This window comes from Paenibacillus selenitireducens, assembly GCF_002021565.1.
GTDB lineage: Bacteria > Bacillota > Bacilli > Paenibacillales > Paenibacillaceae > Paenibacillus_K > Paenibacillus_K selenitireducens.
In genome coordinates, this window is sequence record NZ_MSZX01000005.1 from 1 (window position 1) to 115,343 (window position 115,343).

134 protein-coding genes, 2 pseudogenes, 1 riboswitch and 1 other annotated feature (1 of these 138 running past the window's edge) are annotated in these 115,343 nt (G+C 42.3%); of the genes and pseudogenes, 111 read left to right on the forward strand and 25 right to left on the reverse strand.

Annotation, left to right across the window (positions count from 1 at the left end; translation table 11 throughout):
• Nucleotides 1–188: 188 nt before the first annotated feature.
• Nucleotides 189–446: a hypothetical protein gene (locus BVG16_RS13045; protein WP_078499123.1), complete on the forward strand. Its 258-nt coding sequence runs from the start codon at nt 189–191 to the stop codon at nt 444–446.
• A gap of 379 nt (nt 447–825) precedes the next feature.
• Here the strand turns inward: BVG16_RS13045 and BVG16_RS13050 are convergent, their stop codons facing one another.
• Complete coding sequence (locus BVG16_RS13050) at nt 826–1,893, reverse strand: M42 family metallopeptidase (protein ID WP_078499580.1); 1,068 nt, start codon at nt 1,891–1,893, stop codon at nt 826–828.
• Nucleotides 1,894–2,403: 510 nt separating this feature from the next.
• Between BVG16_RS13050 and BVG16_RS32435 the strand changes: the two genes are divergently transcribed.
• Both BVG16_RS32435 and BVG16_RS13055 read left to right on the forward strand, forming a co-directional pair.
• Entirely contained in the window at nt 2,404–2,733 is a 330-nt protein-coding gene (locus BVG16_RS32435) for a hypothetical protein (protein ID WP_144027383.1), read from the forward strand.
• A complete protein-coding gene (locus BVG16_RS13055; protein ID WP_158081690.1) occupies nt 2,663–3,115 on the forward strand; it encodes a BadF/BadG/BcrA/BcrD ATPase family protein in 453 nt (150 codons plus the stop codon). Before BVG16_RS32435 ends, BVG16_RS13055 begins: the two co-directional genes overlap by 71 nt.
• Nucleotides 3,116–3,410: 295 nt before the next feature.
• Here the strand turns inward: BVG16_RS13055 and BVG16_RS13060 are convergent, their stop codons facing one another.
• A complete protein-coding gene (locus BVG16_RS13060; protein ID WP_078499125.1) occupies nt 3,411–5,543 on the reverse strand; it encodes a fibronectin type III domain-containing protein in 2,133 nt (710 codons plus the stop codon).
• A gap of 538 nt (nt 5,544–6,081) precedes the next feature.
• A riboswitch (cyclic di-AMP (ydaO/yuaA leader) is annotated at nt 6,082–6,213 on the forward strand.
• 4 nt (nt 6,214–6,217) lie between these two features.
• Between BVG16_RS13060 and BVG16_RS13065 the strand changes: the two genes are divergently transcribed.
• The 5 genes from BVG16_RS13065 to BVG16_RS13085 all read left to right on the forward strand — a co-directional run bounded on the left by BVG16_RS13065 (nt 6,218) and on the right by BVG16_RS13085 (nt 9,319).
• Complete coding sequence (locus BVG16_RS13065; RefSeq protein ID WP_078499126.1) at nt 6,218–6,685, forward strand: C40 family peptidase; 468 nt, start codon at nt 6,218–6,220, stop codon at nt 6,683–6,685.
• 191 nt (nt 6,686–6,876) lie between these two features.
• Complete coding sequence (locus BVG16_RS13070) at nt 6,877–7,131, forward strand: helix-turn-helix transcriptional regulator (RefSeq protein WP_078499127.1); 255 nt, start codon at nt 6,877–6,879, stop codon at nt 7,129–7,131.
• Nucleotides 7,128–7,325 (forward strand): hypothetical protein, encoded by a 198-nt coding sequence (locus tag BVG16_RS13075; RefSeq protein WP_078499128.1) that lies wholly within the window; start codon nt 7,128–7,130, stop codon nt 7,323–7,325. The genes BVG16_RS13070 and BVG16_RS13075 overlap by 4 nt, the downstream gene beginning before the upstream one ends.
• Before the next feature lie 481 nt (nt 7,326–7,806).
• Nucleotides 7,807–8,709: a cation diffusion facilitator family transporter gene (locus BVG16_RS13080; RefSeq protein WP_408635334.1), complete on the forward strand. Its 903-nt coding sequence runs from the start codon at nt 7,807–7,809 to the stop codon at nt 8,707–8,709.
• Nucleotides 8,710–8,872: 163 nt separating this feature from the next.
• The gene (locus BVG16_RS13085) at nt 8,873–9,319 is read left to right on the forward strand and encodes a GNAT family N-acetyltransferase (RefSeq protein WP_078499130.1); all 447 of its coding nucleotides are present in this window, start codon (nt 8,873–8,875) and stop codon (nt 9,317–9,319) included.
• A 137-nt stretch (nt 9,320–9,456) separates the two neighbouring features.
• Here BVG16_RS13085 and BVG16_RS13090 read toward each other — a convergent pair whose 3' ends face one another.
• The 3 genes and pseudogenes from BVG16_RS13090 to BVG16_RS13100 form a co-directional block, all read right to left on the reverse strand.
• Complete coding sequence (locus tag BVG16_RS13090) at nt 9,457–10,221, reverse strand: SDR family oxidoreductase (RefSeq protein ID WP_078499131.1); 765 nt, start codon at nt 10,219–10,221, stop codon at nt 9,457–9,459.
• 143 nt (nt 10,222–10,364) lie between these two features.
• Nucleotides 10,365–10,886, reverse strand: a pseudogene (locus BVG16_RS13095) (alpha/beta fold hydrolase); the annotation flags it as partial.
• Between the two features lie 63 nt (nt 10,887–10,949).
• Entirely contained in the window at nt 10,950–11,762 is an 813-nt protein-coding gene (locus BVG16_RS13100) for a DUF4097 family beta strand repeat-containing protein (protein WP_078499132.1), read from the reverse strand.
• Between the two features lie 344 nt (nt 11,763–12,106).
• Between BVG16_RS13100 and BVG16_RS13105 the strand changes: the two genes are divergently transcribed.
• The gene (locus BVG16_RS13105; RefSeq protein WP_078499133.1) at nt 12,107–12,487 is read left to right on the forward strand and encodes a VOC family protein; all 381 of its coding nucleotides are present in this window, start codon (nt 12,107–12,109) and stop codon (nt 12,485–12,487) included.
• 93 nt (nt 12,488–12,580) lie between these two features.
• Here BVG16_RS13105 and BVG16_RS13110 read toward each other — a convergent pair whose 3' ends face one another.
• Nucleotides 12,581–13,462: a pentapeptide repeat-containing protein gene (locus tag BVG16_RS13110; protein ID WP_078499134.1), complete on the reverse strand. Its 882-nt coding sequence runs from the start codon at nt 13,460–13,462 to the stop codon at nt 12,581–12,583.
• Between the two features lie 112 nt (nt 13,463–13,574).
• Complete coding sequence (locus BVG16_RS13115; protein WP_078499135.1) at nt 13,575–13,922, reverse strand: EamA family transporter; 348 nt, start codon at nt 13,920–13,922, stop codon at nt 13,575–13,577.
• 176 nt (nt 13,923–14,098) lie between these two features.
• Between BVG16_RS13115 and BVG16_RS13120 the strand changes: the two genes are divergently transcribed.
• Both BVG16_RS13120 and BVG16_RS13125 read left to right on the forward strand, forming a co-directional pair.
• Nucleotides 14,099–14,491, forward strand: a complete 393-nt coding sequence (locus BVG16_RS13120; RefSeq protein WP_198957460.1) for a CopG family transcriptional regulator — start codon at nt 14,099–14,101, stop codon at nt 14,489–14,491.
• 26 nt (nt 14,492–14,517) lie between these two features.
• Nucleotides 14,518–15,975, forward strand: coding sequence for a serine hydrolase (locus BVG16_RS13125; protein ID WP_078499136.1), 1,458 nt, complete (start codon nt 14,518–14,520; stop codon nt 15,973–15,975).
• Nucleotides 15,976–16,050: 75 nt separating this feature from the next.
• On the opposite strand, the gene BVG16_RS13130 is transcribed toward BVG16_RS13125, so the two are convergent.
• Nucleotides 16,051–16,389 carry a winged helix-turn-helix transcriptional regulator gene (locus BVG16_RS13130; RefSeq protein WP_233147028.1) on the reverse strand — a complete coding sequence of 113 codons (339 nt, stop codon included), beginning with the start codon at nt 16,387–16,389 and terminating at the stop codon, nt 16,051–16,053.
• Nucleotides 16,390–16,519: 130 nt separating this feature from the next.
• Between BVG16_RS13130 and BVG16_RS13135 the strand changes: the two genes are divergently transcribed.
• From BVG16_RS13135 to BVG16_RS13145, 3 genes are all read left to right on the forward strand, one after another.
• A complete protein-coding gene (locus BVG16_RS13135; RefSeq protein ID WP_078499138.1) occupies nt 16,520–17,710 on the forward strand; it encodes an MFS transporter in 1,191 nt (396 codons plus the stop codon).
• 51 nt (nt 17,711–17,761) lie between these two features.
• Nucleotides 17,762–18,148 carry a hypothetical protein gene (locus BVG16_RS13140; RefSeq protein ID WP_078499139.1) on the forward strand — a complete coding sequence of 129 codons (387 nt, stop codon included), beginning with the start codon at nt 17,762–17,764 and terminating at the stop codon, nt 18,146–18,148.
• Between the two features lie 221 nt (nt 18,149–18,369).
• Entirely contained in the window at nt 18,370–19,149 is a 780-nt protein-coding gene (locus BVG16_RS13145) for a class I SAM-dependent methyltransferase (protein WP_078499140.1), read from the forward strand.
• A 223-nt stretch (nt 19,150–19,372) separates the two neighbouring features.
• Here BVG16_RS13145 and BVG16_RS32800 read toward each other — a convergent pair whose 3' ends face one another.
• The 3 genes from BVG16_RS32800 to BVG16_RS13160 all read right to left on the reverse strand — a co-directional run bounded on the left by BVG16_RS32800 (nt 19,373) and on the right by BVG16_RS13160 (nt 23,376).
• On the reverse strand, nt 19,373–20,038 hold the full coding sequence (locus BVG16_RS32800) for a hypothetical protein (protein ID WP_078499141.1): 666 nt from the start codon (nt 20,036–20,038) through the stop codon (nt 19,373–19,375).
• 151 nt (nt 20,039–20,189) lie between these two features.
• The gene (locus BVG16_RS13155; protein ID WP_078499142.1) at nt 20,190–21,332 is read right to left on the reverse strand and encodes a glycosyltransferase family 4 protein; all 1,143 of its coding nucleotides are present in this window, start codon (nt 21,330–21,332) and stop codon (nt 20,190–20,192) included.
• A gap of 136 nt (nt 21,333–21,468) precedes the next feature.
• On the reverse strand, nt 21,469–23,376 hold the full coding sequence (locus BVG16_RS13160) for a CotS family spore coat protein (protein ID WP_078499143.1): 1,908 nt from the start codon (nt 23,374–23,376) through the stop codon (nt 21,469–21,471).
• Nucleotides 23,377–23,677: 301 nt separating this feature from the next.
• Between BVG16_RS13160 and BVG16_RS13165 the strand changes: the two genes are divergently transcribed.
• From BVG16_RS13165 to BVG16_RS13175, 3 genes are read left to right on the forward strand one after another with little or no spacing between them, the layout of a single operon-like run.
• On the forward strand, nt 23,678–24,637 hold the full coding sequence (locus BVG16_RS13165) for a sugar phosphate nucleotidyltransferase (RefSeq protein ID WP_078499144.1): 960 nt from the start codon (nt 23,678–23,680) through the stop codon (nt 24,635–24,637).
• A gap of 12 nt (nt 24,638–24,649) precedes the next feature.
• Complete coding sequence (locus BVG16_RS13170) at nt 24,650–25,942, forward strand: UDP-glucose dehydrogenase family protein (protein WP_078499145.1); 1,293 nt, start codon at nt 24,650–24,652, stop codon at nt 25,940–25,942.
• A 6-nt stretch (nt 25,943–25,948) separates the two neighbouring features.
• On the forward strand, nt 25,949–26,896 hold the full coding sequence (locus tag BVG16_RS13175; protein ID WP_078499146.1) for an NAD-dependent epimerase/dehydratase family protein: 948 nt from the start codon (nt 25,949–25,951) through the stop codon (nt 26,894–26,896).
• Between the two features lie 147 nt (nt 26,897–27,043).
• Here BVG16_RS13175 and BVG16_RS13180 read toward each other — a convergent pair whose 3' ends face one another.
• Nucleotides 27,044–28,093 carry a serine hydrolase domain-containing protein gene (locus BVG16_RS13180; RefSeq protein ID WP_078499147.1) on the reverse strand — a complete coding sequence of 350 codons (1,050 nt, stop codon included), beginning with the start codon at nt 28,091–28,093 and terminating at the stop codon, nt 27,044–27,046.
• A 246-nt stretch (nt 28,094–28,339) separates the two neighbouring features.
• Between BVG16_RS13180 and BVG16_RS13185 the strand changes: the two genes are divergently transcribed.
• From BVG16_RS13185 to BVG16_RS13270, 19 genes are all read left to right on the forward strand, one after another.
• Complete coding sequence (locus BVG16_RS13185; protein WP_078499148.1) at nt 28,340–29,152, forward strand: class I SAM-dependent methyltransferase; 813 nt, start codon at nt 28,340–28,342, stop codon at nt 29,150–29,152.
• Nucleotides 29,153–29,248: 96 nt separating this feature from the next.
• Nucleotides 29,249–29,854: a class I SAM-dependent methyltransferase gene (locus tag BVG16_RS13190; RefSeq protein ID WP_078499149.1), complete on the forward strand. Its 606-nt coding sequence runs from the start codon at nt 29,249–29,251 to the stop codon at nt 29,852–29,854.
• A gap of 20 nt (nt 29,855–29,874) precedes the next feature.
• Nucleotides 29,875–30,531: a P-loop NTPase family protein gene (locus BVG16_RS13195; RefSeq protein WP_078499150.1), complete on the forward strand. Its 657-nt coding sequence runs from the start codon at nt 29,875–29,877 to the stop codon at nt 30,529–30,531.
• A 52-nt stretch (nt 30,532–30,583) separates the two neighbouring features.
• On the forward strand, nt 30,584–31,087 hold the full coding sequence (locus BVG16_RS13200; RefSeq protein WP_078499151.1) for a GNAT family N-acetyltransferase: 504 nt from the start codon (nt 30,584–30,586) through the stop codon (nt 31,085–31,087).
• An 11-nt stretch (nt 31,088–31,098) separates the two neighbouring features.
• A complete protein-coding gene (locus tag BVG16_RS13205) occupies nt 31,099–32,046 on the forward strand; it encodes a phosphotransferase enzyme family protein (protein WP_078499152.1) in 948 nt (315 codons plus the stop codon).
• An 80-nt stretch (nt 32,047–32,126) separates the two neighbouring features.
• On the forward strand, nt 32,127–32,339 hold the full coding sequence (locus BVG16_RS13210; RefSeq protein ID WP_144027384.1) for a hypothetical protein: 213 nt from the start codon (nt 32,127–32,129) through the stop codon (nt 32,337–32,339).
• 306 nt (nt 32,340–32,645) lie between these two features.
• Complete coding sequence (locus tag BVG16_RS13215; protein ID WP_078499154.1) at nt 32,646–32,912, forward strand: CD3324 family protein; 267 nt, start codon at nt 32,646–32,648, stop codon at nt 32,910–32,912.
• A gap of 154 nt (nt 32,913–33,066) precedes the next feature.
• Nucleotides 33,067–34,107, forward strand: a complete 1,041-nt coding sequence (locus tag BVG16_RS13220; protein WP_078499155.1) for a phosphotransferase enzyme family protein — start codon at nt 33,067–33,069, stop codon at nt 34,105–34,107.
• Nucleotides 34,108–34,132: 25 nt separating this feature from the next.
• Nucleotides 34,133–35,113 (forward strand): GNAT family N-acetyltransferase, encoded by a 981-nt coding sequence (locus tag BVG16_RS13225; protein WP_078499156.1) that lies wholly within the window; start codon nt 34,133–34,135, stop codon nt 35,111–35,113.
• A gap of 207 nt (nt 35,114–35,320) precedes the next feature.
• The gene (locus BVG16_RS33840; RefSeq protein WP_332888779.1) at nt 35,321–35,497 is read left to right on the forward strand and encodes a histidine phosphatase family protein; all 177 of its coding nucleotides are present in this window, start codon (nt 35,321–35,323) and stop codon (nt 35,495–35,497) included.
• Nucleotides 35,498–35,507: 10 nt separating this feature from the next.
• Nucleotides 35,508–35,789 carry a histidine phosphatase family protein gene (locus BVG16_RS33845; RefSeq protein WP_332888780.1) on the forward strand — a complete coding sequence of 94 codons (282 nt, stop codon included), beginning with the start codon at nt 35,508–35,510 and terminating at the stop codon, nt 35,787–35,789.
• Nucleotides 35,790–36,080: 291 nt separating this feature from the next.
• Nucleotides 36,081–37,139 carry a DUF2332 domain-containing protein gene (locus BVG16_RS13235; protein WP_078499157.1) on the forward strand — a complete coding sequence of 353 codons (1,059 nt, stop codon included), beginning with the start codon at nt 36,081–36,083 and terminating at the stop codon, nt 37,137–37,139.
• Nucleotides 37,117–38,136 (forward strand): hypothetical protein, encoded by a 1,020-nt coding sequence (locus BVG16_RS13240; protein WP_078499158.1) that lies wholly within the window; start codon nt 37,117–37,119, stop codon nt 38,134–38,136. Before BVG16_RS13235 ends, BVG16_RS13240 begins: the two co-directional genes overlap by 23 nt.
• A gap of 275 nt (nt 38,137–38,411) precedes the next feature.
• Entirely contained in the window at nt 38,412–39,293 is an 882-nt protein-coding gene (gene galU / locus BVG16_RS13245; RefSeq protein WP_078499159.1) for a UTP--glucose-1-phosphate uridylyltransferase GalU, read from the forward strand.
• 46 nt (nt 39,294–39,339) lie between these two features.
• Nucleotides 39,340–40,401, forward strand: coding sequence for a glycosyltransferase family 8 protein (locus tag BVG16_RS13250; RefSeq protein ID WP_078499160.1), 1,062 nt, complete (start codon nt 39,340–39,342; stop codon nt 40,399–40,401).
• A 257-nt stretch (nt 40,402–40,658) separates the two neighbouring features.
• Nucleotides 40,659–41,504: a TolB family protein gene (locus BVG16_RS13255; RefSeq protein WP_078499161.1), complete on the forward strand. Its 846-nt coding sequence runs from the start codon at nt 40,659–40,661 to the stop codon at nt 41,502–41,504.
• Between the two features lie 13 nt (nt 41,505–41,517).
• Entirely contained in the window at nt 41,518–41,877 is a 360-nt protein-coding gene (locus BVG16_RS13260) for a hypothetical protein (RefSeq protein WP_078499162.1), read from the forward strand.
• A gap of 28 nt (nt 41,878–41,905) precedes the next feature.
• Nucleotides 41,906–42,508 carry a chloramphenicol phosphotransferase CPT family protein gene (locus BVG16_RS13265; RefSeq protein WP_078499163.1) on the forward strand — a complete coding sequence of 201 codons (603 nt, stop codon included), beginning with the start codon at nt 41,906–41,908 and terminating at the stop codon, nt 42,506–42,508.
• Nucleotides 42,509–42,666: 158 nt separating this feature from the next.
• Nucleotides 42,667–43,653, forward strand: a complete 987-nt coding sequence (locus BVG16_RS13270) for a phosphotransferase (protein WP_233147029.1) — start codon at nt 42,667–42,669, stop codon at nt 43,651–43,653.
• A 45-nt stretch (nt 43,654–43,698) separates the two neighbouring features.
• Here the strand turns inward: BVG16_RS13270 and BVG16_RS13275 are convergent, their stop codons facing one another.
• Nucleotides 43,699–44,451, reverse strand: a complete 753-nt coding sequence (locus tag BVG16_RS13275; RefSeq protein WP_078499164.1) for a CAP domain-containing protein — start codon at nt 44,449–44,451, stop codon at nt 43,699–43,701.
• Between the two features lie 100 nt (nt 44,452–44,551).
• Here BVG16_RS13275 and BVG16_RS13280 point away from each other — a divergent pair, with 100 nt between their 5' ends.
• Together BVG16_RS13280 and metG are read left to right on the forward strand one after the other, a co-directional pair.
• Entirely contained in the window at nt 44,552–44,899 is a 348-nt protein-coding gene (locus tag BVG16_RS13280) for a tryptophan--tRNA ligase (RefSeq protein ID WP_144027385.1), read from the forward strand.
• Nucleotides 44,900–44,965: 66 nt separating this feature from the next.
• Nucleotides 44,966–45,221: a binding site (T-box leader), on the forward strand.
• 46 nt (nt 45,222–45,267) lie between these two features.
• Nucleotides 45,268–46,911 (forward strand): methionine--tRNA ligase, encoded by a 1,644-nt coding sequence (metG, locus tag BVG16_RS13285; RefSeq protein ID WP_078499166.1) that lies wholly within the window; start codon nt 45,268–45,270, stop codon nt 46,909–46,911.
• A gap of 71 nt (nt 46,912–46,982) precedes the next feature.
• Here metG and BVG16_RS13290 read toward each other — a convergent pair whose 3' ends face one another.
• Nucleotides 46,983–47,360: a hypothetical protein gene (locus tag BVG16_RS13290; protein ID WP_078499167.1), complete on the reverse strand. Its 378-nt coding sequence runs from the start codon at nt 47,358–47,360 to the stop codon at nt 46,983–46,985.
• Nucleotides 47,361–47,545: 185 nt separating this feature from the next.
• Between BVG16_RS13290 and BVG16_RS13295 the strand changes: the two genes are divergently transcribed.
• A complete protein-coding gene (locus BVG16_RS13295; protein WP_078499168.1) occupies nt 47,546–48,043 on the forward strand; it encodes a Crp/Fnr family transcriptional regulator in 498 nt (165 codons plus the stop codon).
• A 63-nt stretch (nt 48,044–48,106) separates the two neighbouring features.
• Here the strand turns inward: BVG16_RS13295 and BVG16_RS13300 are convergent, their stop codons facing one another.
• Nucleotides 48,107–49,009 carry a chitosanase gene (locus BVG16_RS13300; protein WP_078499169.1) on the reverse strand — a complete coding sequence of 301 codons (903 nt, stop codon included), beginning with the start codon at nt 49,007–49,009 and terminating at the stop codon, nt 48,107–48,109.
• Nucleotides 49,010–49,326: 317 nt separating this feature from the next.
• Nucleotides 49,327–50,550, reverse strand: a complete 1,224-nt coding sequence (gene hmpA / locus BVG16_RS13305) for an NO-inducible flavohemoprotein (RefSeq protein WP_078499170.1) — start codon at nt 50,548–50,550, stop codon at nt 49,327–49,329.
• Between the two features lie 557 nt (nt 50,551–51,107).
• Between hmpA and BVG16_RS13310 the strand changes: the two genes are divergently transcribed.
• The 9 genes from BVG16_RS13310 to BVG16_RS13355 all read left to right on the forward strand — a co-directional run bounded on the left by BVG16_RS13310 (nt 51,108) and on the right by BVG16_RS13355 (nt 58,274).
• The gene (locus BVG16_RS13310; RefSeq protein ID WP_078499171.1) at nt 51,108–51,749 is read left to right on the forward strand and encodes a YitT family protein; all 642 of its coding nucleotides are present in this window, start codon (nt 51,108–51,110) and stop codon (nt 51,747–51,749) included.
• Nucleotides 51,750–51,948: 199 nt separating this feature from the next.
• Nucleotides 51,949–52,788: a GNAT family N-acetyltransferase gene (locus BVG16_RS33850; protein WP_332888781.1), complete on the forward strand. Its 840-nt coding sequence runs from the start codon at nt 51,949–51,951 to the stop codon at nt 52,786–52,788.
• Between the two features lie 38 nt (nt 52,789–52,826).
• A complete protein-coding gene (locus BVG16_RS13325) occupies nt 52,827–53,903 on the forward strand; it encodes an undecaprenyldiphospho-muramoylpentapeptide beta-N-acetylglucosaminyltransferase (protein ID WP_078499172.1) in 1,077 nt (358 codons plus the stop codon).
• Between the two features lie 174 nt (nt 53,904–54,077).
• Nucleotides 54,078–54,563, forward strand: a complete 486-nt coding sequence (locus BVG16_RS13330; RefSeq protein ID WP_078499173.1) for a hypothetical protein — start codon at nt 54,078–54,080, stop codon at nt 54,561–54,563.
• A gap of 17 nt (nt 54,564–54,580) precedes the next feature.
• Complete coding sequence (locus BVG16_RS13335) at nt 54,581–54,934, forward strand: cupin domain-containing protein (RefSeq protein WP_078499174.1); 354 nt, start codon at nt 54,581–54,583, stop codon at nt 54,932–54,934.
• Between the two features lie 197 nt (nt 54,935–55,131).
• Entirely contained in the window at nt 55,132–55,566 is a 435-nt protein-coding gene (locus tag BVG16_RS13340) for a YciI family protein (protein ID WP_078499175.1), read from the forward strand.
• A complete protein-coding gene (locus BVG16_RS13345; RefSeq protein ID WP_078499176.1) occupies nt 55,566–56,825 on the forward strand; it encodes an RNA polymerase sigma factor in 1,260 nt (419 codons plus the stop codon). Before BVG16_RS13340 ends, BVG16_RS13345 begins: the two co-directional genes overlap by 1 nt.
• Nucleotides 56,826–56,928: 103 nt before the next feature.
• Nucleotides 56,929–57,270 (forward strand): DUF1801 domain-containing protein, encoded by a 342-nt coding sequence (locus BVG16_RS13350; protein ID WP_078499177.1) that lies wholly within the window; start codon nt 56,929–56,931, stop codon nt 57,268–57,270.
• Between the two features lie 356 nt (nt 57,271–57,626).
• Entirely contained in the window at nt 57,627–58,274 is a 648-nt protein-coding gene (locus BVG16_RS13355) for a FusB/FusC family EF-G-binding protein (RefSeq protein ID WP_078499178.1), read from the forward strand.
• A 123-nt stretch (nt 58,275–58,397) separates the two neighbouring features.
• Here BVG16_RS13355 and BVG16_RS13360 read toward each other — a convergent pair whose 3' ends face one another.
• Nucleotides 58,398–58,649, reverse strand: a complete 252-nt coding sequence (locus BVG16_RS13360; RefSeq protein ID WP_078499179.1) for a hypothetical protein — start codon at nt 58,647–58,649, stop codon at nt 58,398–58,400.
• Nucleotides 58,650–58,757: 108 nt separating this feature from the next.
• On the opposite strand from BVG16_RS13360, the gene BVG16_RS13365 reads away from it, so the two are divergent.
• The 3 genes from BVG16_RS13365 (at nt 58,758) to BVG16_RS13375 (ending at nt 61,226) form a co-directional block, all read left to right on the forward strand.
• Complete coding sequence (locus tag BVG16_RS13365; RefSeq protein WP_078499180.1) at nt 58,758–59,609, forward strand: phosphotransferase family protein; 852 nt, start codon at nt 58,758–58,760, stop codon at nt 59,607–59,609.
• 243 nt (nt 59,610–59,852) lie between these two features.
• On the forward strand, nt 59,853–60,167 hold the full coding sequence (locus tag BVG16_RS34005) for a hypothetical protein (RefSeq protein ID WP_078499181.1): 315 nt from the start codon (nt 59,853–59,855) through the stop codon (nt 60,165–60,167).
• Nucleotides 60,168–60,257: 90 nt separating this feature from the next.
• Nucleotides 60,258–61,226 carry a 3'-5' exoribonuclease YhaM family protein gene (locus BVG16_RS13375; protein WP_078499182.1) on the forward strand — a complete coding sequence of 323 codons (969 nt, stop codon included), beginning with the start codon at nt 60,258–60,260 and terminating at the stop codon, nt 61,224–61,226.
• Nucleotides 61,227–61,490: 264 nt separating this feature from the next.
• On the opposite strand, the gene BVG16_RS13380 is transcribed toward BVG16_RS13375, so the two are convergent.
• Entirely contained in the window at nt 61,491–62,705 is a 1,215-nt protein-coding gene (locus BVG16_RS13380) for a tyrosine-type recombinase/integrase (RefSeq protein ID WP_078499183.1), read from the reverse strand.
• 18 nt (nt 62,706–62,723) lie between these two features.
• The gene (locus BVG16_RS13385) at nt 62,724–63,656 is read right to left on the reverse strand and encodes a LexA family protein (RefSeq protein ID WP_158081691.1); all 933 of its coding nucleotides are present in this window, start codon (nt 63,654–63,656) and stop codon (nt 62,724–62,726) included.
• A gap of 217 nt (nt 63,657–63,873) precedes the next feature.
• Here BVG16_RS13385 and BVG16_RS13390 point away from each other — a divergent pair, with 217 nt between their 5' ends.
• The 38 genes from BVG16_RS13390 to BVG16_RS13590 all read left to right on the forward strand — a co-directional run bounded on the left by BVG16_RS13390 (nt 63,874) and on the right by BVG16_RS13590 (nt 98,976).
• Nucleotides 63,874–64,140, forward strand: a complete 267-nt coding sequence (locus BVG16_RS13390; protein ID WP_078499185.1) for a hypothetical protein — start codon at nt 63,874–63,876, stop codon at nt 64,138–64,140.
• Between the two features lie 16 nt (nt 64,141–64,156).
• Complete coding sequence (locus BVG16_RS13395) at nt 64,157–64,468, forward strand: helix-turn-helix domain-containing protein (RefSeq protein ID WP_078499186.1); 312 nt, start codon at nt 64,157–64,159, stop codon at nt 64,466–64,468.
• Entirely contained in the window at nt 64,465–65,124 is a 660-nt protein-coding gene (locus BVG16_RS13400; protein WP_078499187.1) for an ORF6C domain-containing protein, read from the forward strand. The genes BVG16_RS13395 and BVG16_RS13400 overlap by 4 nt, the downstream gene beginning before the upstream one ends.
• A gap of 13 nt (nt 65,125–65,137) precedes the next feature.
• Nucleotides 65,138–65,635, forward strand: coding sequence for a hypothetical protein (locus BVG16_RS13405; protein WP_078499188.1), 498 nt, complete (start codon nt 65,138–65,140; stop codon nt 65,633–65,635).
• Nucleotides 65,636–65,882: 247 nt separating this feature from the next.
• The gene (locus tag BVG16_RS13415) at nt 65,883–66,842 is read left to right on the forward strand and encodes a replication protein (protein WP_078499190.1); all 960 of its coding nucleotides are present in this window, start codon (nt 65,883–65,885) and stop codon (nt 66,840–66,842) included.
• Complete coding sequence (dnaI, locus tag BVG16_RS13420) at nt 66,839–67,762, forward strand: primosomal protein DnaI (RefSeq protein ID WP_233147030.1); 924 nt, start codon at nt 66,839–66,841, stop codon at nt 67,760–67,762. Before BVG16_RS13415 ends, dnaI begins: the two co-directional genes overlap by 4 nt.
• 214 nt (nt 67,763–67,976) lie before the next feature.
• Nucleotides 67,977–68,504: a hypothetical protein gene (locus BVG16_RS13430; protein ID WP_078499192.1), complete on the forward strand. Its 528-nt coding sequence runs from the start codon at nt 67,977–67,979 to the stop codon at nt 68,502–68,504.
• A gap of 24 nt (nt 68,505–68,528) precedes the next feature.
• On the forward strand, nt 68,529–69,347 hold the full coding sequence (locus tag BVG16_RS13435; RefSeq protein WP_078499193.1) for a DNA adenine methylase: 819 nt from the start codon (nt 68,529–68,531) through the stop codon (nt 69,345–69,347).
• Between the two features lie 210 nt (nt 69,348–69,557).
• Nucleotides 69,558–70,235, forward strand: a complete 678-nt coding sequence (locus BVG16_RS13440; protein WP_078499194.1) for a hypothetical protein — start codon at nt 69,558–69,560, stop codon at nt 70,233–70,235.
• 65 nt (nt 70,236–70,300) lie between these two features.
• Nucleotides 70,301–70,735, forward strand: a complete 435-nt coding sequence (locus BVG16_RS34010; protein ID WP_408635336.1) for an XF1762 family protein — start codon at nt 70,301–70,303, stop codon at nt 70,733–70,735.
• Between the two features lie 23 nt (nt 70,736–70,758).
• Complete coding sequence (locus BVG16_RS13450; RefSeq protein WP_078499195.1) at nt 70,759–71,076, forward strand: hypothetical protein; 318 nt, start codon at nt 70,759–70,761, stop codon at nt 71,074–71,076.
• Nucleotides 71,077–71,093: 17 nt separating this feature from the next.
• Complete coding sequence (locus tag BVG16_RS13455; protein ID WP_078499196.1) at nt 71,094–71,345, forward strand: hypothetical protein; 252 nt, start codon at nt 71,094–71,096, stop codon at nt 71,343–71,345.
• Between the two features lie 14 nt (nt 71,346–71,359).
• The gene (locus BVG16_RS13460) at nt 71,360–71,731 is read left to right on the forward strand and encodes a hypothetical protein (RefSeq protein ID WP_078499197.1); all 372 of its coding nucleotides are present in this window, start codon (nt 71,360–71,362) and stop codon (nt 71,729–71,731) included.
• Nucleotides 71,732–72,351: 620 nt separating this feature from the next.
• The gene (locus tag BVG16_RS13465; protein WP_078499198.1) at nt 72,352–72,954 is read left to right on the forward strand and encodes a tyrosine-type recombinase/integrase; all 603 of its coding nucleotides are present in this window, start codon (nt 72,352–72,354) and stop codon (nt 72,952–72,954) included.
• Between the two features lie 221 nt (nt 72,955–73,175).
• Nucleotides 73,176–73,967: a phage terminase small subunit gene (gene terS, locus BVG16_RS13470; protein WP_078499199.1), complete on the forward strand. Its 792-nt coding sequence runs from the start codon at nt 73,176–73,178 to the stop codon at nt 73,965–73,967.
• Nucleotides 73,960–75,360 carry a phage terminase large subunit gene (locus BVG16_RS13475; RefSeq protein ID WP_078499200.1) on the forward strand — a complete coding sequence of 467 codons (1,401 nt, stop codon included), beginning with the start codon at nt 73,960–73,962 and terminating at the stop codon, nt 75,358–75,360. The genes terS and BVG16_RS13475 overlap by 8 nt, the downstream gene beginning before the upstream one ends.
• Before the next feature lie 80 nt (nt 75,361–75,440).
• A complete protein-coding gene (locus BVG16_RS33110) occupies nt 75,441–76,253 on the forward strand; it encodes a TRADD-N-associated membrane domain-containing protein (RefSeq protein ID WP_198957463.1) in 813 nt (270 codons plus the stop codon).
• Between the two features lie 90 nt (nt 76,254–76,343).
• Nucleotides 76,344–77,666, forward strand: coding sequence for a phage portal protein (locus tag BVG16_RS13485; protein WP_078499201.1), 1,323 nt, complete (start codon nt 76,344–76,346; stop codon nt 77,664–77,666).
• A gap of 36 nt (nt 77,667–77,702) precedes the next feature.
• Nucleotides 77,703–78,707, forward strand: a complete 1,005-nt coding sequence (locus tag BVG16_RS13490; protein ID WP_078499202.1) for a 3-oxoacyl-ACP reductase — start codon at nt 77,703–77,705, stop codon at nt 78,705–78,707.
• A gap of 16 nt (nt 78,708–78,723) precedes the next feature.
• Nucleotides 78,724–79,725: a hypothetical protein gene (locus BVG16_RS13495; protein ID WP_078499203.1), complete on the forward strand. Its 1,002-nt coding sequence runs from the start codon at nt 78,724–78,726 to the stop codon at nt 79,723–79,725.
• A gap of 60 nt (nt 79,726–79,785) precedes the next feature.
• The gene (locus BVG16_RS13500) at nt 79,786–80,208 is read left to right on the forward strand and encodes a hypothetical protein (RefSeq protein ID WP_078499204.1); all 423 of its coding nucleotides are present in this window, start codon (nt 79,786–79,788) and stop codon (nt 80,206–80,208) included.
• Complete coding sequence (locus BVG16_RS13505; protein WP_078499205.1) at nt 80,205–80,771, forward strand: hypothetical protein; 567 nt, start codon at nt 80,205–80,207, stop codon at nt 80,769–80,771. The genes BVG16_RS13500 and BVG16_RS13505 overlap by 4 nt, the downstream gene beginning before the upstream one ends.
• Nucleotides 80,772–80,780: 9 nt before the next feature.
• Complete coding sequence (locus tag BVG16_RS13510) at nt 80,781–81,353, forward strand: hypothetical protein (RefSeq protein ID WP_078499206.1); 573 nt, start codon at nt 80,781–80,783, stop codon at nt 81,351–81,353.
• Nucleotides 81,350–81,931 (forward strand): hypothetical protein, encoded by a 582-nt coding sequence (locus BVG16_RS13515; protein ID WP_078499207.1) that lies wholly within the window; start codon nt 81,350–81,352, stop codon nt 81,929–81,931. Before BVG16_RS13510 ends, BVG16_RS13515 begins: the two co-directional genes overlap by 4 nt.
• 441 nt (nt 81,932–82,372) lie before the next feature.
• Nucleotides 82,373–82,567: a hypothetical protein gene (locus BVG16_RS13525; protein ID WP_078499209.1), complete on the forward strand. Its 195-nt coding sequence runs from the start codon at nt 82,373–82,375 to the stop codon at nt 82,565–82,567.
• Between the two features lie 38 nt (nt 82,568–82,605).
• The gene (locus BVG16_RS13530) at nt 82,606–83,388 is read left to right on the forward strand and encodes a hypothetical protein (RefSeq protein WP_078499210.1); all 783 of its coding nucleotides are present in this window, start codon (nt 82,606–82,608) and stop codon (nt 83,386–83,388) included.
• A gap of 61 nt (nt 83,389–83,449) precedes the next feature.
• Complete coding sequence (locus BVG16_RS13535; protein ID WP_233147031.1) at nt 83,450–83,782, forward strand: hypothetical protein; 333 nt, start codon at nt 83,450–83,452, stop codon at nt 83,780–83,782.
• Nucleotides 83,757–84,071: a hypothetical protein gene (locus tag BVG16_RS13540; RefSeq protein WP_078499212.1), complete on the forward strand. Its 315-nt coding sequence runs from the start codon at nt 83,757–83,759 to the stop codon at nt 84,069–84,071. Before BVG16_RS13535 ends, BVG16_RS13540 begins: the two co-directional genes overlap by 26 nt.
• 67 nt (nt 84,072–84,138) lie before the next feature.
• On the forward strand, nt 84,139–89,151 hold the full coding sequence (locus tag BVG16_RS13545; protein ID WP_198957464.1) for a transglycosylase: 5,013 nt from the start codon (nt 84,139–84,141) through the stop codon (nt 89,149–89,151).
• Nucleotides 89,148–89,702 (forward strand): phage tail domain-containing protein, encoded by a 555-nt coding sequence (locus tag BVG16_RS13550; RefSeq protein ID WP_078499213.1) that lies wholly within the window; start codon nt 89,148–89,150, stop codon nt 89,700–89,702. The genes BVG16_RS13545 and BVG16_RS13550 overlap by 4 nt, the downstream gene beginning before the upstream one ends.
• Nucleotides 89,699–90,103: a phage tail fiber protein gene (locus tag BVG16_RS13555; protein WP_233147032.1), complete on the forward strand. Its 405-nt coding sequence runs from the start codon at nt 89,699–89,701 to the stop codon at nt 90,101–90,103. Before BVG16_RS13550 ends, BVG16_RS13555 begins: the two co-directional genes overlap by 4 nt.
• Nucleotides 90,104–90,116: 13 nt before the next feature.
• Nucleotides 90,117–93,794: a hypothetical protein gene (locus tag BVG16_RS13560; protein ID WP_078499215.1), complete on the forward strand. Its 3,678-nt coding sequence runs from the start codon at nt 90,117–90,119 to the stop codon at nt 93,792–93,794.
• Between the two features lie 144 nt (nt 93,795–93,938).
• A complete protein-coding gene (locus BVG16_RS13565) occupies nt 93,939–94,700 on the forward strand; it encodes a phage distal tail protein (protein ID WP_158081692.1) in 762 nt (253 codons plus the stop codon).
• An 11-nt stretch (nt 94,701–94,711) separates the two neighbouring features.
• Nucleotides 94,712–96,844, forward strand: coding sequence for a phage tail protein (locus BVG16_RS13570; protein ID WP_078499217.1), 2,133 nt, complete (start codon nt 94,712–94,714; stop codon nt 96,842–96,844).
• 49 nt (nt 96,845–96,893) lie between these two features.
• Nucleotides 96,894–97,436 carry a stalk domain-containing protein gene (locus tag BVG16_RS13575; protein WP_078499218.1) on the forward strand — a complete coding sequence of 181 codons (543 nt, stop codon included), beginning with the start codon at nt 96,894–96,896 and terminating at the stop codon, nt 97,434–97,436.
• A gap of 65 nt (nt 97,437–97,501) precedes the next feature.
• Entirely contained in the window at nt 97,502–97,684 is a 183-nt protein-coding gene (locus BVG16_RS13580; protein WP_078499219.1) for a hypothetical protein, read from the forward strand.
• Nucleotides 97,685–97,732: 48 nt separating this feature from the next.
• The gene (locus BVG16_RS13585; RefSeq protein WP_078499220.1) at nt 97,733–98,182 is read left to right on the forward strand and encodes a phage holin family protein; all 450 of its coding nucleotides are present in this window, start codon (nt 97,733–97,735) and stop codon (nt 98,180–98,182) included.
• Nucleotides 98,182–98,976 (forward strand): peptidoglycan recognition protein family protein, encoded by a 795-nt coding sequence (locus tag BVG16_RS13590; protein WP_078499221.1) that lies wholly within the window; start codon nt 98,182–98,184, stop codon nt 98,974–98,976. Before BVG16_RS13585 ends, BVG16_RS13590 begins: the two co-directional genes overlap by 1 nt.
• 112 nt (nt 98,977–99,088) lie before the next feature.
• On the opposite strand, the gene BVG16_RS13595 is transcribed toward BVG16_RS13590, so the two are convergent.
• The 3 genes from BVG16_RS13595 to BVG16_RS33700 form a co-directional block, all read right to left on the reverse strand.
• Nucleotides 99,089–99,256: a hypothetical protein gene (locus tag BVG16_RS13595; RefSeq protein ID WP_198957465.1), complete on the reverse strand. Its 168-nt coding sequence runs from the start codon at nt 99,254–99,256 to the stop codon at nt 99,089–99,091.
• A 133-nt stretch (nt 99,257–99,389) separates the two neighbouring features.
• Nucleotides 99,390–99,662, reverse strand: a complete 273-nt coding sequence (locus tag BVG16_RS13600) for a hypothetical protein (protein WP_078499223.1) — start codon at nt 99,660–99,662, stop codon at nt 99,390–99,392.
• Between the two features lie 82 nt (nt 99,663–99,744).
• Nucleotides 99,745–99,867, reverse strand: coding sequence for a hypothetical protein (locus tag BVG16_RS33700; RefSeq protein ID WP_269845596.1), 123 nt, complete (start codon nt 99,865–99,867; stop codon nt 99,745–99,747).
• A gap of 108 nt (nt 99,868–99,975) precedes the next feature.
• Between BVG16_RS33700 and BVG16_RS13605 the strand changes: the two genes are divergently transcribed.
• Both BVG16_RS13605 and BVG16_RS13610 read left to right on the forward strand, forming a co-directional pair.
• A complete protein-coding gene (locus BVG16_RS13605; RefSeq protein ID WP_198957466.1) occupies nt 99,976–100,176 on the forward strand; it encodes a helix-turn-helix domain-containing protein in 201 nt (66 codons plus the stop codon).
• A gap of 111 nt (nt 100,177–100,287) precedes the next feature.
• Nucleotides 100,288–100,659: a hypothetical protein gene (locus BVG16_RS13610; RefSeq protein ID WP_078499224.1), complete on the forward strand. Its 372-nt coding sequence runs from the start codon at nt 100,288–100,290 to the stop codon at nt 100,657–100,659.
• 307 nt (nt 100,660–100,966) lie between these two features.
• Here the strand turns inward: BVG16_RS13610 and BVG16_RS13615 are convergent, their stop codons facing one another.
• Nucleotides 100,967–101,191, reverse strand: coding sequence for a helix-turn-helix transcriptional regulator (locus BVG16_RS13615; protein ID WP_078499225.1), 225 nt, complete (start codon nt 101,189–101,191; stop codon nt 100,967–100,969).
• 143 nt (nt 101,192–101,334) lie between these two features.
• Between BVG16_RS13615 and BVG16_RS13620 the strand changes: the two genes are divergently transcribed.
• The gene (locus BVG16_RS13620) at nt 101,335–101,529 is read left to right on the forward strand and encodes a hypothetical protein (protein WP_078499226.1); all 195 of its coding nucleotides are present in this window, start codon (nt 101,335–101,337) and stop codon (nt 101,527–101,529) included.
• A 271-nt stretch (nt 101,530–101,800) separates the two neighbouring features.
• Here BVG16_RS13620 and BVG16_RS13625 read toward each other — a convergent pair whose 3' ends face one another.
• Nucleotides 101,801–102,970 (reverse strand): tyrosine-type recombinase/integrase, encoded by a 1,170-nt coding sequence (locus BVG16_RS13625; protein ID WP_078499227.1) that lies wholly within the window; start codon nt 102,968–102,970, stop codon nt 101,801–101,803.
• A 34-nt stretch (nt 102,971–103,004) separates the two neighbouring features.
• Entirely contained in the window at nt 103,005–103,379 is a 375-nt protein-coding gene (locus tag BVG16_RS13630; RefSeq protein ID WP_158081693.1) for a helix-turn-helix domain-containing protein, read from the reverse strand.
• Nucleotides 103,380–103,508: 129 nt separating this feature from the next.
• Between BVG16_RS13630 and BVG16_RS13635 the strand changes: the two genes are divergently transcribed.
• From BVG16_RS13635 to BVG16_RS13725, 19 genes and pseudogenes are all read left to right on the forward strand, one after another.
• Nucleotides 103,509–103,706, forward strand: coding sequence for a helix-turn-helix transcriptional regulator (locus tag BVG16_RS13635; RefSeq protein WP_144027386.1), 198 nt, complete (start codon nt 103,509–103,511; stop codon nt 103,704–103,706).
• A 138-nt stretch (nt 103,707–103,844) separates the two neighbouring features.
• The gene (locus BVG16_RS13640) at nt 103,845–104,156 is read left to right on the forward strand and encodes a helix-turn-helix domain-containing protein (RefSeq protein WP_158081694.1); all 312 of its coding nucleotides are present in this window, start codon (nt 103,845–103,847) and stop codon (nt 104,154–104,156) included.
• Nucleotides 104,153–105,016, forward strand: coding sequence for a DUF3102 domain-containing protein (locus BVG16_RS13645; protein WP_078499231.1), 864 nt, complete (start codon nt 104,153–104,155; stop codon nt 105,014–105,016). The genes BVG16_RS13640 and BVG16_RS13645 overlap by 4 nt, the downstream gene beginning before the upstream one ends.
• 11 nt (nt 105,017–105,027) lie before the next feature.
• The gene (locus tag BVG16_RS13650) at nt 105,028–105,438 is read left to right on the forward strand and encodes an ORF6C domain-containing protein (protein WP_078499232.1); all 411 of its coding nucleotides are present in this window, start codon (nt 105,028–105,030) and stop codon (nt 105,436–105,438) included.
• Nucleotides 105,416–105,895, forward strand: a complete 480-nt coding sequence (locus BVG16_RS13655; RefSeq protein WP_078499233.1) for a hypothetical protein — start codon at nt 105,416–105,418, stop codon at nt 105,893–105,895. Before BVG16_RS13650 ends, BVG16_RS13655 begins: the two co-directional genes overlap by 23 nt.
• A 275-nt stretch (nt 105,896–106,170) precedes the next feature.
• A complete protein-coding gene (locus tag BVG16_RS13660; protein ID WP_078499234.1) occupies nt 106,171–107,118 on the forward strand; it encodes a replication protein in 948 nt (315 codons plus the stop codon).
• A complete protein-coding gene (locus tag BVG16_RS13665) occupies nt 107,115–108,023 on the forward strand; it encodes an ATP-binding protein (protein WP_233147033.1) in 909 nt (302 codons plus the stop codon). The genes BVG16_RS13660 and BVG16_RS13665 overlap by 4 nt, the downstream gene beginning before the upstream one ends.
• Before the next feature lie 190 nt (nt 108,024–108,213).
• Nucleotides 108,214–109,305, forward strand: coding sequence for a DNA polymerase III subunit beta family protein (locus BVG16_RS13670; protein ID WP_158081695.1), 1,092 nt, complete (start codon nt 108,214–108,216; stop codon nt 109,303–109,305).
• A 69-nt stretch (nt 109,306–109,374) separates the two neighbouring features.
• A complete protein-coding gene (locus BVG16_RS32805; RefSeq protein ID WP_078499236.1) occupies nt 109,375–109,650 on the forward strand; it encodes a hypothetical protein in 276 nt (91 codons plus the stop codon).
• A gap of 15 nt (nt 109,651–109,665) precedes the next feature.
• Nucleotides 109,666–109,907: pseudogene (locus BVG16_RS13680) on the forward strand (ASCH/PUA domain-containing protein).
• A 2-nt stretch (nt 109,908–109,909) separates the two neighbouring features.
• The gene (locus BVG16_RS13685) at nt 109,910–110,287 is read left to right on the forward strand and encodes a hypothetical protein (protein ID WP_078499237.1); all 378 of its coding nucleotides are present in this window, start codon (nt 109,910–109,912) and stop codon (nt 110,285–110,287) included.
• A complete protein-coding gene (locus BVG16_RS13690) occupies nt 110,287–110,721 on the forward strand; it encodes an ArpU family phage packaging/lysis transcriptional regulator (RefSeq protein WP_078499238.1) in 435 nt (144 codons plus the stop codon). The genes BVG16_RS13685 and BVG16_RS13690 overlap by 1 nt, the downstream gene beginning before the upstream one ends.
• A gap of 318 nt (nt 110,722–111,039) precedes the next feature.
• Nucleotides 111,040–111,582 carry a site-specific integrase gene (locus tag BVG16_RS13695; protein ID WP_078499239.1) on the forward strand — a complete coding sequence of 181 codons (543 nt, stop codon included), beginning with the start codon at nt 111,040–111,042 and terminating at the stop codon, nt 111,580–111,582.
• Between the two features lie 192 nt (nt 111,583–111,774).
• A complete protein-coding gene (locus BVG16_RS13700) occupies nt 111,775–112,389 on the forward strand; it encodes a hypothetical protein (RefSeq protein ID WP_144027387.1) in 615 nt (204 codons plus the stop codon).
• A 156-nt stretch (nt 112,390–112,545) separates the two neighbouring features.
• Nucleotides 112,546–112,926, forward strand: a complete 381-nt coding sequence (locus tag BVG16_RS13705) for an HNH endonuclease (RefSeq protein WP_078499241.1) — start codon at nt 112,546–112,548, stop codon at nt 112,924–112,926.
• A 61-nt stretch (nt 112,927–112,987) separates the two neighbouring features.
• Entirely contained in the window at nt 112,988–113,704 is a 717-nt protein-coding gene (locus tag BVG16_RS13710; protein ID WP_078499242.1) for a hypothetical protein, read from the forward strand.
• Nucleotides 113,705–113,746: 42 nt separating this feature from the next.
• Complete coding sequence (locus BVG16_RS13715) at nt 113,747–114,505, forward strand: hypothetical protein (RefSeq protein WP_078499243.1); 759 nt, start codon at nt 113,747–113,749, stop codon at nt 114,503–114,505.
• 138 nt (nt 114,506–114,643) lie between these two features.
• Nucleotides 114,644–115,126 (forward strand): phage terminase small subunit P27 family, encoded by a 483-nt coding sequence (locus BVG16_RS13720; protein ID WP_233147034.1) that lies wholly within the window; start codon nt 114,644–114,646, stop codon nt 115,124–115,126.
• Nucleotides 115,107–115,343, forward strand: the start of a protein-coding gene (locus BVG16_RS13725) for a terminase large subunit (RefSeq protein WP_078499244.1). 1,554 nt of this gene lie beyond the right edge of the window; the window shows 237 of its 1,791 coding nt (coding positions 1–237); the start codon lies at nt 115,107–115,109; its stop codon lies off the right edge, out of view. Before BVG16_RS13720 ends, BVG16_RS13725 begins: the two co-directional genes overlap by 20 nt.

Here is a 115,343-nt window from a genome sequence, read left to right on the forward strand (position 1 = left end):
STRCSSATNDATACTNTRYCHNAGCDAGCCGCGTTGCGCTAACGGGCAGGATTACGTGGTAGAGGTTAAGGGTATTTCAAAAATACAATATGTACGAAAAAAGTTAATTTAAGCGAATATACTTAAGAATATTGCTGAGGGAAATGGTGTGGTTGAAAGCAAATGATTGAAATTTAGAGGAGGCCGAGATGGATAGTTTTGGATTTGTGTGTTTAATCACTCTAACACTAATAGTTATTGCAGCCTTTTATGCATTTGTATTTTTGGACTTTATCAATCCAAGTGCTCTTCAAGTTCAACTATTAGGTGTACATATTATACTGTTCGGAGTGATTGTTTTATTGGCATTTGAAGGTTCTTCTGGATATGGATTTACTTTTGGGTTAATTGGGCTTATTACAGGAATTTTTGGATCATTTAGAGAACCCAAAGAGTCCAAAAATTGAAAGTTGATTGAACTAACGGGACACGATAGATCAATAAAAGACAGAGTAACGGCAGCCTTATTCAGCTGCCGTTTTACGGGCAGGATAGTTGAAAATTGTACGTCGACAAGAACTTAAGGACCAGGAATACGTCCCCCTTTTCCTCTAGGAACTGAATTCCAGACCGATCACTGGATTCATGAAAATACTCTCCCTCTCATAAATCGACGGGTTATATACCCAAGGGAACGATCGATCTGCCTCGCCTACTGACAAATACACCACAAAAATAAAAGTGGTCAACCAAGAACTGGCTGACCTCATAATACGAAGGAGTACGATAGTTCAATTGTTCGATCGCACGTGGCACCAAATAGTGAAGACGGCGTGCAGTCGCTCTTTACCCTTGGCCGAATGTAAGTTCCTTCACTTTGTTTTTATCCAATCGTTTGATTACTTCGGTGATCAGCTTCACGGCATTTTCGAAATCTTCGCGGTGGAGAATCGCCGCATGCGAGTGAATATATCGCGTTGGAATACAAATCGCAAGCGACGGTACGCCGCCAGCTGTCACGTGAATGGCGCCTGCATCGGTGCCGCCTCCCGCGGTATAGTCGAATTGATAAGGAATGCCGAGCTCATCCGCTGTGTCGGTTACGAAGTTGCGTAGTCGGCGATGCGAGATCATCGATCCGTCAAAAATGAGAATTTGCGGCCCTTTGCCCAGTTTGCCCAAGGCATCCTTCTCGCTCACACCTGGCGTATCGCCGGCGGTCGCTACGTCTACCGAGAAACCGATATCTGGTTGAATGATATTTGTGGCCGTTTTCGCTCCGCGTAAGCCGACTTCCTCTTGAACGGTGCCGACACCATAAACGGTATTCGGATGCTCACCGTCTTTCAATTGCTTCAGTACATCGATCGCGATGGCACAGCCGATGCGGTTATCCCATGCTTTGGCCATCAGCAGTTTTTCATTTTTCATCACGGTAAATTCGCAAACCGGTACGATGGAGTCGCCCGGGCGAACGCCGAACTCCGTAGCTTGCGCTTTGCTTTCCGCGCCGATATCAATGAACATCTCTTTTTTGTCAACTGGATTTTTGCGTGCTTCCGGCGATAAAATATGCGGCGGTTTCGAACCGATCACACCGGGAATGTTCCCCTTGCGTGTCATGACGGTCACCCGCTGGGCTTGCATCACTTGCTCCCACCAGCCGCCGAGCGGTTGGAAGTATAGGAAGCCTTTGTCGTCGATCCGCGTCACCATGAAACCGATTTCATCCAAATGTCCGGCTACCATAATTTTAGGGCCGTCCGGGGCCGTGCCCGTTTTTTTGGCGATCAAGCTGCCGAGATGATCAACCGTCACTTCGTCAGCGTAAGGGGCAATGTGCTCCCGCATAACGTCGCGCACTTCGTCTTCGTGACCTGGTACGCCGTTGGCGTCGGTTAGGGCTTTTAACATTTGCAAGGTAGAATCCAAGGATACTCCTCCTCCATTATTATTGACTATCAAACTAATTATATATGACTATACAGATCAAGTCATTAACTGGAAAGCGATCGCCTTATTCCGCTGCACACAGTCCCATTTTGCTGTCTTGCCTCGGCACGTTTTCGAAGAGTTCGCCTTTAACTAGGGGAGGGTTATTTATTGAAAAAATGCAATTTAGTAACGTGAGAAGGGGAGTATGGGGACTGACCAATACAATATAATTCTTCAAAATTTTATAGAAGAATTGAGATGGAAAGGGAGCATTCTTTTAAGCCTTGGTGGAATAATATTTATCATTTGCGTACTTACTTTATTATTCAAGAACAGATCAAGATTAGCTAACGGGACACACTAGTGTAATACTATAGTGGGAGGAGCTTGCTTTATAGAGGCTCCTTTTTCTTTTGTTGAAGTAACGAGCTTGCTTATGCGGAGGGTGGCTGTGCTTCCAAATATAAGGACGAGAACGCGTCTGATCATGTGAAAGCTGCTATTGAGGATGCACTTGCGAAGGCAGGGCGAGTTGCAACTGATGTGGCCATGCTTGTTGCTGGAATTGCAGGCTACGAATCAGAAGCTGATGATGCATGGATTATACCTTTTACCGACTTGCCGGGACTCCATTGTCCAAAGCTGCACTTGAATGACTCGGATATTGCTCACGCCGGAGCGCTTCAGAATAGGCCAGGTATTATTGCGATCGCGGGAACGGGCACCATGATCATGGGCATCAATGAATATGGCAGGCGGATCAGAAACTCAGATTATCATCAATACGCGTATAGTGCTGCAATATTTGCAAGTGAGTAGCTTGGAGCAGTTGCAGGAGCTTGCTCGACAGGGCTTCCATCCCGATACGATGAAGCGCAATCAATTGTTCGGGCAGTTCGCTCCACAAGTCACGAGGGCCGCAGAACAGGGCAGCAGTGTTGCAAGACGTGTATGCAACCGCGCTGCAGAGCAGCTCCGATTGGGTATTGAGCTTGTCGGCTCCAACTTTGCTCAACGCAACGTTGAGGTCGCGTTAATCGGCAGTGTCATCTGCAGCCCCTATATGAGCGGTAAGCTGACAGAATTGCTCATGGCAAATCCAATTAAGCAATATCGCGTGGTTGAAACGCAATTGCAGCCCGTAGTCGGTGCCATTCTTCTGGCCTATAAGGAGCTGGGAATCCCTACAAACAAACGGTGAAGTTGAATGTGAAACGGATATCCTATCTGGATATTTAGCGGAGGGCAGCAGTTGTGAATTCAACCAAATTGTTTGCTCAACTAAATGACAGTACAATCAGGTTATTATCTAACTATTTACTTTCCTCTAAATTAAGAAGGGGGCACAACATCGTGTTGTGCCCCTTTTTTATTTCTACGGAGGTCTGTTCGGTGACTAAATAAGGAGGTAGTTAAATGTAATTCAGGAATTGAAAATGTACCGAACGATCTATCGACAAGGCACTGTTATAGACGAATCGGCAGGCAGCTGCAGCTTAGAAGACCAGCAAACTACTGGCCGCTTGTACAATCCCGCTTGTGATCGTGTCAATACCCTCCGTTATAACTGCTTGGGATAGATTTAACGGTTTGATCTGCTTGATTGCCTGTTTCCCTGCATTCACCAAGTCTAGTAGCAGCAACGTTTGCTCTTCGTGCGTTGTCGCGTCCTTAAGCTTGCTGTGTGCTTCACCCAGCTTGCTTTCGAAAGCATTCATTATGCTCTGGAAAATTACGCTTTGGTCTTTGTCAGGGATGATAGTCACTTCTTTCTGGAAAATAACTTTATTCACTCCACTATAGGGATTGACGAGCGCCGCTTGAATAACCGCGGTTGCAGTATACGCCTCTTCAGGAATAGAGACGACGCCGTCTGGCGTGATACTGAAATGGGAGCTTCCGGATACCTTATTCCATTTTAGCGCTTGCGGCGGAATGTCAATAGAGGATACCTTCAAGCTATAATTGTGCTGATGGCCATCGCTGCTAACTTTAACCGACTCCTGGGCCATTAAGCGGATATAAGCAATTGTCAACGCATGAACGGCCGGCCCGTCATGTTTCAGCCTTTGCTGGAAATTTAGTAAAGTCGACTGAACATCATGAGCAGTGACGTTAAGATTTCTCAAAATCGAGCTGATTTTGTAATAGCTTGTTTGACTAAGCTGATTCGTTATTGCTTTCATCAGGACGTCCGTCATTTTCTGATGATCGCCTAGAAGACCAAAAAGTTCGATGGGAGACAATTCCGAGAGATAATATAGAACATGGCCTTCGATCCCTCTGAGATTGTTGCCATCCCCGAAAATGAATGAGAGAGTATCCTCCATCGTGAGGTTTGTTTCTCCACCTGCCACAGCTAGAGTATTCAATGTCCATAGAAATTCGGGATCAGACAAGATGGTTTTTAACGCGGATTCCTGTTGATCGTATGGGAGCGAACCAATCGTCACAATGATATGAAACAGCTTCCTTTTCAACTCAGCCTTGTCAACAGATGCAGGCAGCTTGAGTTTGATTTTGTTCCAGATCGGATCAATCAAGGATTGGTCGGTTATCTCGTCCAGTTCGGCAAATTCAGAACTTAGCCTGCGCACATCCTCTACATCTGCCGGATCACCTGTGTCAAGAGCTGCACGAATTTTGTTGCTCCGTTCCAGGAACGGCGTTCCCGCCTCGTATTTTACGGAAAAGCTGCTGGTGTACTGCGTTTTATTACCGTCGTTATCCGTGGCAAAGATTAGAAGGGAATGCGTACCGCTTGGCAATCTGGGAGCGATCGCGGTCAGCGTCTCAGATGCTTCGTCATAACTGAACGGCACCATCCTATTGTCGATCCCGACCATACTCATGCTTAGATTTATGCCTGAGTCCTCATCATATACTTTGGCCGTGATCCTCGGCCAGGCCGTCGTTAAGCTATCGCCATCAGCGGGAAACACCGATTCGATAATCGGGTTTATACGATCCTGTGGGAATGTTGACACGGAAGCGGTAGGGCCGTCCGTTGTCCAACTGCCGTCAGAGCGCTTCGCCTCCACTTTAAAGGAGTACGCGGTATTTGGCCTCAGATTCGTTGCATCGAATGAGGTTATATTTCCGTTCACAGCTCCAATGAGTATGCCATTTCCATATATTCTGTAACCCAAGCTCTCTTTGGCAGGCGTCCATGATAAACGGAGTGAATCCGCTTCGATATTCGCTGCTTCCAAGACGCTATTTTCCCATACTGAAAGCCTCACGTTGAAGCTTCCGTTGTATTCCTGCAATAATTTCTTATCATGGTCTAAGACACGAATGCTTAAGGAATGGGTACCGTTTTGCAAATTAGAACAATACGAAAACACCATACCATGCACATAATTCGGCTCTATAAGTTGTTGGTCATCAACCATGATAATGATCGAACCCGTATCTGTTATTGGAATCCCAAGTGTAAAGCTGATGAGCGTAAAGCTCTCGGTTATCATTGCGCCGTCTGCCGGACTCACGCTACCGATAATGGAAGTTGGATCAGCTGCTTCTTGAGTGCCTGCCCGCTCTTCCGCATAGACCAACTGGGGAACGAAAAGCATGACCAATAAGCCTACAATGAGCAAGTTCGGCATCCTTAATCGAAACGTTTTCATAATTTCCTCCTTAATCGTACGAATTTATTATTCATTTCGTGTAATAATATACCATTATAGTTCTCGTTTTGAATAACTTTTTTTATTTCAATTTTGAGCCAATGTATGCGTCATTTCCTTTGGTCGAGTGGATCCGTTCTTCTTCAATTTACCTCAACCCGATGGCTAATTGAATGGGAAGCCTGGTCAATCGTAATAAGTTTAGTTATAAATATTGTCCTAACTGTCATGGGAATAATTCCCTCAGTGGCTCTAACCAAGAACTTATGGATAATATTCTCAGGTTAATTATTACATTTTTGTTTCTGTTATTGGTGTATATCGGTATTCGTTTAGACAGGAAAGAAAAAGAGGATAGACCCCACGAATAGGAATTGATTTGCCTTTTGAGAGGATATTTTCTTTATAAAAGGCCATAAAAAGTGCATTATATTACATAGTAGTGTAGAAAACATTTAGATTAAAATTAAAAATATTAAATTTGAGAAAAGGTTGACATCGATTTCTAGGTATATTAAAGTGTAAGTAGTTACAAAATATTAACCAATTGCCGAATTTCGTTTTGAAAACGGGGGAACCATCCCGGGTGAATTATTCTTGTATGCAAGAGAATATAGGGAACCTTTAACCGAACCCTCAGCTAACTCCGTAGGCATTGAAGGGAGAACAAGGTTCTGAAGAAACTCATCTTATCTTTACTAGGAGCTGCAGTTATATTCACGGCCACTGCACCAAGTACATTTGCAAGTGAGGTTAAGCTAGAAAGTGAAGTGAATCACGTACTGGGGACACCATATTTATGGGGTGGTACTACTGTTGCAGGGTTTGATTGTACTGGATTTATCTTGTATGTAATGAAAAAGTTTAATGTGTATGACCTACCGCGCACATCGCAGTCACAGGCTAAAGTAGGGGCACCGGTAGCTAAAAAGAACCTACGAACAGGAGATTTAGTGTTTTTTAATACCTTAGGTACGGGTATCTCCCATGCAGGAATTTACATAGGTGACAATCAATTCGCTCACTCCTCTAGCAGTAAGGGAGTAAGAATAAGCAAGTTAACGGAAACGTACTACAAAGATCGTTATATTACAGCTCGGCGTGTAGTAGATGAAAAGAGTTATCATAAAATGATGAATTAGTGTATGCATGAAAAAGGACAAGCCTGATCTAAAAAGTACCCCATAGAGTAGACACCTAAAAAAGGTCTACTCTATGGGGTACTTTTCTATATACTTATTGTTCAACTTTAATTACTTTGGAATGGGCTGCAACCCTTTTTACCTTTGTACCATGTAAAGATATCTTTACGTAAAAAGGTGACTTAGTTATAATGAAAGTAAAGATATCTTTACTTCAAAAGTTGGTGAATAGGATAGTCCACAATAAGATCCGTGATCTAAGAAATAAAAACAATATTACTCAACTTCAATTGGCTCAGGACTTGCAGGTAACTAGGCAAACAATAATTGCGATCGAGAACAATCACTATAATCCAAGTTTAGAATTATCGCTTAAAATTGCACGTTATTTTAACGTAAGCGTTGAAGATGTATTTACTCTCGATGATAAGGGGGAATCTTTGTGAACAAGCGAAAGGGAGTCATTCGTTTCTGGCTTTTACTTCTTGGGTTATTGATCGCTTTTGTTATCATTTCTATCATTGAACGTACTATTCAATGGGAACTTTTTATTGCGATCATGATGGGTTCTGGGACGGCTGAAATGGTGAGGAGAAGAAAGCAAAAAAAGAAGGGACGCCCGAGGTGGATGAGAGAGTAAAATTTCTAATGCAGAAATACATGAATATCATTTTCATATTCGCTTTCGTTGCCTTAACGGGGTATTTGTTAATTAACAAATATTTGGGTTATACAACCATTCCAATAAATCAGCTTTTCATCTTTAATTTGCTGGTTTTATTCGCTCTTTCTATTACAGCCATTATCGCGAAACGTTAGTTCTATACTTTTATTTATTCTTGTCGAAAATCGAAAATGCTTAATTTTAACTAACCGCCACTACGGTTAGTTTTTTTTGTATAGACATATATTGTGAAGCTAGAATTATGCGGAAATTCCATCCCAAGAACTTGTTGGGATTTTTGGTCTAACTCAACATTGTTTACCCCTGCTTATACTTAAGGACTATCACAAAACTGTTTCTCTAGACCCACACATACTCAATCAATTATGATTATTATCGTTGTCGTGTAAAGATCATTCTCATGTATAACGATAAGGGAAATAAAAGGGGTATGACTGTGAACCATCAAAAAGTAGCATCAAATGTTATTGCGATTTGGATAAGCTTAATAAGTAATTTACTTTTAACTGGCATGAAGCTTATCGTAGGTTTTGTATTCCATAGCCAGGTATTAATAGCAGACGGTGTTCATAACGCAGGGGATGTTATCGCAACAATGGCTGCTTTAGGTTCAGCGAAAGTAGCTCAAAAGCCTGCCGACGATGACCATCCGTACGGACATGGTAAAAGTGAGCTGATTGGTTCCGCAATGGTAGCAATTATTATGGCTCTTGCTGCGATCTTTATCGCTTATCACTCGATTGAGTCATTTTTTCATACAGCGGCTGAAGTAAGTTTTGTTGCGTTAATTGCTGCAGTCATTTCGTTGATTTGGAAACAGTGGCTGTACATTTATTGCATGAAACTTGGCAAAGAGACAAACAGCAAAAGCCTTGAGGCAACAGCGTTTGACCATCTGGCTGATGTTTATGCTTCAATTGCAGCAGTTGTTGGGATTGGTGCAGCAATCATTGGTGACAAGTACGATATTGATTTCTTGAGATATGGAGATGCTGCGGCAGGTGTAATTGTTGCATATTTTGTATTAAAACTTGCATATCACATGGGCAAAGAAGCTGTTGATGTGTTGATGGAAAAGACTGTCTCCCCGGAAAAGCTAAAGGAGTACGAAAAACTTGTTTTTTCTGTTCAGGAAGTAAAACGTATTGACCGACTTCGCGCACGAGAGTTCGGCCAATACGTAATGATTGACGTTCGCGTTGGAATACCGGCTGAATTAAGCGTTCAGGAAGGTCATGATGTATCCCGGAAAATCAAGCAAACAATCATGGAACACCATAATGATGTAGAAGAAGTATTAATTCATTTAAATCCATGGTACGAAGGAGAAAATATGTAAAATTAGAGAAAAGACTTGAAGAAACTTGGTGCATATTATGAATGGCCTCTATAACTCGGGTTTAGGTTTACGTTGCTAGTGCAAACGTAGTGCCTTGCCAAAATATGCAAAGGCGTCTACCATTATTTCAAGGTGTCTGTGATGAAATAGGAGGCGATCTAAAATCAAAGAAAAAAATGTTAGGGAAATCAGGGTAACGGATTATCATGATATTTTTTTGTTAAACCAAGACTTTAACCCAAATCTATCTCTATTTTCTGAAGAAAAAGTAAAAGAGAAGATTGAAATCATTACGAAGGAAACAAAAGATATTGTCTTTGTTTGTGAAGAAAACAATGAGGTAATCGGATATATACATGGCAGTCCATATGAATTACTTTTTTCTGACTCTTTAGTTAACGTACTCGGATTTGTTGTTAAAGATAAGTATAGAAATCAAGGTGTAGGTAGCATGTTGATTGAGCGTCTTGAACTGTGGGGAAGAAACAATGGGTTTTCTGGGATTAAACTATTATCCCACCCAAGTCGAACACATGCTCACAGGTTTTATGAACGACGTGACTATATGTTTACAAAGGACCAAAAAAATTTTATAAAAAAGTTCAAATAACATGAGCTCAATGAGCAACTAGGACGAGGCTGCTGGCACAAACCAGCAACCTTGTTACTGAAGGACGGGGCACCATAGTGAAATAAATGAAGGGTTTGGAAGCCTAGCTTTTCAGCTAGGTTTCCAAACCCGTTCATTTACAGATGGGATCCGCCACTTGCATCAATCAATTGGCCGGTTACCCAACGGCTGTCTGATGAGGCGAGAAAAGCAGCAATATTCGCCACATCTTCAGGCTCCCCCCACCTTTTGAAGGTTGAAAGACCAGCGGCAAATTTCTGTCCATTGGGATCTTGCAATGTCCCGGCATTCATCTCTGTATTAATAATGCCAGGTTGGATGGCATTCACCGTAATATTACGGCTCCCAAGTTGCTGAGCCAAAACACGCGTAAGTGTGTCGATTGCCCCCTTCGACATACTGTAGGCGAAAACACTAGGGGAGGCCACGCGTGTAACAAACGATGAAATATTGATAATGCGACCTCCATCTTTTAGACGCGGCAAAGCTTGCTTGGTAATAAACAGCGGGGCTTTGACATTAATGTTCATGACTTCGTCAAAAGATTCCTCTGTTGTCTCTTCTATGGTTACAATTTGACCGATTCCAGCGTTATTCACAAGAATATCAAACCGATGATCGCCGGTACGTTCCCGAAGGGATTCATCCAATGTTGCATATAAATCATGAATGCCGTCAAGGGTACTTAAGTCAGCGCCGATCGTGAATGCGGTACCTCCATTTTGCTCAATCTTATGAACCACTTCCTCTGCTTCATTTTGTCTTTTTCCATAGTGTACTGCGACGACTGCGCCCTCCTGTGCCAGACGTAATGCAATGCCACGACCAATTCCCCGGCTTGCACCGGTTACCACAGCGATTTTACCTTTCAACTTACTCATGCCTTCATCTCCTTGTTTGTAATTCATGTTTAGTTATATCACAAGGTGATGTTTGAAATGTTGCTCTCTCATTCGGTATGAAAGAAAAAATAGCAAGACTTACGAATCATCCTGACGAGGAATTATTAGTATTATGCAAATGTATCCGCTATCGATTGCAACTGCTCGACGTCGGCTGTATTACCGCTTAGTTTTGCTTGCTCCAGTGTGAAATTCAAACCATCTATTTCACTCTCTACGATATCAGCCATCTGACCAATTCCAATATAGGCTTCATATTTTTCAGGAGCCTGATACGCTGCCTGCATAGCAATATAGGTTCCAAAAGAATGCCCAATCAAAATAACCTTCTTTTTATCAAAACGATCGGATATGTAATCTGTCAAAGCCAATAAGTCTTTCACTAATAGATCTGTCGAAAGGCTGGAATAATCTTCTCCAAAGTGATAAGATTTCCCCGCGTCTCTTTGGTCGTAATGTACAACCGTAAAATGCTTTTCTAACTCCTCTTGGTATTTGGTTACATACGGTATTTCCGGAACGCCGGGTCCCCCATGTACAAAAATGACACTGGGATTGGCCTTGTCCTGAGCGCGTATCATCAATTCATGACCGGTGCCATTAATTTCGACTTGCTTCAGTTCGCTTATGCTGTTTTCTCCTTTTCTTGCTTTTTTCATAATATTATCTCCGTAACCTAGTATGAATGTTTATGTAAACCTTCGTCCTTAATTCTTGAACAGAATATCGCCCACTTGTGTGGAAATGTTGAGCGTTGCACTCTCGGATTGAACCTCGCCCACATATCCATGAAGTTCATTGGAAACAACCATTGTGGTTTTTGTTTCTTTATCAAGAGGAACCTGATTATCGATGTTTCCTAGTTGTGTTGATAGATTTACATATATAGGTGCTGAAGGATCAGGTAGAGCGAATACGACGTTACCAAGGTCAGTGGATATGTTACTGCTTTCCATGCCAATTACATTGGTTACGGATATGTTGCCAGCACTGCTGCTCACATCTAAGTGTTGGACCGACAATTCTGATTCAACGGATATGTTGCCAAATTCATTATCTATTTCAAGGGATTTGAAGTCTTTATAAGGAAGACGTATCGTTAATGATGGCAAGGGCCCCGTATTTATGATCCTCTTTTTTTTCTGTTGAAGATTAATCTGTAAGGTTCCATCTTTAATCGACGTGGTAACTTTGGTATCCATTCCCTTTGAATTGCCTTTCGATAGTTCCCATTCCGCTTGATTGATTTGTTTGCCGCCTATGATCGTAACTGTAGCAGCGTTACTCTGAATTTTTAGGGAATGAATGTTACTTACATCTATTTGAGAAATATCCTCTTTTACTGCATTCGAGACATTTCTGATGTCCGATGTTTCTAAATTTACAATGTTCGTCTGTATAGATGAGTTATGTTGGGATGAGCTTGGTGCACGAGTGACGGAGGATTCTTTCGTACAGCCGACGAGTCCGATACTGGCAGCGGCCAGGAGAATCATAGCTAACTTCATGTGGTTGTTCAAACGTTTATCTTCCTTTCTTCTGCATATGCTAAACAGATCGTCATTTTATATCACATGGATCCGTTTGTATATTCATCGTACAGTGGTTAGAAAGATTTGGTAACGGGCTTAGGTTTGAATAAGAACTGGACTTTTGTCTAGGGAACCTACTCCTTTAGGGGCACATGATGAATCGAATCCTTGATGTTGAGAAATTCAATTTTATGTAGCAAAAAATTGTTGAATAACCGTTTATTCGGTATAATTATGGAGTAATGCTATGAACTTCAACTTCGAAGTATAAGGGTTGCCGAAAAGAAAATAATAGGAATAAGAACTGCACGAGCAGAAAGGGAGAGAAGCACATGATCAATAAAATCGGTCAAATTATGCTTTATGTTAATAACCAAGACGAGGCTGTGCGATTTTGGACAGAAAAAGCAGGGTTTAGCGTCATTTCTGAAGAAGATAATGGCCAAGGAATGAGATGGATCGAGATTGCTCCGACCAAAGAAGCAGCAACGAGCATCGTGCTACATAACAAGGAACTCATTGCTAAAATGCAGCCTGAGTTAAATTTGAATACACCTTCGATTTTGTTTTTCTCGGATAATCTCGATGCATTGTATAAAGATTTTTCGGATAAAAACATCACTGTCGGAGAATTGGTGAATATGCCTTCAGGTCGGGTATTTAACTTTGCTGATCATGAAAACAATTACTTTGCCATTATGGAAAAGAAGTAGTTTAGTGCAGAGCTTATGGTTTGAATAGATCGAAACAGTCCGCGTGACGGTCATCGAGTGCCTTTTAGGCGTCCAATGACCGTCACGCTTTTTTTATGCTCCGATGGTCGTCCAGTGGGGAGGAGGAGTTAATGACGAGGGCAATTGGGTATGGGTGTCGCCTTTTGCCGCGTTGATTTGGGCTTGAGAGAGAAAGATACTCTCACTAAGATTGGCACCGCTAAGATTCGTATCTCGGAGATCCGCTCCAATGAGATCTGCCCCTCGTAGGTCTGCATTCCGCAAATCTGCTGCAATCAGGTATGCCCCTCTGAGGTTAGCGCCTCGGAGATCGGCACCTTTGAGCTTAGCACCCATCAGGTCTGCGCCTCGGCCGTAGGTTTTCTTGCGACCCGTACGGGAATTTTTCGTATGGCTTTCAATATCGGCTCGTACAAGTTCACTGGTCCGAAGGAGAAGAACGTTAATTTTTGCACGGTATGCTGACACATCCAGTTCTAGAAGAGCGTCTGGACTGAGATCCGTGAGGCGTTCTGTCTCTTCCAGCGCCAAGCAGAGTTCACTATGAATCGGACGGGCTGCTTGTAATGTCATTGCTTCATTCAGATACCAGAGTAATTCATGAAGCTGCCACATGGTGGGGAACACGGCATACATTTCCTTTGCCGATTCCGGGGCTTGCCGCCAGTCACGTCCACCATAGGTCACTTGAGAAACCTTTTGCCCCGCGCCGAAGCAGTCGTATACGGTGCAACCTCGGAATCCTCGCTGTCTCAGGCTTGTATGAACCCCGCATCGGAAGTCCGATTGTAAATTATTGCAGGGTTGACCGGCGTTTTTGTCCATCGCGAAATCTACAGAAGCTGCGAAGGGCAGCGCTACACAACATAATCCGAAGCAATTCTCGCAGTCGGCTTGCAAGTTTTCTCGGTTGCTGCTCGTTATAGGTGCTGAATTTTCGTAATTCTTAGTCATTGATTGTCCTACCTTTATAATTCAAGAATGGTCATTAATTCTTATATATTAGTACTGATTAATTTTGCCGTCAATTCTTATGCCGTTGTGATTCTACGAACTCGCTTGCCTTTTATTTTTGTTTGACAAGGATAACCCCAATAATAATAACTCCGATACCGATCCACGTTTTCCAGTTGGGGATTTCTTTCAGGAAGAGATAGCCCATTAGCAAGGAAATCAAGATCTCCAAACACTTCCCCGCGATCAGAGCAAAACTTAAATTCGCGGCTGATTTATAGCCAAACAAGACCCCATACCCGATTGACATATTTGCGATTAAAAAAAGAGGGAGCATTTGGAGTTGAAACTTTAATGTGATCCAAAAATGCGGATCGATGTGCTTGCTTTGATAGGAAAAAATCAGATTGATAACCGACAAGCCTCCGAATAGGAGAGCAAAACTATACACGTATAACATACGATCCTCCTGACGGTGTAGTAAGGATGCTCTATAAAAAGCTTCCTTCAGACATTAATGTTTACCTAAGGAAACTTTTTTATCCATGGGCAGAAATTTAATCAATCATGATGATGTGGAATATTTATCTAATATATGCGATAATACCATCCATACGGATGTTGGAGGGATGTTCATTGGCTGATACTGAGAAAATAACGATTAACCTAGGACCTGTTGATCTTGGTCAAATTGATTTACTTGTGGATCAAGGATTCTATACCAATCGCACGGATTTTATTAGAATCGCGATCCGGAACCAACTGCAGAATCATGCGTCTGAAGTGAAGCAATATACTTCGGATAAGTTTTTTGTCATGGGTGTGCTGGAGTTTGATGCGGCAGAACTGGAAGCTCGGAAGAGAGAAGGGAAACAGCTCGATATCAGGTTGGTTGGCGCTTTACTGATCGCTAACGATGTGACACCCGAATTAGCCCGAGAGACATTTGATAAGCTGAAATTATTCGGCATGCTTAGAGCGCCTGCAGGAGTCAAACAAGTTCTCAATGAGATTAGCAAACGCAGTTAAAGATTCTATCATAAAGGAGCTTACCCATGGGAGATGCTATGAAATCACTGCAAAATATTCATTCATTTATTGAACAGCAGATGAATGTATGGAAAGTACCTGGACTTGCCGTTGTGGTTATCAAGGATCAAGAAGTTATTATGGCGGAGGGTTTTGGTTATCGGGATGTTGAAGAAGGGCTTCGAGTTACCCCGGAAACGCTATTTGCCATTGGTTCGTCTACCAAAGCTTTTACAGCCATGTCGGCCGGAATTCTCGTCGATGAAGGGAAACTGGAATGGGATACACCCGTTCGTACGTATTTGCCGAATTTTAAAATGCACGATGCGTTCGCTACGGAACGGATCACGATTCGTGATATGTTATGTCATCGTTCCGGACTGCCAAGACATGAACTCATGTGGTACAATTCTCCGCTCACAAGGGAAGAAATGATCGAGCGTCTCCAATATTTAGAACCCAATCAGGATTTTCGATCAACTTGGCAATATCAGAACATTATGTATATGGCAGCAGGATATTTCGTAGGGCAACGATCGAATACTTCTTGGGAACAAGTTGTTCAGGACAAGATTTTCAATCCTTTACAAATGAATTCGAGCAATTTATCCGTAGAAACGTCTCAGCTTGGAGCTGATTATGCATTGCCTTATATGGATCAGGGGGATCAGGTGCAAAGAATTCCCTTCCGAAATATCGATACGATAGGACCAGCGGGCTCTATTAATTCTAATATTAAAGATATGGCAAAATGGGTCATGCTTCATCTTAATAAAGGTGTGCATCAGGGTCAACAGATTATATCTGAAGAAAACTTAGCAACCATGCATGCGCCACATATGACATGCGGTTCATCTGGCAATAAAGAACGTCCTGTATGCTGCTATGGCCTTGGATGGGGAATTGAACCCTATCGTGGTCATCACATGATTCATCATGGGGGTAACATTGATGGTTTTTCAGCCGAGGTGTCCTTTTTACCTTATGAGAACTTGGGGATCGTGATATTGTCTAATGCCTATAATAGTCCGCTTCCGATGTTACTAACGTACAATATCATGGATCGGATGTTGGGGCTCGATGAGATCGATTGGAGTCAACGGAGATTTGATGAGATGAAGCAATGGAAGGCAGCGGAAAGTACAGACGATAAAGATAATGATACTGCAGATCAGGTAACAGGGGAGGCTAAGGCCTCAACTACGCATACACTTGAAGATTATGTTGGGTTATATGAGCACCCGGGTTATGGACCATTGTCGATTGATCTGATAGATGGAAATCTTCAAGTGGAGTTTAATTCATTTCAGTTGCCGCTAAGCCGTGTATCTAATCATAAATTTGAACTGGATTTTAAGCCTTTTGGGGTTAAGACGCCAGCTTCATTTCATACCGACTCCAATGGTCGCATTGTTCTAGTGTCTATAAAGCTATTGTTGGAGCCTGGAGCTAAGGATATCGAATTTATTAAAACAGGAAAATAGTCTGCTGTACAAAAACAAAACGCCATCCTTTTCTATTATGAAGAGGTGGCGTTTTGGTGTGTTGTGAGGAGCACTTTAGCAGATTCGTTCCACATTTGATCTGAGCTTGAGATGTTCTTCTCCCCAGAGATTCATGCAGTCCATCAAAGGGATCAGACTTTCTCCATACTCGGTTAAGGAATATTCTACTTTCGGTGGGATCTCCGGGTAAATGGTTCGTTTCACCAAACCATGATTTTCTAAATCTCTCAGTTGATACGTCAAAACTTTCTGCGTAAGGCCCGGTATTAAATTTGTAAAATCGCAGAACCGTTTTGTTCCATTACGCATGTGGCATAAAAGCAAGAGCTTCCATTTTCCCTCAATGATGCCAAGGGTAACATTAGCAGCATAATCACTTTTTTCAGGTCTCAATCCTCTTACTCCTTTCACATTACTTACTTTGAAGTAAGTAACGCGGAATATTGTGCGTACTTCTCAATTTTCTATCTCTCAAGCATAATCGATTGTGCAATGAGAATCAAAGGAGAGGGAGAAAGAAAGAATGGACACAGCCATAAAAAGGAAAGAAAGCAAGTCGCATTATCCAATTGCCATCTACATGTTAATGATCAGTGCGTTCGCGATCGGCACGACGGAGTTTGTCATCATGGGACTCCTGCCTCAAGTTGCAAGTGATCTCGAAGTATCCATACGTCAAGCGGGATTGCTTGTGTCAGGCTATGCACTGGGTGTGGCATTTGGGGGGCCGATCTTAACCGTCATGACGGTACGCTTACCAAGGAAAGGGTTGCTCTTAGCTTTGATGGCATTATTCGTAGCAGCCAACATCATGAGCGCAATAGCAAATGAGTATTATGTTTTGATGATCGCACGGATTTTATCTGCATTTACACATGGTACTGTTTTTGGCATCGGATCGATCGTGGCAGCAAGATTAGTAAGTCCAGAGAAACGAGCCAGTGCGATTGCCATGATGTTCATAGGTGTAACGTTAGCCAATATCATGGGGGTTCCGATGGGGACGCTTATTGGGCAAAGCTACGGATGGCGCACCGCTTTTTGGGTTGTTGCGGTGTTGGGGATTTTTTCGATGATCACGCTGGCCATCTTCGTGCCACGGTTACAGAACCAAGAAACGCCTAGTTTTATGAAAGAAATTAGCGTACTTCGGAACCCTGAGGTATTGCGTACGCTTTTAATGACGGTCTTAGGCTTTGGCGGGGTCTTTGTCATCTTCACTTATATCACCCCTCTTCTAACGGATATAACAGGATTTCGTGAGAGCACTGTGACGATCTTGCTGCTATTATTCGGTGCAGGGTTAACGGTTGGAAATATCGTGGGCGGCAAACTGTCCGATTGGAAGCTCATGCCTTCATTGATTGGGATGTTAATGATGCTCATGCTGGTTATGGCCATATTCACGTTCACAAGTCACAACAAAATCGCTACGGTGATTACGATTTTCGTCTGGGGATTCTTCGCGTTTGGCACGGTCCCAGGATTCCAGATGCGAGTGCTGGACAAAGCGCAATCGGCGCCTAACTTAGCATCCGCGCTCAACATTGGTGCATTTAATCTTGGGGGAGCAGGGGGAGCATGGCTCGGCGGGGTCGTGCTGGAAAGTCCATTAGGACTGAAGTCTCTGCCTTGGGTAGCGGCTTTGGTCACGCTGTTAGGATTAATGCTTACGATTTGGAGTCATGTTGTGGAACGGAACAGCATGAAGTAATTATTTTCGATTCAGGGAAAACTAACCACAAAAAATGATGGAGGAATACGTATGAAGCAGCTTATCATCCTGCTCATGATTGTGATGACATGCTTGGTAGGCCCTGAGAGAGCAAATGCAAGAGCAATCCCTGACATGCCGTGTAGTGTAATCCTGGAACCTGTCGATTCAAGTGAACATAATCAAAAAGGCGTTGCACTGGTCTATAAAGTGAAACTAACACCGAGCTTCCCGCGCACCAGCATCAACATGCTTGCAAGTCATCTGTCTGAGCCCCGCAGTTACGGGGATTATGACAAGTATGAGGGGTTTGCAGGAAGAATCGACGATATTACGGCAGATTTAGCAAACAGCGTTATCGAAGTTCGGCTTTCAAATTCGAAATCTGGAAAGTTGGGGTCGGCTATTTTAAGAAATCAAATGAAGGTATGTAAATAGATGCGATTGATTTACTGGATATGACATGGATTTCACATGCTTTTCCGTATTGCCTAAATTTCCCTCCTGATGTAGGATGAAAGTATTCTATTAGAAAGTGAGTGATTATCGTGAGAGTCAGATCATTCGTTGGTGGCGCAGTTATTTGTGAGGTACGGAAGGGATAACAACTAGCCTATTCCCTTTCCGTCGAAATTCGAAAACCACGGAGGGAAAAGTATATGTCTTTCAGTAATTACGGTGAATTATGTACGGAGGTTTATGACCTAAGCAAGCAAATCGGTCAATCCATTGGCGGAGATGTAGAATATTATCTCAACAAATTAAAAAACTGTAAGGGACCCATTCTAGAAGCCATGGTTGGTTCTGGACGAGTTATCATTCCGTTACTTGAAGCGGGTCTCATTGTAGAGGGAGTAGACTATTCTCCTGAGATGCTGGCTTCCTGTCGTAAGCGTTGTGAAGCACGTGGTCTGCAGACCCATTTATATCAAGCTGATTTGACGGAGCTTTCCTTGCCGAACAAGTATGAGGCTATTATCATTCCTGGAGGATCATTTCTGTTGATTGAACAACGAGAAAAATCCTTGAAAGTTCTAAATCGCTTGTATGAGCATTTGGAACCAGGTGGTCAGCTTATTCTTGATCTATTCTTGCCCGAGAATCAAATCAATAGCTCAGATCTAGGTAAATGGAGTGGAACGGGTACGTATCACCTTCCCAATGGGGATATGATTACACTGGAAAGCAAATGTGTTGAAGCCGATTTATTCTTTCATCAATATCAAGTGAATCACTTAAAATATGAGAAGTGGCGCAATGGCACATTGATTCAAACGGAATTGCAGAGGTTTGCATTACGTTGGTACGGGGTAGAAGAATTCAAGTATATTCTCGAGCGCATCGGATTTACGGATATTCGAATCTCCGCTGATTTTGAAGATGGCAAACAACCAACGAACGGTAATCAGACCTATGTGTATCAGGCAACGAAAAAATAATTCAATTACGCTAAGAACCCCGTATTGCATGTCAATATGGGGTTCTTTTATGTATTTTTCCCGTCGTGAACGATGCGAGTAGTCCGCCTTTGGACGTCTAGGAGTGCCTCATGACATTGCGAATGTGGTGCTGTTTCTTGCAAGTGAAGAATCACAGTGGGTAGATGAAAAAGCCGCAGGATTCCAGTGGAATCCCAGCGGCTCAACCCGATCAATCCAGTGTTTACTGCCCTTCTTCTTCCTCTTCTACTTCATCTTCTTCATTCTCGTCAGCATCATAGTCATCATCGTCGTCTTCGTCTTCCGAATCTTCTTCGTCTTCTGAATCTTCTTCGCCATCTTCTAGGCCAAGGTCAATCTTATACTTGTCGTCATCATGCGTTTCTACGGATACCTCTACAACGTTATCCCAGTCAACTTGATGCAACCATCCTAAGATGGAATCTTCTACACTCGCTTCAGGATCGGCTTCAAGAGCATCATCAAGTACATACTTTACGCTCTGTCCATCTTCGTACTCTACTTCAATTTCATCAATTGTATCTAAACCGTACCCATATAAACCTGCTTTTACTGTTTCAAATGTACTCATTTCAATCACATTTCCTCTCTGTTTGGCATTATTAGTATTGTCTTGTAAGTGATTCAGATCAATTGCAAACGTGGTGCTATCAAAAAGTTCTACTTTTAATTCTTCTGCTGTATTCCAATGAATATTGGCCAACCAATTGGACAGAGACTCTTCCTTATCTATGGCAGGATCGGCTAGAAAAAGATCATCAGATTTATACGTTGAGGTCTGTCCGTTTTCATATTCCACTTCAATTTCATCAATTACATCGATACCACTGCTATACAGCTCAGCTTTCACTTTGGCCAACTTCAGCAATCCATAGCTCACCTCCTCTCGGTTAGAAGGTCGAAACTCTATGAGGTTTCATTCTATTCTATGATATGTTCTCCAATATGATTGGGTAGTTGTATGAAGTTCATTGGTGGAAGTTTCGAGGACATCCATATACTAGATTGGTCTAAGGAGATCAACGTGTTCCCCATACAGCCAAAATTTCTTGCGCAACCCGGTCCCAATGGAATCGCTGTTCCGTTAAGCGTCTGCCTCTTAGGCCCATCTTGCGGGAATTTTCCATATTGTTCAGCATATTGTTCAGCTTCTCAGCGTATTCCAATGGATCTTCTGGATTCGTAATTAACATGCCGTTGTCATTGATAATAATCTCAGGGTTTCCTCCTCTAGCGGTCGTGATAAAAGGTAAGCCAGCGGCCATAGCCTCATAATGAACACGGGCCAACGGCTCATCCCAGATGGAGGTGCATACGAATACATCAGCTGCACAGAACCAGCGGTGGATGTCTTGGGCATCAATATAGCCGGTCGTTATGACAGGCAAAGTGGAACGCTCTGCCAAAGCACGTACATAACCTATATAATCACTCACTCGATCGTCGCTATACCACGCTCCCCCTACGACGACAAGACAAGCATCCGGATGGCGGAGATGAGACATTGCGCGCACAAGTACATGAGGCCCTTTATTTCGAGAAAGACGTCCGACGAACAGAATGATCTTTTTGGATTGCAGCTGATATTGGTTGCGGAGTTCTTGTCGGCTTTGCCGTGCAATATTGGATTCCATCCAGGGTGCGAAGCGATCCAAATCTACGCCCGAATAGATGGTGCGAAGCTTAGGCTCTGCCTCAGGATAATAACGTGCGATCTCTTTGCCAATAAAGTTGCTGATCGTTACGATCGTCTCCGTATGAGCAATAACAGCTCGGCCTTCCTCGGTATTTAATTTGGTGGGATTGAACATATCATTGTGCATACTGAGTATGATTCTTGCATTTGCGGCAGCTCTTCTCACAGGCAGAACCATACGTGGACGATTAAAAATGTGAATGAGGTCATATTTTTGTCCACTTTGGGAAATGAAGTTGATTACGCCTTCGAGATATAACTCAAACATCCCGTCAGAAGGGACACGAACATAGCGAACCTTGTTGACGGATTCATCGGATAGAAGCGTTGGATCTGATCTTCCAATAATGGTGACTTGGTGATGTTGGCTCAATTGCTGGGTGACTCCGCCGATATAGGTTTGAATGGCACCGCCTCTAATATTGGGAACAGGGAGCTTCTCCGTGCATATCAGAAGAACATTCACGGAATTAATCCTCCTTTCAATACTCCAAATGGAGTGCATAGATGTATGACGGTGATAGGATGGAAAGCTAACCCATGGTGCTCTCTTCGTAATAACGTTCTACAAGTAGCTATTGTATGAATCCATGGACGCTGCGCTACCATCTTCGAAAGTAGTGTGGTACACGTTCTGAACGATTGTACTCTTGGTATACATGATGGATCGCTTGCTGAGAATATTCAGGTGAATTAGAGAAAGTTTCTTCCGATGCAGCAGGTTCAGGCGCTGTATTTTTAACCTTTTTAGGCGCATTGGCAGTTAAATCCTTTACAGGAGCATAAGGTTTTTGTTTTTTAGAGTAGGCAGGCTTGGTAGGCAGCTCCTTCGCCGGTTCAACAGGTTCAACGACTTTCTTGTCAACGTTTTTAGGAGCATTGGCGGTTAAATCCTTAACAGGAGCATAAGGTTTAGGTTTTTTAGCGTAGACAGGTTGGGTAGGCAGCTCCTTCGCCGATGCAGCAGGTTCAAGGACTTTCTTATCAACGTTTTTAGGAGCACTGGCGGTTAAATCCTTTACAGGAACATAAGGTTTAGGTTCTTTAGAGTAAACAGGTTGGATAGGCAGCTCCTTCGCCGATGCAGCAGGTTCGAGGACTTTCTTGTCAACGTTTTTAGGCGCATTGGCGGTTAAATCCTTTACAGGAGCATAAGGTTTAGGTTTTCTAGAGAATTCAGGTGGGGTAGGCAGCTCCTTCGCCGATGCAGCAGGTTCAACGACTTTACGTTCAACGGCTGCAGGGGGATTAAATGTCATTGCAGGTGCAGGAGTAGGAGCAGGAGCAGGAGCAGGTGTAGGTGCAGGGTCAGCAGCTTTAGGTTTAGAAAGCTTAGATGGAACAGGCGGGATAGGGAGATCCTTCGCTATTGCAACAGGTTCTACAATATAGTTGCCAGCAGGATACATGTCCATATCCTTCCAGAGTTCTTGCAGGACCTGCCACTTCGTGCTTTCCGTTGCAAGAACGCGCTGCAGGATCGGTTCAAACTCCAGATTCAAGAAGTTAACTGGATCGAATACGATCTCTTTCGTATGCTTATAAAATTCATTAGGAAATGCCATATCGATCCATAAGATCTCGAACATTTCACGGTCAAGCGGATTGCCCTGATGATAAGCTGCAATCATGCTGCGAATCCAGGTAATATCCCAAGTACCCATGTCATCCATCGTACTTGTCATCAGCTTGCGCAGATCGCGAAATGGCAAATCATAGGCTACGCCATCCAAATCGATAACCCAGATTCCCCCGGGTCCCATTTGACCGTTGGACCAACCATAATCTTGATGAGCAAGACCCCAATAAGAGTCTCCCATCGCCATCATCTTCGCATAACTAGATTGATTCAAGCGTTCAAGGGCATCCTTCGCCTGACGTTCGAACTCGTCTACGGCCTGCAGCAAGGGCCCGCTTCCAGTGGTATCCCGGTATGCCTCCGCAATATCACGGAACCAACCGATCTTGGCGATGATCTTCTGATAATATTTTGTCCATCCCATTAAACGGGATGACTTGGCTGCGCCGGGAGGCGATGGATACCCCTTCGTATGATGGTGGAACTCGCCAAGCCCAAGGCAGAGCGCAGAAGCTCCTTCAAGATCAATTTTAGACGCTTGCTGCAGGGTATCGATCCAATCTGTCACAATCCACAGCTTTCCGCCTGCTTCAATATACAACTCGTTGTTCTTCGTGGGGATGAGTGCCGGTACACGTGCACCTTTCTCAACCAAATATTGCTGGGCACCGACGCTGAATAAACTGCGTTGAGGAAGTCGGTGGAGCACCTTAATACTACGCGGTCCTTTATTTGTATCAATACGCCAGATCGCTCCGCCCTTATCTGGCTTCGAAGTAATAAGAACCATGCTTGATACAGTCATATCGTAATTCATCATGACTTGATAGGCTAACGCCTCTAATTCTGGTGGAACATACTGTTCCAGAACCGTTCCGGTTGATATGACATCGACTAAATGATCCCAAGGTACAACCTGATATTGATCCAATGAGGTCCCTCCATTCTAGTTCATCGACTACCAAATGAATTCTTAGAATTTTGTGGTTTATTGATTGCTGATAGGTCAGTCTTCATGGCTTTGAAGCTCGCGATCCTATCGGTTCAATCTATTATATGTCATGTTTTTTCATTTGTTTGGGTATTGGAATGAAATTTGGAATGAAATACGTTCGAGGAAATTTGTACATACGTATATTTTCCTATCAACTCATAACTGCCCTTCCTATTTCTATAGTGAAAACATATTTTAATGAATACCGAAGAAACCAACAGACAAAGGAGCGGAAAATATGAAAGGACTAATTGTGTGTGCAGGAAGAGGTACCAGACTACAACCTTTCTCATATCTAACCTCCAAAGTATTACTGCCCGTAGCCAACAAGCCTCTTATCTTCTATAGTTTGGAGAAATTAATATCCCTAGGGATTACCGAAATTGGTATCGTGATTCAACCCGCACAGAAGATGATGTTCAAAGAGCATGTAGGTAACGGTGTAAATTGGGGTGTTCGGATCACGTATCTTTTCCAAGAGAACCCGCTAGGTATAGCTGATGCAGTGAAGCAATCCGAATCATTTATCGGATCCGATTCATTTATTCTCCTGTTAGGAGATAATCTGATCTCCCAATCGTTAGCCGAGTTGAAGGATTCGATTCTCGTGGGTCACTATGATGGCGCCTTACTTTTAGGAAAAGTAGAGAACCCGCAAGAATACGGCATTGCTGAGATTGAGGAACAGCGAATCATTGGCTTAGAAGAGAAGCCGCTACAGCCGAAGTCAAATTTGGCTATTGTGGGGGCCTATGCCTTCACAGCACAGATCTTTAAGGCAGTTCATGCGATTTCTCCTTCTCGCAGAGGGGAATATGAGATTACAGATGCGATTCAGTATCTTATTCAACACGGATATTCCATTTCTTACGATATTGCAACCCATCCACATACAGATGTAGGAACGCCAGGGCGTTGGTTGGAGGCGAATCGTTGGATGCTTCAGACCATGCCTGCGGAGAAGACAACGACGACGTACGATTCGTATGTTGGGAGCATTATTCAATCGCCAGTCCTAATTGACCCAAGCAGTAAATTACTGAATTGTGTTATAGGTCCATATGTTGTGATCGGTCCTCGAGTTACGTTGGAGAACTGTAAGATTGAAGATAGCATCATCCTGGAGGGCGTAAACCTTCGTGATTGCACATTGAAGGGTTCTATTATCAGTATTCATCATGCTGTGCCACCGATTTAGGGGGGGAGGAACGTGAATATATTAGTTGTAGGCGTAGGGTATGTAGGGACAACTACAGCCCTTTTATTTGCAGAGTTAGGTTGGAAGGTTACAGGCTTTGACACGGACATTCATAAGATTCAAGCACTGAAGGAGGGGAATCTGCCTTTTTTTGAACCAGGCTTAGACACCTTATTGGATAAACATGTTCAGCTAGGAAACCTCTCCTTCACAACAGATTCAGCCCAAGCGATTCGCGGGCATCATGTCATTTTTATATGTGTAGGTACACCTTCGCAAGCAGATGGAAGCACAAACCTCACCTATGTTCAAAAAGTAGCAGAGATGATCGGGGATGATATGGAATCTTATAAGCTAATTGTGATGAAGAGTACGGTTCCTATAGGAACCCACAAAAAGGTCTGCCAATGGATAACAGATGCTCAGCAGGTACATTTACCTTTTGACGTCGTATCGAATCCTGAGTTCTTAAGGGAAGGAAGCGCGGTGCATGATTGCTTCCATCCGGATCGAATTGTGATAGGTAGTGATTCTGAGACTGCAGCTCAACAGGTGAGTATGCTGTATAAATCTATAGCTAGTCCTCTTGTGATGACGAATCCAACTACGGCAGAAATGATCAAGTATGCATCGAACGCTTTTCTTGCAACGAAGATATCTTATATGAACGAATTAGCAAGATTATGTGATCAAGTCGATGTGTCGATCAGTACGGTAGCGCAGGGTATGGGACTAGATCCTCGAATAGGCAGATCGTTTCTGAGGGCGGGCATTGGTTATGGCGGATCATGCTTTCCGAAGGATGTGTTGTCATTGCTCCACACGGCGCAAGATTATGGGATTGACCTAAATCTAATACGTAGTGTTGTAGAGGTAAATAACACGCAATGTCAATATTTTATCAAGCGTATCAGAAGTAAGTTAGGGATCCTAAGAGGCAAGCGAATTGCGATTCTCGGATTGTCATTTAAGCCTGGGACAGATGATATGAGAGAGGCGCCTGCACTTGCGATCATAAAGGAGCTGCTAGGATGTGGTTCATTCCTGAAGGTTCATGATCCCGTTGCTAAGCTGCCTGATGGATTGAAGACACATGCTATTAAGCAGTATGACACCATAGAAGAAACGCTTCTAAGCGTGCATGCGGTCATTCTGTGTACGGAATGGTCAGATTATGTTAAGGGCGATTGGAAGGCATGGAGTCATCTGTTGAAGCTTCCTTATTTATTTGATGGTCGCAATGTACTGGATCGTTCGCAGCTGGAATCATGGGGATTGAACTATACCGGGATAGGAAATGGGTGACAGAAAATGAGTCGAATACTAGTAACGGGTGCAGCGGGCTTTATCGGATCCCATCTATGTGAGGAACTGTTACAGGATGAGTCGAATCAAGTCATCGGGCTGGATGCTTTTATAGATTTTACAACACCGATATGGATGCGTAAACGTAACATAGGCTCTCTGTTACATCATCCACGATTTGAATGGGTTGACAGGAATCTCCTCACCGTCTCGTGGGGGGAATTGCTTGCTAAAGTAGATATCATTTATCACTTGGCAGGCATGCCTGGCGTAAGATCAAGCTGGGGACCTGATTTCGTGCAGTATGCAAATCACAATATTGTGGCGACACAGCGATTGTTGGAAGCTTGCAAGGGATATCCTCTTCAGCGATTTATTTTTGCTTCGACCTCCTCCGTGTATGGTGAGAAAAAAGGTAGAGTCGACGAGCAGGCTAGTACGCTTCCTTTATCCCCATACGGTATTAGTAAATTAACTTGTGAACATCTGTGTCGTGTGTACGGGGATGAAGGTATTCCTGTAGTTATTCTTCGGTTTTTCACTGTATATGGTCCGAGACAACGGCCGGATATGGCATTTCATCGGTTTATCAAGCAGATGTTAGATCAACAGCCGATTACCTTGTATGGAGACGGAACGCAGTCGAGGGACTTCACCTATGTCGCTGATTGTGTCAAAGCTATCGCTGCTGTTGCTCATGCGAATGGTGTGGTCGGAGAAACGATCAATATCGGCGGTAAAGAACGTGCTTCCATTAATCAATGTATTGCCCTATTGGAGCAATTGTTTGATCAGAAGGCGCAGATCGAAGTGATCGGTAATACCTTTGGAGAACCCACAAGTACTTGGGCAGATGTATCTAAGGCGGAGTTGCTATTAGGCTACTCGCCATCCGTTGATCTCAAGACAGGGCTCTCCATGGAGATTCAATATTTACGAGAAATGTATCAATAAGAGAAAATAGGATTCCATCGTGTGGAATGAACACGGACCCGAAAAATGAACACCTTGAAAAGTGCGCATCTTTCGGGATATTTCGATTTGAGCCATAAATAGTTGATATCGTGGGGTTCTTGAATAGCTGAGTTGGATTGGTGTCGTTCAGCTGATCGCATCAGGAATATGATACGTATCGAGTTCCTCTCCAAGTACGATTTTAGTCCATTGTTTACTTAGCTCAGCTGGAGATGTAGAGGTCAGATTGGAAAGTATAATGACCGTCAGATCTGCTTGAACATAGTGGCGATAATCTGAAAGAAATCCGTTAATTTCCCCGGCGTGACCCATGACCGTATCCACGAGTCCATTGATTTGATCAGGCATCACACATATGCCATACCCGTAATCTTCTAAATATGGCGTGGTCATTCGAGACCATGAATCTGGAGATAATACTTGTCCCTTGCGCAATGCCTGATCCCATTTATATACATCTTCTGTGGTCGAATACATACCTCCAGCACCGGAAGGAATTGACATATCGATATATTCAGCATGAAAGGTAACGCCCCCCGACATCTCATAACCTGAAGCACGATGACTTAGAATGGATCGAGCGTCATCATAGCCCGTATCCATCATCTCCAAGGGTTCCAAAATGGATTGTTGAATGAAGGTAGCGATGTCCACACCTGATCGTTGTTCAATCAAGTAGCTGAGTAAGACATAACCGGAATTGCTGTAATTAAATTGAGTCCCGGGTTCAAATTCAAGCGGAAGCTCTCGAAATCTTGCGATGGTATCTTCCAATTTGGAGGGACTTTTCAAGGTGTTGTTATAATCATCAAGGTTGGTGAAGCAAGGAATCCCGGAAGTGTGAGTGAGCAAATGGTGAAGCGTGATCCTATCCCCGTGTGGATATGTGGGAAGATAGGTTGCTACGGGATGTTGAACATGGAGTAAGCCTTTCTCCTGCAATAATAAGATTGCAACGGCAGTGAACGATTTCGTAATCGAACCGATTCGAAATTTCGTCTTGGGAGTACACGGTACGTGATGCTCCATATTGGCTTGACCAAAGCCTTGGCTCATCAAAATCTGATCTTGTTCTGCAATAAGAACGCTACCGTTCAGATCACCTTTTCGAGCTAAGTATTGGCTATATTCATTCAGTCGTTGTGTGCGTTCAGGAACATCATTTGTCTTATTCATCGGATACAACCCCCACTTTCTTCCATTCCAATTTTTTCATATCCTCTGATTATATACATATCCATACGAACGTACAATCACACAGCGCAATGGAATATTACTCTCTTACCGGCGGGTTTGACGGAACCCCAAAGTCATGTCTATACCCTCGCATGAAGTGATGAGCAGAATAACTTTACATAAACAGTTGAAATGAACCTCTAATCAGGATATACTTGATAAAATTTCCATTAGGGGGGCTGTTATATGGATGATGTTATACGATACTACTCTGCATTTGATGAATGGGGGAGGCTGGATCGCGAACCGCTGGAATATAAGGTCAATTGGCACTATATGACAAAGCACCTCCCGCAGGCTGGAACCGTGATCGATATCGGTGCTGGACCCGGAAAGTATGCCATGGATCTTGCCAAAAGAGGGTATCAAGTTACCCTATCGGATCTGGCAGCCAAACTTGTGTTTCAAGCACGGGAGAAAGCCACGGAAATGGAGTTATTGGATCATTTTGACGGGTTCTATGTTCAAGACGCAAGAAATTTGTATGAAATCTCGAACGAGCAGTATGATGCCGCTTTGATGTTAGGGCCACTCTATCATTTGCAAAAGGAAGAAGATCAGGTCGCTGCTGTTCGTGAACTATACCGGGTTACCAAACCGAACGGAATTGTGTTCGTGGCATTTATGTCGAGGGTCCGCAAATTACAGACAGCTCTCCAATTCCCTACCCATTGGAAACCGCTGGATCAGGCGGAGTCTATACATGAGTTCATGCAGACAGGGATTTTTAATCATCAGGATGAAGGTCGGTTTACAGGAGCTTACTTTTATCCGATTGCTGCTATTCAACCTTTTATGGAGGAGAATGGCTTTGAGACACTGGAACTCTTGGGATCTACAAGTCTAGGGGGACGGTTAACGGAAGAGAACTGGGAATATTGGCGTAATCGTGGGGAAGAGGAATTGAATCAAGTTATGGATATGATCTACGAGGCTGCGACGGATCCCTATCTATTAGGTACATCCTCTCATTTACTCTATATTGGTAGAAAAATATAAAAAGAGGGCAGTCGAACACGTTCGGCTGCCTTTTTCGCATGTAAGCCAACAAGCAGGACAATGGATAATAGCTGCCAACATCGTGGAGGGATATTCATGGATAAGGAAAAGCTTATACATAAGTTTGACAGACAGGCAAGTGTGTACGATAAAAGAAGAAAGAAATCATCAGACAGAAAATGGCGGGAACCCTTGGTATCCTGCGCTTACGGGAAGGTTCTTGAAGTTTCGGTCGGAGCGGGTGCCAATTTTCCGTTCTACCCCAAGGATGTGGAAGTAACCGCAGTGGATTTCAGTAACCAAATGCTCCTTCGCGCGCAAGAAGCTGCTGCCGATCATCGCTTGCGTGCAGAATTCATTCAAGCGGATGTCGAGTCCCTCTCATTTCCAACGGATACGTTTGATACGGTTGTGTCTACTTTATCCTTTTGTGGTTATGAGAATCCTTCGAGCGTGTTAGCCATGTTGACCGATTGGTGTAAGCCTGATGGCCAGATTCTAATGATGGAGCACGGTGTAAGTTCAAGACGTATTGTTCGAAACATCCAGAACTTGATTAATCCTATGTTCCGAAAGATGGTGGGCTGTCATTTGAACCGGGATATCATGGATATGCTGCAGAAAGCTGACCTCAAGTTGGAGCGGACGGAGCACCATTGGATGGATATGGTCCATTTAGTTTGGGCGCGACCTGATAAGTGACTGGGGGAATGGTGTTAATCATGCATAATAATAAGATCATTATAGTAGATGGCATGCCGGGTTCCGGTAAGTCGACAACTGCAAGTTTTATCGCAGAACAGTTGTCGTCACTTCATATCAATAATAAACTTTTCCTAGAAACAAGCTCAGATAACCCGTTATTTATTAATACACCGGCTTTGCATTCTTTAAGTTCGGAGAAAGATTCTGAAGAGTTCTCTTCGAGAGTGATCTCTTTGTATTTGAATTTCGTTGAAGAATATAAAGAAAAAGAAACGGTCATTATCATCGAAAGTTTAATTTATCAAGGAATCTTTAGTGTTGCGTTATTCAAAGGGATGAAAGTAAACCAGGTTATCGCGCTCGCTCAGAGAATCATTGAAATTCTTGATGTTATGAATCCTATGTTCATTTTTTATGTTCAGAAAGATGCTGAGAAAAATTGGAGAAGGATTTGTGACATACGGGGTATGGAATTCGCAAAAATATGTGGTTTACACACGGATGTTGATTTTCAAAAAGCTGCGCAAGGGTGGACGTATACACAGTCGCTTTTCAAAGGATTATTACAGTCGTGGAAGACTCCATCAATGATCATCGAGAATGTAGATTATGCCTGGGATGATTATTATCGAGACATTCGAAGTTTTTTGAAGCTTGACCAATCTGTCAAATAAGGGATGCAAGTTCTTTCAATCATATGTTTGGGAAGAATAATGGAGGAGTGTCATGTTAGAGACGAATCGATGCCGAATCATCGAATTACATGAAACGGATTATGGCGATGTGAGGAAGCTGTATACGGATGAGCTGGTTAGAAAATTTCTGGGCGGGACGGTTATGGACGACTCCATATTCCGAGCTAATTTCTTTGATAAATTTATGCAATCGAATCCAGACTCCATGAATTGGGCAATTCGAAATAAACAGAACGATGAATTTATTGGGATGATCCATTTGGATAGACATCATGATGGGGTACATATTGAAGTTTCTTATCAGCTTTTGCCTGTGTGGTGGGGAAAGGGCTATGCAACGGAAGTGCTTAGGCGAGTTATTACATATGCTTTTGAGGAACTCAAATTAAGTAAAGTCATAGCTGAGACACAGACGGCTAATCTGGCTTCGTGCAGGCTTCTGGAAAGCGTGGGTATGACATTGGAGCAAAAAACACTTCGTTTTGATGCGGAGCAATCTATATTTGGTATAGAAAGCTTTCAATTTCATGGATAAGGAGTGGAACAATGATAACGCCTGCTGTACTTCAGGAAGTCTGTGCCTATTTGGGCTGCGAATCGACCGATTTGAAACTTCTCGGGGGGTACCACAATCATGTCTTTGAGGTCCATCATAACGGGCGTCAAATCATCGTTAAAATATTGCAGGAAACCTACACAACGAAGAACCAAGTCCTAGCAGAAGTAGCGTGGTTAGTGGAGTTGCTGCACCACGGTCAGCATGTGGTCAAGCCGTTGCTATTGGATGGGCGTGATTATATCACAGACCTTTCAGGCGATTTCTTTTTCGCAGCTTATGAAAAGGTCGAAGGAATCCATATTCAGCCGCAGCATAAAAATGTCTGGAATGCGGAGATCTTCGAGCAATGGGGAGAGGCCCTGGGCTCCATACATGCACTCTCCAAAACTTATAAACCTCAGCATCATTGGCCGCAATGGTCGGAACATCCCTTGTTGAAAGCAGACATTATCTCTGAAGATCCTCAAATTATGGATTTATGGACGTCATACGTTACCCAATTCAAATCCCTACCGACAATGGAAGACAACTATGGATTGATCCATGGAGATCTGCATCATCATAATTTGATGTATACGGAGCAAGGCTTGACGTTGATTGATTTCGGTGACGCGGAGTATCACTGGTTCGCTTATGATATGGCCATTTCGATCTATCATGCGGTCCAGACGGTTCCGAGGGGGAAAGAGAGAAACGAATTTGCATTTCGTTTTTTCGATTCCTTGATGAAAGGCTATGCGCGCACTAACTCCAGTACAGCATTCATTTCTCAAATCGATTTATTTATCGACTATCGATATCTATTCTCCTATACATATCATTCGGTATTTTCGGATCAGAACCAATGGACGGAGCAACAACGTTTATTTATCGAAAACATGCGTTTATCGCTAATTCACGATCCTTCTTATCTAGGTTTTAAACTCCTTGTATAGAAATTTTAATAAAATTGTATCTTACAATTAAAGAAATATGTTATATTAGAGGGAAATTATGGTTGGATAAAGGATGTTGCGTGATCAACAAGCGAATCATGATCTCAATGGTTATTACATTTGTTTTAGTTGTGTTAGTCATTGCACAGTATAGAATCTTTATTGGTGTATACTTGGGCATCTTCATTGGGGTTTTCATAGGCGTGCTTGAGTGGGTCACCAAATATATTCTGCCATGGTTATTTCTATATTGGTTCGTTCGAGCGGTAAAAGGTTGGGAACGGAAGCGATAAGGAGAGAAGGAGAGAAGGAGTAGAGACGCGTGGCAAAGAAAATAAATCACGTCGTACTCATTATTCTGATCTTTGTCCAATTATGCTCCGTGTGAGATGAGCAGTACGAAAGGAGGGTTCATTGTGCAGTTGACAAGATTCATAATCAGCTCCATGCAAGTCTATATTACGAACAACGGCGGTTGTTTGTGTGGAGCTTCAAGGAAGTAACCGTCAAAAGTTAATGCGAAAATGCATAGTAATGTTCGTCATATAGACTTTGCTACCTTAAAAAAAGCTATTACAATTTTAAGGAGTAGAGCGAATATGAAATATATCAATGCGGATGTTGTTCTTCCCGAACATCTACTTAAGGAATTACAGAAATACGTACCTGGCGGCATGTTATATGTCCCGAAACCGGAAGGATTGCGCAAGAAATGGGGCGAAAAATCTGGGAGCAGAGTGTATCTTCATCGAAGAAACGAAGAGATTCGTCAAAAATTCTCGGTAGGTACAACGATTGATCAGCTGTCAGACCAATTCTATCTATCCTATGATAGCATTAAGAAAATTGTATACTCAAAAAAGTAGTTCCATAGAAGTCACATTGGATGTCATGCTAATGTGGCTTTTTTGTGCATAAAACAATTCAGAAGTGTTTCTTGCCTATGTTCTCGTCATGACCCTATTTATACTGTGAGATATACCAAAGAATTTGGAAATCACTGCAAGTAGGGGAGACGTTATGAAAGATTTTTTTCAAATAGATACAGATGAGCATCGCATGTCATTATTCGCACGAGCAAGGAAAGTCGCTCTATTCGCGTTACAGCAGTATGACTTGGCTTGGGAACGCATTCAATTCATTCAACTATCCGATACGATTACGTATAAAATAGAAACCTCAGCAGCAGAAAAGTATTTACTTCGCATTCATTCGGATCGATGGAGTAAAGACGAAATCCGCTCTGAGCTTATGCTGCTGCAAGCCTTGAGGCAAGGCGCTGGTCTTACGGTACCAGAGGGGTTGGCAAGCCGGGATGGATCTTGTGTACTCGAAGTAGATACCGAAGAGGGATATCGACGCCCTTATGTCACGATAATGCGTTGGGTGGAGGGGGATTCGATGCAAGGTGAGATGACAGACAGTGACGCATATAGCATGGGGGTTATGGCGGGAAAATTGCATGATGCTGCGGCACAATTCGCTCCTCCGAGTCACTTTGTTAGACCTTCATGGGGTGCAGAGAGTTTCCGAGAGGAACTTGGTCGATTAGAAAAATATTATGCTCGATTTCTATCGGAAGCTGCTTGGGGAGCATACCAGGCCGCTGCGAATCAAATTCTAGCCTCCCTCGTGCGCATGCCTAAGAATAGAGATAACTATGGTCTTATTCATGCAGATCTGCATACAGGTAATATCGTGTTTCATGAGGGTAAGCCCTATCCGATTGATTTTGGTCGATGCGGTTACGGATATTATCTCTATGATATTGCCAGCACGATACTAGGGTTATATCCGCAGCATCGAGAAGTGTTCTTGCAAGGGTATGAGCAGGTTAGAAGATTGACGGAGGAAGATCTTGAGCTTCTGGAATGTTTTTTTGTGATGGTGATGATCGGGAATTATTCGCATCATGCTGCTAATCCAACAGAAATAAGCGGCTTAATCGCCGAACAACCCTATGCGCAAGCGATTATCCGAGATTTTTTGAAAGTAGACCCTTTTTTATTCCAAGTCATCAAGCCGGTGGAGATAGAGAGGGTACCCACGAATATGTCTTAAATAATGGGATAAGAGGAGAATCAAGATGAATATCGTGATTAGACCTATGGTTGTACCTAATGATTATGATGATGTTGTGAAACTGTTCAATGTGGTATCTTCGGAGCTGCTCACCGTACAGGAATTGGCGGATGAGGATGCGCTGATCCCTGTTGTCGGGTCGCTAAGTCGTGATGAGGACGGGCGGTTAACAGGTCATGACCGTCCGCGTTGGATCGCGGAGGACAGTGAGGGGAGAACCCTTGGATATGCACATGCTTGGCGAGCACCGTGGTCATCGCCAGGCGTGTTATATGAGCAAGTGATCGTAGATCCAAGCGAACGAAATAAAGGGGTAGGAACAGCGCTCTACGACGTGCTTGTGACTTATTCTTCGAAGGTGCAAGCAAGCCGAGTTGTGTTCGATATTCGAGATGATGATCCGGCATCTTTGCAATTTGCAACCCGTCGCGGCTATAAACAAGAGCGGCATTTGTTCGAATCACGGATGGAGATCGATGATCGTAGAGGCATGGAGTCAGCAGAACAAATCCCCTTCCATGACAGTACCTTTCAAATCGTAACCTTGGCCGATATGCCTGGAGAGGAATTTGAGCAGCGGTTATACGATTTGTACCACGCAACGCATGAAGATATCCCTGGTTTTGAGGGAGAGTACATGTGGTATAGCGAGTGGCGCAAGCGGACGATCGATAAGGATGATTTTGACAGATCCTTGGTGATAGTAGCCCTTGATGGAGTTCGTCCAATTGGAGTGGTACAACTGACTGCCCATCCGGAATCACAGAGCCTTTACAACAGCTTCACCGGTGTGGATGCGGCATATCGTGGTCAAGGCATCGCAAGAGCCATGAAAGTGCAATCCATTCTCGTAGCCTATCAACGCGGATACCGCTATATTCGTACGAACAACGATTCACTCAACCTACCTATGCTGAAGATCAATCAAAGCCTTGGATACAAGCCCGTTCCTGGATATTATGCGATGACCCGAAGTTTGAACTAAATGTTTCGCTGCGTGTAGGACAATTCGGCAGGTCAAATATACAATCTAGGTGGTAATGCGGATCAAAATCAACTCCGTCCATATAGGGACGGGGTTTTTTGGGCCAGACTAACTTCAACCATGGTATTCTTCCTTTATAATTTGAACTTTACATCATATGTTAATGAGCGAAAAGAAATCCAAACTATATGAAAACGGAGGGTAATCATGAACATCTACATCGTAAGGCACTGTAAGGCAGAAGGACAATCACCAGATGCAAATCTTACCGATGAAGGTTACATACAAGCCGAGAGACTTGCAGAATTTCTGCATCATAAAAATATTGAAAGCATCATTTCCAGCCCTTATGTCAGGGCAGTTCAATCCATTTTTCCATCCTAACTGGTATGAAATGCTTCGAAATACTTTTATTGACCTTGAATTGTGTTATGAAGGCGGGGAATCAAGTAATGCCGCGATCAAGCGTGCTTTATCTGTCATCACGGATGTAAGAAAAAATGGGGATAACAATGTAGTCATTGCTACCCATGGAAACTTAATGTCCTTATTGCTTATGCAATTTGATAATAAACAATTTGGTTTTGAGGAATGGGATGCATTATCCAATCCTGATGTTTACCATTTATATTTTGATGGTACATCACCAACCATACGGAGAATATGGATGGGTTGATCTAATTGCGAAGAGGCACCGAAGGGTCCTGAAGGTGTGTCTCGGCAGGTATTCCGAAAGAAGATTACAGAATAAAATTTTTTACCACAATAGAATTTATAAAAGTTTCGACGTATCGAAACTAAAAAATTCTATTTGGCGATAAAAACTACCTCTAAACGCGGTCGCTCACCTTCGGATGGACCACGATAGAGGTTTTTCTCATATGTCTAATCAAAACGATAATATTCCATTTATAGGTTATACATGATAAACTCTCCATAATCAAATGAAGGTTAGGAGGGGAGCTTGTTGGATATTGCTGATATTTCTCAGCGTTTCAAACAATTTTCACAGCGGGAATGCGAGGGTTCGAGTCCTTTGTATGCGTTATTGGCAAATCGGATCGCAGAAGACAATGAGATCCTTCAATTAGCTGCGTGCTCAAGGGCTAATCAACCGATTCCCAACTTGTTCTTGGCTGCTGTGCATTATTTGCTGCTCGATGGTGCTCAACATGGTGTAAGTCAGTATTACGACAGCATCGTACGAGACCCTCAACCAATAGATCCAGAAACCTACCTTTATCTTCGTGATTTTTGTCTGCAGCATAAAAAAGAAATGATAGAGCTTCTTGAGAATAAACGCGTTCAAACCAATGAAGTCAGACGTTGTGCGTATCTGTATCCAAGCTTCTGTCACATCTATGGTAAAACCCACAAGCCGCTATCCCTTATCGAAATTGGAACGAGCGCAGGTCTACAATTGAATTGGGATAACTATCGGTATTCTTATAATCATACGGAGTGTACATTTGGAGACGATCTATCGAAGGTTCATATTACATCAGAACTGCGAGGAGCGGGGCTGCCTACTTTGCTAAAGAACAGTCCACCCGTCGTTTACAAGATGGGACTGGATCTTCATCGGAATGATTTGTCCAATCCTGATCATTATTTGTGGATGAAGGCATTGATTTGGCCGGAGCATCGCGAGAGAGCGGCACTTTTTGATCAAGCTGCGGCATCCATGAACTCGTATCCTTTGCAGATTACTGAAGGGGATGGGATTGCATTGCTTCCGGATATCCTAAAATCTATCCCTGAAGGGACAACGGTTTGTATTTTTCATACCCATGTTGCGAATCAGATCCCCTATGCAGATAAAATGAAATTACTTGCGTATATCCAGCAGCTCGGTCTACAGAGAGATGTTTTTCATCTATACAATAATATGTGGGATTTGGATCTTCATTTAGATTATTTCCTGAATGGCGAAGCATTCCATGAAACCTTGGCTGCGGTAGATGGTCATGCGAGATGGTTCGAATGGAAGGGAAAGGGGTGTATTGACCATCATCAAACTGTATAAACATAACTTTTCCTATTTTATTGCAATGAGTATGGTGATCATCTTATTTGACCTTGCGATTCTCCAATCCATTCTATATAGAGAGCATGAGCAAATCTTGACGCTCGGTATCACACTAGATTTTGTTGTCGTATTGCCACTATTGCTATACTTCTTTATTTACCGTAGATTGAACAAAAAAATCGTATCTATTCTTCCTTTTGTGCTTGTGGGTTATATCGCTGTGGTGTTGCTTGTCCCTGATCCAGGCCAGAAAACGCTTGAAATCGTGAAATACATGCTGATCCCCATGGAGCTACTGTTTCTTAGTTATGGGATGTATAGAATTTATCAAACCATTAAAAATGATAAGCAGCATCTATCAGAGAACTCCCACCCCATAGAAACACTTCGAAGAAGTCTCGAAGCAACGTTCATTCCATCTAAAATTGCCTCTTTATTTGTTCACGATGTATCTATCTTTTACTACGCTATATTTGCATGGAGGAAAAAACCATATATACGAGACGGTTCCTCGGCCTATAGTTATCATAAAAATTCGAGTTGGCTTATCACTGTCTTGATGGTCTCGAAAATAATGTTGATTGAAGGGATTGGTGCTCATCTTCTTCTGATGCAATGGTCGCATCCCGTGGCATGGATTCTATCAATCGGAAACATCTACATCATGATCTTACTCCTTGCCGATTATCGGGCGATGTGTTTAAATCCTCTCTTAGTTACAGAACATGAGATCAGGATTCAGTATGGACTTCAAATGTCGTTGTATCTGGATCGAAGTTATATTGAATCGGTCTCGATGATCAAATATGAGAAATTATCGAAAAGCGAGTGCAAAACATCCGTGATCCCGCTCGTCGTGGAACCCAATGTATGTATTCGTTTGAAAGATCATGTTACGGTCATGGGGCTGTTTGGGAAGAGCAAGAGGGTTGATCACATCTACCTCTTTTTGGATAAACCTCATGAATTTCAGATGGAATGCCAAGAGTTGTAGCCGAATCATGCGTAATCGTAAACGAAGAGGGCAACGAATAAATCGTTGTCCTTTTTGTTTGCGATAATTTGCTGCTGCGCTTAATTACAGCAGCAATCCATTCTGGTGCAGAGGGCTAGGGCTTTCCTGCCAGGAAGTTCTATATGCTGAGATTTCTATAGGATTCTAAGAACATGGTTAATCGTACATTTTTTGTGTGAAAGGATAGATGTCCACTATTAAAATGTCTTCCCAGCATATCATTGAGTTATGTGAAAATGAAGGAGGAGGACCGCTTGAAGATTCGTAAAGCGATCATTCCAGCAGCGGGTTACGGGACACGGTTTCTTCCAGCTACCAAAGCGATGCCCAAAGAGATGCTGCCGATAATCGACAAACCCACCATACAATTTATTATCGAAGAAGCTGTTGCTTCCGGAATCGAAGAAATTCTGATCGTCACCAGCAAAGGGAAGATGGTCATCGAAGATCATTTTGACTCGGCACTGGATTTGGAATTCTACTTGGAACAAAAGGGAAACTTTGAGCAACTTCGCAAGGTGAGAGAATTTATAGGGATTGCGGACATTCATTATATTCGCCAATCCGAGCGCAAAGGACTTGGGCATGCCATCTGGGTTGGACGGAAGTTTATCGGAGAGGAACCTTTCGCCGTGCTGCTTGGAGATACGTTCTTTGAAGCGGATCCGCCGGCCTTGAAGCAGCTCATTGCAGGCTTCGATAGGTTTCAAACCTCAATTCTAGGAGTTCAAACGGTTGAAGCGGATGCGGTGTCTAGCTACGGTATTGTTGATGCTAAGCCTTTGAACGAAAAGTTCTCTTATGTGGATCGGTTAGTCGAGAAACCCACCGTCGAAGAATCGCCTTCACGTCTTGCGATGTTAGGCCGCTATATTTTGACACCCTCCATCTTCGATATTCTAGAGCATCAGCCACCGGGCGTAGGTGGGGAAATCCAACTGACGGACGCTTTGAACCAGTTGCTAACAAAGCAAGCGGTGTTCACTTGTGAAGTAAACGGACGTTGGCATGATGTGGGTGATCCATTGGGCTATGTCAAAGCGATCCTGGCAATGACGGGATTACGCGAGGATCTGAAACGGCGTCTTCGTGATGAAATGATAAAGCTTCTGGGAGAGAATAAGGAGCCATTGTGAGACACGGAAATCGGTAACATTATTTGATGGAGAGGGGATTTATCGAATGATTGAGTTGGCTTTGGCTTTTAATGATATAGATGGAAGCTATGCTGCGCATGCGGCAGTCGTTCTTTCGTCAGTCTTCCGCAACACGAAATCCCAAATGAATATTCATATTTTGCATGATGAAACATTAAGCGAAGAAAATAAGCAAAAACTCGTAAAATTAACAACAAACTATAAGCACGACATTCATTTTTATCCGATTACATTTTCTGCTGATTTCTTGGAGGCTTCGGCAGGTGTTAGCGCGATTGGCAAGTGGACGATGGCTAGTATGTACCGTTTGCTGCTGCCTACATTAATACCGGCAAGTAAAGTGATTTATCTAGATTGCGATGTATTAGTTAACATGGACATTAAGGAGCTGTGGGAAACCGATTTGGGCAGCTATTATTTAGCCGCAGTTCAGGACCAGGGCGTTCAAGGCGTAGCGGATATGGTTATTGCTTGTGGACTGAATCCAGAGAATTATTTTAATTCTGGGGTTATTTTGTTTGGATTAGACAATATCCGCCAAAAAATGAATTGGCACGAAGATATGCTGAACTTTTTGCGGAACTTTCCCATGACAGCCATGCCAGATCAGGATGTATTGAACAGTGGTTTCGGCGGGAATTATCTTCCATTGGATGAACGCTATAATTTCACTAACTCCTCAGGTAATGATCATGACCTTAATCATAAAATTATCCATTTTGCAGGCGAAGTGAAAGGTTGGGATGCTCATTCTCCTGGCTATCATCTGTATCAGGAATACTTCAATCTAACGCCGTGGATGAATCATACGATCGGGCATTCGGTCAAGGATAAGGTTAAACGGAAGATTACAAAGAGCAAGAGTAAAGGCAAGACCGTGGGTTCGAGGTTTCTTGGCTTGAAAGGAAGAAGAGTACGGAAATCAACTTTAGGTAAATTGCGATTGGCAAGAAGAAGCAAGATAATAAAAACGAAGAAACGGACAAAGATGATTTGGACCCCGTTGAATAAGATCACGCCTGTTAAACGGAGAAAGACTAGAAAGCTGATTGTGCCTAGAACGAGGAGAAAAGTTCTGCAGCGGTAACAAAGTGGCTGGAATGGAATTCATTTAATTTCATAAGCGAAAAGCCATCTCAGGTAATTGGAATGGCTTTTCTTGGTGTTGCGCTGTTTATTTGTTGTTGCGCTTGATCACGGCAGCAATCCTATCTTTGCACCATTTCTAGGTCCTGTTTCTCCCATTATCAGCGTATTGTCATCAAGTAATGTGACTATGGGAGAGGGAATATGAAACCGCTGTCGAAAGGATATAACAGATCTTAACGATGGGGGAGAAGACCGATGACTGTGAACAGCACATTAGAAATCGTGGATATACAGACAGGGGAGCGTACCGCGTTAATAACGTTCGATTACCTGATTGAAGCGCCGAATTGGACAAGCGATGGCAAGCGTCTTATTTATAATAGCCAAGGTCGCCTGTATTCGTTTGATATTGCAACAAGCGAGAGTACAGTAATCGATTCGAATTATGCGACGCAATGTAATAATGATCATGTCCTATCCCCTGATAACTCCCAGATTGCCATTAGTCATCATACGAAAGAAGATGGCAAGTCTCGTATTTATATTCTGCCGCTAGAGGGCGGTGAGCCGGTTCTTGTTACGCCGAAGGCTCCTAGCTATTTGCATGGTTGGTCACCGAATGGTGCCGAATTGGCTTATTGTGCAGAGCGGAAGGGTCAGTATGATATTTATACGATTCCGGTAGGTGGCGGCGCAGAGGTACAGTTGACAGATACTCCGGGACTGGATGATGGGCCTGAATATTCGCCAGACGGACAGTACATTTGGTTCAACTCGGTTCGTACAGGATTGATGCAGGTGTGGAGAATGCGGGCCGATGGCAGCGAGCAGACGCAGATGACTTTTGATGAGAGCAATAACTGGTTCCCGCATGTTTCTCCAGATGGCGAGGCGGTCGCATACCTTAGTTATCGCAAAGGGGATGTTGCGCCTGGCGACCATCCTGCGAATAAGAACGTTGAAATTCGATGGATGGCAAGCACAGGGGGCGAATACCGTACACTGGTGCAGCTTTTTGGAGGACAAGGTACGATTAACGTGAATTCATGGTCGCCTGACAGCAAGCAGTTGGCATTTGTAAGTTATCAGGTGAAGGAGTAGGAGGAGAAATCAGATGAACATCGGGGAACGCATGGGAGAAGGGAAGACGGCCGTTGTTTTTGAATGGGGACGTCATGAAGTAATTAAGGTTTTCCATGATCGCAATGCCGCTGCAGATGTGGCTAGAAGCGCCATGATCTTAAAATCTACTGCCGTACCTCCACAAGCACCGACGTGGGTCCATCATCGTCCGTACCGTGATGCGTTTCTGCGAACCTATCTCCAAGCATATATGAAGGATTGTATGCTAACGAATGAGGAAATCGATCGATGGATCATTCCATCCTTAACGGTCCGTATGGAAGAATTAATAGGACATGAACAACGAGAGATACTCGATCTATTACGAGAGCATCTGCGAGAAGTAGGATAGAGAACAGTCATGATTTAAGGGGGAGCTTATGCGACAAGGAACCGTGATATTTCTGAACGGAACATCGAGTGCAGGAAAGACAAGCATTTCTCAGGCCTTATTGCAGACATGTGAAGAGGATTTCATGTATGTATCCGTAGATCATGCGATTGCCGGCGTGAATGAGATGTTGCTGCGTATGTATGGGGAGCATGTGTCTGTCGACGAAATCAGAAGCATCGAGAACGATGAAACGATTGAACCCCCAGTGATATCTTTGTTCCATCACACGATCAAGGCCTTCTCGATGTTAGGTAAGAACGTGATTGTAGATCATGTACTGGTGGAGTCGGGATGGGCGGCGGAATGTGCTCAATTGCTTCACGAGACGCCGGCATTTCTCATAGGCGTGCGGTGTCCGTTAGATGAGATGGAGCGAAGAGAACGTGATCGGGGGGACCGACCTGTCGGCCTTGCGAGAGCGCAGTGGGATATCGTACATCAACACCGTACGTATGATCTTGAAGTGAATACGCATACCAACTCGATTCATGCGTGTGCTAAGCTTATCACGGAATATGTGCGTCAACATCAACCGGTAGCTTTTAAAGAACTTTACGCAGCAGCTTTAGCCCACAAAAAAATTCTTTGAAAAACAACGTTTTTCCAAAGAATTTCGTATGCCGATTTTTATCTAGACCTTATTCAACATCATAACAAATCGTTCAGAAACAGTCTATACTTTAGGCTGTTTTTTCCGTATATTAGGGTTTGCCGGCCGGCTAAAACCTTTGAGATGGAGTGGTGACGATGAAGGAATATCAGGAGCATATCGATCCAATTGATTTGCAGACATACGCAAAACATACATTTGGTGCCAATTACGTCATTCACCGGGTGAGCAGAATGCATGGCGGTGCGCAAAAGGTCGTATACAAAGTCGAGTTCACAAATCATTTCATTTGTGTTCTCTATGTATGGGACCTCACGATGAGTTATTTTCAGGAAGAGACAGAGGATACGGAAGAAGAGGAACGTTCCTACGGGAGTACGCTGTTTGTACAAAATAATTCGTTCATGCTTGAGCAGGGAATTCGAACACCTGCCCTATACTTTCTAAATAAAGAACAAGATCGTTATCCCTTCGATTTTGCATTTGTAGAATACATTGATGGAAAGAAGGCCGAAGCGTATTTTGGCGCGGATTCGATTCAGCGTGATACCGTGCTCTACCGGCTGTCGGAGATGCTCTACAAGATGCATGATATCACACGTACGACGTATGGAAAATGGGAGGGCGATTCGACGAAAGAGGTGACGCCATGCCATCGCCATGAATTGAATAATGCCTTTACACAGTTATCTTATGTATCCCAGTACATGGACGACATCTCAACGCATCAAGGCAGTCTGATAGATTGGTTATATGAATTGGAGTCCAACATTCAACCGCGTGATCGGTATGGTTATATTCATGGGGAACTTGGGCCGGATCATATCATGGTGGGTGAAAATCTTGAGCCGTACTTGATCGATATCGAGGGAGCCATGTTCTATGATATTGAGCACGAGCATAGCTTTCTAGAGTTTCGCTTTGGGGATTTTTATCGCTATTTGAAACGAGAGGATCTCGATCCGAATCGAATGCAGTTCTATCGATTACATCATCACATTTCTTGTGCTTCCGGAGGACTTAAGCTGTTGCATCGCGGTTATCCGAATCAGGGGCTCGCGCGTGATATTGCTGAATATAATAGCCAGCGTGTCATGCAGTTGCTTCGCGAACGAGCCTATTGATATGAATGAAGGCACCCGAATTCGGGTGCCTTCGCCATGTATCCATTAACCTGTGAACTCTTGAACCCATGCGCCATTGTAGTAACCAATACCGATCTTGGTATAGTTGTTATTTAAAATATTGGCCCGATGCCCCTCGCTGTTCATCCAGTCGTTCATAACTTGCTCGGCGGTGGTCTGACCTTTCGCGATGTTTTCGCCTGCGTAACTGTACGTGATTTGGAACTTCTGCATCATATCGAATGGGGAACCATAGGTTGGAGAATTATGATCGAAATAATTGTTATTAATCATATCTTGGGCTTTAACGAGTGCCATATGGGATAGACTGTCATCCATGCTTAACGTTTTTAAGCCGGCGTTCTGACGTTGTTTATTCACTAAATCCAATACTTGTTGGTTGAACCCTTGCGTGTCTTTGGCAGGTTGCCCTGTATGCTGTGCGGGTGGAGACGGCTGTTGTGTCGGTTGTTTTGTCGGTTGTTGAACAGGCTGTTGTGTTGGTTGTTGTACGGGCTGTTGATTTGGAGCTCCGATAGGTCCTTGGCTTGGAACACGGATGTCAAGGAGACCGTCGGGTAAGGTATACGATGGTGCTTGTCTCGTCTTGATGGTTGATTTGTTTTTCTTCGTGGTACGGGTGGATGAAGCATGCGTTGAAGATGTTGTATGCACGGTAGATTTACCATGCGTTACAATACGTGTTGGCTGGGGAGTTGATTGTTTCTTGTACGTTTGGTTGTTACTCATACAACCAGTTATGAGCAACATTGCTGCAAATGCCAGATACTTCTTCATGGATGTGCCACCTCGATGTATGAAATTTAGTTCGTGCTTATGTTTTCCCATGGATGTATTCGTTATCCTGTATTGTTCTGGATAATATGCGCCGGATGATATCCGCAAAAAAATATCTCGTGCCGTCACAGATTCGGACATGTGCGTTCGTTATGACTGGGATCACAAGCCGGAAGTCAGCAATCTCATCGAAATCTATAGTGTATTCTCGGGCGATTCCGTGGATATCATAGAAAGAAGGTATGAGGGACACGGCTATGGTTCTTTTAAGAAAGATCTTGCGGAAGTCATTATTCAGAAGCTGGTTCCCATACAAGCGAACTATAAAGAAATCATTCATTCACAGGAATTGGATGACATCCTGAAAAAAGGCGCTATACGAGCCGCGGAGGTCGCGAATGAAACATTAATTCGAGCGAAGCGAGCCATGGGGTTTGTAACATTTTAAATGGTGATCTATCCGCTTGACTTCCACGATTTGGTTGCGTATAATCTCCAATAACTTCATGTAATATGAAAAGCAATGAAGAGAAAGAGTACCTTGGTGATGACTTTGTACAGAGAGCTCCGGTCGCTGAAAAGGAGTAAAGAATAACCTTGGGAATATGGTCTCAGAGCTGCGCATCGAACCCTTAAGAGGGTGTAGGCTGCGCCGGAACCGTGCACCCGTTACCGTGACGCGTTTATCGCGTCGTACCTGATAAGGTGAATGCCGCAAGGCAGGAATGAATTTGGGTGGTACCACGTGAGCGACAACTCTCGTCCCTTTATGGATGAGGGTTTTTTTGCGTCTAAAAAAAAAGGAGGATGGAGAAGATGGCACATATTTTTATTGGCGGGGCATGGCCTTATGCGAACGGTTCATTACATTTGGGGCGTCTCGCGAGCCTGCTCCCAGGCGACGTTCTAGCTCGATATTATCGGGCAAAGGGAGAAGACGTGTTGTATGTGTCTGGCAGTGATTGCCACGGTACGCCTGTGGCGGTTCAGGCGATTCAGGAGGGCGTTAAGCCAGGAGATATCGCAGATCGGTATCATCAGGAATTCCTAGATTGCTTCAACCAATTGGGATTCTCCTATGATTTGTATACACGTACAGATCAATCTTTTCATCATGAGGTTGTTCAGGACATCTTTACCAAGCTGTTGGATCATGGGTATTTGTATAAGAAGACCCTTCAGCAAACCTACTGTGAAACCGACCAAAGGTTCTTACCCGATCGGTATGTGGAAGGCACTTGTCCCGTATGCGGAAATCGAGCAAGAGGGGATCAATGTGATTATTGTTCGACGTTATTGGATCCAGCAGATTTAACGGATAAGACATGTAAATTGTGTGGGAATCCTCCCGTGGAACGCCCAACGGAGCACTTCTATCTGGAACTATCCCAATTTCAAGCGGAATTAGCGGGTTATGCTGCTGAAGCGCAGGGGTGGAGAGAGAATGCCGTTCAATTGACAAGACGCTACCTGGAAGAAGGTCTTCAAGACCGTGCAGCGACGAGAGACCTGACGTGGGGCGTTGATGTCCCTTTGGCAGGATTTGAGGATAAGAAAATTTATGTGTGGATCGAAGCGGTTAGCGGCTATTTGTCGGCTAGCAAGCAATGGGCAGCAGAAACAGGCGGAGATTGGGAGTCATTTTGGTTGAATACGCATGAAGATATTACAGCGTATTATGTTCATGGGAAAGATAATGTTCCTTTTCATACATTGATATGGCCTGCACTGCTGTTGGGCATTGAGGGCTTGCACTTACCAGATAAGATCTTATCGTGTGAGTACATGACATTAGAGGGCAAGAAATTCTCCACCAGTCGGAATTGGGCGGTATGGGTTCCCGATTTGTTGCGTCGATACCAACCGGATTCCATTCGTTATTTTCTGATTGCAAACGGTCCGGAGAAACGGGATACCGACTTCTCATGGAGAGAGTTCATTCATAGCCATAACGGCGAACTGCTGGGCGCATTCGGGAACTTCGTACACCGTACATTGGTTTTCATAGAAAAATCGTTCTCCGGTTATGTGCCGCAAGGAACTCTGCATGAGGATTGGCGCAAAAACCTAGAGAGTTTGTACACGTTAGCAGGGACCCTCATTGAGAAAGGAAACCTGAAAGAGGCCATTGAACTGATCTTTGCCTCGGTACGTCAGGCTAACAAATATTTTGACGAACGAAAGCCATGGCTGCAAGTGAAGGAGGACCGCGACGCATGCAAGGATACACTGTATACCTGCGTACAAATTATTGCTAATCTTGCACATTTGCTACAGCCATTTATTCCGTTCGCATGCGCCAAGGTAAGAACCTTCCTTTCCCTTGGAGAGCCCGTGTGGCAATGGGTTTCGGTTCCATCAGATCGACAAGTCTTAGGATTAGAGCTGCTGTTCGAACGAATAGACCCCCGTCAGATTGAGGAAGAGACAAGTGCCTTAGAGCAACAGACCACATCGTGATTACTGGATCTATCGAGAAGCAGCCAAAAGCGAACAGCGAATAGCGTGAGGGCTGCTTCTCCGTGTTCCATTTAAACTTCTTCATTCAAATCGACATTTAAGTATTCGCTTAGATAACGCTCGACCTCCGCTTTCACCAGGCTCCAGAGCATAGAAAAGGTATGATGGTAACCACGGCATATATAGAGGACCTCCACACCAATCTTCGTGCGCTTCTCTTCATATACTTTCAGTCCGTGAGCGCGGAGCTGTTTACGGATGCGGACCAAGTCTTCATGGACTTGATTCTGCACGTGGCGTAAATTTCGAACGTAAATCATCGGCATTTTAAGCGGTGCCGTACCGATCGTCTGCATGTCTCGCTCCAATACATCAAGTACGATGGGGAGGATAACATATTGTTTGACGAGTGTGAAATCGACCTCTGTCTGCAGTGGGATGGATTTCATCGTTAACACTTCCCATTATTAGAATACGAATCTCACATTAAGAACATCTGTTCTTATTATACACATAATACCGAACAAATATTCTTATTTCAATAGCAATTTATTGAAAAAGTTAGGATTAGGGTTTGCGACAAGCGGAGAGGTTCGCTATTCTTAAGTAAGAAATGATAAGTAGGGGGAACGTCATGATCGTACATAAAGGAGAAATTCTATTCCGGCAAGGGGACCCTGGAGAGAATTTATATCATATTCGAAGCGGGATTTTCAAAGTAACCCGATTGCATGAGAACGGCAATATTGTTCTGTTCAATATCTTGTATCCCGGCGAGATCGTTCCGCATCATTCGCTGATCACCCCGAAGGAATGTCATGGCACAGCAACTGCGCTTATGATGGGCGAGGTTGAGGTCATTTCTGCTCATACATGGTATCAAGAGCTGGAGGACAATCCGGACAAAGCACTTGCGATTGCCAAGATGCTGCAGGAGAAGCTTCGATTTATGCAGCAGCGTATCGATCATTTGACGATCGGTTCGCCGGGTGAGCGATTGGAATTGTTGAAGCAATGGATGTATAGCTATTCGGGAAATAACGTATTAACGGATTTACTGACGCAAGAGGAAATCGGGCAATTGATCGGAGTTCGACGCGAGACGGTAAACCGACTCCTTCGCCAAGGTTAATAGGATAAAGGGGCTTTCCAAAGGTCTGAAATGACCGGATGGAGAGCCCCTTTTTCTTCGGATCTACTTCATGATCCAATTCGTGACACTAATAATGGCGGCATCAGCGTTCTTGAGATCGGTCTCGCCCATACTCAAAAGCGAGCTCCATTGCTTCACGCGATTTTTCCCATTGGGCGGTTGGTTGTAGTCGTTCGTATCCACGATCAGGGTACGTTTGGCGTAGAAATTCGTCATGAATGTCTTCTCATCTTTACTGCTGCCGGACCGTGAAAGAACACCTTCTAAGCTTCCTGAATCTCCTGTAGCTCCCTGATTAAGAGCCGTATCCACAAAAGATCCGATGGTTAGCGCGGTACTGAAACCGCGCTGTTTAGCTTGCTGTACGCTGTATTTGATATAGACATTGTAAAACGTACGCCACATCGCTTCTCTCCAAGCTGCGTTGTTCTGGAGACCGTTGATTTTGCCGCAGAAAACCTTTGAACTATCTGTTATGTTCAAGATAGATCCCTTCATCGTACCATGGACGCCTATGCGTGCCAGACCGCCCTCAACGCTAGGTTTACTCGCTCCGCTAACCGCATCGTATTCCTTGAATAGGGCAGGACCATCTGGTCCCGTATCGTTCGGTCCCCCTGTAGTCGCGCCGAATATACCGATGGTATATCCGCGGTCATCCGTAATGTCCTCGCAATATCCATAGAATTTAGTCCAATTCAGAGTGTCTTGCTCCGGTTTATTGACGAGCTTCATAATGTTATTCCACTGCTCTCCATCAAGACCCGTATTGGTTTTTAGGAACTGAAGTATAGACGGCGGGAAATTAGCGTCGGGAGAGCTTGCTCCATGAACCTTGGGTTGAAGCGAGGGGGCGGTCCCCCATAACGACGTCAGAACTGCAAAACTAAGCAATGTTAAAACAAATAATTTCGTCTTATTTCTGATGGGTTTAGCATGTGTCATCAATAATTCCCTCCTAAATGAATGTAATGGATACGCATAAAATACAAGCGCTTTAACTTTTGGCCGACAGGTTCCCTCATGTAAAGCTTCATCCTAACTAAATGCATTTCACTCCTTTCAAAAGCCCTTAATTTAAACGCTTTAACTTTTGAGCTATATCTTTTGCTGCCTCTTTATCCTATTTCGTAATCAAATGCATTAGAACTTTGCTTTTCGAGTTTTCGCACGTTGGAGTACAACAGAAAAAAGGTGGAGCAAGTTGTCCTTGCCCACCTTTTTCACTTTTACATGATCACCTGAATCCATGGAGCAAACGTCTAAGCTTCTAAGCTGCCTGCAGGACCAAAAAATTCATAATGAATACGATCAGCTGCGACACCGTTTTGTTTCAATGCCTGAAGAACGGTTTTCATAAATGGTGTTGGGCCGCAGAAGTAGAAGTCAGCCGTACGAGCCGTCTCTTCAGGTAATACGGATTGAAGCCATTGGAGATCAATATAACCTGTGTGGTCACAGGTGTCGCCCGCGAGAGGAGACTCGTAACATACATACGAAGTAACCTGCGGATGCTGTTCGGCTATATCCTTAACATGGTCACGCAGCGCATGGAATCCGCTGTGGATCGCAGCATGTATAAAAGTAACGGGGCGTTCAGGTTGCTTACCCACAAGCGTATTCAACATGCTGATCGTAGGGGTAAGCCCTACACCTCCACTGATTAGTACGACGGGAGCTTGGCTTGGTACGGCTGGATCCAGTGTGAAATCACCCGCGGGAGCACTGATCTCGAGTACATCGCCCTCATGAACTTGATCATGCAAATAGTTCGACACCACACCAGCAGGTTGTGCATCGTTGCCTGCTTCTCTTTTGACGGTGATGCGATAGTAATCCGAGTTCGGGGCATCGGAAAGGCTGTAATGACGAAGATGCGTATTCGTTCTGCCTTTAACCGTTGCACGCACGGTAATATATTGTCCTGGAAGGAATGCAGCGATGGCTTGACCATCCGCAGGCTTTAAATAGAAAGACGAAATGGCACTGCTTTCTTGATCTTTACGGGTAACAACGAATTTACGGAAGCCGTCCCAACCACCCGGTTGAGCCGCCGTTTGGGCATACATGTCCGCTTCTACACCGATGAACGCATCGGCAATGACGCCATAGGCATCAGCCCATGCATTGATAATATCGTCGGTAGCCGCGTCGCCAAGCACATCCTTAATGGCCTTGAGTAGATTCTCACCCACGATAGGATAATGTTCGGGTTTGATGCCGAGCGCACGGTGCTTATGAGCGATTTGTTTGACAACCGGAAGAATGTTCTCTAGCTGATCGATGTTCGCTGCTGCTGCATAGACGGCATTCGCAAGGGCACCAGACTGTTTGCCTTGACGCTGGTTCGCATGATTAAAAATATTTAGCAGTTCAGGATGGCTCGTGAATAACATTTCATAGAATCGTTTGGTTATAGCGGTACCATGGACTTCTAGGACGGGTACCGTAGATTTAATAATTTCAATCGTTGCTTGATTCAACATACAAAGGACCTCTTTTCGTGATATATGTCACATTAATCTGAATCTCAGTATAGTCCCCTGTATGGATCATGAATGTGATTTCGCGCACAATAAAATGCAAGGTAATGTGAACAAAGTCACACTGGTTGAATTGTGAGAAAACCTCTATCGAGGCCTTTCAAAGATGAGCGACCGCGTTTAAAGGTAGGTTTTATCGCCAATAAGAAAGTTGTTTTCGTATGCCGAAAACTTATCTTTCTTATGTGGTGAGAAAATTTGAACTTTAGCCAATGTTGAATTTGTGGTATACTTAGTTCAGAAAAAGTTCAAAATTCAAAACAGAAAGGATCAGGATACCATGTGTCCCCGAAGGACGAATTCCCCAAGGACAGTCTGGAAACGTTATGATCTCTCCTACACTTAGCGTCATAGTTGGATGTTTGCACGTCGACATGTTCGATTAACCAACCAACTATGAGAGAAGCGTGTAATGATGCGAAGGATGAAGTCCTCGACGAAGTCCCTCATCGTTGGTTGGAAAGCTAAACCCAAACCAATGATGTTAAGAGGGAACGACAATGAGGAGAAAAGAAGAACGGATTCAACAGTTGTTACAAGTCACTATGATGTTAGTCGGTACGTTTTTAATGGCATTTTGTTATTATCACATTAATTTTCAGAACAATTTAGCCGAAGGCGGTTTTGTTGGTCTCGCGTTACTTGGAAAGTACGCCTTTGACTGGTCACCGTCGATTACGATGATTGCACTCGATATTCCGATTCTAGTCATCGCAATGTTTGTGAAAGGGCGCAAGTTTTTACTGAATACCGTGATTGCAGCGATATCCCTTTCCGTGTTTTATGACATTTTCGAGCAGTTTTCACCGTTAGTGATTAACCTGAAAGATCATATGCTTGTAGCTGCGATATTAGCGGGTGTGATTACCGGCTTTGGTGCGGGTATTGTCATTCGTTTTGGCGGAGCAACAGGCGGAGATGACATTTTGGCCTTATTCTTAAGTAAATGGTCAGGTTGGACGGTAGGAACCATGTTTTTTGTATTGGACGTGTTCGTCCTCTTATTATCACTCGTTTATTTACCTCTTGCAGAGACACTGTACACGGTTCTTGCGGTAAGTATTGCAGGCAAGATGATTACATGGACGGTCGGATACGGTATTGCTAAGCAGACGCACGTATCTACAGCTGCACGGAATTGACGTATACATGACAACCACCCGAGGATCTCTTTATGAGATGCTGCGAGGTGGTTTTTTTATTGCCTATCAGGCCGCATATGGGGGATGAAGCCAAAAGAAACGTTAGCCATCACAGTTGCTATAAATCATATCGATAGGTATTTATGTAGGGCCCTCAACATGTTATCGTTAAAGAAAAATTATATAGTGAGGTTATTCCATGATACACGTAGTGGGAGCAATCGACGGACAGACCCGGTGTAGACATTATCACCAAGATCGAGATGTCATTGCGATCAAATTCAAATGTTGCAACAAGTACTATGGATGCTATTATTGCCACGAGGAAGCTGCAGGCCATGATGCTATGGTGTGGCCGACCGACGAATGGCATACCCATGCGATTCTGTGTGGAGGATGCGGCGCGGAACTAACGATAGAAGAATATCTACATTGTGACTATAACTGTCCATCCTGCGGGATATCGTTCAATCCGGGGTGCAGCAATCACAATCATCTTTATTTTGCATCATATCCAGGGGAAAGGAAGCTCATCATGCCAAAATATCAGTTTCATGCGATGAATGAGGAAGCAGCAGCTGCGATTTCTACATGGATCTATCCCACGCCATACACCATGTACAGTATGGACGACAGCGAGGACACTTTAGAAGAACTGATGAACGGGGAGTACTTTTATGCCGAGACCGCGGATAATCCTTGTATTGGTTTTGTCTGTATGGGAGGGTCAGCGCGTGTTCCTGGGGGGTATGTGAGCGGGATTTACGATAACGAAGCTTACATAGATATTGGGCTTGGGTTAGAGCCGACCCGGACAGGTCAAGGGAATGGAACCGAATTTGTGACAGAAAGCCTCGAATTCATTCGGCGTACATACGGCCATACGAACTTTCGATTGGTTGTTGCGTCATGGAATGAACGAGCGATGAAGGTGTATCAGCAAGTCGGTTTTATCAAGGGTAAGGAATTTGCGAGCAGCGTTCGAGGGCAAGAAATAAATTTCACTGTCATGCATTATTCGTCTTCATTTCTGATATAATCTGTCGGGTGAAGAATAACTTCTGAGGGGATGTAGCCGTGAAAGGACAACAGCGTATACTATTTACCGGCGGCGGATCGGCAGGGCATGTGACGGTGAATTTAGCACTCATTCCTAAGCTGAAGAAGCTGGGTTGGGATATTACATATATGGGCTCGCAAAAAGGGATTGAGGCGCAATTGATTCGTAACGTGCCTGACGTGAAATACTTCGGAATTTCGACAGGGAAGTTACGCAGGTACGTGGATCTGGAGAATATCAAAGATCCTTTTCGGGTGGTCAAAGGGGTGTTCCAGGCTTACCGCAACATTCGCACGATTCGACCTGACATCGTCTTTTCCAAAGGCGGGTTCGTATCGGTTCCGGTCGTATTAGGCGCGTGGATGAATCGAGTGCCGGTCATCATTCATGAATCGGATCTCACGCCGGGGCTGGCCAATCGAATTGCCATTCGGTTTGCAACCCGAATTTGTCTCACGTTTTCGGAGACTGCGCAATACATTGGCGGGGATAAAGCGGTACATGCCGGAGCGATTATTCGTGAAGAGATCCAGCAGGGTGATGCGCGACGCGGAAGGGTTTTGTGCCAATTTAAGCAGGGTATTCCTGTGATCATGGTGATGGGCGGGAGTCTAGGCGCACGAAAAGTTAATGAAGCGATTCGAAGCAACTTAGCCGAACTGACGAAGTCGTATCAAATCATACATATTTGCGGTAAGGATCAAGTGGATCATTCCATTCGTCATCCTCGATATGTTCAGTTCGAATACGTACAAGAGGAGCTGGCTGATCTGCTGGCGATGACAGATTTGGTCGTGTCCAGAGCAGGCTCGAACTCCATCTTTGAATTTCTAGCGCTAGGTAAGCCGATGCTGTTGATTCCATTGTCGCGGCAAGCAAGCCGTGGGGATCAGATCTTGAACGCAGAATCTTTTCGCAAATCAGGGTATTGTGAAGTGCTTCTGGAAGAAGAGTTGAATGATCAATCCTTCCTCCAAGCGTTGCGTACCTTAGCCGCCCGTAGACTCGAGATACAATCTAACATGAGCCAAGTTGCGAAAGATCAAGCGATTGAGACGGTTGTCGCATTAATACAGAACATTTCAAAATCATAAACAGGGATGCATCGCGCGCTAGGAAAAAACGTGGTGCATCTTTTTTATGTTCAAATACCATACATCCATCCATAAAAATCTATAAAAATTGAAATAATTATACTATGATAAAGATACAACTACCATCCTTCAAGTGAAAAGACAGCAGATCTGGCGTTATAGGAGGGAGTATATATGAGGAATCATAATGATGAGAAGGCCGCCCTCGAAGCAGCGGCGATCGGCATATTTCTGAATATTTATAACCTGAACCATCCTCAACCGCTATCGATCTGGAAACGTCAAGAGCGCCCGGATTATGTCTTAACGGATGGCCGCCATCATCGGATTGGGGTGGAAGTAACGCATTTGTTCTACGATCACCTGGAAGCAAGGAGAGTCTTAGGCAGACTGAACCCGAATAACCACGGGGAAGAAAGCTTCGAGGAATTTGCTCAAGTATTGAATGACCTGCTCCAACAAAAAGAGAAAAAGTTCAAAAAATATAATCAGAGTTACCCCGTTTCCCTTCTGGTACGGAATGTCTCACCCTTATTTGGGATGTCAGATGTTCTGAAGCACAAAGATTTATACTACAAACCGTCGGGGATGATGAATGTTTGGTTCCTCTCAAAAGACGGCATTGATGAATGGTTATTGAAGGATTTATTTGATTTGTGAATGGAGAGAAATGGAATATGAAAATTTTTCAGTTTGATCGCGATGTGGCTAGGGAAGTTACTGCATATCAAAGTCATAATATTGCATTCACAAAAGTGGCTCAAGCCGACGATGGAATCCATATGGGGTGTATGTTCATTGGTAAACAGGGCGTGATTGGCGGTCATGAGGCGCCTGTGGATCAATTGATGCTGGTCGTACAAGGGGAAGGGATGGTAATTGGAGCAGGAAATCAGGAAACCAAAGTCTACTCCGGGTTTGCAGTATTCTGGGAACGCGGGGAGTGGCATGAGACGAAAAGTGAAGCAGGTATGACGGTGATCATCATAGAAGGAGAAGCGTTCAAACATTATTTAAAAGAATTGATCTAAACATAATATATTCTTCGAGGTCACGTTTCGTGGCCTTTTTTTGCATATAGTCGCTAGCGTTTTTTTGGTTTATATTACCTGTATAGCCTGTTCTAGATCGCATAACTTTTTAACAAACATTTGCTTCTGGATGTCGAATTGCTTCATTCTTATTCGTTGTCTGTATATACTACATTTCCTAAAGGAGAGGTTTCAAAATGAGATTTATGATGGTCGTCAAAGCAACCCAAGATTCAGAAGCAGGCGTAATGCCGAGCCAAGAGCTTATTGAGGCGATGCAGCGGTACAATGAAGAGTTGGTCAAGGCGGGGGTGCTGCTCGCGGCAGACGGGTTACACGCAAGCTCAAACGGGATTCGAATTTCCTATCCCGAGCCCAAAGGGAAGCCGAAGATTGTCGATGGACCTTTTACGGAGTCAAAAGAAATTATCGCGGGCTATACACTCATTGAGGTGAAGTCAAGGGAAGAAGCCATCGAATGGGCACTGCGCATGCCGGATCCTCATGGGTTCGGCGAAGGGCAAATCGAGCTGCGGCAGGTATTCGAAGCACCGGATTTGATGCAGGATCCGGAGACGTTGGTGAAGGAAGCGATGCTGCGCGAAGAAATGAAGAGGCTTAATCAATCGTGATGGCGAACGAAACGCATCGTACGATCGACGCCATTTGGCGAATAGAGTCTCCGAAGCTGATCGCCGGCTTGACCCGAATGGTTCGGGATGTCGGCCTCGCCGAAGACTTAGCGCAGGATGCGCTGATCATAGCGTTGGAACGATGGCCGGAAACCGGCATTCCCGATAAGCCAGGGGCATGGCTTATGACAACGGCAAAACGCCGTGCGATCGATTTTCTGCGCAGAAATAAGCTGCAGGTTCAAAAATATGAAGAATATAGTCGCAGCAGCCCATTGTTTACCGAATTGGATGTGAATGCGGCTATGGACGGGGAGATTGGTGACGATCTCCTGCGTTTGATTTTCATGACTTGCCATCCTGTTTTATCAAAAGATGCACGCGTAGCATTAACATTACGCCTGCTAGGCGGTCTGACGACGGAGGAAATTGCGCATGCTTTCATCACCTCTGAATCAACCATTGCCCAGCGGATTGTCAGAGCGAAGCGGTCGCTGAGTGCGGCGAAGGTGTCGTTTGAAGTTCCGGCAGGTGAAGAATTGAAAGAGCGATTGGCATCTGTGCTCGAAGTGATCTATCTCATGTTCAATGAAGGCTACACCGCATCCTCTGGCGGGAATTGGATCCGTCCGCTGCTCTGTCAGGAGGCGCTTCGTCTTGGACGGATTCTCGCAGAAATTGCATCTTCGGAATCGGAAGTTCATGGACTAGTGGCATTGATGGAGATTCAATCGTCCCGCTTCCGTACCCGTGTCAATGATCAAGGAGAGCCGATCCTTCTCATGGATCAGAATCGTGGTTTGTGGGATCAGATGCTCATTCGTCGCGGACTCGCCGCGTTGAAGCGTGCAGAACGTCTAGGACGGCCTTCCGGTCCCTATGTTTTGCAAGCTGAAATCTCAGCCTGCCATGCCGAAGCGAGGACAGCTGCAGAGACCAATTGGATGCGAATAGCCGCGTTGTATGAAGCTCTGTCACGTGTTATGCCTTCACCCATCGTTGAATTGAACCGCGCCGTCGCGCTTGGCATGGTCTTCGGACCTGCTTTTGCGCTTCAACTTGTGGATGTATTGGCTAGTGAACCAACGCTGCATGAATATCATCTTCTGCCGAGTGTTCGCGGCGACTTTCTTATGAAGCTCGGGCGAATGGCTGAGGCTCGGATTGAATTCGAACGAGCTGCCTCGCTTACGACTAATGATCGTGAACGGGAATTATTGCTAAGACGTGCTGAGGAATGTAAGTCTCGCGATACATAAAATTTTTTTGTAATTTCTTAATCGATTTGTCGATTTGGTCATTCTTCATTCGTCGTATACATAAAGGCGATTCAAATCCATAACTAATAAGAGGAGCGATAATATGAATCAAGAAGTCACGGATTTTATTGAAGCATTGAAGGAACCCTGGCAGAAGGCGTTAAGCACAAACCTGCGACAGGTTGTTTATCAGGCCATTCCTGAAGTGCAAGAGCGCATCCAATACAAGAAACCTCATTTTCTGAAAAATGGAAAGTATGCCGCAGTCATATCAACGTCGAAGGACGCGGTAAGTTTTACGATCTTTAATGCAGCGGAGCTAACACTGCCTGAGGGTATATTTGATGGGCCACCGGAGAGAAAGACGATCAAGCTGCGCCAAGGGCAAACGGTTGATGCGGATCAGTTGGCATCGCTTCTGAGTCAGGCCGCCGTGTCATTATAACCTTCGAGACATAATCATGCACACTTAAACCCAGTTCCGCATTTTGTAAGATGCGTGGTGCTGGGTTTTATCATGGCGGATGGTGTCTTGCTTCGGGTGATCCATCCACCCGAGATAAATTGCGCCTTCTGGGATTTTCTGCTATAATTTTCGGAAGATATATGATTGGGGGTGGTGCAGATGGCAATGCAGAATTGCTCATTAGCTAGGAAGTCCTCATGCAAAGCCTAAACTAGGGCGATACTTTGCGTGAGGTGCGATAGAAGAGATTCGATCGCCCAAACTTAACTTTATCGTTTCTAATAGTGGGCTTTGCACCTTATGATCTTTCATAACAAATAAGGGGCTGAAGAGCTATGAATACACCATTTATTAGAAACCATCAATATAACGTCATTAAGAAACAATCGGAATTCCTTCAGAATACACTGCGAACCGTCGCGGATCGGAGCGTCTTGGAGACCGTAAGATATCGTGCTGCAGCGATCATTACTGAAGCATTTCCTTATCTTACAGAGGATCAGCAGCAGATGCTGGAACAAATATCGACCTTCGAGACGGCATATGATTTTCAGAGATATCTTGGCGCATTAGAACCATACCTAGCGTCATATCCGCCGATTACGCTGAAACAGATTCAGAAGCTATTCCCTAAGCATAAAAAGCTAAAAGCGCCTGATCTATCATCCATCGACTTTCGATATGTGACGTATCTGAGCTGGGTAGATATTGCCACGAACAAATTATTTATTGTATATCCGTTCGAAGGACAGTTCATCGGCATCGAGGGAAGAATCACGCCGACCAACAAGAAAGGGTATTGCCTGTTCTGTAATCGGCCTCAAGAGCTTGCATTCTTCTCGGTCAAGACCAAGCCTGCGAACGCTTCACCTGATGATTATTGTGCCGTAGGTCAATACGTATGTATGGAGAACCATGGATGTAATCAGAGCATTACCGATACAGGAGCACTGGAGAAGTTCATTCTCTCCGTTCGCAAATAACGCTATAATTAGAAAACGGCTGCCCTTAAAGGCAGCCGATTTTGTTCTATTTTCCGTTCGAAAGTTGATCAAAAAACAAAATCCTCCCAAGAATCATGCCTGGGAGGCTATCGTCATATCGTATTAAAAGAATGCTCTTCGTCTTGTGTCTAGTAACACAATAACGAGTAGATCAAATAGAACGAGCGGCAATATGAATGGGAAAAACGATACATGAGCTTTTTTGCCCGTATTGACGTAAGATACTTTGAGATATACTTTATTTTTACTAACCTTTACAATTTTACCGCGATAAGTGATACCTTGTTTCGTTTTGATCTGGACATTTTTATTTATATATTTTTTACTTTTTTTATAGTTCCGAATCGAAGACATGAAGGCGCCCCCCTTTCTCTGCAAGGCTGATATCATAGAATATGTTGGAATCTTTGAAAGGGTGTGGGTCGTCTACGAGAATAGGTATATGTAAGGAGGCGTTAGACGATGCAGATCGAAGAGATTTTCGTAGAATTACGACAGCGTGGAATCATTGATCATCGTATAGATGATTGGATACCGCTGAGTGGTGGGACGTTAAGCACGGTCTATGCCCTTCGAGAGAATCAGCAGCCGAAGCTTATAGTGAAGATGAATGATCCGCTTACGGTCAGGTTAGAATCCGAATACTTGAAGTTCTACAAGTCGATCCCGTTATTTGCGCAAATGATCCAGGTTCACGAGAACTATGAATATTTTGTCTATACCTATCAGACGGGAGAGGCGACATATCCCAGGAAGCATAAAAAGGCCATGCTGCATAGGCTGGTAACTCAGCTGATCAATCATACGAAAGAGGATCCAAGTGCTGAGGGGTACGGATACCAAGACAAGCCTTCACCCACATGGCAAGATTTCTTGCTTCTGCGTTATGGTTGGGCGCAAGAGACGTTGGAGCGTGTATTGTCTGCGGAAGATCACAAGTTCGTAGAACAGCTCATTCGGAACACACCGGAAAGTGGCCGAAAATATCTGCTGCACGGGGATTGCGGGGTACATAATTTCATTTTCGAGCAGGAACAGGTTACAGGTGTGATCGATCCAATCCCAACGATAGGAGAACCGCTATATGATCTGATTTATGCGTTCTGTTCCTCACCAGATTCCCTCGAACCGGAGACGATAGAGCATGCGGTAAAGTCAATGGATGGAGGATTGTATCACCTAAGTACATTGTATGCTGACGTGTTGATTGGGCTTTATTTTCGAATGGCTACCTGTATCGTCCATCATCCGCAAGATTTAGAAGAATATTTGCAGGCGTGGAACATTTGGAAAATGAAGGTGGAGAAGGAATGAAGAGGCTTTTCGCGGTAATCGGATTGGCTGGAGGCATATTTATGTTGTGCTCCTATTTCTATATCGTTCAACAATGAACATCTCCCGCAATTATTTCAACCTGCTGCAAAGTGAATAGAATTCGATAACCCCCCCTTATTCCGCTGATTACAGTGCTTAGACGCAATGATATAATGTTGGAAAGGGGATATACATACAGATGGAGCGGGATGAGAAGGTTGGAACAAGAGGAGATATATAGAAATGGGAGAGATTCGTTTATTGGCGGTTGAGTCGTCAAATATCGATTTAAAAGAGCTAATCGATCGGCTGGATGCCGATTTACAGCAAAGATATCCGGTTGAAAATGGGAATTACAACCTGAGGCGATCCGTTTCTATCTCAAACATGGCTATGAAGAAATCGAGCCTTTCGGAGAATATGTCGACGATCCATATAGTATGTGCTATGAGAAGGTGCTTAAGTAAGTCGATGAAAAGCAAAAAAGCCCAGAGGGTCCTTGGGCTTTTGCTTGTAGCAATGCAATCTATATTAATTATTGTTGGGGGGCAAATGTGATGTGTTCTCTTGACTGACCTTAGTATAGTGGTGGAATATTAATAGAACATTATCCGAACCTTAAAATAAGATAAAAAAAGAGGTGTTCGAATGACTTCCATTCGTAATATGGTTGTTGGCGATGAAATTACAGAATTCTATTTGCTAAAGGAAGCGGAAGTAAAACAGACGCGCTCCACAACGCCGAAGGATTATTTTGATATGGTGCTATCGGATCAGAGCGGCGACATTCCCGCAAAATTCTGGGACGTGACGCCGACAGATAAAGAGACGTTTTTCCCGCGACAATTGGTGAAGGTTAAAGGGATTGTGCAGAGTTACAATGAAAGATTGCAATTTAAAGTTGAGAAAATTCGAGTGGCTACGGAGGAAGACGGCGTGCAATTGACGGATTTTATCCGGGCAGCCCCGGTTCCCGCGGAAGAGTTGATCGAGCGAATTCATGAGGTAACGGCAAGTATTAAGGATGAGGATATACGCCGAGTTGTTGCATTCTGTGTAGGGAAATCAGGGGACAAGCTAACTCATTACCCGGCTGCGAAATCGAATCATCATGCGTATTTTGCGGGACTAGCCTATCATATGAATCGGATGCTCGAAATGGGAGAGTTCATCTGTGGGCAACGACCGTATTTGAATCCAGACCTTGTGAAGGCAGGCATTATTCTTCATGATATTGCGAAGCCGGAAGAAATGATTGCAGAGTTAGGCATCGTGTCCGATTATAGTGTATCCGGCAAATTGTTAGGTCATTTAGCATTAGCATACGGTTGGATTACGGAAGCAGCCATTCATTTACAGCTGTCTCTGACGAACGAAAAAGTGATCGCGCTCCAGCATTTGGTATTATCCCATCACAATTTAGGGGAGTGGGGAAGTCCTGTTCAACCACAGCTTCCGGAAGCTGTGGCGCTTCATTACATCGATCAGCTCGATGCGAAGCTGCAAGCCGTCGAAGATGCATTAAATACAACGCCGGAAACGGAAGAATGGACCAAACCGATCCGTGTTATTGAGAACAAACCAATATATCGTCTGAAGGGGTTACAGCCATCATAATAGTAAAGAGCCTCAGGGGAATCCCGAGGCTCTTTGTTATTTGAAAACCCTTCGATTACGGGAGGGTTATCGATTATTCTGGAGCCCTCTTGCGAGAGCTCCATCATGGGAGAGGATGGTTTCTATTTCGACACAGTTGGATGAGTCATAAAAAAACGTTGATATTACGGCTTTTTTATAAAAACATTTCGATACAGTCGGATGGTTTCGGTTGATTGTTGACGTAGTTGGTCAACAACTCGTCAACAACTCATCAATTTTGATTTAGTTCGCCTCTGTACGAGAAGACTTAGAATTATCTTGAAATATTGCATTTAATTTCTCAGCGGCTGAGCGGTCAGCAGATTCGATGACGTGACCATATACATTCATTGTGGTTGTGATCTTGGAGTGTCCTAAGCGGTTGGAAATAATTTTAGCATGTACGCCTTTGTTTATTAATAAAGTCGCAGCAGTATGTCGGAGATCGTGAAAACGGATATATTTTAATTTAGGATTTCGTTTGTGAAATGATCTCCACATTTCTCCAAGTGTTTTAGGATAGATAGGCTTTCCGTTGGGTTGTGAAAATAGAAAGAAGTGATCTCCACCCAGCCAAGGTTCCTCGCTTTTTAATCTTTGTTTTTTTAACTCCGAAATATATGTTCTTAATTCATCGATGATACTCGAAGGGATAACAACCTTTCTTACAGATCCTTTTGTTTTAGGTGATTTAATAACTGCTTCTCTATTTACAAATTTAGGAATGCTCTGTTTTATGTGAATAATCTCATTATCTAAATCGATATGTTTTTCTTCCAATCCTAATAATTCTCCCCGACGCATTCCAGTTGTTAATGCAAGAATTATCAATATCCTAAACTTTGCATTTTCCTTCTCTAATAATTTGAGAAGCAATTCAACTTCCTCTTCACTATAAACTTCCATTTCCTTTGTGGTTTCTTTTGGTTTCGATACACCTTCCATCGGGTTCTTAGGTATAACTTTCCAATTAACTGCTTTGGTGAAGATGCTTTTTAGAACCCTATAATTATAGACTAATGAGGCTTGCCCAAGTGTTCCTCCATCCAATCTAGACCCTTCTTCTGAGAGTTTTTGCATATAATTAACAATATGCATTGTCTTAATCTTATCCAAACTCATATGGCCGAAATAGGGGAGGATATGGCGTTTTACTTGGAAGTTATAATTTTCAATTGTTGTTGCCTCTAAATCTTTCTCGACAAACTTTGTTCTCCATTCCTCTACGAATGCTTTGAAAGACATCTTCTCCAGAGAAATATAATTCCCCGTCTCAACTTCAATTTTGAATTTTATTAGTTCCTCATCCAGATAATTATTTATCTTTTTTTGGGTTTTGAGAAGTGAGTCGTCGATTCTAATAGTTTTCGTCTTCTTGATCCTGCTACCATCTGGATTGTATCCTGCTTCAACTACTAAAAGATAAGAGTTTTTACCGCGTTTCTGATAGCTAGCCATATTAATCGGACCTCCTAATTATTTTGGCCAAAACTTAACTTCCACTACTTTGCCAATTATCTTCACGTCTTTTGCTGGAATTAATTGAGGCTCCATCGAAGGGTTAGAGGGTATTAACATGCATTTATCATCGTAATACTTTACCCTTTTTAATGTGGCAAAATCTCCATTGACTGCTACTACGGCAATGTCGCTTGAAAACACTTCATCTTGTCTCGTAACAATAACTAAATCCCCATCATATATACGATCCCCAATCATGCTGTCGCCTTTGACTCGAAGTGCGAAAGCTTCTTTACCATGCAGTGTTGCAGGGTCGACGAGCGTATATCCTTCACAATACTCTTGCCTATCTATTGGAATTCCAGCGGCAATCTGACCCAATACTGGAACGCGTCTCATATTGTCCGTTGAATAAATAGATGACCTCTCTTTTACATAAGAATTTTTATCATCATTTAGGCTGTATATGAATGATTGAAAATCTTTCGGATCGTTTTCTGACATGTTTTCTAGTAGATCACCTAATATTTGTTTAAGTTCTTCTTCGTTTAGGCTCAATAAAAATTCAGGTGAATTAAAGTATTCTATAGCCTCATCATTATCTGAATTTTCATTCTCTCCTATGACTTCCACTTGAAGCGGGTGCTTAGCTAACAAGTAAGAAAATAATTTTTCTAGTAGAGATGCTTTATTGATGGACTCTTTTATCTTTTCAGGCGCCTTTTCTAAATAACCAGCCATAACGAGTGCCTCAACATCTCCACCTGTAATTTCTGCTAATGCTCTGTTTATTTCTTCTGATGCGGGGTACTTAGGATCTTTCCGTAATTTAGAAATATAAGATCTATCAATCTTGATCCCCTTTAACTCGTGCATCCTCTTTGTTATTTCAGCAAGACTAAGACCACTTTTCTTGATGTATTCATCAACAAGAGCTGGATAATTCATCTTCATTTCTCCTCTACCTATTTAGATCTTACAATCTGTATTTTAACACACTGTTGATTTTTTATTCAACAGTTTTTTGGGTATGTGATCAAAAATTCATTGACTACGACAAAATTCGTTGATAATATTAAATCGTCAACAGAATGTGACTAAAAAATCAACAGTGAATATTGAGTCACATGTAATTTTTTTTAAAAAGATAGGAGGTGATTTCATTATGAAATACCATGAACTTTTGAAACTCGGTATCGAAAAAGCGGACCTTTCCCTTGCTCAAATATGCAGACGAATGGACAAGAAAGGAGTCACCATCGATAGAGCGATTGTATGTAAATTGAAGAACGGAAAAATCCCGCCAGCAAAAGATAATGTTAACAAGGTTCTCGCTCAAATATTAGAGATTGATGAATCTCAACTAAGAATCGCCGCTGCTAAAGAAACAATACCTGAAGACCTTTATAACCTCATTAAAGTTGCAGGATAAAACAGGAGGGATACAAATGACAGTTACTAAAAATTCAAATGACTTCATTAGCGAAATTAAAGAAGTGCTTTTAAATGAACTTCGTGAAGCAATCAATCAAGAAATCCCAAAAATCCTAGATCAGCGACGAATGACAGTTGCTCAAGCAGCAAAGTACATAGATGTGTCAGAAGATATTCTATATCTAATGTGTAAGGAAGGTGTGATACCTCATTATCGTGCTGGGTCTGAACGTTCAACGAGACAAATAATCAGATTTAGAGTATCAGCACTAGATAAATGGATGGAAGAACAGGAACTAAAGTGTATGAAAGGAGCGACAGCGTGAATCAATTAATAACAATTCAAGGTGTCAGAGGTTATATCGATGATAAAGGAACAGCTCAATTGCATTTGGAAGACTTGGCCCGTGGCTTAGGATTCATTCAAAGAAAAAAAGAATATGAATATGTTCGTTGGGAACGAGTTCATGGTTACCTTGCTGACATGGGATTTCCCCAATTGGTGGGGAAAGATTTTGTACCTGAAAATGTGTTTTATCGGTTGTCTATGAAAGGCGAATCAGAAGCAGCTATATCTTTTCAATCCAAGGTTGCTGATGAAATTCTTCCAGCTATTCGTAGAACTGGTACGTACTCAGTCCCAACTTTAACACCTAATCAAGCAATGGCAGTTGCCTTGCAACAGACCGCGGAAATGATGACTCGTGTTCCAGAACTTGAATCAAAGATTGAAACGGTAGAGCGCAAATTGGACAAGCAAATCACATTATTTAGCGGTGAGCAACGTCGATTGCAACAAGCTATTAATCAAAGGGTTTGCATTATCGAGCCAATAAAGTCTGAGCGTGCAGAATTATTCAGACAATTGCATCGTGACATTAAAAATCGATGGGCAGTTGCGAGTTATAAAGATGTATTACGACAAGACTTGCAGGGTGTCATTAGATACGTGGATGCATGGGTGCCAATAAAAAAATTCTAAGGAGGTTAACATTTTGGAGATATCAGAAATCACATTGGTAAGTAGCGAATCACAGACTAGTAAATTCGAGTGGGTTAATCGCATTGGTTGCGTCGAATTGATTGCAAATTTATGTGTAGACTCTGATCTGAAATTTGATGAGGCTATAGGTCGTGTGCAGCTCGGGAGATATTGCAGTAACCCTCTGAAAATGACCAAGAAACAGCAATCTATGCTTAAGCGAGACTTTGTTAATAAAGTGAAGGATATTCACCATGAAAGAATGGTGCCAGAGGTGGGTGATACCGTGCGGGTGGCGAAACTCATTCCAAATAAATTTTTTAGTGGATACATCCAGGAAAGCAAAACCATTGTTGAAGCCGTTGTAGTTGCGGTCCGGAAAATGTCTAACGGAAATCATTACAGAGTTAAAAGGATACAGGATGGAGAAATGCAGGAAGGTAATGGACACATGATCAAGGGTATTCTTTCCAAAGGGAACCAGGAGGTGATAGGCCTTGAAGCCCAATAATGAACTTGTGAACAGATTATTCGAACTTATAGTATTTTACCGTCAATTGTCTGCTGTCCAAAACCCGGATGGTACATGGGATTGGTTTCTGTGGAATGAAATACAGGAGATTGGGAGAGAAGTGTTTCAATCAAACGAAAATATGGCATCCCTGCCAGGACGCCATATCAAATCTTCAACAAATATATCAATAACAGTGTATCACTAAAAACGATGTTTATACAACCCCGAGCTAAGGAGGGGGAGGATGGCTAACCCACAAACCGGAAACGGGTACGTACGCCTTGCAAATGAGATTTGGGATGAAATACTACGCCGCGACTTTTCAAAGCGTCAGAAAGACATTCTGTTGCTTATATTGCGACTGTCTTATGGATGTGGAAAGAAAACGGCACTTATACCAAAACTGAAATATTTTGCATTGTGCGGTATCGGACCCACTCATATCACAAATGAATTGAAATTTTTGCAAGAATGCAAAGTTATTACTTGGGATCGAAATGAAATGATCTTTTCGTTTAATAAGAATTACGATATTTGGCAGGTCAGCCCCGTTAGAGGTTGGAATAAAACGGATTTTGATGATCTTTTGCATATAAATCTAACGGAAAAAAAGTTACCGAAACGGGAAGTTACCAAATTGGGAAGTTACCAAAAAGGTAATGAGAAAGTTACCAAAAAGGTAAGTATAAAGTTACCAAAAAGGGAACTTCGACGTGTCTCAAACCCTTGCGGTTCTAAGGCGAAACGGCTGTCTAAAGACAGTATTAAAGACAGTATTAAAGACAGTATTAAAGACAGTAATAGATTTAAAGAAGAAGATTCTCTTTTTTTTAAACTTCAAGAGTATCGGAAAACGATTGAAGACAAGTACATCAAGCGCCGCGGAATTGGTTTGGAATTAAACGTTTCAGATGTGGCAGTTATAGATGATTTCATTGCTAAAAAAATACCCTTACAAGTCGTTTTGGATGGTATTGATAAAGCATTTAATGATTTTAAGCCACGGAACAATCGAGATCGAATAAACGGCCTGAATCAGTGTTCTCAAATCGTGTTCAGTCTAAACGCTCAATCAAACGAGGCTACCATATTTGAACCGGATGTAATAGAAGATGTTGCAGCATCACCAGAAGACCAACAAAGCGATGAAGAGGTACTTCGAATGCTTGAAGAGCTTAAAGCGAAAAGAGGTGAAATGGATTGATCGAAGAGATCGTAAAGTATATGCCTAATGACTACGCTAACAAGCTTAAACGCATGCAGGAGGCGTTGAACAATCATCCTGATGTAATTGCCTTGAAAGACTCGCATCCCGACAGAAAGGCGAAAGAGAGTGAATTATTCCATTACGCCCAAAGTTGTACGCGCTGCCGCTCTTGCCCAGGATTAGAAGATTGTAGAAATGAAATGTCAGGGCATCGCTTAGTGCCTGTTCCAGATCAACTTAAACCGGATCTTTTGAATTTCGCACTCCGTCCCTGCAAGCTGCAAGAAGCAAGTATGAAGCAATTACAAATTCAAAAATTGATAAGGTGTCATAACGTTAAGGACTATATCAAAAATTCTATATTTGATGATTTGGATATTGATCAACGAAAAGCAGCAATAGTTGAGTGTATTAGGTTCTGTAATGACTTCAAACCAAACGAAACCAAGGAAGGACTATATTTATACGGTTCTTATGGGGTCGGGAAGAGTCGTATCGCTGGAGCAATAGCCAATGAATTAGCGAAGCAAGGCGTCGATGTCGCACTTGTCTATGTGCCGGACTTCCTCGAAGAGATGAAGGATTCAATTAGTGACAATACAGTTCAACAAAAAGTGGATGCTTTAAAAAGGGTAACTGTTTTAATACTTGATGACATCGGGGCAGAAACGAATTCAAGTTGGACCCGTGATGGAATTATAAGCGCGATTTTAAACGATCGGATGGAAAAATTCACAACGATCTACACATCAAATTTAACGATGAACGAACTTAATAGTCATTTCGCTAAAACTACAAAAGAAGGGATTAATCAAAAAAAAGCGGATCGACTTCTAGAGCGTATCGAACCGTTTGTGAAAGTTGTACCTGTTATCGGACGAAATCGGCGAAGAGATCGAAATAATCCTAGGGGATGACATACATGTGTATGATTTGCAAAGGATCAAGGGTTGATGTTGCATTTAACGGTTCAATGATTATGGTTGGTCCGTGCATTTGTCAAGATGATGAAGATCATCCAGGAGCTAGAATGGACGGGCCTGGGTGGGGAGATATTCCTAACAACAAAAGAATCCATATCTGCGAATTGAACGAACGTACCCATAATAATACTAATTGGAGGATATTCCCATGAAATCATTTATTAATACAAGAATGTTGTGCAAGCAGTTAAAGAAGGATACGAGCATTATTTGGAAACGTGAAGGTTCTACTCACTACATTACGAATCGGCAGTACATGGTGAAAAATGATGTATTACCAATTGATGTGATGACAACACTTTTCGGACGGTTTTTGCGGATTCCTGAGGACGGTGAGACGCTTCAAATGATTCACGGTGAGGTTAAGAGTGTGGATAAAGAATTTGGATTTACGGCGCTCTTTCGTCCAGATCAAGCGGTAATTGAGGGTGTGGCTACATCTTATGTAAAAGAACTAGATAGAGAGCAAGCAAGAATGTTGAAATTCAATGATCAATTTGCCATGGTCAACAATGATTATTTCGGGCTTTCGGATGAAAAAAGGCAAGTATTTGCAACCAGTGAAAACCTTTTGACTCCGCTTTATTTCGCTAACAAGCAATTGTTGATTTTGCCTTATAGAACAACTAAAACAGTAGATCCAATAGATGAGATTATCCAGAATTTCGGGATTTAGGCGACCAAAGGGAGGGAGAAGGGAATGACAGTACCACGAATTTTACATTATCCCGGCAGCAAGTGGAACTTGGCGCAATGGATCATTGATCATATGCCGCAGCATGGGACGTATCTTGAACCGTTCTTTGGATCCGGTGCAGTGTTCTTCAATAAACCATCATCCAAGATAGAGACGGTCAATGATATGGACGGCGATGTAGTAAATCTGTTTAAGGTGATTCGAGATCGTGCAGACGATTTGATTCGCGAAGTCGAATGGACTCCATATTCGAGAGAAGAATATTACGCTTCTTATGAACCGGATCCCGAAGCGGACGAATTAGAAAGAGCAAGAATGTTTCTTGTTCGGTGCTGGATGGCGCGTGGCGGAAAAACAAGTGATCGGACCGGATGGAAACACAATATCGATGCGAGTAAATGCCCCAACAGCAATATGCCGATTCAATGGTCCAGAGTGCCGGAGCGAATAAGCATGGTTACGGATAGATTACGTGGCGTGCAGATTGAGCAGCAGGCGGCAGTCGATCTGATCAAACGATACAACAATAAAGATGTATTGATATATGCGGATCCTCCTTACATTCTCTCAACACGCAGCAAACGACTATATAAGCATGAAATGAAAGATCATGACCATATAGCGCTATTGGAAGTCTTAGACGATCATCCTGGTCCGGTATTGTTATCTGGATATGCACACGAGTTGTACGATGAGCGGCTTAAACATTGGACGCGAGAAACAAAATCGGCGACTGCGGAAATGGGGAGAATCCGGACCGAAGTCCTTTGGATAAACCCAGTCGCTGCGGAACAAATGGGCCAGCTCGTTATGAATCTATAAAGCCCTGATAGGAATCAGCGAGGGGCTGAATTGAAGGCAACCCATATGAGCAAATATATCAATCCGTAATGAACTATTAACCCAACTGCGCAGAAAGACAATATCAAGAGCACAAGTTTTTTGCCACTCATGGATGCACCTCCAAATAGACTATAGCACAGGATATGGTGCTTGAACCAGTGATAACCAATTTATAGGGAGAGATGAGATATGGATATGAATTTAATCGTTAACAATACTTTGGCTGAATTAAAAGAAGAAGGATACATGGAAAAAGTTATCCGCAAGCACCTAGAGAAAACCATTGAGGATGTTGTTGAGGATAGCCTAAGAAGTTGGAGCGATTTCGGTAAGAAAATGAAGGAACGGATTAAAGAGCAGATGGATTTTAGCTTAGAAAACCTTGATATACCGTCATACAATCATTTGATCATGAATGTAATTAAAGGCGAGTTGAATCGTGCTATGGCAGATGAAGGCACAAAGATGATTCAAGAACAAATGCAAGAATTGCTTGGTACGGCGAAGGAAGAATACAAATTATCAGACTTGATCAAGCAAATGGTCGAGGATGATTGCGAATTAGACGAACTGTGGTATGAAGATTACAAAGAAATAACAGTGATCGTTGAAGAGAAGTACGGAAATCAATATATTTACATCGATCCAGAAGAGGAGAAGGACTGGTATGAATGCAAATATATGATTGCTCTTAATAAGGACGGTACAGTCTGGAGATCCGATGTAGACAAGAAGAATTTCGAAAATAGAGTTATCATGGGCGGTATTTATGGGTTAGAACGAATGATTTTCCAAATGTGGACTCGTAAATCAAAATTGATCATCGATAATTATGAAACGTCGTTTACAAATCCTGAATACGAATAGGAACGGATATTAAGGAGAGGGCAAAGCCCAATGAGGGATAAACACTGAAATAGGATCTAGTCCCTTTGGAGCGTAAAGAAGCACAGGCATTTATCAATATGCATCATAGGCATAACGTAGCGCCTATAGGTGACAAGTTCAGGATTGGGTTAGCGTGCGGCGATGAATTGATAGGTGTTGCAGTAGTTGGTCGCCCAATAGCTCGCCATAATGACGATGGCATGACGCTAGAAGTAATCAGATTATGCGTGTTGGAAGGATATAAAGATGCTTGCTCTAAGTTGTACGCAGCTGCTTGGAGGGCGAGCAAGAACCTTGGTTTTCATCGGCTAATTACCTACACGCTTAAATCTGAGCCGGGAACGAGTTTGAAAGCAGCAGGGTGGAAAGTAATCGGGGAGACACAGGCTAGGCCGAAAGGATGGGATACACCGAGCCGCAGGAGAAAGATGGCTGAAAGGTATCCTACAGAACAAAAGACGATATGGGAAATGTGCTAAATCAATCAGGGGAGATGAAACGGATGAAGATATATAAAGTCAGTGAAATATCGCAATGGGGTCATGATGGTTCAGTTAAATATTTTAGAAACCCAATCGCTGCGGAAAAGGATTTCCACAGAAGAGTTAAGGAAGGTATCACATCTAAAGACCTCCCAACCCGGGACAACATGGATGGTTCGCCGCCGTGGAAAGTTAGATGTGACCAGAAGTTTAGGTTTAAAGAAAAAATAAAATTACAGGCTACTATTCATTTTTGGGACTCATATCATACGGATTGTGGCACAGAGTACGACATCTCAAACTACGATATCCAAATTGAAGAGATTGAAGTCGAATAGTTAAGGAGGTAAAGGAAATGAGCAAAGGAGCGTATTTAGGTTTTGGATTACTCGGTCAGCTCGTTAATACTGTAGACAAGCTAGGTAATCCTAAACGATGGGTATGGACAGACAAAGGTGCGGAAGTCATGCGCCAGCTACCAGGTCGCTTTGTATGGGATCATTACAAGGATTGTATACCTCCAGCATGGGTTGCAGATGGATGGGTTAGGGAAGCAACACCGGAGGATGGCGAGCCGGGGCAAATGGATTTGTTGGACTTTGTATAATAGGGGGAGGTTAAATGCTCGCAGAACAATTAGAGCTATTCCCTCGTGCTACGAAAGAGGACATAGAAGCTACTAGACAATTGCTTGACGAGTACGTGGCATGTGTTAATAATGTGAAGGTACTTGAAGAGGACGGAATCGAAAAGCTTGATCCAGAAGAGAAAAAAACATATGATAAATCCGTTTATAAGATTAACCGACTAAATCGGGCCGTGAAATTAATAGTTAACCAAGATATTAGAGAAATTATAAAGTATCGATATATTGAAGGTAACGGGCATTCACTGACAATTCAAAAGTATGCAAAAGTAATGGATGTCAGTACGGTGAATAGAAAGATAAACAAAGGAATTGAATCGATAGCAGACTCACTTATTAAGTGGTGAAAATGCGACAAACATGCGATGAAGATGCGACATTCCTGCCAGTTAAATATTAACCCCGAAAAGGTACAGTTGAGTTATAGAGCTAAACGCTCGGGTAACTCCTACTGTACCTTTATCACTTGTAGGACTCGGTCACGCTGTGGGTACGATATTTGTACCTTAGACGCCAGTCGTCAGGGGTGTGATGTGAGGCGGGGTTAGATGCCCTAGATCCGCTCCTCCCGGGCGGGATAGAAGTACGGGATATTATTATGATCTTATTGGTGCAGATGGGTTCAACTCCCATCAAGATCAACTTTGTAAATTTTGTTTTTCTCTCCTTGCTGAGCCGTTCCCTAATGGGGGCGGCTATTTTTCATACAAAGGATGGTGATTTCATGAAATTATTTCAATGGTTTATTAAGATAACGGCCGCTAGATCTAAGCCAGTTCCGCGGAACCGAGGTGAGCGCAGACATGGCAGAAAAACATAAACGTAATGTATTGCTCGAAAGACCTGAACCCCAACAACCAGTGAAGTGTAAAGGTTGTTTTTGGGGAAATTGGGAGGCCCCAGTTCAGTTCTGCTCCAAGGTGTTGGGATGTGTAAGGGTCCCAGCATCGAAAGATGGTGACAGTGATTGAAGGCCGTACAACCAATTAGGGATATCGAAGTTGTCGAGGCGATACAAGAATATCTCTATAACACGAATCTACGCAATTGTGTGTTATTCAGTATGGGTGTTTTTAGTGGTCTGAGGGTATCCGATCTTTTGAATTTACAGGTTGCATCTGTGCGAAATAAGACACATATAACCTTGATTGAAGAGAAAACCAAGAAGACGAAAAAGACCAACAAGGAAAAAACGTTCATAATCCATCCTGATATTAAACCGTTGATTGATTTGTACATTCAAGATATGGATGACGATGAGTATCTTTTCGCAAGTAGGCAGCGGAAAACAAAGACGGGCGTAAAAGGAAAGCCGATTCATCGAACAACGGCATATAAGATGTTGAACTCTACTGCACAGGTATTTAGGTTGAAGGAAATTGGATGTCACACCATGCGGAAAACGTGGGGATACCACTTATATATCCAAGATCCGGAGAACTTAGCGTTACTAATGGAAATGTTCAACCACAGTAAGCAGTCAATCACATTACGGTATCTTGGATTGACCCAGGACGCTATGGACAGAGCAATTCTAAGATTGAGTTATTCAAAAAAACGAATTAAGTAGCACTCATTTTCTGAAAGCGAAAATTATCTTGACAGATTAATAAATTTTATGATCCGACGAGTGCAACTCTTTGTCTATTGTGATGTACTCAAATTACAATATTTAGTCGATATATCGATTTCGAACCAGTGTCTTCATAGCTTCAATCGATCAACAGAGCGTTACCAATGAAGTCGCAGCGTTCAAACCAACTCGAATACATGCGGAGGTGGTGAAATGTAGTGTCACGAGAGAGAAGTTCAAACCGAAAAAAAGCCCTGAAAATGTGGCTGGACAGCGGTCGAACCTTGAAGTTGAAAGATATCGCTCTGGAATTGGGCGTAAGTGATGTTATGATCCGCAAATGGAAGTGGACTGATCAATGGGACGAAATCCCCGATAAGCGCAACCGAGGCGGTCAGAAAGGGAACCAAAACGCCAAAGGTAATAAGGGTGGTTCTGGTGGACCTCTAGGCAATGACAAAGCGGTCACGCATGGATTTTTCCGTAAATTTTTGCCGCAAGATCCTGAATATCTAGAAATCTTGGATATGGTTCAGGAAATGGACCCGTTAGACATGATGTATCAGAATATCGAACTCCAACAGGCCGCAATTATCCGAGCACAAAGAATCATGTTTGTTCAGAACAAGGATGAAATGATCAAAGAATTGAAGAAGCAAAAATTTGAGGTTCACAGCACAGGAAAGGGCGATAAGAAGAAGCTTCACCAAGTCGTTACGGAAGAAGAACATGAATTCCAGTTTTCGTGGGATCGTTACTCAACATTCCTCAAGGCCCAATCTGTTGCAATGTCAGAGTTTAGGTCCGCTGTCAAACAGTTCTTATCTGCGGCACCAGAGAACGATGAACGCCGAGTGAAGTTGCAAATCATGCAAGCGCAGGTTGAAAAAGCACGAATCGAAATCGAGAGCTTGAAAGGTAATGAGAAAGATACAAAAGCAGATGATTGGATTTCCGGTATTCAAGAGGTTGCAAATCGCCGCAGGGAGGCGATGAAGGGCAATGAGTAAAAAGCCATATAACGTTGTTGTGGACCTAATTGACCTGTATTGGGACAATCCCGTTGCCTTCTCACAAGACATGCTCAATTTCGAACCGGATGAATGGCAAGCCGCTGTTATGATGGATTTGGCAAGTAGCCCGAAAGTTAGTGTTCGGTCTGGTCAAGGTGTCGGAAAGACTGGAGTCGAAGCGGCTATATGCATCTGGTATTTATGCTGTCGTCCTTTCCCTAAGATCATATGTACCGCGCCAACGAAACAACAACTTCATGACGTGTTATGGGCCGAGATTGCAAAATGGCTGAACACCTCTCGCATGAAAGACTTCCTCAAATGGACCAAGACCAAGATTTACATGATCGGTCAAGAGGAACGATGGTTCGCTACAGCGAGAACCGCGACGCGCCCAGAGAACATGCAAGGGTTTCATGAAGATTATATGTTGTTTATCGTCGATGAAGCGTCAGGTGTTGCCGATCCGATCATGGAAGCGATTGTAGGTACGTTATCAGGTCTTGAAAATAAACTACTGATGATGGGAAACCCCACAAAGACGAGCGGGGTTTTTTATGATTCTCACAATCGAGATCGAGCGGATTACAAGACACATAAGGTATCGTCTTTAGATAGCCCAAGAACGAGTAAAGAGAACATCGCCATGCTTAAACGAAAATACGGCGAAGGTAGCGATGTTTACAGGGTTCGTGTGGAAGGTGAGTTTCCACGAGGTGAATCAGATTCGTTTATTGCTTTAGAATCTGCGTTACATGCGAAAGAACATGTAAGAACGAAGCCAGAAGGCAGCAAGCTATATATTGGTGCCGACATCGCTAGGTTCGGAGATGATGAAACAACCATTTATGGTCGAATCGGTGGGAAGCTAGTGAAGCAAAAGCAACATCATAAGCAGGACACGATGGTAACAACCGGATGGATATTAAGGCTTGTTGATGATGCAAAAACGGAATATCCGCAGATCACCGAAGTTGAAATTCGAGTGGATGACAGCGGAATCGGTGGTGCCGTAACGGATCGTTTGAATGAAATCAACACAGAGCAAAACCTTGGGTATACGATCATCCCCGTGAACAACGGCTCCGCTGCACAAGATAAACATTACGGCAACTTTGGATCAGAATTATGGGGCCATGTTAAGGATCTGCTTGAAGAGAACATGAGCAACTTTATATTAGGCATGCCAGGAGTACTCGAATTGCCTAATGACGAGAAGTTGATTACGCAGCTTACAACAAGGAAATGGCGAATGGGTAGTAACGGCAAGATAATGCTAGAACGTAAAGAAGATATGAAAAAGCGCGGGTTACAGTCACCGGACCGAGCGGATGGATTTATTTTGGCGTTTGCAGAAATTGAGCAAACTTCGGGGTTCGCGTTTGGGTAAATGCATTTACGTATTGGAAGAACTATGTAATAATTTATTAGGAGATTACGACAAATTATTACATACAGGGAGTTATAGCAATGCAAAAACCAAAAGTACAACTTAGAAGTGTTGGAGAAATTGATAATATTATTCTAGCAAATGATGTATATAGTTCTATGAGCGTTGTCGGGCGGGATTATTATGAATCTAAATTAGAAAAATTAAAAATTGACAGAATAGCTCTAAAAAAGAGAGATTATCTATTCAGATCAGTGTATGGCTTTCTTGCAGCTTCTGGATTAATTGGTATAGTCATGAATATCTCCATACCTTTTACAATTGCTTGCGTGGTTGTATTTCTAATCGGATTAACAGTTGTTATAGCTTCTTATTTAAGTAGTAAAGCGGATACCATGGATGTAGAAATCAAAACGTTAGAGAACAAGGTAACTAAAGTTAAAAGTAAACCAGATAAATCTAAAAATACAGATCGATACTTCGATACACTTGTTGGTATTAACTTGAGGAATTTGGAAGAATACTATGATCTCGTTAAAAAAAGCAATAAAAAATCTTTTAACGCTTCACTAATTGCTTGTTTTATGGGTTTCTTTCTTATTGCAGGTGGCTTAATAGCTCCATACTTCATGGATGGGGCGAAAGAAATTACTTATGTAGCATCAGCGGCTGGTATTGTTGTTGAAGTGGTAGCAGGTTTGATGTTTTATCTCTATAGCAAAACGATTCTGCAACTAAAGGATTATCATGATAGCTTATTAAATGTTCAAAATATGCTGTTATCATTTAAGTTATTCGAAGATCACAAAACTGATAATGATAGCTCGGAAATATTGAAACAAATGATAGGTTATCTATTGAACAAAGAAAAAAATAGTAAAGAGTCAACATAGTAATACATAACGATATTTCGATTGCGGAGAAGGTAGGATGATGTACATCCCACCTTCTTTTTATTTTGTCCATGAAAGGAGGTGGTTTTTTTGGGAGTTAGACAATGGGTCATTAATTGGCTTGAGGCAGGACGTTCAAAGAATGAGCCCGTCAGACAGACAGAATCATACCCGTATCCGTTCGGAGTGATAGGGTCAATAGGAAATAACCAACCAATACCAAAGAAGACAGAAACGAATCTAAGGTCTTTGAGTGAGTCACCAATTCCACGACGAGCGATTAACGTTATAAAGGATGGCATAACAAAACTGAATTGGTCTGTAACAACCATTGATGAGAATGACGCCGAAAAGTATCAAGAGCTATGTAAGATCATCGAACGGGCGTTATTAAAACCAAACCAAGCGGATTCATTCCGATCATGGGTTGAACAGATCATTGAAGATATGCTTGTTTGTAGTGCTGGTTCATCGGAGACGGTCAAATCCAATGATCTGAAACGTCCATTTCGAATGTATCCGGTCGATTCGTTCTCTATCGAACTTTACCCCACATGGGATGGACAACCGGAATCATACCGATATGCACAAAGAGTCAACGGGAAATATGTTCACCTAACTGATTCTGAGATGATGTATATTCGCATGAATCCGCGAACAAATACGCCATTCGGACTTGGGCCGCTCGAAACGGTATGGGAAACAGCAACAAACTTCGTTATGTCACATCGAACGGCAGGGAAACAAACGATAAATACATTCTTGAGAAGAATTCTAAATCTCGGGAAGAATGCCAACAGTACCGATGTTAAAGCGTTTCGTGCTTATTGGGAGAACGAAGTAATGGGCCGCGGTATAACACCGATTATCTCAGGCGAGAGCCCGAGCATACTGGATCTCGGAGCGACAGATGATAAAGCCTTATTCATCGAGTGGCAACGCTTCTTGATTGAAATCGTTGCTATCGCATTCGGGATATCGCCAAAGAAGCTCGGGCAGACCAAGGATGTTAATCGAAACACCGCAGACAGCGAAGATGAAGATACAAATTCAACGATTCAATCCATTGCGGAAAATATCGTCGAGCATATCAATAACCACATCATCGACGGAATCTTTAAAATGGGTGGAATCATCGAATTCAAGTTCCATTACGCCACGTCTCTAAAGGATTTGAAGACAAAAGCAGATATAGACGCAATTTATTTAGATCGCGGCGTGGATACGATTGATGAAGTCCGAGATAGCAAAGGAAAGAAGGCTCACCCTAACGGGCATGGCGAAAGGATTCTTGTTCCCAAAGAAAAAGCGATCGACATCAATAAAACGATGGAACAGCAGACTCAAACAACGGAACATGTAAACAAAAAAATAGATCCGAATAGCAATGACCCTAACACCACGCCAACGTAGGTGTTTTTATTTTGCCTGGAGAGGGGGTGAAACAATATGCTCGCAACCTTAAAAATGAGCAAGGAATCTTTACGGGTCCAAGAATTCAAAATGTCGAGTGTCAGTGAGCATCCGAATAAAGTACCTTTCAAGTGTGCATTATTTGCAGTTGATCAGCCGAGTGACGGATCACCACATGGTGCAGGCGGTAAGAAGATTCGTATATCGTCAGCGGTGTGTGATAAGTACCTACAGACCTTCGTAGGAATGGCGTTGAATATCGACTACGTTCACGGTATGTCTGACCATGACCCACGGTTCAAAGTCGCCGTGATTGAAAAGGCGTATCGTTCCATGGACGGATTCGCTTGGGTCGAAGGGTACATTTTCGGTAAGGACTTCCCCGATGTCGTCGCAACCATTCGATATTACAACAGCTTAGCGTCAGAAAACCAATGGTCAGAATATCAATTTGGTGCATCGCTGGAGATGGAAGCAGCGGTTCAAGATGCCATGGATACGAACGACGTTCTAGACGTCATCGAGTTTTGCGGTACGGGTGCAGCGATTCTTTTCGCGGATGCCGCCGCTTATACAACAACAAGCTTTGCAGCTAAAAACAATTCAAAGGAGGTTGTCAATACCATGACACCAGAAGAAAGTAAAGCCCTTCAAGATGCAATGATTGCACTTACGGCAAGTATGCAATCGGTCGTAACCGATATGGGGACAATCAAATCGGATGTAGAATCCATGAAAGCAGCTCAAGCGGAGGGGGAACAACAAGCCGCCGAGCAAACAAAAGAAGCAGAATTGACCGCCGCAAAAGAAGAAGCAGAGAGATATAAGCAAGAGCTTGCAACCTTGAAAGCGGGGAACAGCGCGGCTCAGGAACCACAACGTAAAACAGTTTCCGCAGCCCAATTGCTGAATAAGATCGATGCTTCCAATGGTGCGGATGGCCTTGATTATACTTCGTTCTGTGCAGCCGTAGATAAGATGAATCTTCCGACGGTTGAATCTATGAAATTAAAACTACAAGCCAAATCTGAGCTTAAATAAAAGGAGAATCTAATCGATGAGTGAACGCGTAGGACAAGCACAGTTTGTATCCATGTCGGCAGCAACCCAATTCCAAGGACCAGGTACTTTGATCACAGATGATTACCAAAAGGAGATCACCGATGTACTCCGTCGGAATTCTATTCTGGATGGTAGATTGAATTACGTTCCTGCAACTGGTGATATTTCAACTTACTACGAACAAAACACGGTTAACGGTGGAGATTTTGTTGATCCAAGAAATCCATCGGCTACAGCATCAAGTAATGAACGCACACCGCACGGTGTGAAGATTAAGGCGATTACAAATCAAGTGAATTTCGGTCACTATGACACGACACTTGGGCAGCAGCAAAACAACTTCCCCGAATTAAAAGCAAAAGATTTAAACGATATGCTCAATGCCGTTGGTTTGACGCACGGTAAAGGATTATGGAGAGGCACGGATACGAATTTGGTTATTCCAAAAACCTTGTCGTATGTCGGAATTCCGAAGCAAATCACAAATACATTCGTTGTCAGCCCGACATCTTCAATCGTATCTGCAATTCGCGCCAAAGTTGCCGCTATGGTGGCGAGTGAGAATTACGAGTTAATGCCGACCGCCATTTATATTCATCCTATTGGTCATCACTACCTGGAAGAAGAAGAACGTCAAGCATCAACAAATCAGACACAAATCAACAATCTACGAAAAACGACGGTCGCTGGTCTCGAAGTGCTTGCTATTATGACCGCCGCAGGAATCATTCCTATTATTCCTGAACCATTCATGCCATCAGAAGTAAATGGTTCGGATTCGACTTTGACGGATTATGGCATTGCGATTCTTACAGAGCCTATGATCGAATACCATTATGTCGGTCAAAAAGGGATCTATCTATTTCAGTTAGGCACTGTTTCAGATCTACAAGAGAAGTTTATCGGTATCAAATACGGCGCACCTGTCGCTAAAGGTCCGAGCTATGCACATGCATACGGTAAAATCGAACGGCCAACCATGGTTCCGGTTGGTTAAATACTTTTCAAGAGGTAGCGTAATCGCTGCCTCTTTGATATAGAAGGAGGAACGAAGCCAATGGCTAAATCAAAGAAAGAAAAAGCTATGACGTTAATAGAAACCGCGATATCTTTTCGGGATGCCGCTGTAATTGGGACTGAGGCGGGTAACTTCTCGAAAGATGCTGTTGATCTCTTGAATACAGAGATTGAAACAGCGCAAAAATTTATCGAAGATGAATCCACCGATGATGGTCAACTGGATACATTGCTCACGTCGCTCAATGGAGCGTTAAAGGTATTCCAGGCATCGGAAATCCCACCATCCACAGATGAACCACAGGTAAATACTAGAATCGTCACACTGAAAGGTTCTGAGAGCGAGAGAAAGGGCGTTCATTCGCTTCATTTGGGCAAACAGATCATTACATTCATTGACGGTAAAGCCGAGCTTACAGACGCAATAGCGTTGGAATTAGAAAATGCTGGTTATATCGAATGAGTACTTATTTAACCATCGATGATTCAGATTATGTAGCGAATGGCGTTCAATTAACCATGCCGTTGATTATTCGCGCTTCTGCCATTATTGATGGGGTGTGTAAGCGATCGATTGCTATAACGTCGTATACAGAGCGTGTACCGTTGACTGATAACCAACGAGGGCATTTGTCTTATTACCCTGTAAACGATGTGACAGCGGTCAGGGGGCGTCCTACGCACGGAATAACTGGAATTGATATATTTGGACCGCCTACATTCCAAGACGTCTCTACGGACATTCTGGATGTCGATAAACCCATTGGGACATTATGGTGCGGATATTCTTTGTTCGGGGTTCCATATTCAGAATTAGAAGTCACCTATACAAGTGGATGGGAAGACATACCGGAGAAGGTAAAGGTGGCTTGTGGATTGATTATCAATCAATTGGCAAGCAACCCTAATCCGAATGTTAAAGCAAAGAAGGACTTCGATTTATCCATTGAGTATTTCAGTAGAAACATGGTTACACCGGAGATTTCCGAGCTGCTATCTGAATATGTACTTCGATTCTTTAGGTAGGTGAAATGAATGTTTTATGAATTCACGCATCGTCACACCCCTTGCTATGTTGATAATCAACATGATCTCGTCATCCTTTCGCGGGAAAACAAAGCAACGACGGTCGCAGGAAAGGAATATGTCTATAACGGCATGTTCTCTCCAGTGTCGAAAGTACATCAAGGTTCCTTGGTCGAGACAATTGATTCATTCCTGGTCCAGACAATGCGGTCCACGACGGATAAAGACAAATACTGTAGTTTGATTAAAACCAATGCGGTCATTGAAGTGCAGCGGTATACACAAATCTACGATAAACATGATAATCCGTTAAAAGCTTCCTTCGATTCGGTCGAAAAAGATATTAAAGCCAATGTACAGTATGTAACGGCACAACTGAGGCAAAATGATGCAGGTTTGCTTCCCACAACTGTCTACGTGCTGCAAATACAATCAACCGTTGATGTAAAAAGACCAAGCGATAGAGCATTAGTCCTTCCGGACAGAATCATAATTAATGAGCGGCCTTATCAGGTGGATGTTGTCGATGATTTGAAATTTCCAAATCTGTATCATGTCCAGTTATCCGAGGACAAACGATGATAACCGGATACGATTATGCGAAAGCCTCCGCAGATTTAGAACATGATTTAGGTGTTGAGATTGCAGGTTTGACCAAGTTGGTCCTACTTACTGCCAAAAGCGGCATTCGCTATTATCCAGAAGTGCGGGATTACATGCATATGCAAATGACGGTACTAGCTCATGAGATGGTCGAGGGTGAAATTACGGCCGAACATTGGCAAGCTTGGTTAGAACAGTTTGGTAAAGGTTCCAAAATGGCTAATAGCATCGATAATCCGGGATTGGTATCTTACATAAACTCAGATCAATGGAATCCGCTACGATCCCAAGGAAGTAAAAACGTCGTAGGCCGTGGTGAGGGTAATTATCGCAGCATTGATGGCACTACGCATTATTCAGGTGGTGGATATGCGGGCGTAGATTTAGAAGAGTTGGCAGCAAGGGGCGATATTGATAAATCATATGGCCCTACACCGCCATCCTATTTTTTGCGAATTGCTCTCCAGGCCAATAGAAACCGAATCCTAGAAGGCATTAGCCGCGTGCTCACAACATTCCCATATCATAAATACTTCAAGGAGGTAAAAGATTCATGAGCTTACAGCTTATCAATGCTATACAAGATACTCATAAAAACGATCCAACGTTTATGACTCTCGTTAGCCTGAATCCTCAATCCCCTCCAGAAGACATTGTAAAGAGATTTACGAAGGGGATGGAAGCTGATATTACACTGTCATCCTCAACGGTCCCGCATATATGCGAATACATTATGCCTGGGAGGTTTTCTAGGAATCCATTGGTGTTTGAAGGAAAGTTTTGTTTAGATTTTTACGGTAAGACATCTTACGAAGCAAAACTAATGTTCGAGCGGTCGTTCGAACTACTCCACGATAAGCCTATTCACACATCGGATTTTAGATCCTATTTGTGCGTCCTTGCTTACGATGTGGATTTCGCGACAGGTATTCGTGATGTGAAGGGGTACAAAGCAATCTATGATGTGGACTATCTCAGAATGAATTGAGGTGAATAAGATGCCGAGTAAGAAAAATATCGAGACAGAACATGAAGAAGAAACAGAGCTTAGTAAGTTAATTAATCGCAAGATCGAATTAGCCAATAAGCTTGGCATTATGGACGATTACAATCCAATCGATAATTATCAAGGTACTGAAGAATACAAGGAACTACAAGAAATCGATAAACGTTTATGGGAACTGGTCAAATAATCTGACGAGTTCTTTTTTTATTTGAAGGAGGAACACAAATGAATCCAATAGTATTTGATGGCGTAGGTACAATGGAAATTACAGAGTTGGACGGCACACTGAAGCTAATTGACGATAAAATCACTAAAGTCAATTTCCAAGCACAATTAGATTGGCAAAAGGTCATGGGTGGCGACAGCGGATACGCATTCCACTACACAGCCCAGGATCTGCAAGACAAGGTTTCGATTGAACTACCGCGATTCTCTACGGCTCTTGCTGAGATTTCACAAGGAGCAGATACGATCAATGGTACGGTAGAGTTTAACGAGACTGAGGAAGGTATTCTAAGCCCGACAAATGGGTATTCCATCAAAGCCACCACGAAGTTCGGCGGCACTTTGGTAGATAAAAGTGATTCGGTCTATTTGAAAGATCCAAGCACAGGAGAATTAAAGAAGCTTGAACGTGTCGCAGCGACGCCAACAGCCACACAATATATGATTGCAAACGGGAAAATCACATCGAACGCAAGCAATGACAACAAGAACATTGTTGTTCGATTAAAATGGTCTACAACAGGTACGAAGAGTGCCTTGAGCGGCAAGCGCCGTCCTAAACCGTTTAAATTCACCCATCGGTTCGAGTTAGTGGATGATAGATCAGGCAAGCCCGTTCAATGTCAATTGACAATTCATAAGGCGCTTGGCGGTGGTACACTCGACGTATCTCAGGAGCGCAAGAAACCATCTACTAGCACATTAGCTCTTGAAATTATGGAACCGGATATCACACCAGATAACCCGAATGGTTATGCTGCGGAATTGATTTTTGGAATCTAGTCTACGAAATAATATCCCCTACCTCTGCGGTGGGGGATATTCAATATAAGGAGGAATTACCTTGGAAGAAACATTAGATCAAACATTGAATATCGGTTCAGAAATTCGGTTGGCTGAAGGGATTACCAAACGTATTCAAATTGGTAGTATCGGGTTAATTCGTAAGGTCCGTTCGATCATGAAAGGCAATGAATATAAATTCTCTTTCTCCATCGGACGTGGTAAATGGGAAGCAACCGAGAATCGAAAAGAAATTGATTTTGATGCTGTTGAGGAAGCGTATAAGGAGGCTTTTAACCTTGTCTTGGTTGAAGGTCTAACCGATGAAGAGTATGAGCAAGTAGATGAGCAAGGAATTAAGGAGCTGGATGAGCTCCTGGAACGATTTCTATAATGAATCATTCCCTCCAGATCCCGACGAAGATATGGATGAAGATACCGACGAGGAAGCAGACGGGGAAAGCAGAAAAGATACCGATTGGATGGGGATGTGGGCGCTCTGTGTATCCAACGGCATAACAGATAGTGAATGGATCAATATGACCATCCCCAAGGTACGAGCGCTCATGAAAGCAAAGAACCGTAAAGAAGAATTTGAAATCATGCTTCATGGCGGTAAAATTGAAAACAAGAAACCGAAGAAAGCGAAATACCTCTCTGACCTTGGTTTCTATCCGAAATAGACCCTTCTTAATAAAGGGTCTATTTGTATTGGCTCTTACCTCAGCGATGGAAAGGGGTGAATGATCATTGACAGAGCTAAACAAGGATGTAGTTGGCGCCAAGATTAACTTGGATGTGACCAAGATCCTTCCAGCGTTTAAAGCAATCGACGAGGGAGCGAGAGGGAACGCCGCATCGTTTCAATCATTGAATGCTGAATTGGCAATTACACAAAAGAACTTTGCATCCATGGGGAGTGCAGCGGATAAATTCGCTCTGACTTCCGAAGAGCGTCGCAAAAAGATACTTGCGGAGTCCGAGGCGTTAATCAAGCAAAGATTAGCGCAAACCGAATTAATTAATGCGAAGAAGAATCAACTGGATCAAACGAACAATATCGTGGAATCGAAGCTAAAGGCCCAACAAGCCATCGTGAAAAAGCGCGAGGATGCGATTGAGCAACAGGAACGAGAACATCAACTGAAGATGGCGGCTCTTCAACAAAAAACGTCTGCGGCAAGCGGGTTAGACAATCTCATGCAAGCTAAAATAGACCGTCAATTTCAGATTATGAAAAACGGTGATGCGAAGCTTGAGATGGAAGCAGAGCGACACGCGGCGAAAATGCAGATATTGAATCAATCAGCACTTTCACCGACGAAACAGACGCAACCATTAGTGAGTTCAGAAAACATATTTGGTCGCATCGAAAAGTACGCCGAGCATGCTGTTGTATTCCATACAATCACCACTGCAATTAATACAGCTCAACACGCATTAAAAGAGGGTCTTGTCGGTATTGAAACCAACATGGCCGGGTATGTACAAACGAATGAGCATTACTTTCTGGAATACAATGCTGGAACGAAAGAAATGGTCATGAACACGGAAAAGCTCCACGATGAGACGACAAAATTCCTCCATACGGCACATGACTTAGGTTCGGAAATCATGGATGTGACCGAATCCGCTAGATTATGGGGTCGAATGTACAAAGATGTTAATGTTGTGCAAGAGCTTGTTCGGCAATCCACGGCGCTATCTACGGTAGATATGGTTGAATTAGAAGCTTCTACAAAATCCATGGAATCGGTTATGGCGCAGTATGCTGTTCATATCCAAAATGCTAATGATGCGATGGTTATTGGTAACCGTGTTCTGGACAGTTGGTCAAAAGTTGCCCATGATACGATGGCACCAGCAAGAGACTTAGGGGCAGCTTTCGAGAGAACGGGTAAAATTGCCGCAGAGACAGGTGTTTCTTTCGACTTCATGAATGGGCTCATATCGACAGGGATTAGAAATACAGCTCTTTCAGGAGAAAACCTAGGGAACATGTGGAAGACCGTCCTCGGTACCATTCGAACAGAAAAAGCTGTGAATGAGATTGAACGCTTAGGCGTCAAAACAACCGAGCTGGTTGATGGTACCGAACAATGGAGAAAAGCAGAAGATATCCTGTTAGATCTATCCACGAAGGTCATTGATAAAAACTATGATCTCACGCAATCGTATGCAGATATTTCGCGTGGTGTGTACCAGTTCGCAAAATTGGCCGCATCATTGAACGCTGGTGATATTCTCTTAGGTACTGCAACATCTATTGGTTCGACAGGCAGCACCATGGAGTACCTAAAGGTCCAGATGGATACGATCCAGCGGAAAGCAGCTCAAGCAAAAGCGTCATTGCTCGAAGTATTTAACAACGCAGGGGACGATGGTCTACGTCGGAGTATTAAAGATGTGCTGGATGTCATCGATCGATTGCTAATTGGTCTAACAAAGCTTCCGAAAGGCACGCTTGAAGTTGCCGCGGGAATCGGTGGCCTCATTGTTGTAACGAAATCCTTACAAGGGGTTTTGAATCTTACGTCCGGTGCAATAGCCGCCTTGTCTGCAATCAAATCTAAAAATACGATTGCAACAGTAGCTAATACCGCAGCGACGGTTGCGAATACAACAACCAATCAAGCGAATGTCGTTGCTACAGAAGGGGTCATATTGTCCACGGTCTCTAGAACGGCTGCAACGGAAGGCGCGTCACTAGCTCAAACGACCCTTTCCACGACAACCAAAGGGGCAGCGGTTGCAACAGGGATTTTGACAACGGCTCAAGCGGCATTATCCGTAACCATGGCGGCAGCTACCGCAGGGTTATCTTTAGTTATGGCGGGGTTGGCCGCATTTGCCTTCATGTCCGGTAAAGCTGAAAAAGCTGAGAGAGATCGGATTCAGGCCATGAAGGATGAGGATTCGGCGAGTCAACAGATGATTAGCCAATACGAGCGGCAAATCGAGCTATTACCAAAGCTAGTCAATGCTCATGTGTCACTTGAAAACTCATTAAAGAGTGGGACATTCTCGTCCGAGAAACAAATCCAAGTCAAGAAGCAGTTGGATGAGGTATCTAAAGCCCTTGTTGTAACATTGGGCGAAGAAGGAGCGAAGCAGTTAGATGCTGCGAAGTACACGGACGAAGCGGTTCGAATCCAAATTCAAGCCTTGAATGACTTGATCGTGAAGCAGCAAGAGGCGCGTAAAAACGTGCTCTTGGATCAACAAGATGAGATAACGAAGCAACAGGTTGATAAGCAAAAAGAGCTAAAAAAAGCTTTGAAAGACTTAGAAGATGCACAGAAAACCGCTTACGATCCACAATACGCACTCGTTCAAGTTCAAGCGATTGAAAAGCTTAGGGAAAAGGTTCAGTCACTCGAAAAAGAAAGTCATAAACTAGATGATGCAATGGCAGGAGTTAGCGTACAAATTGGTCAACTTGCCGTGGATAGCATCGATCAGTTCTCGGGTGCGGCCGGGAAGGCGACGGAGAGCGTCAAGGACCAAGAAGATGCGTTGAGCTATTTAAGGGATGAAATCAAGGATAACACTTCTGCGATCAGTGAATTGAATCAAGTGTCCCATGATTTATCTAAAGGGCAATCCATGAATGCGGAGTCTGCAACGGAATTAATCCTTAAATATCCCCAGCTCGCAGACAAGATTTATAAAGTGGCTGATGGTTGGAAGTTTGAGACTGGCGCGGTGGACATCCTTCGCAAAGCGAAGATCCAAAAAGCGATTGATGATTTGAAATCCGAGCAAGATTCTCAATTTAATACCAAGGTAGCAACCGATGCTCGGTTGCAGTCTTATGGGATTGAAGCTCAAGCGATTAAGAGTCTAGCAGACCTCAAAGCTAAATTAAATAGCGCTCGAACTAACGATCTAAGCTCCGGTGACGACTTAAAATACTTCAAACCTGCCTTTAAACAACAAGGGCTTGGTGTCATGGGAGCGAAAGAAGCCGCTGAATCCGATTTGGATAGCATCCTGAATGAGTATGAAAAGGATATGAAGGCTTATGACGATAAAATCAAGTCACTTTCTAAGTTATACAATGATCCGAAGTTTGGTGTTTCTAAAGACAGTTCCAAAGAAAAATCCAAAAGCAAAAAGGATGATCCGTTAGCGAAGGCGTTTGATGCTTCGTCGAAATATATAGAACATCAAAAGGCGATTGGTAAGTTGAATACCAGTCAAGAATTAACAGCGTGGCAGCGCGTCCAGTCCCAATATGCTCAAGGGACCGAACAGCGCATGAAAGCAGATGAGAAAGTCTATGCCTTGAAGAAAACTCTATCGGATGAAGCGCAAAAGAAAGAGAAAGAAGCCTATAACGCTTCGATAAATTGGATTTCGCATCAAAAAGGAATCCGTGAGGTCTCAGCAGCGCAAGAGCTTGATATGTTGTTGCGTGTCCAATCACGATATAAAGTTGGTTCGGAAGAACGAATGCAGCTTGACGAGAAAGTTTATGCTGCTCGTAAGGCGAAGGACCAGGAGTATTTCGCTGACTTTCAAAGGCAGCTCTCGCACAAGAAAGCGATGGAACAAATAAGCACCGAGGATGAAATCAAAGCTTGGATCAAGATACAGGGGATGTACAAAGAAGGCACAGACCAACGGATGCAAGCCGATGAACAGTTATATACCTTGAAAAAGAAATTGCTTGATGATGAACAAAAAGCCGTGGGCGACTACACGAAGACCACTAAAACGATCTTAGATCAATCGAAGAACGACGCCATTAAGCGCATTGAAGAAGAACGTGACGCATTTCTTGCATCCCAGGATTTGAAAATCAAAGCTATCGACGATGAAATTAAGAAGATGGACGAAGCTAATAACATCGATGATTATGAACGTGCCTTAGCGGAGAAGAAAGCAAGGCTCGAACTATTGCAATCCGCTGTTGGTCCGGAAGGAATCAAGGAACGCGAACAAGTCCAAAAAGATATCGAGGAAATGGAGCGTAAACACCAACGAGAGCAAGCGAAGAAAAGTCTCGAAGACCAGAAACAGCAATTACAGGATGAGAAAACGCAGAAGGAGAATGATTATAACGATCAGATCCAGAAAACGAAAGAACATTATGATCAATTATCCAATGCGTTCGATACCTTCTCGTCACAAATTGAGTTTAAAGCCGAAGACTTGAAACAACTTCAAATCTTGAAGGAGTCTGAGAAGAATGAAGAGATCCTTAAACAACTGGATCAATTCATCTTGGATTATCAAGCAAGAATGGGCAAAATTAGTTCCGTATCGGCTTCCATTTCTCAAAGAGAGCTAGATTTACAAGAATACAATAGCAACAAAGACGCCTTCGATGCTGCAAAGGCTCGGGGTGATCAAGCGGAGATGGCGCGCTTATCGTCAAGGAATCAACAAATTCGTGATCAGTATGGCATAAAACAGGATACAGGTAAGCTTCAACACTTCAAAAATGGCGGCTTGGTACAAGGTCAGCGTGGGGAAGCTGTTCCGGTCGTTGCTCATGCAGGAGAAATGTTCCTGAATGAATCGCAACAGGGGGTGCTATTCAAACTATTGAATTTCAACTTTCCACAATTAAGCTTCTCGATGCCGCAGTTCTCCATGAATTCAGGTAGCGGCCAATCTGTAACCAATTATAATTATTATTCTGTTTCATCGGGTGATGTGCATATCTCTGATGATTCTACAGCCCGAACATTCTGGTCGGAAAAAGATAATCTTGTGCGGAGGATGCAATCCAAGGGAGGGAAAAGGAAAGCATGATTGAAGCAACAGTGAATGGTGTTTCGTTCAAATCCATTGGACTAGGGTTAAAGAGTCATAATATATCAGTCCTCCCGCCAACGAAAGACAATACGATCGAAATTGCCGAGATGGACGGTGAGATCGATTTCGGCAGTACGTATGGACCAAGAACATTCGACTTAGAGTGTATTGTTATGGCTGATGATCCGACTATAGATTACCATCGCAGAGTCGCCCAAGTGGCGGCTCTTTTTAATATCAAAAAAGGCGATATCGTATTCACTTTTTCGGATTTGCAAGGAAGGAAATATGTTGGTAGATACGCGGGGACGATGCCCATTGAAAAGTTGATTTTCGACGGTGAGGTAACTATCCCCATAAAAATGTCGAATCCATATCCTGAGAGCGATGAAGTTATAAATGAAAAGACTTTGTATCAATCCGGTGATATGATCAACGCCTTTTCGGATGGTGGTGTCAGTACAAGCCCTATGATTGTCTTGACCAACACGGGAACCACGACCATTCAACGATTTAAGTTAACACATGAATATCTAATTGAGGGGTGAATGTTTTGAATATTTCTAATTTTTTAGCTACTTCCTTATTAAACCAAGTTTTTCGTAATACAAACTATGCGCGTCCAACTACGGTATATGTGGCGCTATATACATCTAATCCAACGGCAGCAGATACAGGGGCAGAAGTTTCAACAGGGGCATATAAGCGAATGGCGATAACCTTAGGGGCTCCAGTCATTGAGAATAGTAAACAAACAATCAAGAACAGTGCGGACGTTGCATGGAGCGTTGCAACTGCCGATTGGGGGCTTGTTTCACATATCGGAATTCGTGACGCATTAACCGGAGGGAATTTGCTTTACTTTGGTTCGCTCGATACACCACGAAGTATTTTGGTAAATGATGTGTTCAAATTGCTCACAGGGTCCGTAGTATTAACATTAAGTTAAGGAGGTATGAACATTGCAAACAATGTATCCTGCCGCGGTAAACAGCCGACAATCTGAGCTGTCTGCCGCAATAACAGCAGCACAAACAACGATTCCGGTTATAGATATTTCCGTCATTCCCGTGGCCCCCAATCTACTAACGATTGGGACCGACGAATCAGCAGAGACAATTTTATATACGGGAATCAACGGAAATACGTTAACCGGAGTTACAAGGGGCGTTCAGGGAACGGCAAAATCTTGGGCAATCGGTACTAAATTAGCTCGATATTTCACCGCTTACGATCATGATACATTCAAAGCGAACATTGATGAGATTTCGAAACAAATAAATGAGGTCATATTAAAGAAGACCCTCGGACCAGGCGCTAACATCATCAATGCAGATCAAGCTAGTGCATTAGATTTAACTGTATATGGGTCGTCACGGACGAACTTACTTGGGGATTTGGGTAACTTTGAAAAAGATAGTAACGGGGACGGTCTTGCAGATGGTCTTGCTGCTTCTGGTGGAGTCAGATCTCTGGAACAGAGTGAAAAATACGGCCTAAAAGCACAAAGAATTACTTCCTTGGCAAGTGACACAGGAGCATCTAGGTATGTTGTGTTTACAGGTATACCAATGCAAGCAGGAAAGTATTATATTTTCATTGCCGATGTAGTAACTGATGGAATAGCATCAGCGAAAATGGGTGTGTATCGCGATGGTTCGGCTGCTCCAAACTATATAGGTGAAACGCCTGTAAGTTACGCAAGTAAAACACATTATATTAAGCACAACCCAACAAGTGATACTCCAGATGCGCGAATTTTTATGTATAACGCTATAACAGTAGGTCAATTAGGATGGACTCAATGGGATGGAGCAGGAATCTATGAAGTAGACAAGATTCTGTATGATCGAATTGGTGTAGATATAACTGAGGCGAACATACGAGATTATTTACCTCATGTAGATGGACGTAAGCCTGTACAGGGTGTTGTGCTTACTAAGCAAGGTAAAAACCTAGTACCACCACTCCGACCAGACGTTTCATTCCCTGGTGTTAGTTCTTCAATTATCGGATCGTACGAAATGACGATTACAACTACAGCACCTAGTCAGGACAACATTGTTTATAGAGATATTCCTGCATTGCCAAATACCGAGTATTCAATGAGCTATGAGGAGAAGATCGGTTGGGCCTCGGTCCGGTGTATTGACGCAAATGGTAATGAGCTTGGCGCCCAAGGCGTGGGTAGATTTGATATTATCAATAACGTAAATTCTATTAAGTTCACATCTCCACCAGGAACGAAGACTATTAGATTATGGCAAGGAAATTACTCTTCCCCAGCAGGGACTTACAAGTTCAAAAATCCAATGTTATGTATTGGTTCATCTACATCATTCGAACCACGCGAAGATCAACGCGTCCTCTTGCCTGTATCACTTTGCGAAGTCGGAGGGGTACGTGATGAAGTAACCGTAAGAGGGGTAGATGCGACGCTAACCAAAAGAATTGAAAGGGTAATGTTAGATACAAGCCTTACTTATGTGGTATACAAAAACCATAATGGTCGGAAGTTGATGACTATATCAGTACCCAACTCATTTTCAGATATTTCGGGTTCAAATGATATTCCAGATACTAGCACTAGGCAAGGAACTGTATTCATAAACCAAGTGGGATTCCCTTTGGTGGTTGCACCTTTAAAAAGCTTAATCGATGCAGTTGATTCCAATAGTTTTGATAACTGTTATACGATCGATGATAGAAGGTTATTTGTCCTTTTAAGCAATGATGAAACAGGGTTCAACTTTACAGGATCTCCAACATCAGATGAGATGAGAGCTTATTATCTAGGTTGGATAATGTGTAGTGCAGACGGATCGAAGTATGTGACTGGAACCAAGTATTGGAAAAGGAAATCTGATGGAGGAGGAATTACATCTAACTTACCGATAAGCAGCTATCCCGGCGGTGATGGTTTCCAAGTTAATTATCAGCTTGCTACACCTGTAATTAGCAAAGTAACCGATGCAGATGGGTCTATATCCTTACTCGCTGGCGGTAACATGATGACGGTTGAGTCGGGTGTTGTAATTCGTGAAGAAATTACTTTTATGGATGGAAAAGACGGTTATTATTACAGCAACTCCACTGCCCCAGCGGAATATTCAGCGACTAAATTTAAGAATAGGGTTAAAAAGATTGTCAGAATAGATGAGGGTATCAAAACGGGCATTCCATTTGAGTTATCTACAAACAGCGCAAACGGTTTAGAGAGACCTAAATTAAAGGCGGTAGCTTATAACTCTAAGGCTCAGTATTTTGCGTCTTATCTGACTCTAGATAACTACGCTTATTCTTCCAACGTTACGCAGACAGATGTGCAGTATAAAGCAGGTCTTAACGGTACTGTATCGGATAACGTCAATAATATCGCACGGCTGACCACCGAGAATGATGCGCAGAACTACGCTGATACGTACATCCAAGCCATGACGGAGAATAACGCCAAGGACATCAAGGATCATAAGTCCAGCGCATCAGCGCATGATGCAACGGCAATTGTCGTCAACGATCCCGACTTTACCGATAAAACCGTGCTAGGGGTGCTTAAGTATTTAAAGTCGCTTGCCAATAACCTCAAGAGTAAGGTTGCAGGGGCTATTGGCGCACCGCTTGCTGCAACCGATACAGCGGAGCAAATGGAAACGAAGATTAAAGATTTAAAGACGACGTTTGCCGCAAATCTGACAGCTAAGAGAATTACAGCAAGTGCAACTGAAACTCTAAAAAGCTTAATAGACAAGGTTAGCAGCATTGTACTTGGTTCTGGAGATGCTGTTGCATCCGATCTAAGAGCAGGTAAAACAGCTACAAACAATACTGGTGTTCAATTTACAGGTACTCTAGCTGTACAATCTACTACAGCTCAAACGGTTACGCCAACCGCTACTGATATTGTAAAAGGTGCAGGTATTTATGATGGAGTCATTACCGTGAAAGGTGTTCCAGTAGATAGTAGTAAGGTTTTAGTTGGTACGACAATAGCTGGGCAAGCTGGGGAGATGCCAAACCTTACAGGTACAAGAAACGCAACAGGCGTTGCTAAATGGCCTGACGGTGCTTTAGCTGTATATCCTGAAAAAGGATACCAAAAAGGAGGTGTTGGCGACGGAGAACTTAAAGTGTCCATTGCTCAGATGCAGTCAATTAATCCCTACCTTAAACCTCAATATATTGCGCAAGGCGCTGATGTTTTCGGAGTTGTAGGGACGTACACGAATGACGGGACGCTTACTGACCCTGACGATCTGGACGTTAACCGCTCAGCGTACTCAAAGGGCGTCAAGATATCTGGTAAGTCTAGTAGATCAGGTAGAACAGAGTTTGTGACGATACCTCCGAACCACGTACTAGGACCAAATCAGTCGATTTCGCTACCTTTTCCTACTAAGCAAGTGGTATCTAGAATCGCAACTTTCATTGCTAGGGTTAGGCTGAGAGACGCTAATGGTGCAGGTCACGTAGTGTATCTTGTGAACACGCAAGAGGGTGTATCACTTAACATCGGTACAAGTAACTACGCTATGGTATCGCTAGGAATTGACCAGACAGCAAAGACTGTGACGATAACCAATAACGCTAACTATGCCAGCACAACGCTCATAGATGGGGAAATAATGTATCTAATGATCTAAGGAGGAATCAATGTTAGCCAAGGATCTCCTTACGTACGTCAAGAGTGGAGTCGTATCAGAATAAAGCGCCGCCGATATGGTAGGCGCTATTATTATGCCCTCGGAAGTCCGGGAGCTTAATTATTAAGAATGAGGTATAAGAGCATGTTCAATAGAGCGTCATTCAATCGTATGGGATTCAATCGTCAGATGACGGTGTTCGTTTTTGGGAGTGCGACAATTAATGTTAATGGCGATATCGCGGCGTTAGCCAATGCAGACATGACGGGAATTTCCAACATGTCTGCGGAAGGAACTGCTTCATTTGACTTCATCCGGGAACGCTCTTCTCAAGTCAAAATGCATGCAGAAGGCGATTTAAAGTCAGACTTCATCCGCGAAATATCTTCTACTTCAATGCTAGAGGCCGACGGAAGTATGAAAGCTTATTTCATTCGAGAAATATCCGATTCTGCTTTACTACAAGGTGAAGGCAGTATAAGAGTTACAGCATCTTTAGAAAGTACGGGTAAGGCGAGGATGGATGGGGATGGAACGCTACGAGCGAATTTTATACGCGAAATCGCCTTTACCGCGAAGTTAGAAGCGTATGGAGAATTGAAAGCTGATTTTATCCGTGAAATAACTCGTAAGGCTCTATTAAATGGGATTGGTGGCCTGATAGCTAACGGAAGTCACTATCATATCGAGACGATTGATTTTATAGGACCTTTCAAACCCGGGGATCGCATTGAGATAGATTCAAAGAAATATGAGATTAAGCATAACGGCGTTAACGCATTCCCACAGATGCAAGGTGATTTCTTTGATTTATCCCCTGGGACAAACCCAATCATGTACACTGATCCCGAAACATCTCGCCAAGTCCTTATACGGGTAACGCACAAGGATAAATACTTGTATTAAGGAGGTGCTAAGTGAAATATCTTAAAGTGTTTGATAAAAACTTAATTCAAAATGGTTATCTGATTAACGCTTATGAAGTTGAGCGTAGGCGCAGGATTAATAGTGATTATGAGATTTCTTTCATGGTCCCTATGACCTCCGAGGATTACAAAACTAAGATTAGCATAAAGGGACACATTCAAGATGAACGCGGCCAATTCTATGTAATTAACTCTCGGGGCCGTATAAGGGATGGCAAGAAGCTTACATCATCAATCTATTGTACGCATGTTATGTTCAAACTGACGGATTTTAAGTTCCCATATGCTTCGTACATTGATGAGGCTTACGGTATTCATATATCCCAATTAACCGATGCAATTTCGGCAGCTACCGGAGGGAAATTCAAATTCTCCATCGATGATTCATTTGATCTTCACGATGTAAAGGATTTCGGGCGCGGGAATTGCTTGCAAGCTCTCAACCAAATCATAAAGATGTATGGTTGCGAAGTGGAACCGGATAATTTCGTCATTCATTTGAAAAAGAAGATAGGAACAAATAGTGGGATGCAATACAGGCTTAAAAAGAATATTGTTTCCAGTTCTTTTAAAGATGATGGTTCTTCACTTGTAACCCGGATGTTTGCTCAGATGAAGGATGGGAGGACCTTCATTGGTATAGAATCATCTAATCTAACACCGGACGAACTAAGCCTTTTGAATTCTGTACCAGGCGCCATCGATAACGGTCGGCTTGCTGTCAATTATCTAATATCTCCATTCGCTCAGTATTGGTCAAACACCACGAATACGTACTTTGATGGCGAGTTAATAGAGCAAGATATTGAAGACCCGATTGAATTGTTGAAGGCAACCAGGAAAGCACTAAATGAGCAAGATATATTGACCTTAGAAGCGACCATTTCCGCTGCGGATCTCTTCAAAATCGATCAATCTCAACCGATCCCTAAATTAGGTGATACGGTTCTTTGTATTGATCCCAAAATGGACATGAAGAATTTATCATGCAGAATCACGGAACTTGTGGAATATCCTTTCTCGATGGAAAAACACAGTCAGCCGACAATTTCGAATTCAACCTTACAGGACTATGACGATATCATCTCTGACTTGGAGCGTGCTAAAAATATCGTAGACAACCTATTTAGCAATGGGAAAGTGCGGACCGAGGTATTCGAATCATTTGCCAAGCAAGCCGTGATCGATATCAATAATTCCAAAACGGAACTAATCTACCCACCCGAGGGCGGCATACTAGCCCAAGAGAAGACGAATCCATTAGAACAAGTCAGGCTTACATCAAAGGGGATTGGGATCTCAACGGATGGATGGAATAGTATACGTGCAGCCATTACAGCTCGTGGGGTTGTCGCCGAACAAGTTATAGGTCAGCTCGGGAACTTCGTTTCGATGGTGATTGGTTCAGGGAACAACGTCACCAAGATCAATACAAACGGGATCTCATCAGGACATGCAGACTATTACTCCGCACCGTTTCGTGTTGATATGCAAGGGAACGTTATTGCAAACTCAATCAAGCTCATGGGACAGATTAATAACTCGGAAATGAATTCTTCCGTTATTAATGCGGGGACCATAATTGGGTCTTTGATAAAGGCGGGTATTTTAGAAGGCGGGACGATTACGGGGGCGCTTATTCGAACGGCTGTTTCAGGAAGAAGAATTGAAACAAGTTCCCAAGGGTTCGGAGCTTTTGATTCTAATGGTGTTAACCGAATTGCAATCAAGACATCAGGTGATGACACAATATCGGCATTATCGTTTTTCGGGTCCGGTGGATCTTTTGCTGGAGAAATCAATTCATATGCAAACCAAGGCAGAATGAATATTTTTTCAAATGATCTTTTTATCGGAAGTAATAGCATGTCGAATCCAATATATTTTCAAGGAAGGTCGACATTTAATGGTGTCGTAACATTTAACTCCTCTGTTAATGGGTTAAGCTTAGGTATTGGAGATATCAACGGGTTAAGATCGGAACTTGAATCTTTGAAAGATCAACTCAGCAGTCTAAGGTCTGAATTCCGCGGTCATTCCCATTCAGTTAATATTGGTACTCATAATCATGGCAATAAAGAAAACCAAAACTGGGGCGGAACGTTTACTACTTCCTTGCCGTAGTAGTATGATATGGTAAATACATACTATTCTTTACTGGAGGTAATGCGTTGTGAAAAAGTGGGCGTATCTACTAAGTGGATTGATTATTGGGGGATTAATAGCGACAACAGGCAGTGCATTTGCAGATCAAGTTAAAAGTCTTATCGGAAAAAAAGTAACTGGTGAATACACTGTTGTTGTAAATGGGAAGACATTACAGGATAAAGGGGCAGTTATTGACAGTAAAACAAATGCCCCTGTCCGCGCATTGTCTGAAGCTTTAGGAGCTGATGTGAAAGTGGAAGGTAAGACGATTACAATAACAAAAGATACAGGACAAGGCGAAGCAGTGACGAGTGAAACAAACCCGTATTTTGGTCAGAAAAAAAGTATACTAGAAGATCGTAAAGATGTACTTGAAACCAGTATTTTGAAACCAAGAATTGAAGAAAGAAAAGATATTATAGATCAGATAGAAATTTTAAAGAAATCTGGAGCAGATGAGTCGCTAAAAAAGAAAGAAGAGCAATTAAAAGAGTACGAAGATGCTATCACTAAATACACCAAAGAACTAGAACAAGTAAATGAAGCATTAGCGGCATTAGAAAAATAATGAGTTTTTAAAGTCTTACCTCATGGTAAGGCTTTTTTATTTCTATTTTGAAAGGATGATTGTACTTGGCACATGCAATACCAAAACTTGAAGTGCTTATTGATTTATCCCGTCCGGTCGAAGAAATAACTGAAGTAATTACATTGGTAATCAGTTCGCATCCAGGGAAGCAAAAAGAGATTCTTGAAGCCGTTGATTTATCGGTTGGGGAAGCTTTAGCAAAATTCGAAGAAAATAATATCAATTAAAGTCCCGAATAACATCGGGTCTTTTTTTATGGGAGAGGGGAATTAACAATGGACAAATTCTGGTCCACGATTGTTGGGGCTATTCTGGTACCTGCGTTTAATTTTCTTTATGGGGGTGCCACCAAATCGATGATGATTGCTTTAATTTTTTTCATCGTCTTAGATTGGATCACTGGTACAAGAGCGGCAAAAAAAGATAATTCATATGCAAGTGAGTACGGGATAGATGGCGTATTCAGAACATTCTTTATTTTGTTACTACCTGCGGGAGGTCACTTATTAGATGAAGCATTCGGACTTCCAGGCGTTTTATTTGGAGCCCTTTGCATTGGCGTTCTATATCACACATTGCAATCCATGATAGCAAATGCTGTAAGGGCTGGTTGGGCAAATTGGTTCCCTGAAAAGTTACTTATCAAAATTACCGATTGGGTCAAAAGTGAGTTGGATAAGAAGGTTCAGCGTGCAGAAAGTAGGAAAGGGGATAGTGGTAACTAATGCGTATACAAGGACAATTTACTTTATTTGATAGAGAAGAATTCGAAGAATGGTTAATGAAGCAATCTTTTAAAAGAAAAGTTGTTCTGATTCAAAATCATCATACATGGAGCCCTGATTACAAAGACTTCAACGGAAGTAATCATTTTCAACGATTAGATTCTATGAAGAGCTTTCATATAAACGATCGTGGATTTAGCGATATTGCTCAGAACTTGACTACGTTTCCAGATGGAATGATTGCGGTGTGCAGACCTTTTGATGTAGCTCCAGCAGGAATAAAAGGAGCTAACTCCAATGGCATATGTATTGAGCATTTCGGCAACTTTGATATTGGCGGCGACAAAATGACGGACGAGCATAGAAAAACAATTCTATTCCTTAATGCAGTTCTTTGTAAGAAATTCAAATTATCTATTAGTACAGAATCGGTTGTATACCACCACTGGTGGTCAACAGATGGTGACAAGGTGTTTAACCTGAAAACTGGTGAGAAGCTAAAGGGTTCACCGTCTAAAACATGCCCAGGTACCGCATTTTTTGGTGGAAACACAGTGCTGGATGCACAAAAGAATTTTATACCTTTGATTGCTACAGCTTTCAATGATAATGGAGAGGATGAAGACAAATTGAAACTAACTAACTATCAAAAAACGCAATTGATCGAAGTATTAAAAGGATTACTATTGCAAGGTGTTATTACTGATAAAAGTTGGGTAGATAAAGCTCAGAATGATACATTGACTGTATCCGAGCTTACTTGGCTCAATATGATTGTTATTGCTAGAAAATAATTATTTACAAATTTATGCAAGTGAGTTAAGATGACTATATCAAATCCAGAAGCACTGGTAAAAAGAGCCGTTAGGGAAGTACCCTAGCGGCTCCTTTTTTTCTTTCATTACATTAATATTCTGATTTATTATAAATGTCCTTGGCTTCATCAACACTCTTGAAATCGAATTCGTAGTAAACCGAACGTACCACTTTCTTAATTTCCTCGCGTGAATATCCTGCTCGCTGCATGCCTGATATGATGTAACCTAAACAAGCGTTATTGCTCCAGTCTTCCATATATGAACCCTCCATTTGATTATTTCTTTCGTATAACTCTATATAAAGCTATGCAACTGAGAATTAAGGCAGTCAAAGAAACGATCCAGGTAATTACATTCATGATCCATACCTCCGTAGGGGCCGAAGCCCCTTAGTCTAAAATACTTTCATGGCTGATGCTATATTGTTGTTTCAACTTTTCAAAGGCCAAGTCCGTTACTTTATAGCGATGTGTACCGTTGTCACTGCCAACAAGCTTTATACCTCGCCCCGAAAGTTCAATTTTAGTTCTTATGAAGTATCCTCCATAGTGCCCGATGGACATTTGAAGCTCGCAATTAGGCTTACGTTGCCCCATTTCGAGCGTATATGAATGAATACCTCTTGCAATGTTGCTTGCTGGAAATTCAAATATTGCTGCCATTGTGATCATCCTCCCGATTTATTTTGTTTAGCATTTATGTTATGATTGGGGGGAGAGGTCTTTCGACCCCTCCGAGGGAACTTTAACGTTTGCGTGGGCGCTTCCGTTTGGTTCCTTTTTTGTTGTTCTTACGGCTTTCTTTGAGTAGTATGTAAGCTGTTATTAGCTGAATGAGAGCCGTAAGAAGTTGTACCCAATCTTTCATTGCTTGTCTCACCTCCTTATATATTCATTATACGATATCGTATAAATAAAGTCAATAGTATTGATAAACTTTATTCGATATCGTATAATCTTGGTGGAGGTGATTAGGATGATTGTCACGCCTAAACTAAATGCAATATTGAAAGATCGAGGAATTACTCAAATGAAGCTATCTGAGATGTGCGGGGTCCCGCAGGGGTCTATTTCTCGTTTTGATAAAAATACTAGACACGAAGACAGTCATATATTTGCAATCGCTAAAGCATTGGGTATAAAAATTGAAGATTTGTTTGATATAAGAGTTGAGTAACCTATCTTAGGATAGGTTATTTTTTTGTTCTTGTTTACGAACGTACATTCGCTTATAATGGAAACAAATGTTCTTATCGGTTGTAATATTTTAAAATAAGGGAGTTTTAAAATGAAATCTACCCCATTACAGACAGAAGTTGATTTCACTTTAGTCAAACAATATATCCTTCTTCCTATGATTTTAGACGTCTTGGAACGTGATATGAATACAATGAAAATGGCACCACTAAAAATGGCTACAGTATATGTAAAAAATTTAGAGCACATACAGAGTCTGATCCACGATGACCTGATACGCCTTAGAAAGCAAATGCGGTCCCATGGATTGAAGGTATATGAGGAAAAGCGAACGAGTATTAATGTAGAGATTCAATATATCTGCCGAGGATATCACCACACATTCGCTATGTTGTGGACTTTAGTTAAAGCTGATATCGAGCGATATTTAAGCGAATACTTTAATGTAGATTTAGAGAGTTAGGGCGCGTACATTAAATTTATTTGACCAATAAAGCTAAACTAAGAGATACAGGGATTAAGTAAATATCAATACACAATAAGCCCCGGATTTCTCCGAGGCTTATTGTGTATATCAAATTGTATTTGATTTCAAATATGTAAGGCTGGTTCTTAATTGTAAAATTCTTCAACAAATTACCGCTTTAGGAAAATGAAATTATTTCCTATAATTATTTATGTGGTTAATTGTTCTAATAAAGAGGGGGATTAAGAAATTCGTACTTACCATATAGGTAAGTTTCGGTTTGGGAGGAGCCTAATAAATCAGCTCACTGCCGTTTACCTTTTTTTACAACAATCCACTGGTACATGTCTTCTGCATGACAATCGAGAATACGTGATGCGAGAACAGCGTTTTCATAAGTCATTTCCCTTTTATTGTTGATCCATCGTGAAACAGTGGCTTCGGTAACATTTAAACGGCGAGCGAGTTCGGCTTGACTCATATCGCCTAAAAGTTCAGGTAAACGGCATTCTCCTTTGCGGAGTGCCATGTTTTCCCACCTTGAATGTATTGTTATTTCAGAAAGATTATATAACTATTTATCATTTCTAGTAAACAACAACCCACATTTAAGGACTCATAATCGATTAACGTTCCAACTGCATTTCATCACATAGAGTAACTGGAGGGTGCATGGTGAAAAAAACGGACTTAGAACAATTGATGGTTGTAATCTCTAATTCAATAGCTGTTATTAAAAATGAGAAACACATTAATGAAGCTACACAAGGAAAGTATAAATGGGGATATTCGGGTCAGTTGAAAATTATAATAAAAGAAGAAGGTTCTCCAAATCCGTCAACAACTCGTCAACAACGTCTCGTATAAGCCGTTATAATTAATGACGATAAAGTGATCGAAAGATGGAAAACCCCTTTATATAAAAGGGGTTTTTTGATAACCCCTAATAAATATTCTGGAGCCCTCTTTCGAGAGCTCCATCATGGGAGAGGATAAACCAAGGTAATACACACTATTACAATTTATCTCAAAACGCTGATAATAAAGGCGTTATACTATTATTATTGCACACATTGGCATAGTTTAATCATTGATTAAATAAAAAATGCCACCTTTTATGCCACCCCAACCCACACACCTAAACCTTGAATACATCGCTAAATGTATCTGCCGCCTTTGCTTCCGCTGTTCGCATAAGGTGTCCGTACACATCCATTGTAGTTCCTATTTTCGAGTGCCCAACACGCTCAGAAATAATTTTCGCATGAATCCCCCGATTGATTAATATAGAAACTGATGTGTGTCGAATATCGTGAAATCTTATATATCTAATATGCGGATTTCGGATTTTGATGAAATCCTGCCAACGTTCACGCAGCGTTTTTGGGAAAAGCGGCATACCTAAATTTTTATGGTATCTGATGTTACAAAATAAAAAGTCGCCTTCTTCGAACCAAGTATCTTCATTTTCAGACTTCCAACTATCCCAAACTTTCTTGTACTCTTTTAATTCCAATGTTACATAATTAGGAATAGCAACAATTCGAATAGATCCTTTAGTTTTTGGGCTTTTAACGTGTGGTTTTCCATCAACAAAAACAGGAATGGATTGTTTTATATGGATACAATCATTCTCGAAATCGATGTGTTTCCACTCTAACCCAAGTAATTCTCCACGTCTCATTCCTGTTGTGAAGGCGAGGGTGATTAGAGTTCGAAATTGAATGTTTTCAGATTGTAAAGCAATCATTATTTGTCTTGATTCTTCTTCTGTATATGCATCAACATTAGGGGATGAATTCTCTTTTGGTTTAAGCACATTATCCATAGGATTCGGATCGATGTTGTACCATTCTTTTGCTTTTTGAAAAAGGCTTCGAAGAACTCTGTAAGCATATACCCGAGTTGCTTGGCCTACGGGCTTTTTTTGATTTTTCAATTCAAACATGTCGTTTAAAAACATCACTATATGAATTGTTTCGATATCGTTGAGGTACATATGCTTAAAAACAGGCAAGATGCGACGATAGATGTAATTGCTATAGTTTTGTTGTGTAGTCTTCTCCAAGTGTACATTTACATACATTTCCATCCATTGTTCCACGAAGTGTTCAAAATTGATTTTTTTCATATCTATGTTGTTTGAAATATTTTTCATTAATTCAGCTTCAAATATTACGAGTTCTTTTTCTGCAATGCGTTTAGAGTTCGTATGAACAACTTTTGTTTTTCTTTTGCGCTTACCGAAAGGATCGTTAATATCTACAACTAGTCGAAACCCATTGTTACGTTTTTCTACCCAACCCAAAATTATCAACTCCAATCAATTCGGTGTTAAAAATTTATTTTCTAGTAGTCCTTAAGAAGGATATCGCAAACTTAATCTCGTCTATAGACAACTCTTTATCATCTAAAAGAAATGTGTAGTTTGACAACTCATCACTTGAGAAATCCACTGTGACTGAATTTGACTTTATACCCCGAGGTGAGGGGATGTTAGTTGCACCAACTAAATAATCGACAGTCGTGTTAAGCTCATTCGCAATGATCGCGAGCATATAAGGCTGCGGGGCACTTAGACCACTTTCGTAATTGGATACAGCGGTGCGTTTCGAACCGATCTTATTTGCAAATTGTTCCTGTAAATACCCCTTTTTTTCTCGTAGTTCACGAATACGTTTTCCAATTAGAATACGGTTTTCTTTTACTGCATCCACAAATATCACTCTTTCTTTGAAAAAATATTTAAAAAAGGTATTGCGTCATAATTTATGACGTGCTATGATTGGGGTGTCAAAAATATTGTCGTAAATTCGCGATATGTCAAAAATAGTGGAGGTGACTACATGATAAGAAAAACATTCTCACAACAAAGAGAATTAAAAGGAGTTTCAACAACTAAAATGGCTGCCGACCTTGGAATTACTGAAAGTCATCTGAGAGGAATTGAACGTGGTCGAAACAATCCAACATTAAAATTAGCCTTTCAAATCTCAAAATATCTAGGTTCATCACTTGAAGAATTATTCGGAGATGCAAGTTGATGTTTATTTATGCTGTCCTTATCACTAAAGAGAGTATAACACGTCAAAAATTATGACGCAATATTTTTTATGTGAATTATGTCAAAAATTATGACATTTATTGTTTTTAATTCAAAAATAATGGCAAGGAGTGATTTCATGACAACATTAGATTTTATCGGTGAGGTGAAAGAATGCCTGATATCGGAAATAAAACCATGGATAGAGTCACAAGTAAATGAAATGTATAAAAATCGAATCGCAAAAGCGACATTGACCGTCGAAGAGGCGGCGGAGTACATCGGGGTTTCTGTTTCCATGCTTTACATTATGGCGAGAGAAAAACAAATTGCTTATATACCTGTTGGGGCGATGAGTTCATTAAAACCTAAAATGAAATTCAGATTATCTACATTGGATAAATGGATGGAGGAACAAGAACGTAAGAGTATGAAAGGAGCAGGTGCATGAATCAATCTCAAATATCAAAATCAAATAATCTTAATGAGATTACCGCTGAGATAAACATATACAAGCAGCAAGCCGGACAAGCGGTATTCGAAATAGGACGGCGACTAAAATTCGTAAAGGAAAATGATCTGACACATGGTCAATGGATTCCCTGGATAGAGTCGATGGAAATAGATCGAAGCACAGCAACACGTTTAATTCAAGCTTTCGAACAATTTGGAAACGATGCGACATCGCACCATTTGCCAACCGGGAAGATATTCGAAATGTTATCACTTCCAGAATCGGTTGATCGACACGAATTCATACAAAAGAGTCATTCAGTGCCATCCACAGGCGATGAAAAGACAGTGAATGAAATGAGCGTTCGTGAGTTAAGGGAGGTGAAACAAAAGTTAAAGGAAGCAGAGCAACGAGAAAAACAGGTTAAGCAAGAAGCAGAGAAAGCGAAGAAGAACGCACAACATTTTGAAGCACTGTGGACTTGCGAAAAGGATAAACCGCCGCAGTTGATTGTTCAAGAGCCGAACGATTACACGGAACTAAAGTCCACCGCTCAGGAGCTAAATAATAGGGTCGTTCAATTAGAGCGAGAAAAACGACAAATCGAGTCCAGTTATCAGGAAAAGGTTACTCAAAAAGATCAGTCGGAACATGCTCTTCGCGAGCTAAAAAAGTCATTTAAAAATATCATCACATTCGTTACTACGGAACAGATGAATGCGATTTTTAACTATTCCATGGTGGAAGGTCATGTCGAAGCACATAAGGCGGTCGAACAGTTTTTACACCAATTTGATGAGCAGATAAAAGGGGTATTCGATCATTGGAATGGGCATACGAAAATTATTGATATTTAGGAGGGATTAAATTGAGCACAGCACTACAAGTTCCAGAATGGAATCAAGAAGAGCAAATCGAACGTCTTATTGCGATTAGTACGAATTTTGCACATGGGGCGGGCAAGCAAGATAAACGGATCGGTAGCCTAGAACAGCGAATGAACAGTGTTGAGAGCAAAATGACTTGTGACAGTCGGCATCAGAATAACATTAATGATTTCGCAAAACGCAGTATTTCGAAGGTGTTAGGATCAGCAGCACACCCGGATTATCGGAAAACAATCTCCGCATTATGGGCTGATTATAGACGAATTTTCGGGATTAATTCTTACCGCGACACACTAGTTGCTGATTATGATCGTGCGATAGATTGGATTCGTCTTTGGAGACCAGTAACAAAACGGGAGGGTGAATGCAATGGAAGCAACGCAATTGATTGATGTTGATATCGAAGAGTCAGTAATAGGTATCGGAGGATTTGAATGGAAAAGTCGAGTTTCATGTGTTGAGAAAATGGCATCTGTATGCATAGAAAGAAAGGTGAAATTCGATGAAGTACTTGGGGCTATCAACTTCACGAGTTATTGTTCTAATCCGTTGAAGATGACCAAGAAGCAACTATCAATGCTTAAGCGTGATGTTAACAAACGTGTAAAGGATTTGCAGCATGAAAAAATGGTTCCAGAAGTGGGTGATCAGGTTCGAGTACCAAAGTTAGTTAAGAACCAATTATTAGGCGGTTACGTGCAGGATGGTAGAAATTTAGTGGAAGCGATTGTGATAAGTCAAAGGAAAATGACCTCGGGTTATCACTACAAGGTTAAGAGGGTGGCAGACGGAGAAATCCAAGAAGGCAACGGGCATATGATCAAAGAGATTCTAACTAAGCGTGAGTAATGAGGAAGGGGACAAAGAATATGGGTAAATATAAATGTGGTAAGCGCGTGGGAAACCGCTTGTGTGTATTATGTGGCGAAGTTTGGATCGATCTATTAACACTAGCAGAGATAGAAAGGATCTGCATTGATGCATGGGGATTGAAATCATGATTAAAGAAAAGAGATAGGTACGTCGGCAAACGTAACTATCTCACAAGTTAATTACAAATAAAATCAAAGATAGTTTAACACTTATTATCAATTTCGCGCAACCCCAAGTTAAGGAGGGGGGATATGGCAAGCCCGCAGTTAGGAAATGGCTTTGTGAGCATCGCAAATGAATTATGGGATGAAATAATAAGTCGTGACTTCTCAAAGCGTCAAAAAGAGATTCTATTGCTAATATTGCGATTATCTTATGGATGCAGGAAGAAACATGCACACATACCCAAATTGAAATATTTTTCATTATGCGGTGTCGGTCCCACTCATATTTCAAAAGAGTTGAAACTCTTACAAACATACAAGGTGATTACTTGGGAGCGTGAAAATATGAACTTTGCTCTCAATAAAGATTATGATGTTTGGCAAGTTGCTGCTGTGAAGGATTGGAATCCAGTTGATTTCAACGAGTTACTTCACCTCAACTTAACAGAAAAAAACTTACCAAAACGGGAAGTTACCAAAACGGGAAGTTACCAAAAAGGTAACAAGAAACTTACCAAAAAGGTAAGTATAAAGTTACCAAAACGGGAAGTTCGACATGTCCCAATGCCTTGGCGCTCTAAGGTGGACCGGATGTCTAAAGACAGTATTAAAGACAGTATTAAAGACAATTGTTGTTGTTTAGGAGAAAACAATCAATTTAATGATCTGCAAAAGTATCGTAAGGAAGTAGAAACCAAGTACATCCAACGAAGAGGTGTAGGTTTAGAACTAACCATTTCTGATGAAAGCATGATAGAAGAATTTTTCACAGAAAAGGTGCCCTTACAAATCGTCTTGGATGGAATCGATAAAGCCTTTAATAATTACAAACCAAGGAATTCACGGGACAAGATAAACAGTTTGAAATATTGTTCTCAAATCGTGTTTAGCCTTCAAGCTCAACAAAAAGATGCTCCTGTTAATGAGTCGGATTTCATAGAAGAGATTGCAGCATCTACAGAAGAACAGCAAAGCGACGAAGAGGTGCTTAGATTGCTTGAAGAGCTTAAAGCAAAGAGGGGTGGAAGTGAGTGATCGAAGAGATCGTAAAGTACATGCCTAACGACTATTCAAAACGGCTTAAAGGCATGCGGGAGGCGTTGAACAATCATCTAGATGTAATTGCCTTGAAAGATTCATATCCAGATAGAAAGGCAAAGGAGAATGATTTATTTCATTACGCTCAATCTTGTACGCGATGCAATTCATGTCCGGGCTTAGAAGATTGTCAAAATGAAATGCCAGGGCATCGATTGGTTCCAGTCCCAGATCAACTAAAACCGGATCAACTAAATTTTGCATTGCGTCCCTGTAAGCTTCAGGAGGCGAAATTGAAACAGCAGCATATTCAGAAATTGATTAAGTGTCATAACGTGAAAGATTATATCAAAAATTCTGTATTTGATGATTTGGATATTGATTCACAACGAAGATCGGCAATCGTCGAGTGTATTCGGTTCTGTAATGACTTTAAACCCAACGAAACCAAGAAAGGTCTTTATTTGTACGGTTCCTATGGGGTCGGAAAAAGTCGTATAGCCGGAGCGATTGCTAATGAATTAGCGAAGCAAGGCGTAGACGTCGCACTTGTCTACGTGCCGGACTTCTTGGAAGAAATAAAGGATTCGATTAAAGATAATGCAGTACAACAGAAGGTGGACGCTCTAAAAAATGTCACTGTTTTAATATTTGATGATATCGGAGCAGAACCAAACTCTAATTGGACTCGTGACGGAATTATCAGCTCTATCCTAAACGATCGGATGGAGAAGTTCACAACGATCTATACATCTAATTTAACTCTGAACGAACTTAAGAGTCATTTCGCTAAAACTGCAAAGGAAGGGATTGATCCTAAAAAGGCGGAACGACTCCTTGAACGTATCGAACCGTTTGTGAAGGTTGTGCCTGTTATCGGACGTAATCGGCGAAGAGATTGATTCAATCCTGGGGGGATGACGTACATGTGCATGATTTGCAAAGGATCAAAGGTTGATGTTGCATTTAGCAGTTCGATGATGATGGTTGGACCGTGCAAATTTTGTCAAGAGGATGACGATCATCCGGGAGCTAGAATGGATGGGCCTGGGTGGAATGTCAGTGATTGCGAATCACTTTGGAGGGGTATGGATGCAAATAAAAGTATCGCGACTGTCTCTCATAAATAATCTTAAGAATCTGAATCTAACTAATAAATTATTGCTCTTAGAGGCGACGGAAAAAAGCCTAGAAATCACAATATCAAATGAGTTCACGGTCACTCGTACATTCATAGTTGAGAATATCGAAATAGTTGCCATTGGGTCGCTTATTATGCAAGCTAATCTATTCTTTGAAATCATTGATAAATTGCGTACGGATGAAATAAGTATCGCATGCACAGGCAATAAGGCAAAAATCAAAAGTGGACAAACTCAAATGGATGTTTCGGTCCTGGATGCCATCGCAAAAAGAACAGTGGAGAAGCCAGAAAATTGGCTCTTCACACTGGATGGGCAGGTATTGAAAAGTTTCATTAAGTGCGTAATGCATGCGGTAGACAAGAAGGATAGTACGAACGTGGCTCTAACAGGCGTCAGATTAAAACTAGAAAGTGATTGCTTAAGCGTAACGGGCTGCAATGGGTCACAGTTGGCTCATTTGAGAACAGAGATTCAAGATAGTCCCGAGTTCGAAATCGTTATATCAGAAGAGCATGCGAAGCTATTGCAAGGATTCATTCACGATGGCGATGCACTACGGTTTGCCATCAAGGGTAATGATGCCGTCTTTGCAACTGATACGCATACATTTTATTTGCGACTTTTAGATGCGAAGTTTCCGCCAGTTGATTCACTCCTGGATAAAGAAGTCATCGCTTCGGCAATCGTGAATGTGGATGACCTGGTTAAATCTATAGATATTTCAACCATTGCAGCGCATAGGGCGAAAGGCGGGATCGTTGAAATATTAGTTAAATTGGCGGATAACACTCTATCAATTATGTCGAAGAGCCAGCTTGGTAGAAGTGTTGATATTGTTCCATTAAGTAATTGTGAAGGCGCTAATGTTTCAGTGGTGTGTGACGCTAGATTCTTAAGGAGTGCGGTCAAATCCGCTGATAGAGAATCGGTAAAAATCGGCTTTGTAGGGCATGAGGCGCCAATAATTATTGATTCGCAAAAGTTCGGAAAGTTTTTGATACAAGCCAGAAGAAAGGGGCGCGAATGGGATGGAGAATGAAAAGCAAATTGAAATGGTTATCGTAGATGATGTTTTGATCATTGAGGAAACGGATGGTCAGGGGGCTGTATGAATCCTCTTGTCAACAGTAAAGCGATGTTACTTATTCATAGAGCGCTTACTCCTATTATTCATTCCGGGAAAAAGATAGACCGAATCCATATGCATGTATCTCAAAATTCAGAATTATCTTCAATCAGTTATATAGAAACTCAATTTGGTGATTTGGAAATCATAGTGAATCCCCACATACACAAAGGATTTTGTTATTTGATTGAAAGCCCAATCAGTCGGGGTGGCATAGGATTTAACTGGGTATCCAAACCGAAAAAAATGGAGGTTTAGAGCATGGTACAGGGGATGAGGCATGAACTCAAAATATTGCCCGAATACTTTATAGATGTAATCAGTGGAGTGAAAAAATTCGAAGTAAGAAAGAATGATCGGAATTATCAGCTAGGTGATGTTGTTGTACTTAAGAGTTTGATCCAACAACGCAGCAGTTTACAGGTGATAGTGTAATCAAATGCGTGTCCTATATATTAAATGATCGGGATTATGTAAAAGAGGGTTATGTCATTTTAGGAATGGAGGATTACTAGGTATGAATATATGGTTAAAAGAATTCAAAGCAGAAAAGATACGGGCGGATTCCGCGGAGTGTCGCGAGTCTCAATTAAAGCAAGCATTAGAATCTGTGATCCATCAATGCAGTGGTTCGCCAGCTTATACAGATGGAGCTTATGCGTGCTATTATGCGAACCGAACGTTATTGAATGTGTACGGTGAAGTTTCTCGGTCAAATAACGGTATTGGACAAGTCGATAAGATGCTACATGATATTAGACGAATAGCCAAAGATGCAGATATGGATGTGATCGTCACAATCATAGATCAAGATTTAGGTTATCAGATGGGCTATCATCGAATCGATTTGCCATGCGTCGGGCAGTTACCTAAATTTAAAGGGGTGACAGGGTAATGGGACAAATGAACATGTTCGTGTTCGATGAAAAAGAGACATGGCGCCGCGTAGAAGAAAGACTTGAATCAGCTAGGATATACAAAAAGTTCGGATTCATTCGGCGTGAAATCAAAAGCACGCCTTCATATGCTAACAGAGAACATGGGAACACAAATGCGATATCAAAACCAGTTCAAGATATCGCAATATGGAACGTTGACCGGGAAGAAGAAATGTATAAAGAATATGAGGAAGTTATGCGTGCGGTCTCCCGATTATCAAAGCTTCAACGGCAAATCATCGAAAAGAGATACCTGGAAGATGAATATGTCTTTGATATTAATGTGTATGTGGAGCTTGAAAAATCTGAACGTTCGTATTATTACGCCAAATCAAAAGCAATGTATCGATTAGCGTTCGCCCTTCGTCTTGAAATGTATTGCGAGAATTAAAAAAACCGTTGCAGACATTTTGCAGTTATTTTGCAGAGTTCTTGCAGTTCATTAGGTTCTACAGGTGATATTCTTATAGCATAGAGAATTGAAAAGAACACCCGACACAACAATGTACTCATGTGAAGGCTACGAGCTGTAAGAGTAGGACAAGCGGGGGAAAGTTGTTTGATTCTCTATCACACTGGTTTCTCTCCTTTCACCATAGCCGCTCCTTCGGGGGCGGCATTTTAATTAGAAATGAGAAAACAATTACCATTCATTAGGTCGCTGATTATTCAGCGGCTTTTTTATTTTGCATTGAGGGGGTGACCGACAATAGAGTTTGTTCAGCCAATCAGAGACCCGGAAATCTTAGCAGACATTAAAGATTATTTACGAGGTACGAATCAACGTAATTACATGATGTTCATGCTAGGGATCAACACAGGTCTGCGTATCAGTGATTTGCTTAAGCTTCGGGTACGTGATGTACAAGGGACGCACATCGTTCTCAAAGAACAGAAGACAGGCAAGACAAAGCGAATCCTCATTACGCCAGATTTGAAAAAGGAATTGAATGTTTACACGGAAGATAAGCAACCGATTGAGTATCTAGTGAAAAGCCGTGAAGGTATTAATAGACCTATCACACGATCTATGGCTTATAAGATTCTCCGCAGCGTCGCTGATGAATTCAGACTCGAAGAAATCGGTTGCCACACTCTTAGGAAAACATTCGGATATTTTTTCTATCAGCAATATAAGGACCCGGCAATGCTCATGAAACTATTTAATCATAGTTCTGAAAAGGTCACATTACGCTATATAGGCATCGAGCAAGACACGATGGACATGCATCTAAAACGCTTCAAAGTGTAATCAATTACTCATATTGAGCATAGGTGGAACTCGTTTCTGTGAGGTTGGTTAAACTCAATCAGCAAGCAGGTTTTCGGTTCCTCACTGAGTTCAACAAAATATAACATATGGATAACTCAAACGTTCACAAAGCGTTCGTGTTTTGAGGGAACAAATATCTTGAAAAGGGGAAATAAAATGAGGTCAGAAGTGGTGAAAAATAAACTTCAATACTTGAGTATATTAAGCGACTTAGCTATTCAATGCTTAAAAAAAGGAACAATACGGTATAACGGAATCGCGCATGGCGCCATGTTAGATAAAAGATTGATAGATACTTGTAATAGCATCGAGTGTGAATTGGGGATCGGTATTGATGTTGATCCATTTGATAAATATGTCTCACAACCGCCAACGATAGAACAACGCATTCGGGCAGCTATGATAGATGAATACCCTTATCAAGTTGTTTATTACACAAGGAGAGAAGGGGCGACATCCTCCATTATTGAGATTGCGAAGGAGAACGAGTCTATTGTAGTTCTTACTAACTCGGTAATGGAAAGACAATACAAAGAAAAAGGTATTCGCTGTATGAATTATCGAAATAGTCATCAAAGATGGTTGTATGGTAAGAAGCCTATAACGCTTATAGCCGATGTCGTACCAGATGAAGCATTGGCTCCATGGCGAAGAGAACTTAGAGGACCAATCAATCGCATTATCGCAGTGAAAAGTATTCAAGTTGGTTTAGATGGGTCGGCATCTGTTCAAGGCATCGATCTTAAGAAAGCTAATAAGAGCTTTGGGAGTGAATGGAGATGCTAAAGTGTCTTATTGGAAAGACCATAGTTTATGCAATGCGATACGTCGATCAGTCATTTGACACTGTGACAATTGAATGCGATGACGGTACCACATTAACCATTACATCAACTAAGTCACATATGGACAATGAAGGATTAGATGTTGAGGTTCACAAGGATGGTGAAGAGATTGCCTCCGATCGCACAGAAACCATGTAGCCACACTGGGTGTCGCATTCTAACAAGAGAGCGTTATTGTTCAGCGCATACTAAGGATAAAAATAAGTATGACCGTTATCGTGGAACTGCATCACAGCGCGGATATAACAGCAAATGGCGCCAGGCTCGCGTATGGTACTTAGTTAAGCACCCGTTGTGTGTATACTGTGCAATGCAAGACAAGGTAATCGCTGCAACAGTCGTCGATCATATCAAACCACACAAAGGTGACAAGTTACTATTTTGGGACCGAGATAATTGGCAAGGGCTATGTATCTCATGCCATAATTCAAAAACGGTAAGAGAGGATGGTGGGTTCGGAAATACTCAAAAATGCTAGAAAATCTTTCTAATATATAGTATATTTTCTATAACTATATGCTATTGAGGGAGCGAATAATTTGATAATCAGTGCGGTTTTTCAAAAGGAGTTAGAAGACTCATTGTGTGGTACATATTTATCGGCTGATGATTTTCTTATTTCCGAAGGGAAAGATAACGCTAGAAATCCAATGATTAATATATTCTACAGGTATTTTACTGGTCAACCCAAATATTCTCTTTTATTATATATAAGAAAGGGTTCTTTTAAAGTCGCTAAGAGACCGGGAAAAGTATTAGAACTAGAGTCAATTGAACTAACTGATAAAGGAGAAGTACTACTCGAAATAAGAAAGTGGATAGATAATATAGAAACTGAGTTTAAAATATTTAATGAAGTAAATGAAATTATAAAAAATAGGGAGCAACGCACTGAAAGAATAAAAGGGATGGAACAGTCATTATCCGGAATAGGGAATGAACAATTTTCTACTGATGAAGTCAATAAGTTAATTCAGAGAGTATCAACATTAGAAGAACTTTTTTTAGCTCAATTAGAAGAAGAGATAAAAGACAAAGAACTACTCAGAAACGAAATTAATAAATTTAAAAAAGATATTAGTTTCTTGAAAATGCAAGTCAGTATTTTGAATAAAAAGAACTGGCTTTTCGCGTTTGACTCTAGAATATCTCAGTGGAGAAAAAGGAACCCTAGAGCTGTTGAAGCATTAGATATTAAGAATTTCGAGGTTTTACCAGAGGCAGTAAAAATGTTAACCCATTCTGAAATAGATTAGATTAATATAAATAGAGAGTTGTTTTTTAGGGGGGGATCCGGGATGGTTGATAAAGTAAAAAAAGTAAGCAATCCACTTACTATTGTTGCTATTTTTGCTGGTTTAGCAGAGGTTGCTAGTACAGTAGCATTAGGGCTAATAAATGAAGAAATACAGCTTATTTTTATTTGGTTCGTTATGGTGTTCCCTGTTCTATTGGTTGTTATATTTTTCTTAACATTAAATTTAAATCCAAAAGTTTTATACTCTCCAAGTGATTTTAAAGATGAGGATAACTTTTTGCAAACACTAGCAGGAAGCTATACATTAAAAAAACAATTTGATGAGATGAACAATATTATTACCGAATCTAAAGCGGAAATTATATCACTTGCTAAAGAGGCAACAAAAAAACCTTCCGAGCAAAATACAGAAATTTCAACGCCTACAAATGGTGAATCATCAGTTTCAGGGGTTATAGAAGTCAGCAAAAAAGAAGACCCTTCGAAATCAGTGGAATCACTAATAAATGAGAAGTTTAGTCCTATTGAAGAAAAAATAAAGGATTTCAAGATATCTACTGAATTACTAACTATGGATAATATAAACAGTAATACATCTTCACTCCAATTACAGATTATCAATTTATTGATAAGCCGAGGAGCATTAGATGCAGTTACGATTTCAAATGTCTTAAGTATTACTGTAAAAAGAGCACTGGAATCTTTAGAGAAACTCAGAAGAAGGGGTTTAATAGATGTAAATTATTATGACGATGAGAAGAAGTATTATGTAAAAATGAATAGCTGGACAGCTTCTTAGAGACTCCCGTCCTACTATATGAATAGACCCCCCATGGGGTCTATTTTTATTATTAAGAAATTGCGAGACCGCGTGTCCCTCTAATGTGAAAAAAAGTCCCCGACAGAAGTTTTAGAGGGAGAAGGGAGGTGGACACACGTGAATGAGGTCATTGACTTCAATCATATGAGGATTGGAAAAAAGGGCGGCGGTAAACATTGGACAAAAAAAGAAGTTGAAAACCGCGAAGCAGCGGCAAAGAAATTTGAGCGCAAAAAGAAGAGGAAGCTTAAGGTCCCGGATTGGTTGACAGATGAAGCACGAAAGGTTTGGCGTAAGACTGTCAAGGACATGGAAGAGTTCGACGTATTGGATAAAGTGGATGAAGATGTTTTGGGAACGTATTGCGATGCGGTCGCAAAATATCAATATGCAAACACGCTAATCGAAGAACACGGTTACACCGAAGTAAATGCTCAAGGGAATTCGGTTGTAAGTGCTCATGTCAAACTAGCGCAAGGATATTCACGAATCATACTTGCTTACTCCAATAAACTCGGATTGAACGCCGATGCCCGCGCCCGACTCGCCAAGAAAATAGCGGACGGGGAAGGTGATCCGAATGAAGACCTATTCGACTGAATGGGAAGACGTTCACCCCACACATCGTTACGCGGCGGAAATTATAACCGGGAAGCGCAAGGGATGTGAATTAGAGCAATTAGCATGTAGACGTCATTTGAACGATCTTAAGCGACAAGGGACGGATGAGTTCCCTTACGTATTTGATGAATCACGTGCAGATCGCATATTTGATTGGTTCGAAAAGTGTTGCCGACATGTGCGAGGACCATTCTCC

What these genes read in the sequence shown, in the direction of transcription:
- BVG16_RS13045 (WP_078499123.1), top strand. Translation starts at nt 189, where the DNA reads ATGGATAGTTTTGGATTTGTGTGTTTAATCACTCTAACACTAATAGTT.
- BVG16_RS13050 (WP_078499580.1), bottom strand. Translation starts at nt 1,893, where the DNA reads ATGTTAAAAGCCCTAACCGACGCCAACGGCGTACCAGGTCACGAAGAC.
- BVG16_RS13055 (WP_158081690.1), top strand. Translation starts at nt 2,663, where the DNA reads ATGGCAGGCGGATCAGAAACTCAGATTATCATCAATACGCGTATAGTG.
- BVG16_RS13060 (WP_078499125.1), bottom strand. Translation starts at nt 5,543, where the DNA reads ATGAAAACGTTTCGATTAAGGATGCCGAACTTGCTCATTGTAGGCTTA.
- BVG16_RS13070 (WP_078499127.1), top strand. Translation starts at nt 6,877, where the DNA reads ATGAAAGTAAAGATATCTTTACTTCAAAAGTTGGTGAATAGGATAGTC.
- BVG16_RS13090 (WP_078499131.1), bottom strand. Translation starts at nt 10,221, where the DNA reads ATGAGTAAGTTGAAAGGTAAAATCGCTGTGGTAACCGGTGCAAGCCGG.
- BVG16_RS13105 (WP_078499133.1), top strand. Translation starts at nt 12,107, where the DNA reads ATGATCAATAAAATCGGTCAAATTATGCTTTATGTTAATAACCAAGAC.
- BVG16_RS13110 (WP_078499134.1), bottom strand. Translation starts at nt 13,462, where the DNA reads ATGACTAAGAATTACGAAAATTCAGCACCTATAACGAGCAGCAACCGA.
- BVG16_RS13115 (WP_078499135.1), bottom strand. Translation starts at nt 13,922, where the DNA reads ATGTTATACGTGTATAGTTTTGCTCTCCTATTCGGAGGCTTGTCGGTT.
- BVG16_RS13125 (WP_078499136.1), top strand. Translation starts at nt 14,518, where the DNA reads ATGGGAGATGCTATGAAATCACTGCAAAATATTCATTCATTTATTGAA.
- BVG16_RS13135 (WP_078499138.1), top strand. Translation starts at nt 16,520, where the DNA reads ATGGACACAGCCATAAAAAGGAAAGAAAGCAAGTCGCATTATCCAATT.
- BVG16_RS13140 (WP_078499139.1), top strand. Translation starts at nt 17,762, where the DNA reads ATGAAGCAGCTTATCATCCTGCTCATGATTGTGATGACATGCTTGGTA.
- BVG16_RS13145 (WP_078499140.1), top strand. Translation starts at nt 18,370, where the DNA reads ATGTCTTTCAGTAATTACGGTGAATTATGTACGGAGGTTTATGACCTA.
- BVG16_RS13165 (WP_078499144.1), top strand. Translation starts at nt 23,678, where the DNA reads ATGAAAGGACTAATTGTGTGTGCAGGAAGAGGTACCAGACTACAACCT.
- BVG16_RS13175 (WP_078499146.1), top strand. Translation starts at nt 25,949, where the DNA reads ATGAGTCGAATACTAGTAACGGGTGCAGCGGGCTTTATCGGATCCCAT.
- BVG16_RS13180 (WP_078499147.1), bottom strand. Translation starts at nt 28,093, where the DNA reads ATGAATAAGACAAATGATGTTCCTGAACGCACACAACGACTGAATGAA.
- BVG16_RS13185 (WP_078499148.1), top strand. Translation starts at nt 28,340, where the DNA reads ATGGATGATGTTATACGATACTACTCTGCATTTGATGAATGGGGGAGG.
- BVG16_RS13190 (WP_078499149.1), top strand. Translation starts at nt 29,249, where the DNA reads ATGGATAAGGAAAAGCTTATACATAAGTTTGACAGACAGGCAAGTGTG.
- BVG16_RS13195 (WP_078499150.1), top strand. Translation starts at nt 29,875, where the DNA reads ATGCATAATAATAAGATCATTATAGTAGATGGCATGCCGGGTTCCGGT.
- BVG16_RS13200 (WP_078499151.1), top strand. Translation starts at nt 30,584, where the DNA reads ATGTTAGAGACGAATCGATGCCGAATCATCGAATTACATGAAACGGAT.
- BVG16_RS13205 (WP_078499152.1), top strand. Translation starts at nt 31,099, where the DNA reads ATGATAACGCCTGCTGTACTTCAGGAAGTCTGTGCCTATTTGGGCTGC.
- BVG16_RS13215 (WP_078499154.1), top strand. Translation starts at nt 32,646, where the DNA reads ATGAAATATATCAATGCGGATGTTGTTCTTCCCGAACATCTACTTAAG.
- BVG16_RS13220 (WP_078499155.1), top strand. Translation starts at nt 33,067, where the DNA reads ATGAAAGATTTTTTTCAAATAGATACAGATGAGCATCGCATGTCATTA.
- BVG16_RS13225 (WP_078499156.1), top strand. Translation starts at nt 34,133, where the DNA reads ATGAATATCGTGATTAGACCTATGGTTGTACCTAATGATTATGATGAT.
- BVG16_RS33840 (WP_332888779.1), top strand. Translation starts at nt 35,321, where the DNA reads ATGAACATCTACATCGTAAGGCACTGTAAGGCAGAAGGACAATCACCA.
- BVG16_RS33845 (WP_332888780.1), top strand. Translation starts at nt 35,508, where the DNA reads ATGCTTCGAAATACTTTTATTGACCTTGAATTGTGTTATGAAGGCGGG.
- BVG16_RS13250 (WP_078499160.1), top strand. Translation starts at nt 39,340, where the DNA reads ATGATTGAGTTGGCTTTGGCTTTTAATGATATAGATGGAAGCTATGCT.
- BVG16_RS13255 (WP_078499161.1), top strand. Translation starts at nt 40,659, where the DNA reads ATGACTGTGAACAGCACATTAGAAATCGTGGATATACAGACAGGGGAG.
- BVG16_RS13260 (WP_078499162.1), top strand. Translation starts at nt 41,518, where the DNA reads ATGAACATCGGGGAACGCATGGGAGAAGGGAAGACGGCCGTTGTTTTT.
- BVG16_RS13265 (WP_078499163.1), top strand. Translation starts at nt 41,906, where the DNA reads ATGCGACAAGGAACCGTGATATTTCTGAACGGAACATCGAGTGCAGGA.
- BVG16_RS13270 (WP_233147029.1), top strand. Translation starts at nt 42,667, where the DNA reads ATGAAGGAATATCAGGAGCATATCGATCCAATTGATTTGCAGACATAC.
- BVG16_RS13275 (WP_078499164.1), bottom strand. Translation starts at nt 44,451, where the DNA reads ATGAAGAAGTATCTGGCATTTGCAGCAATGTTGCTCATAACTGGTTGT.
- metG (WP_078499166.1), top strand. Translation starts at nt 45,268, where the DNA reads ATGGCACATATTTTTATTGGCGGGGCATGGCCTTATGCGAACGGTTCA.
- BVG16_RS13290 (WP_078499167.1), bottom strand. Translation starts at nt 47,360, where the DNA reads ATGAAATCCATCCCACTGCAGACAGAGGTCGATTTCACACTCGTCAAA.
- BVG16_RS13295 (WP_078499168.1), top strand. Translation starts at nt 47,546, where the DNA reads ATGATCGTACATAAAGGAGAAATTCTATTCCGGCAAGGGGACCCTGGA.
- BVG16_RS13300 (WP_078499169.1), bottom strand. Translation starts at nt 49,009, where the DNA reads ATGACACATGCTAAACCCATCAGAAATAAGACGAAATTATTTGTTTTA.
- hmpA (WP_078499170.1), bottom strand. Translation starts at nt 50,550, where the DNA reads ATGTTGAATCAAGCAACGATTGAAATTATTAAATCTACGGTACCCGTC.
- BVG16_RS13310 (WP_078499171.1), top strand. Translation starts at nt 51,108, where the DNA reads ATGAGGAGAAAAGAAGAACGGATTCAACAGTTGTTACAAGTCACTATG.
- BVG16_RS33850 (WP_332888781.1), top strand. Translation starts at nt 51,949, where the DNA reads ATGATACACGTAGTGGGAGCAATCGACGGACAGACCCGGTGTAGACAT.
- BVG16_RS13330 (WP_078499173.1), top strand. Translation starts at nt 54,078, where the DNA reads ATGAGGAATCATAATGATGAGAAGGCCGCCCTCGAAGCAGCGGCGATC.
- BVG16_RS13335 (WP_078499174.1), top strand. Translation starts at nt 54,581, where the DNA reads ATGAAAATTTTTCAGTTTGATCGCGATGTGGCTAGGGAAGTTACTGCA.
- BVG16_RS13340 (WP_078499175.1), top strand. Translation starts at nt 55,132, where the DNA reads ATGAGATTTATGATGGTCGTCAAAGCAACCCAAGATTCAGAAGCAGGC.
- BVG16_RS13345 (WP_078499176.1), top strand. Translation starts at nt 55,566, where the DNA reads ATGGCGAACGAAACGCATCGTACGATCGACGCCATTTGGCGAATAGAG.
- BVG16_RS13350 (WP_078499177.1), top strand. Translation starts at nt 56,929, where the DNA reads ATGAATCAAGAAGTCACGGATTTTATTGAAGCATTGAAGGAACCCTGG.
- BVG16_RS13355 (WP_078499178.1), top strand. Translation starts at nt 57,627, where the DNA reads ATGAATACACCATTTATTAGAAACCATCAATATAACGTCATTAAGAAA.
- BVG16_RS13360 (WP_078499179.1), bottom strand. Translation starts at nt 58,649, where the DNA reads ATGTCTTCGATTCGGAACTATAAAAAAAGTAAAAAATATATAAATAAA.
- BVG16_RS13365 (WP_078499180.1), top strand. Translation starts at nt 58,758, where the DNA reads ATGCAGATCGAAGAGATTTTCGTAGAATTACGACAGCGTGGAATCATT.
- BVG16_RS34005 (WP_078499181.1), top strand. Translation starts at nt 59,853, where the DNA reads ATGGGAGAGATTCGTTTATTGGCGGTTGAGTCGTCAAATATCGATTTA.
- BVG16_RS13375 (WP_078499182.1), top strand. Translation starts at nt 60,258, where the DNA reads ATGACTTCCATTCGTAATATGGTTGTTGGCGATGAAATTACAGAATTC.
- BVG16_RS13380 (WP_078499183.1), bottom strand. Translation starts at nt 62,705, where the DNA reads ATGGCTAGCTATCAGAAACGCGGTAAAAACTCTTATCTTTTAGTAGTT.
- BVG16_RS13385 (WP_158081691.1), bottom strand. Translation starts at nt 63,656, where the DNA reads ATGAATTATCCAGCTCTTGTTGATGAATACATCAAGAAAAGTGGTCTT.
- BVG16_RS13390 (WP_078499185.1), top strand. Translation starts at nt 63,874, where the DNA reads ATGAAATACCATGAACTTTTGAAACTCGGTATCGAAAAAGCGGACCTT.
- BVG16_RS13395 (WP_078499186.1), top strand. Translation starts at nt 64,157, where the DNA reads ATGACAGTTACTAAAAATTCAAATGACTTCATTAGCGAAATTAAAGAA.
- BVG16_RS13415 (WP_078499190.1), top strand. Translation starts at nt 65,883, where the DNA reads ATGGCTAACCCACAAACCGGAAACGGGTACGTACGCCTTGCAAATGAG.
- BVG16_RS13430 (WP_078499192.1), top strand. Translation starts at nt 67,977, where the DNA reads ATGAAATCATTTATTAATACAAGAATGTTGTGCAAGCAGTTAAAGAAG.
- BVG16_RS13435 (WP_078499193.1), top strand. Translation starts at nt 68,529, where the DNA reads ATGACAGTACCACGAATTTTACATTATCCCGGCAGCAAGTGGAACTTG.
- BVG16_RS13440 (WP_078499194.1), top strand. Translation starts at nt 69,558, where the DNA reads ATGGATATGAATTTAATCGTTAACAATACTTTGGCTGAATTAAAAGAA.
- BVG16_RS13450 (WP_078499195.1), top strand. Translation starts at nt 70,759, where the DNA reads ATGAAGATATATAAAGTCAGTGAAATATCGCAATGGGGTCATGATGGT.
- BVG16_RS13455 (WP_078499196.1), top strand. Translation starts at nt 71,094, where the DNA reads ATGAGCAAAGGAGCGTATTTAGGTTTTGGATTACTCGGTCAGCTCGTT.
- BVG16_RS13460 (WP_078499197.1), top strand. Translation starts at nt 71,360, where the DNA reads ATGCTCGCAGAACAATTAGAGCTATTCCCTCGTGCTACGAAAGAGGAC.
- BVG16_RS13475 (WP_078499200.1), top strand. Translation starts at nt 73,960, where the DNA reads ATGAGTAAAAAGCCATATAACGTTGTTGTGGACCTAATTGACCTGTAT.
- BVG16_RS33110 (WP_198957463.1), top strand. Translation starts at nt 75,441, where the DNA reads ATGCAAAAACCAAAAGTACAACTTAGAAGTGTTGGAGAAATTGATAAT.
- BVG16_RS13490 (WP_078499202.1), top strand. Translation starts at nt 77,703, where the DNA reads ATGCTCGCAACCTTAAAAATGAGCAAGGAATCTTTACGGGTCCAAGAA.
- BVG16_RS13495 (WP_078499203.1), top strand. Translation starts at nt 78,724, where the DNA reads ATGAGTGAACGCGTAGGACAAGCACAGTTTGTATCCATGTCGGCAGCA.
- BVG16_RS13500 (WP_078499204.1), top strand. Translation starts at nt 79,786, where the DNA reads ATGGCTAAATCAAAGAAAGAAAAAGCTATGACGTTAATAGAAACCGCG.
- BVG16_RS13505 (WP_078499205.1), top strand. Translation starts at nt 80,205, where the DNA reads ATGAGTACTTATTTAACCATCGATGATTCAGATTATGTAGCGAATGGC.
- BVG16_RS13510 (WP_078499206.1), top strand. Translation starts at nt 80,781, where the DNA reads ATGTTTTATGAATTCACGCATCGTCACACCCCTTGCTATGTTGATAAT.
- BVG16_RS13515 (WP_078499207.1), top strand. Translation starts at nt 81,350, where the DNA reads ATGATAACCGGATACGATTATGCGAAAGCCTCCGCAGATTTAGAACAT.
- BVG16_RS13525 (WP_078499209.1), top strand. Translation starts at nt 82,373, where the DNA reads ATGCCGAGTAAGAAAAATATCGAGACAGAACATGAAGAAGAAACAGAG.
- BVG16_RS13530 (WP_078499210.1), top strand. Translation starts at nt 82,606, where the DNA reads ATGAATCCAATAGTATTTGATGGCGTAGGTACAATGGAAATTACAGAG.
- BVG16_RS13540 (WP_078499212.1), top strand. Translation starts at nt 83,757, where the DNA reads ATGAGCTCCTGGAACGATTTCTATAATGAATCATTCCCTCCAGATCCC.
- BVG16_RS13550 (WP_078499213.1), top strand. Translation starts at nt 89,148, where the DNA reads ATGATTGAAGCAACAGTGAATGGTGTTTCGTTCAAATCCATTGGACTA.
- BVG16_RS13565 (WP_158081692.1), top strand. Translation starts at nt 93,939, where the DNA reads ATGTTCAATAGAGCGTCATTCAATCGTATGGGATTCAATCGTCAGATG.
- BVG16_RS13585 (WP_078499220.1), top strand. Translation starts at nt 97,733, where the DNA reads ATGGACAAATTCTGGTCCACGATTGTTGGGGCTATTCTGGTACCTGCG.
- BVG16_RS13590 (WP_078499221.1), top strand. Translation starts at nt 98,182, where the DNA reads ATGCGTATACAAGGACAATTTACTTTATTTGATAGAGAAGAATTCGAA.
- BVG16_RS13595 (WP_198957465.1), bottom strand. Translation starts at nt 99,256, where the DNA reads ATGGAAGACTGGAGCAATAACGCTTGTTTAGGTTACATCATATCAGGC.
- BVG16_RS13600 (WP_078499223.1), bottom strand. Translation starts at nt 99,662, where the DNA reads ATGGCAGCAATATTTGAATTTCCAGCAAGCAACATTGCAAGAGGTATT.
- BVG16_RS33700 (WP_269845596.1), bottom strand. Translation starts at nt 99,867, where the DNA reads ATGAAAGATTGGGTACAACTTCTTACGGCTCTCATTCAGCTAATAACA.
- BVG16_RS13605 (WP_198957466.1), top strand. Translation starts at nt 99,976, where the DNA reads ATGATTGTCACGCCTAAACTAAATGCAATATTGAAAGATCGAGGAATT.
- BVG16_RS13610 (WP_078499224.1), top strand. Translation starts at nt 100,288, where the DNA reads ATGAAATCTACCCCATTACAGACAGAAGTTGATTTCACTTTAGTCAAA.
- BVG16_RS13615 (WP_078499225.1), bottom strand. Translation starts at nt 101,191, where the DNA reads ATGGCACTCCGCAAAGGAGAATGCCGTTTACCTGAACTTTTAGGCGAT.
- BVG16_RS13620 (WP_078499226.1), top strand. Translation starts at nt 101,335, where the DNA reads ATGGTGAAAAAAACGGACTTAGAACAATTGATGGTTGTAATCTCTAAT.
- BVG16_RS13635 (WP_144027386.1), top strand. Translation starts at nt 103,509, where the DNA reads ATGATAAGAAAAACATTCTCACAACAAAGAGAATTAAAAGGAGTTTCA.
- BVG16_RS13640 (WP_158081694.1), top strand. Translation starts at nt 103,845, where the DNA reads ATGACAACATTAGATTTTATCGGTGAGGTGAAAGAATGCCTGATATCG.
- BVG16_RS13645 (WP_078499231.1), top strand. Translation starts at nt 104,153, where the DNA reads ATGAATCAATCTCAAATATCAAAATCAAATAATCTTAATGAGATTACC.
- BVG16_RS13655 (WP_078499233.1), top strand. Translation starts at nt 105,416, where the DNA reads ATGGAAGCAACGCAATTGATTGATGTTGATATCGAAGAGTCAGTAATA.
- BVG16_RS13660 (WP_078499234.1), top strand. Translation starts at nt 106,171, where the DNA reads ATGGCAAGCCCGCAGTTAGGAAATGGCTTTGTGAGCATCGCAAATGAA.
- BVG16_RS13670 (WP_158081695.1), top strand. Translation starts at nt 108,214, where the DNA reads ATGCAAATAAAAGTATCGCGACTGTCTCTCATAAATAATCTTAAGAAT.
- BVG16_RS32805 (WP_078499236.1), top strand. Translation starts at nt 109,375, where the DNA reads ATGAATCCTCTTGTCAACAGTAAAGCGATGTTACTTATTCATAGAGCG.
- BVG16_RS13685 (WP_078499237.1), top strand. Translation starts at nt 109,910, where the DNA reads ATGAATATATGGTTAAAAGAATTCAAAGCAGAAAAGATACGGGCGGAT.
- BVG16_RS13690 (WP_078499238.1), top strand. Translation starts at nt 110,287, where the DNA reads ATGGGACAAATGAACATGTTCGTGTTCGATGAAAAAGAGACATGGCGC.
- BVG16_RS13705 (WP_078499241.1), top strand. Translation starts at nt 112,546, where the DNA reads ATGGTGAAGAGATTGCCTCCGATCGCACAGAAACCATGTAGCCACACT.
- BVG16_RS13715 (WP_078499243.1), top strand. Translation starts at nt 113,747, where the DNA reads ATGGTTGATAAAGTAAAAAAAGTAAGCAATCCACTTACTATTGTTGCT.